97 protein-coding genes and 2 riboswitches are annotated in these 112147 nt (G+C 41.6%); of the genes, 71 read left to right on the top strand and 26 right to left on the bottom strand.

Annotated elements, in window-relative coordinates; translation table 11 throughout:
• Positions 1-468: 468 nt before the first annotated feature.
• Positions 469-568: riboswitch (purine riboswitch) on the top strand.
• 78 nt (positions 569-646) lie between these two features.
• From AB1K80_RS08225 to AB1K80_RS08200, 6 genes are all read left to right on the top strand, one after another.
• Positions 647-1819, top strand: coding sequence for an MFS transporter (locus AB1K80_RS08225; RefSeq protein ID WP_412856134.1), 1173 nt, complete (start codon positions 647-649; stop codon positions 1817-1819).
• 371 nt (positions 1820-2190) lie between these two features.
• The gene (locus AB1K80_RS08220; RefSeq protein WP_412856133.1) at positions 2191-3543 is read left to right on the top strand and encodes a PepSY-associated TM helix domain-containing protein; all 1353 of its coding nucleotides are present in this window, start codon (positions 2191-2193) and stop codon (positions 3541-3543) included.
• A 19-nt stretch (positions 3544-3562) separates the two neighbouring features.
• On the top strand, positions 3563-4021 hold the full coding sequence (locus tag AB1K80_RS08215; protein ID WP_412856132.1) for a FixH family protein: 459 nt from the start codon (positions 3563-3565) through the stop codon (positions 4019-4021).
• Positions 4022-4332: 311 nt separating this feature from the next.
• Positions 4333-4791 (top strand): MarR family transcriptional regulator, encoded by a 459-nt coding sequence (locus AB1K80_RS08210; RefSeq protein WP_412856131.1) that lies wholly within the window; start codon positions 4333-4335, stop codon positions 4789-4791.
• A gap of 415 nt (positions 4792-5206) precedes the next feature.
• Complete coding sequence (locus AB1K80_RS08205) at positions 5207-5623, top strand: hypothetical protein (RefSeq protein WP_412856130.1); 417 nt, start codon at positions 5207-5209, stop codon at positions 5621-5623.
• A gap of 207 nt (positions 5624-5830) precedes the next feature.
• Positions 5831-6799 carry a rhodanese-related sulfurtransferase gene (locus tag AB1K80_RS08200; protein ID WP_412856129.1) on the top strand — a complete coding sequence of 323 codons (969 nt, stop codon included), beginning with the start codon at positions 5831-5833 and terminating at the stop codon, positions 6797-6799.
• Positions 6800-6859: 60 nt separating this feature from the next.
• On the opposite strand, the gene AB1K80_RS08195 is transcribed toward AB1K80_RS08200, so the two are convergent.
• Positions 6860-7060 (bottom strand): hypothetical protein, encoded by a 201-nt coding sequence (locus AB1K80_RS08195; RefSeq protein ID WP_412856128.1) that lies wholly within the window; start codon positions 7058-7060, stop codon positions 6860-6862.
• A gap of 182 nt (positions 7061-7242) precedes the next feature.
• Here AB1K80_RS08195 and licT point away from each other — a divergent pair, with 182 nt between their 5' ends.
• The 4 genes from licT to AB1K80_RS08175 all read left to right on the top strand — a co-directional run bounded on the left by licT (position 7243) and on the right by AB1K80_RS08175 (position 14452).
• Entirely contained in the window at positions 7243-8079 is an 837-nt protein-coding gene (gene licT, locus AB1K80_RS08190) for a BglG family transcription antiterminator LicT (protein WP_412856127.1), read from the top strand.
• A 235-nt stretch (positions 8080-8314) separates the two neighbouring features.
• Positions 8315-10174, top strand: a complete 1860-nt coding sequence (locus AB1K80_RS08185) for a beta-glucoside-specific PTS transporter subunit IIABC (RefSeq protein WP_412856126.1) — start codon at positions 8315-8317, stop codon at positions 10172-10174.
• Between the two features lie 19 nt (positions 10175-10193).
• Positions 10194-11618: a glycoside hydrolase family 1 protein gene (locus tag AB1K80_RS08180; protein ID WP_412856125.1), complete on the top strand. Its 1425-nt coding sequence runs from the start codon at positions 10194-10196 to the stop codon at positions 11616-11618.
• A 173-nt stretch (positions 11619-11791) separates the two neighbouring features.
• Entirely contained in the window at positions 11792-14452 is a 2661-nt protein-coding gene (locus AB1K80_RS08175) for a S8 family serine peptidase (protein ID WP_412856124.1), read from the top strand.
• Between the two features lie 384 nt (positions 14453-14836).
• On the opposite strand, the gene AB1K80_RS08170 is transcribed toward AB1K80_RS08175, so the two are convergent.
• The 3 genes from AB1K80_RS08170 to mmuM all read right to left on the bottom strand — a co-directional run bounded on the left by AB1K80_RS08170 (position 14837) and on the right by mmuM (position 17970).
• Positions 14837-15457, bottom strand: coding sequence for a hypothetical protein (locus tag AB1K80_RS08170; protein ID WP_412856123.1), 621 nt, complete (start codon positions 15455-15457; stop codon positions 14837-14839).
• A gap of 124 nt (positions 15458-15581) precedes the next feature.
• The gene (mmuP, locus tag AB1K80_RS08165; protein ID WP_412856122.1) at positions 15582-16985 is read right to left on the bottom strand and encodes an S-methylmethionine permease; all 1404 of its coding nucleotides are present in this window, start codon (positions 16983-16985) and stop codon (positions 15582-15584) included.
• 46 nt (positions 16986-17031) lie between these two features.
• Positions 17032-17970, bottom strand: a complete 939-nt coding sequence (gene mmuM / locus AB1K80_RS08160) for a homocysteine S-methyltransferase (protein ID WP_412856121.1) — start codon at positions 17968-17970, stop codon at positions 17032-17034.
• 340 nt (positions 17971-18310) lie between these two features.
• On the opposite strand from mmuM, the gene AB1K80_RS08155 reads away from it, so the two are divergent.
• From AB1K80_RS08155 to AB1K80_RS08135, 5 genes are all read left to right on the top strand, one after another.
• The gene (locus tag AB1K80_RS08155; RefSeq protein WP_412856120.1) at positions 18311-19141 is read left to right on the top strand and encodes a YitT family protein; all 831 of its coding nucleotides are present in this window, start codon (positions 18311-18313) and stop codon (positions 19139-19141) included.
• A 652-nt stretch (positions 19142-19793) separates the two neighbouring features.
• A complete protein-coding gene (locus AB1K80_RS08150; protein ID WP_412856119.1) occupies positions 19794-20108 on the top strand; it encodes a PadR family transcriptional regulator in 315 nt (104 codons plus the stop codon).
• A complete protein-coding gene (locus tag AB1K80_RS08145) occupies positions 20105-20692 on the top strand; it encodes a DUF1700 domain-containing protein (protein WP_412856118.1) in 588 nt (195 codons plus the stop codon). Before AB1K80_RS08150 ends, AB1K80_RS08145 begins: the two co-directional genes overlap by 4 nt.
• Positions 20689-20865: a hypothetical protein gene (locus AB1K80_RS08140; RefSeq protein WP_412856117.1), complete on the top strand. Its 177-nt coding sequence runs from the start codon at positions 20689-20691 to the stop codon at positions 20863-20865. Before AB1K80_RS08145 ends, AB1K80_RS08140 begins: the two co-directional genes overlap by 4 nt.
• A gap of 190 nt (positions 20866-21055) precedes the next feature.
• On the top strand, positions 21056-21592 hold the full coding sequence (locus tag AB1K80_RS08135) for a GNAT family N-acetyltransferase (RefSeq protein ID WP_412856116.1): 537 nt from the start codon (positions 21056-21058) through the stop codon (positions 21590-21592).
• 56 nt (positions 21593-21648) lie between these two features.
• Here AB1K80_RS08135 and AB1K80_RS08130 read toward each other — a convergent pair whose 3' ends face one another.
• Complete coding sequence (locus tag AB1K80_RS08130) at positions 21649-21852, bottom strand: hypothetical protein (protein ID WP_412856115.1); 204 nt, start codon at positions 21850-21852, stop codon at positions 21649-21651.
• 112 nt (positions 21853-21964) lie between these two features.
• Between AB1K80_RS08130 and AB1K80_RS08125 the strand changes: the two genes are divergently transcribed.
• A complete protein-coding gene (locus tag AB1K80_RS08125; protein WP_412856114.1) occupies positions 21965-22504 on the top strand; it encodes a DUF402 domain-containing protein in 540 nt (179 codons plus the stop codon).
• Between the two features lie 39 nt (positions 22505-22543).
• Here AB1K80_RS08125 and AB1K80_RS08120 read toward each other — a convergent pair whose 3' ends face one another.
• A complete protein-coding gene (locus AB1K80_RS08120; RefSeq protein ID WP_412856113.1) occupies positions 22544-24148 on the bottom strand; it encodes a S8 family serine peptidase in 1605 nt (534 codons plus the stop codon).
• Between the two features lie 182 nt (positions 24149-24330).
• Here AB1K80_RS08120 and AB1K80_RS08115 point away from each other — a divergent pair, with 182 nt between their 5' ends.
• From AB1K80_RS08115 to AB1K80_RS08100, 4 genes are all read left to right on the top strand, one after another.
• The gene (locus tag AB1K80_RS08115) at positions 24331-25812 is read left to right on the top strand and encodes an amidase (RefSeq protein WP_412856112.1); all 1482 of its coding nucleotides are present in this window, start codon (positions 24331-24333) and stop codon (positions 25810-25812) included.
• Positions 25813-25845: 33 nt separating this feature from the next.
• Complete coding sequence (locus tag AB1K80_RS08110) at positions 25846-26409, top strand: TetR/AcrR family transcriptional regulator (RefSeq protein ID WP_412856111.1); 564 nt, start codon at positions 25846-25848, stop codon at positions 26407-26409.
• A gap of 80 nt (positions 26410-26489) precedes the next feature.
• Positions 26490-27515, top strand: coding sequence for a quercetin 2,3-dioxygenase (locus AB1K80_RS08105; RefSeq protein ID WP_412856110.1), 1026 nt, complete (start codon positions 26490-26492; stop codon positions 27513-27515).
• Between the two features lie 110 nt (positions 27516-27625).
• Entirely contained in the window at positions 27626-28759 is a 1134-nt protein-coding gene (locus tag AB1K80_RS08100) for a zinc-dependent alcohol dehydrogenase (RefSeq protein WP_412856109.1), read from the top strand.
• A gap of 20 nt (positions 28760-28779) precedes the next feature.
• Here AB1K80_RS08100 and AB1K80_RS08095 read toward each other — a convergent pair whose 3' ends face one another.
• Entirely contained in the window at positions 28780-29217 is a 438-nt protein-coding gene (locus AB1K80_RS08095) for a MarR family winged helix-turn-helix transcriptional regulator (protein ID WP_412856108.1), read from the bottom strand.
• A gap of 260 nt (positions 29218-29477) precedes the next feature.
• Here AB1K80_RS08095 and AB1K80_RS08090 point away from each other — a divergent pair, with 260 nt between their 5' ends.
• The 4 genes from AB1K80_RS08090 to AB1K80_RS08075 all read left to right on the top strand — a co-directional run bounded on the left by AB1K80_RS08090 (position 29478) and on the right by AB1K80_RS08075 (position 33860).
• Positions 29478-30986, top strand: coding sequence for a class I adenylate-forming enzyme family protein (locus tag AB1K80_RS08090; RefSeq protein WP_412856107.1), 1509 nt, complete (start codon positions 29478-29480; stop codon positions 30984-30986).
• A 65-nt stretch (positions 30987-31051) separates the two neighbouring features.
• Positions 31052-32434: an amino acid permease gene (locus AB1K80_RS08085; RefSeq protein ID WP_412856106.1), complete on the top strand. Its 1383-nt coding sequence runs from the start codon at positions 31052-31054 to the stop codon at positions 32432-32434.
• Between the two features lie 86 nt (positions 32435-32520).
• Positions 32521-32886, top strand: coding sequence for a VOC family protein (locus AB1K80_RS08080; protein ID WP_412856105.1), 366 nt, complete (start codon positions 32521-32523; stop codon positions 32884-32886).
• Between the two features lie 113 nt (positions 32887-32999).
• Positions 33000-33860 (top strand): alpha/beta fold hydrolase, encoded by an 861-nt coding sequence (locus tag AB1K80_RS08075; protein ID WP_412856104.1) that lies wholly within the window; start codon positions 33000-33002, stop codon positions 33858-33860.
• A 39-nt stretch (positions 33861-33899) separates the two neighbouring features.
• On the opposite strand, the gene AB1K80_RS08070 is transcribed toward AB1K80_RS08075, so the two are convergent.
• Both AB1K80_RS08070 and AB1K80_RS08065 read right to left on the bottom strand, forming a co-directional pair.
• Positions 33900-35327 (bottom strand): alanine/glycine:cation symporter family protein, encoded by a 1428-nt coding sequence (locus tag AB1K80_RS08070; RefSeq protein ID WP_412856103.1) that lies wholly within the window; start codon positions 35325-35327, stop codon positions 33900-33902.
• A gap of 32 nt (positions 35328-35359) precedes the next feature.
• Positions 35360-36340 carry a glutaminase gene (locus tag AB1K80_RS08065; RefSeq protein WP_412856102.1) on the bottom strand — a complete coding sequence of 327 codons (981 nt, stop codon included), beginning with the start codon at positions 36338-36340 and terminating at the stop codon, positions 35360-35362.
• A 515-nt stretch (positions 36341-36855) separates the two neighbouring features.
• Here AB1K80_RS08065 and AB1K80_RS08060 point away from each other — a divergent pair.
• The 3 genes from AB1K80_RS08060 (at position 36856) to AB1K80_RS08050 (ending at position 40373) form a co-directional block, all read left to right on the top strand.
• Complete coding sequence (locus AB1K80_RS08060; RefSeq protein WP_412856101.1) at positions 36856-38142, top strand: ATP-binding protein; 1287 nt, start codon at positions 36856-36858, stop codon at positions 38140-38142.
• A gap of 4 nt (positions 38143-38146) precedes the next feature.
• Positions 38147-39085 (top strand): response regulator, encoded by a 939-nt coding sequence (locus tag AB1K80_RS08055; protein ID WP_412856100.1) that lies wholly within the window; start codon positions 38147-38149, stop codon positions 39083-39085.
• A gap of 202 nt (positions 39086-39287) precedes the next feature.
• Positions 39288-40373, top strand: a complete 1086-nt coding sequence (locus AB1K80_RS08050; protein ID WP_412856099.1) for an SEC-C metal-binding domain-containing protein — start codon at positions 39288-39290, stop codon at positions 40371-40373.
• A gap of 52 nt (positions 40374-40425) precedes the next feature.
• Here AB1K80_RS08050 and AB1K80_RS08045 read toward each other — a convergent pair whose 3' ends face one another.
• Positions 40426-41466 (bottom strand): DUF4352 domain-containing protein, encoded by a 1041-nt coding sequence (locus AB1K80_RS08045; protein WP_412856098.1) that lies wholly within the window; start codon positions 41464-41466, stop codon positions 40426-40428.
• Between the two features lie 438 nt (positions 41467-41904).
• Between AB1K80_RS08045 and AB1K80_RS08040 the strand changes: the two genes are divergently transcribed.
• Complete coding sequence (locus tag AB1K80_RS08040; RefSeq protein WP_412856097.1) at positions 41905-42834, top strand: aldo/keto reductase; 930 nt, start codon at positions 41905-41907, stop codon at positions 42832-42834.
• Positions 42835-42869: 35 nt separating this feature from the next.
• On the opposite strand, the gene AB1K80_RS08035 is transcribed toward AB1K80_RS08040, so the two are convergent.
• A complete protein-coding gene (locus tag AB1K80_RS08035) occupies positions 42870-43835 on the bottom strand; it encodes a sensor histidine kinase (RefSeq protein ID WP_412856096.1) in 966 nt (321 codons plus the stop codon).
• A gap of 11 nt (positions 43836-43846) precedes the next feature.
• Positions 43847-44548 carry a LytR/AlgR family response regulator transcription factor gene (locus tag AB1K80_RS08030; RefSeq protein ID WP_412856095.1) on the bottom strand — a complete coding sequence of 234 codons (702 nt, stop codon included), beginning with the start codon at positions 44546-44548 and terminating at the stop codon, positions 43847-43849.
• A 162-nt stretch (positions 44549-44710) separates the two neighbouring features.
• Between AB1K80_RS08030 and AB1K80_RS08025 the strand changes: the two genes are divergently transcribed.
• Both AB1K80_RS08025 and AB1K80_RS08020 read left to right on the top strand, forming a co-directional pair.
• Complete coding sequence (locus tag AB1K80_RS08025; protein ID WP_412856094.1) at positions 44711-45451, top strand: ATP-binding cassette domain-containing protein; 741 nt, start codon at positions 44711-44713, stop codon at positions 45449-45451.
• The gene (locus AB1K80_RS08020) at positions 45451-46626 is read left to right on the top strand and encodes an ABC transporter permease (protein WP_412856093.1); all 1176 of its coding nucleotides are present in this window, start codon (positions 45451-45453) and stop codon (positions 46624-46626) included. Before AB1K80_RS08025 ends, AB1K80_RS08020 begins: the two co-directional genes overlap by 1 nt.
• Before the next feature lie 59 nt (positions 46627-46685).
• Here AB1K80_RS08020 and AB1K80_RS08015 read toward each other — a convergent pair whose 3' ends face one another.
• Both AB1K80_RS08015 and AB1K80_RS08010 read right to left on the bottom strand, forming a co-directional pair.
• On the bottom strand, positions 46686-47237 hold the full coding sequence (locus AB1K80_RS08015) for a hypothetical protein (protein ID WP_412856092.1): 552 nt from the start codon (positions 47235-47237) through the stop codon (positions 46686-46688).
• 211 nt (positions 47238-47448) lie between these two features.
• Positions 47449-48510, bottom strand: a complete 1062-nt coding sequence (locus tag AB1K80_RS08010; RefSeq protein WP_412856091.1) for a DUF5105 domain-containing protein — start codon at positions 48508-48510, stop codon at positions 47449-47451.
• A gap of 507 nt (positions 48511-49017) precedes the next feature.
• Between AB1K80_RS08010 and AB1K80_RS08005 the strand changes: the two genes are divergently transcribed.
• Both AB1K80_RS08005 and AB1K80_RS08000 read left to right on the top strand, forming a co-directional pair.
• On the top strand, positions 49018-49446 hold the full coding sequence (locus tag AB1K80_RS08005; RefSeq protein ID WP_412856090.1) for a cell wall hydrolase: 429 nt from the start codon (positions 49018-49020) through the stop codon (positions 49444-49446).
• Positions 49447-49559: 113 nt separating this feature from the next.
• Positions 49560-50339 carry a glucose 1-dehydrogenase gene (locus tag AB1K80_RS08000; RefSeq protein ID WP_412856089.1) on the top strand — a complete coding sequence of 260 codons (780 nt, stop codon included), beginning with the start codon at positions 49560-49562 and terminating at the stop codon, positions 50337-50339.
• A 20-nt stretch (positions 50340-50359) separates the two neighbouring features.
• Here AB1K80_RS08000 and AB1K80_RS07995 read toward each other — a convergent pair whose 3' ends face one another.
• Together AB1K80_RS07995 and AB1K80_RS07990 are read right to left on the bottom strand one after the other, a co-directional pair.
• Entirely contained in the window at positions 50360-51400 is a 1041-nt protein-coding gene (locus AB1K80_RS07995; RefSeq protein WP_412856088.1) for an acyltransferase family protein, read from the bottom strand.
• 239 nt (positions 51401-51639) lie between these two features.
• Positions 51640-52632: an LLM class flavin-dependent oxidoreductase gene (locus AB1K80_RS07990; protein WP_412856087.1), complete on the bottom strand. Its 993-nt coding sequence runs from the start codon at positions 52630-52632 to the stop codon at positions 51640-51642.
• Positions 52633-53054: 422 nt separating this feature from the next.
• Between AB1K80_RS07990 and AB1K80_RS07985 the strand changes: the two genes are divergently transcribed.
• From AB1K80_RS07985 to AB1K80_RS07910, 16 genes are all read left to right on the top strand, one after another.
• Positions 53055-53657, top strand: a complete 603-nt coding sequence (locus AB1K80_RS07985) for a TerD family protein (protein ID WP_412856086.1) — start codon at positions 53055-53057, stop codon at positions 53655-53657.
• A 19-nt stretch (positions 53658-53676) separates the two neighbouring features.
• Positions 53677-54258, top strand: coding sequence for a TerD family protein (locus tag AB1K80_RS07980; protein WP_412856085.1), 582 nt, complete (start codon positions 53677-53679; stop codon positions 54256-54258).
• A gap of 41 nt (positions 54259-54299) precedes the next feature.
• Complete coding sequence (locus tag AB1K80_RS07975) at positions 54300-54878, top strand: TerD family protein (RefSeq protein ID WP_412856084.1); 579 nt, start codon at positions 54300-54302, stop codon at positions 54876-54878.
• Between the two features lie 79 nt (positions 54879-54957).
• Complete coding sequence (locus AB1K80_RS07970) at positions 54958-55740, top strand: TerC family protein (protein WP_412856083.1); 783 nt, start codon at positions 54958-54960, stop codon at positions 55738-55740.
• A gap of 100 nt (positions 55741-55840) precedes the next feature.
• Positions 55841-57028, top strand: a complete 1188-nt coding sequence (locus AB1K80_RS07965; RefSeq protein WP_412856082.1) for an HpcH/HpaI aldolase/citrate lyase family protein — start codon at positions 55841-55843, stop codon at positions 57026-57028.
• Positions 57018-58349: a phosphoribosyltransferase family protein gene (locus tag AB1K80_RS07960; protein ID WP_412856136.1), complete on the top strand. Its 1332-nt coding sequence runs from the start codon at positions 57018-57020 to the stop codon at positions 58347-58349. The genes AB1K80_RS07965 and AB1K80_RS07960 overlap by 11 nt, the downstream gene beginning before the upstream one ends.
• Positions 58342-59451 (top strand): cysteine protease StiP family protein, encoded by a 1110-nt coding sequence (locus AB1K80_RS07955; RefSeq protein WP_412856081.1) that lies wholly within the window; start codon positions 58342-58344, stop codon positions 59449-59451. Before AB1K80_RS07960 ends, AB1K80_RS07955 begins: the two co-directional genes overlap by 8 nt.
• Positions 59448-60260, top strand: coding sequence for an HAD family hydrolase (locus tag AB1K80_RS07950; RefSeq protein WP_412856080.1), 813 nt, complete (start codon positions 59448-59450; stop codon positions 60258-60260). Before AB1K80_RS07955 ends, AB1K80_RS07950 begins: the two co-directional genes overlap by 4 nt.
• Positions 60261-60330: 70 nt before the next feature.
• The gene (locus tag AB1K80_RS07945; RefSeq protein ID WP_412856079.1) at positions 60331-61947 is read left to right on the top strand and encodes a YceG family protein; all 1617 of its coding nucleotides are present in this window, start codon (positions 60331-60333) and stop codon (positions 61945-61947) included.
• Between the two features lie 14 nt (positions 61948-61961).
• Positions 61962-63056 carry a toxic anion resistance protein gene (locus tag AB1K80_RS07940; protein ID WP_412856078.1) on the top strand — a complete coding sequence of 365 codons (1095 nt, stop codon included), beginning with the start codon at positions 61962-61964 and terminating at the stop codon, positions 63054-63056.
• 387 nt (positions 63057-63443) lie between these two features.
• Positions 63444-64673, top strand: a complete 1230-nt coding sequence (opuAA, locus tag AB1K80_RS07935; RefSeq protein ID WP_412856077.1) for a glycine/proline betaine ABC transporter ATP-binding protein OpuAA — start codon at positions 63444-63446, stop codon at positions 64671-64673.
• Positions 64674-65528: a glycine/proline betaine ABC transporter permease subunit OpuAB gene (gene opuAB / locus AB1K80_RS07930; RefSeq protein ID WP_412856076.1), complete on the top strand. Its 855-nt coding sequence runs from the start codon at positions 64674-64676 to the stop codon at positions 65526-65528.
• Complete coding sequence (locus AB1K80_RS07925) at positions 65528-66412, top strand: glycine betaine ABC transporter substrate-binding protein (RefSeq protein ID WP_412856075.1); 885 nt, start codon at positions 65528-65530, stop codon at positions 66410-66412. The genes opuAB and AB1K80_RS07925 overlap by 1 nt, the downstream gene beginning before the upstream one ends.
• A gap of 105 nt (positions 66413-66517) precedes the next feature.
• Positions 66518-67279: an alpha/beta fold hydrolase gene (locus AB1K80_RS07920; protein ID WP_412856074.1), complete on the top strand. Its 762-nt coding sequence runs from the start codon at positions 66518-66520 to the stop codon at positions 67277-67279.
• Between the two features lie 219 nt (positions 67280-67498).
• Positions 67499-68446 carry an L-lactate dehydrogenase gene (locus AB1K80_RS07915; RefSeq protein WP_412856073.1) on the top strand — a complete coding sequence of 316 codons (948 nt, stop codon included), beginning with the start codon at positions 67499-67501 and terminating at the stop codon, positions 68444-68446.
• A gap of 42 nt (positions 68447-68488) precedes the next feature.
• A complete protein-coding gene (locus tag AB1K80_RS07910) occupies positions 68489-70111 on the top strand; it encodes an L-lactate permease (RefSeq protein WP_412856072.1) in 1623 nt (540 codons plus the stop codon).
• Between the two features lie 44 nt (positions 70112-70155).
• On the opposite strand, the gene AB1K80_RS07905 is transcribed toward AB1K80_RS07910, so the two are convergent.
• Positions 70156-71145: a LacI family DNA-binding transcriptional regulator gene (locus tag AB1K80_RS07905; protein ID WP_412856071.1), complete on the bottom strand. Its 990-nt coding sequence runs from the start codon at positions 71143-71145 to the stop codon at positions 70156-70158.
• 109 nt (positions 71146-71254) lie between these two features.
• Between AB1K80_RS07905 and AB1K80_RS07900 the strand changes: the two genes are divergently transcribed.
• From AB1K80_RS07900 to AB1K80_RS07880, 5 genes are all read left to right on the top strand, one after another.
• Complete coding sequence (locus tag AB1K80_RS07900; RefSeq protein WP_412856070.1) at positions 71255-72580, top strand: DegT/DnrJ/EryC1/StrS family aminotransferase; 1326 nt, start codon at positions 71255-71257, stop codon at positions 72578-72580.
• Positions 72555-73421, top strand: a complete 867-nt coding sequence (locus tag AB1K80_RS07895) for an HAD-IIB family hydrolase (protein WP_412856069.1) — start codon at positions 72555-72557, stop codon at positions 73419-73421. The genes AB1K80_RS07900 and AB1K80_RS07895 overlap by 26 nt, the downstream gene beginning before the upstream one ends.
• Positions 73418-74467 carry a Gfo/Idh/MocA family protein gene (locus tag AB1K80_RS07890; protein WP_412856068.1) on the top strand — a complete coding sequence of 350 codons (1050 nt, stop codon included), beginning with the start codon at positions 73418-73420 and terminating at the stop codon, positions 74465-74467. The genes AB1K80_RS07895 and AB1K80_RS07890 overlap by 4 nt, the downstream gene beginning before the upstream one ends.
• A gap of 52 nt (positions 74468-74519) precedes the next feature.
• A complete protein-coding gene (locus AB1K80_RS07885) occupies positions 74520-75710 on the top strand; it encodes an MFS transporter (RefSeq protein ID WP_412856067.1) in 1191 nt (396 codons plus the stop codon).
• A 102-nt stretch (positions 75711-75812) separates the two neighbouring features.
• Positions 75813-76442 carry a LysE family translocator gene (locus tag AB1K80_RS07880; RefSeq protein ID WP_412856066.1) on the top strand — a complete coding sequence of 210 codons (630 nt, stop codon included), beginning with the start codon at positions 75813-75815 and terminating at the stop codon, positions 76440-76442.
• Positions 76443-76542: 100 nt separating this feature from the next.
• Here the strand turns inward: AB1K80_RS07880 and AB1K80_RS07875 are convergent, their stop codons facing one another.
• On the bottom strand, positions 76543-76824 hold the full coding sequence (locus AB1K80_RS07875; protein ID WP_412856065.1) for a DUF2651 domain-containing protein: 282 nt from the start codon (positions 76822-76824) through the stop codon (positions 76543-76545).
• A 196-nt stretch (positions 76825-77020) separates the two neighbouring features.
• Between AB1K80_RS07875 and AB1K80_RS07870 the strand changes: the two genes are divergently transcribed.
• Positions 77021-77779 (top strand): YqcI/YcgG family protein, encoded by a 759-nt coding sequence (locus AB1K80_RS07870; protein ID WP_412856064.1) that lies wholly within the window; start codon positions 77021-77023, stop codon positions 77777-77779.
• On the opposite strand, the gene AB1K80_RS07865 is transcribed toward AB1K80_RS07870, so the two are convergent.
• A complete protein-coding gene (locus AB1K80_RS07865) occupies positions 77774-79120 on the bottom strand; it encodes an amino acid permease (protein WP_412856063.1) in 1347 nt (448 codons plus the stop codon). The genes AB1K80_RS07870 and AB1K80_RS07865 overlap by 6 nt on opposite strands.
• A 79-nt stretch (positions 79121-79199) precedes the next feature.
• Between AB1K80_RS07865 and AB1K80_RS07860 the strand changes: the two genes are divergently transcribed.
• The 3 genes from AB1K80_RS07860 (at position 79200) to AB1K80_RS07850 (ending at position 81503) form a co-directional block, all read left to right on the top strand.
• A complete protein-coding gene (locus tag AB1K80_RS07860; RefSeq protein WP_412856062.1) occupies positions 79200-79796 on the top strand; it encodes a DUF1989 domain-containing protein in 597 nt (198 codons plus the stop codon).
• A gap of 192 nt (positions 79797-79988) precedes the next feature.
• Positions 79989-80810, top strand: coding sequence for an ammonia-dependent NAD(+) synthetase (nadE, locus tag AB1K80_RS07855; protein WP_412856061.1), 822 nt, complete (start codon positions 79989-79991; stop codon positions 80808-80810).
• 135 nt (positions 80811-80945) lie between these two features.
• Positions 80946-81503, top strand: coding sequence for a shikimate kinase (locus AB1K80_RS07850; protein WP_412856060.1), 558 nt, complete (start codon positions 80946-80948; stop codon positions 81501-81503).
• Positions 81504-81587: 84 nt separating this feature from the next.
• On the opposite strand, the gene AB1K80_RS07845 is transcribed toward AB1K80_RS07850, so the two are convergent.
• Both AB1K80_RS07845 and AB1K80_RS07840 read right to left on the bottom strand, forming a co-directional pair.
• Entirely contained in the window at positions 81588-82373 is a 786-nt protein-coding gene (locus AB1K80_RS07845; protein WP_412856059.1) for a carbon-nitrogen family hydrolase, read from the bottom strand.
• A 192-nt stretch (positions 82374-82565) separates the two neighbouring features.
• The gene (locus tag AB1K80_RS07840; RefSeq protein WP_412856058.1) at positions 82566-82880 is read right to left on the bottom strand and encodes a hypothetical protein; all 315 of its coding nucleotides are present in this window, start codon (positions 82878-82880) and stop codon (positions 82566-82568) included.
• 92 nt (positions 82881-82972) lie between these two features.
• On the opposite strand from AB1K80_RS07840, the gene AB1K80_RS07835 reads away from it, so the two are divergent.
• The 5 genes from AB1K80_RS07835 (at position 82973) to AB1K80_RS07815 (ending at position 89188) form a co-directional block, all read left to right on the top strand.
• Positions 82973-83743: a nucleotidyltransferase domain-containing protein gene (locus AB1K80_RS07835; protein WP_412856057.1), complete on the top strand. Its 771-nt coding sequence runs from the start codon at positions 82973-82975 to the stop codon at positions 83741-83743.
• A gap of 160 nt (positions 83744-83903) precedes the next feature.
• Entirely contained in the window at positions 83904-84821 is a 918-nt protein-coding gene (locus AB1K80_RS07830) for a proline dehydrogenase family protein (protein WP_412856056.1), read from the top strand.
• Between the two features lie 19 nt (positions 84822-84840).
• The gene (gene pruA, locus AB1K80_RS07825; RefSeq protein WP_412856055.1) at positions 84841-86388 is read left to right on the top strand and encodes an L-glutamate gamma-semialdehyde dehydrogenase; all 1548 of its coding nucleotides are present in this window, start codon (positions 84841-84843) and stop codon (positions 86386-86388) included.
• Positions 86389-86537: 149 nt separating this feature from the next.
• Positions 86538-87776, top strand: coding sequence for a PucR family transcriptional regulator (locus tag AB1K80_RS07820; protein WP_412856054.1), 1239 nt, complete (start codon positions 86538-86540; stop codon positions 87774-87776).
• Between the two features lie 113 nt (positions 87777-87889).
• Positions 87890-89188 (top strand): arsenic transporter, encoded by a 1299-nt coding sequence (locus AB1K80_RS07815; protein ID WP_412856053.1) that lies wholly within the window; start codon positions 87890-87892, stop codon positions 89186-89188.
• Between the two features lie 98 nt (positions 89189-89286).
• Here AB1K80_RS07815 and AB1K80_RS07810 read toward each other — a convergent pair whose 3' ends face one another.
• Both AB1K80_RS07810 and AB1K80_RS07805 read right to left on the bottom strand, forming a co-directional pair.
• Complete coding sequence (locus AB1K80_RS07810) at positions 89287-89964, bottom strand: amino acid ABC transporter permease (RefSeq protein ID WP_412856052.1); 678 nt, start codon at positions 89962-89964, stop codon at positions 89287-89289.
• 11 nt (positions 89965-89975) lie between these two features.
• Positions 89976-90845: a transporter substrate-binding domain-containing protein gene (locus AB1K80_RS07805; protein WP_412856051.1), complete on the bottom strand. Its 870-nt coding sequence runs from the start codon at positions 90843-90845 to the stop codon at positions 89976-89978.
• Between the two features lie 179 nt (positions 90846-91024).
• Between AB1K80_RS07805 and AB1K80_RS07800 the strand changes: the two genes are divergently transcribed.
• Together AB1K80_RS07800 and AB1K80_RS07795 are read left to right on the top strand one after the other, a co-directional pair.
• Positions 91025-91354 carry a YckD family protein gene (locus AB1K80_RS07800; protein WP_412856050.1) on the top strand — a complete coding sequence of 110 codons (330 nt, stop codon included), beginning with the start codon at positions 91025-91027 and terminating at the stop codon, positions 91352-91354.
• A 218-nt stretch (positions 91355-91572) separates the two neighbouring features.
• Positions 91573-92379 (top strand): aminoglycoside N(3)-acetyltransferase, encoded by an 807-nt coding sequence (locus AB1K80_RS07795; RefSeq protein ID WP_412856135.1) that lies wholly within the window; start codon positions 91573-91575, stop codon positions 92377-92379.
• A 21-nt stretch (positions 92380-92400) separates the two neighbouring features.
• On the opposite strand, the gene comJ is transcribed toward AB1K80_RS07795, so the two are convergent.
• The 3 genes from comJ to AB1K80_RS07780 all read right to left on the bottom strand — a co-directional run bounded on the left by comJ (position 92401) and on the right by AB1K80_RS07780 (position 95171).
• Positions 92401-92787 carry a competence protein ComJ gene (gene comJ / locus AB1K80_RS07790; RefSeq protein ID WP_412856049.1) on the bottom strand — a complete coding sequence of 129 codons (387 nt, stop codon included), beginning with the start codon at positions 92785-92787 and terminating at the stop codon, positions 92401-92403.
• A gap of 135 nt (positions 92788-92922) precedes the next feature.
• Entirely contained in the window at positions 92923-94620 is a 1698-nt protein-coding gene (locus tag AB1K80_RS07785; protein ID WP_412856048.1) for a methyl-accepting chemotaxis protein, read from the bottom strand.
• A 125-nt stretch (positions 94621-94745) separates the two neighbouring features.
• The gene (locus AB1K80_RS07780; RefSeq protein ID WP_412856047.1) at positions 94746-95171 is read right to left on the bottom strand and encodes a sporulation protein; all 426 of its coding nucleotides are present in this window, start codon (positions 95169-95171) and stop codon (positions 94746-94748) included.
• 364 nt (positions 95172-95535) lie between these two features.
• On the opposite strand from AB1K80_RS07780, the gene AB1K80_RS07775 reads away from it, so the two are divergent.
• The 7 genes from AB1K80_RS07775 to AB1K80_RS07745 form a co-directional block, all read left to right on the top strand.
• A complete protein-coding gene (locus AB1K80_RS07775; protein WP_412856046.1) occupies positions 95536-97617 on the top strand; it encodes a hydantoinase/oxoprolinase family protein in 2082 nt (693 codons plus the stop codon).
• Complete coding sequence (locus tag AB1K80_RS07770; RefSeq protein ID WP_412856045.1) at positions 97592-99583, top strand: hydantoinase B/oxoprolinase family protein; 1992 nt, start codon at positions 97592-97594, stop codon at positions 99581-99583. Before AB1K80_RS07775 ends, AB1K80_RS07770 begins: the two co-directional genes overlap by 26 nt.
• Positions 99580-100665 (top strand): ABC transporter substrate-binding protein, encoded by a 1086-nt coding sequence (locus tag AB1K80_RS07765; protein WP_412856044.1) that lies wholly within the window; start codon positions 99580-99582, stop codon positions 100663-100665. Before AB1K80_RS07770 ends, AB1K80_RS07765 begins: the two co-directional genes overlap by 4 nt.
• Before the next feature lie 4 nt (positions 100666-100669).
• Entirely contained in the window at positions 100670-101767 is a 1098-nt protein-coding gene (locus AB1K80_RS07760; protein ID WP_412856043.1) for an ABC transporter ATP-binding protein, read from the top strand.
• Positions 101767-102636: an ABC transporter permease gene (locus AB1K80_RS07755; RefSeq protein WP_412856042.1), complete on the top strand. Its 870-nt coding sequence runs from the start codon at positions 101767-101769 to the stop codon at positions 102634-102636. Before AB1K80_RS07760 ends, AB1K80_RS07755 begins: the two co-directional genes overlap by 1 nt.
• Complete coding sequence (locus AB1K80_RS07750) at positions 102629-103432, top strand: ABC transporter permease (RefSeq protein ID WP_412856041.1); 804 nt, start codon at positions 102629-102631, stop codon at positions 103430-103432. Before AB1K80_RS07755 ends, AB1K80_RS07750 begins: the two co-directional genes overlap by 8 nt.
• Positions 103433-103798: 366 nt before the next feature.
• Positions 103799-103892: riboswitch (cyclic di-GMP riboswitch) on the top strand.
• Between the two features lie 147 nt (positions 103893-104039).
• A partial coding sequence (locus AB1K80_RS07745; RefSeq protein WP_412856040.1) for an amino acid adenylation domain-containing protein occupies positions 104040-112147 on the top strand: 8108 nt, incomplete at its 3' end.

Genomic DNA, 112147 nt, shown 5'->3' with positions numbered 1-112147 from the left:
ACGCACCAAAAACATTTGGTAGCATGTCAGCCTAATAAGGGTGTTTTATTTGTGTCTCATTCTGCTATGTCAGTCTACCCGGTTGGTCTTTTTTATTTGGTATCACCATGCTCGACGTAGGTTTCAAGGGCTGGATGGTATTCTTTTTCATAATGAAGATTGGGGCATGCTTTAATAATTTTGCCTTGCAAGGCCTTGGACTTTGAGACTTCTAACACTGTATTACACTTCGGGCATCGCTCGGAAAATAATGAAGGCCATCGCTTCATCCATCACCACTCCAGTTAAAGTCTTTATAACCGATTGTATTAATAAGGATTATAGAGGATCAAATAAATGAGGTCAATGATGATTTGGCTCTTTTTAACAAAAAATCTGCATATTGGAGGAGGTTGAGTTTCTTCATTCATGTCGGTTTAACTGGATAAAATTACTTGCTTGCGAGTTATGAAAGGCTATGCTAATATATGTGAAGAAAAAATATAGACTTGTATAACCTCAATAATATGGTTTGAGGGTTTCTACCAGGATCCGATAAATCCTGATTACAAAAGCGCGCTTTCTCTTTTTTGTAATCAGGGTTTTTTTGTTTGTCTACACCCTGATTCTAAAGTGAAAGCTAAGATAGAAAGAAGGGATGTTTGACATGAACTGGAGAGTATATTTATTAGCCGTTTCTACTTTTGCGGTTGGATTAGTTGAGCTTGTGGTCGGCGGAATTTTGCCAAGTATTGCGGAGGATCTGAATGTATCTCTTGCGACTGCTGGACAGCTTATCACAGTGTTTGCCCTTGTATATGCCATATCAGCACCGGTCCTGCTCACTGTGACAGCCAAAATTGAACGAAAACGACTGTATTTAATTGCGTTATTCGTGTTTACATTAGGAAATGTATTCACTTATTTTAGCCCAACCTTTGCACTTGTGATGATTGCGAGGGTGTTCATTGCGATGAGTACAGCACTTGTGGTCGTCTTGTCGCTGACCATTACGGCCAAATTGGTAGAGCCGGCACATCGTGCGAAAGCGTTAGGGCTGATATTTATTGGGATTAGCTCATCACTTGTTCTTGGTGTGCCAATTGGAATCTTTATTACCGAGAGCTTTGGCTGGAGAGTGATGTTCTTAGGCATTAGTTTCTTAGCGGCCATTTCCATGGTGTTGATCTATTTCCTACTGGAAAAAATGCCTGTTGAGAAAGTCACGCCTTTACGAGAGCAGATTCGTTCGTTAGGGCATCCGAAAATCTATAGTGCCCACTTGATTAGTTTGTTTATGCTTGCAGGTCATTATATGCTGTATTCATATTTTACCCCGTTCCTGATGGAAGTCCTGCATATGACACCGTTTTGGATTAGTATTTGTTATTTGGTATTCGGCCTTGCGTCGATTGCTGGCAACGGATTTGGCGGCTGGCTAAGCGATAAATTGGGATCAGGGAAAGCTATTTTATTTGTCACAATGTCATTTGCGATCGTCATGTTTATTATTCCTTATACAGCCGGCGTGTTTGCGCTGTTTATGGTCATGGTCGTCTTATGGGGAGCGCTTAGCTGGGCACTGACGCCTGCTTTGCAAAGCTACTTGATTCAAACAGACCCAGTGACGTCTGATATTCAACAAAGTTTAAACACATCTGCTTTGCAAATTGGTATTTCGATCGGTTCCGCAGTTGGTGGTGTCATGTTTACAATGACCGGTTCATCTGTGGACTTGGCTAAATTTGGTGCAGTGTTTGTGCTGATTGCCTTTAGTTGTGCGGTGATTTCGTTGAAGAGACCACCTATCTATATGGAAAATGAGAATCATGCTGAGTAGCTGCCTTTGATGAGGCAGCTTTTTTTATATCCATTTATGACTACTTCACAATCCTAGTTGATCTAATAAGAAAAACGATGGCGACGTTCATGATTTTCAAGGGGATGACCGTCAACCCTAGTGGCCAGATTTACTGTGAGAAAGCTATAAGTCATTCGCCTGCCTTGGACATCCAGCTCCGTATGATGTTTCCCAAGATCACCTATCATTTTGTTAAATCGAATCATGACTTCAATCAAAGGTACTGCTTGTTTGTAATTGATTTCTTTGTTTGTTCGTTCTTACTTCACAAATTCTCTCTGTACTCAGCTTGTTTGTCATCCGGCTTGTCAGTAATCTGAAAAGAGTGAGAGGTATTAGGAGGAATGAGTGTGAAGAAAAAGAAGCGTTCAGTAGGTGCAGCTTCCTTTTATCAAGTAGCGTGGAGATGGCATTTTTATGCGGGATTGATTTTTATGCCTATTCTCGTATTGCTTGCTGTAACGGGAGCTATCTATTTGTTTAAACCACAAATTGAAGAATCAATGTACCATAAGCTATATCATGTAAAAGCTGAAGGGGAAAAGATAGCTCCTACAAAGCAGATCGAAGCTGTAAAGGAGGCCTATCCGAATGCAGAGCCAACGAGATATCGACCGGGGGAAGGAAGGGAGCGTTCAGCTGAAGTCGGGTTTAATCAAGGAGAGGAGACATATACAGCCTATGTGAATCCCTATACAGGACAAGTGTTAGGTCAAATGAAGGATGAAACCAAGTTGATGAACCGTGTTGAGGAAATACATGGCGAGCTGATGGCAGGGACGATCGGTGATCGGATCGTTGAGCTGACGGCCTGCTGGGGTATTGTACTCATCGTGACGGGCATTTATTTGTGGTGGCCAAGAATGCCAAAGCGTTTCAGTGGTGTAATCTTTCCGCGTTTAACCAAAGGGAAAAGACAGCTCATGCGTGATTTACATGTTGTTCCAGCCTTTTGGATATCGGCAGGGATGTTATTTCTGATCTTAACAGGGCTGCCATGGTCCGGGCTATGGGGAAATGAGTTTCAGAAACTTGCTACAAATACAGGTGAAGGATATCCGCCATCTATTTGGGTGGGAGATAAGCCAACATCGCAAGTGAAAACAGAAGAGATAGCTGACGTACCTTGGGCAGCTGAGAAGATGGATGTCCCAATGTCTGACCAGTCCTCCTTTTTAAAGCTATCCATGGATGATGTTGTACACATTGCGAATGAGCAGAAGGTACATGCAGGCTATCAAGTGTATATTCCGCAAACGGCAGATGGTGTTTATACACTGTCGGTCTTTCCACCAAAGGCAAAGGATGAAGCGACCGTCCATCTCGATCAATACACGGGAGCGGTGCTAGCAGATTATCGATATGACCAGTACGGCTGGCTGGGAAAAGCCATTGCTCTAGGCATTACATTACATAAAGGAACAGAGTTCGGACTAGCGAATCAGTTGGCTGGTTTACTCGTATGTGTAGGGATTGTCGGGATTGTGGTTAGTGGATTTTTGCTATGGTTGAATCGAAAGCCTAGTGGTTCGCTAGGTGCACCGAAAGCGCCAGTAAAAGGGAGATTAAAGTGGTTCATCTTGCTTCTTGTAGGGTTAGGGATTATTTTCCCACTTGTTGGTCTATCACTGATCGTTGTGCTGCTGATTGATCGATTGATTATTCAGAGAATACCGAGACTGAAACAATTTTTAGGTGCATAAGATAAGGGGGAATAGGAATATGAAAAAAGGTTGGATGCTGGGTTTCCTCTTGATGTTCCTCGCGGCTTGCCAGCTTGATCCGAATACAGAGGAGCTTTATGAAAAACCAACATTAATTCATGTAAACATAGATACACCAAGTCAAATAACGAGCCAAAAAAAGCAAACATTTCGTATTCTCATCAAAGAAAATGATAAACCAATTCGTACACCAGCAGATGTCAAAATAAGTGTATGGAAATATGGAGAAGCTCCCCCTCAGACACGAGTAAAAGCAAAATGGAAGGAAGAAGGTGTGTATACAGCAAGTCACATATTCCCTGAGGATGGTCTGTATGATATAAGGGTGGATGCGAAAACCGAATATCAGCACATCATGCCAACAAAACGAATTGCTGTTGGTCATCTGACGGAAGAGGAGAAGGAAATCTATCAAAACAAACAGAAAAAAGTGAATCAAAGACAATCTCATCATTAATAGGTTTTTGTTAATCAAAGAAGAGTATTCACCAATCTTGATGAAAGCCGGCAAGCTCTTGGTGGTGCTCTTATGTCAGTGATGGCAAATCGAGTCTGTCAGTTAATAGATGAGAACGGAATCGACCTTTTTATCATAAGCGATAGCAAATAAAAGGGAACGATGCTGTGATATATCGTGTATTCTGGTAGAAAAGTTCTCATGCTTATCGGTTCGGATGTCCTGTTCTTTTTGACACATCGCCTTTTTCTTTTGACTCCACTCTTGATTATTAGTAACATTTTATTTATCCGTTAAAAGTGGAGGTTTAGATGGAAACGAAAGAACAGGTTGTACTACAGGCGATTCAAGATCTTATTATGCACAGGGAAAAAAGACGTCACGATCCGACAGACCCACTGATTACCACGACTGATACACTCAATCAAGATTGGACACTCACCCAATTACACATTTTATCCATGATTCAAGCCAACCCGAACGAATCAAATAATACATTTCTTTCACAACAACTGAAATTGTCAAAGCCAGCCATTACAAAGGCGGTCAAGAAACTCATTGAAAAGGAAATGGTCCACTATCGCCATCGTCAGGGGGATAAAAAATCCGTTTACTATTCATTGACAGAGGAAGGCACAAAATTGGCAATCTTGTATGATGAACTCCATGAAAAGGCTGTCACATCTTACATAGAATTTCTTAGCCAATTCCATGAAGATGAATTACAAGTTATTGAACGATTTTTGAAGGCTTGGAAGGAAAAAATATAGCGATAATACACACCGAAACCATCACATGAACTAGATGCTTTCGGTTTTTTTATGGTAACATTAACATATATTTACTTTACTTCTGTGGTGAGGAGGGCTGTGAGTGCAAAGAGAGTTAGAAAACATTAGAAAATATGTTTTTATGATGCCGTTTGTTGGGTTATTTGTTAGTTTGATATTGTTTGTTTATTTTTTTGGGGTGGTTGGAGTTGAAGAACCCATTTGGCTAGGCGCCTTGTATTGTGCGCTTCCCTTTTTGATAAACATGATCATTTATTTCCCTTTATGTCTTTATTATAAGTCGAGTATCAGTAAGGATGAATGCTCAGGTCAAAGAAATGGGAAAGAGGCATGATGGCGTCACATCAGCCTTACTAAAACAGCATGAGATTCAGGTTGAGTAGGAGGAGTAAGGTTGAAGAAATGGCTTGTTGGTTTTGTCATGTTGACATTGGTTGTGATTGGCATTTATTTTTTCCTTTATGCAAGAACATTAGCTTTTCTTGATGTGATCTCTCTAGAGCGGGACAAAGTATCAGCGGTCGACATCATGTATAAAGATCAAAAAGTGTTGATAGAAAATAAAGAGGATATACGTCAATTCGTTGATGAGCTGACGGAGATCAAGTTGAAAAAGGCAGAGGGAAATCAGGATGTATCCAAAACATCTTTGGTAGAGTCTTATCAGATCAGGTTGTTTGAAGGTGGGAAAGAAGCTCACGGTCTTACTTTTTTTGACCAAGATGTGATACTGATAGACTCGAAAGATGAGTCACGTGTATATCGCATCGTTGGTACCAATCCGATTGATATTGAAGAATGGATTCAATAAATGAAGTGAATGATGGACAAAAGACGAACCGCTTGATATGGGTCTTTTGTCTTTTTTATCGTGAAAATGGGCTGAGGGAATCGTCTATATGTGCGTGATAGACCTTCCGTTTTATGGAATTATCCCGCTGACATTGCCATTAGGCACCTATTTCCTGTATGATAAAGAATGGTATGTTTTCATTAATTTTAAGAGGTGTTTATATATATGGAAAAACAATATCGTGTATTACTTTACTATCAGTATGTCCCCATTGAGGACCCGGAGACATTTACGGCAGAACATCTAGCATTCTGTAAAGAGCTTGGTCTATTAGGACGTATTCTTGTATCGTCAGAAGGCTTAAACGGAACGGTTTCTGGAACCATTGAGCAGACGGACAAGTACATGCAAGCGTTAAAAGAAGATCCGCGCTTTGCATCTATGCCGATCAAAATTGACGAAGCAGATGGTCATGCGTTTAAGAAAATGCATGTACGTCATCGCAAAGAATTGGTCAATTTAAGCCTTGAGGATGATGTGAATCCGTTAGAATTAACGGGTAAACACCTGAGCCCTGTCGAATTTTATGAGCAAATGCAATCACCAGATACTGTCGTGATTGATGCGCGAAATGATTATGAATATGATGTAGGTCATTTCAGAGGTGCGGTGCGCCCTGATATCGAGACATTCCGTGAATTACCTGAGTGGATTCGTGAAAACAAGGAGATCCTTGAAGGGAAAAAGATCCTCACATATTGTACAGGTGGTGTGCGTTGTGAGAAATTCTCAGGCTGGTTAAAGCGTGAAGGATTTGAAGACGTTTCTCAGCTTGACGGCGGGATTGTCACTTATGGGAAAGACCCTGAAGTCCAAGGAAAACTTTGGGACGGTCAGTGCTATGTATTTGATAATCGTTTAACAGTGCCAGTCAATCAAACAGAGCATGTGGTTGTAGGGAAAGACTTCTTCACTGGTGAGCCATGTGAGCGTTATATCAATTGTGCAAACCCTGCTTGTAACCGCAAAATGATTGCAACGGAAGAAAGCGAGCATAAATACATGCGTAGCTGTAGTCATGAATGTCGTACAAGTGAACGTAATCTTTATGTCAAACAGCATAATCTTTCTGAAGAAGAGGTTCAAGCAAGATTAGCTGTGATTGAAAATGAACAAGCGATTCCACAAGGATAAAAGCGATTCTCTTTCAATCGTAAAGAATAAAGAGCTGCCTGAACCATTCGGGCAGCTCTTTTATTTTGGTGAGATTGGTATGACGAGACGTTTTAGCCACTGGGTGACGCCGTGTAACGTAGATGCTGTGATGAGGGAGATGAGAATATATCTCCATAACTGATGCAAGCCTTGTCCACTTAGCCAAAAAACGATCCCTAGGAAAAAAAGGGTCAGCATGAGTAAAGATAAAAATGAAACGGACCAGAAAAAAGCCTTCATATGACCGTCACCTCCTCGGTGTATTGTATGCACAATGCTGGTAGAACAGACCATCACGGAGGAAATAGAAATAGGAGAAATCCATAGCAAAAGTCACATAAAAACCACCAATTGATTGACAGTTGTGTTAAGATGAGAGCATATTTTGCGAGAAATATGTGGTCATCCGGAGGTGTTTGGAGATGCAGATTCAAAAGGTACTAAACAACAACGTCATCAGTGTGATAGATGAACAGGGGAAGGAAATCGTCGTGATGGGCAGAGGGATCGCTTTTCAAAGACGCCCTGGAGATCCGGTGGATGAGGCTCTGATTGATAAGGTCTTTCGCCTTGAGGATCACTCGGTTCATGAGCGGATGAAAATGCTGCTTCAAGAGGTTCCGTATGATGTCGTCAAGGTGACAGAGGAAATGATTCAATATGCCTATCAAACACTGAATCGGAAATTAAATGAAAGTCTGCACGTGTCACTGGCAGATCATATTCACTATGCCATTGAACGGTTAAAGAAAAATCACCTGATAGAAAACTCGCTGATTTGGGAGATTAAACGCCTATACAAAGCTGAGTTTCTCGTTGCCAAGGAATGTCTTGTGATGATTGAGGAGCGGCTTCATATTCAACTTCCGGAGGATGAAGCGGGCTTTATTGCCATGCATATCATCAATGCAGAGCTCAATGAGGACATGAATACAACCGTCAGTATCACAAAGGAAGTCAACGCCATTTTGACCATTGTAAAATACCATCTCAATATCGAGTTTGATGAGGACTCTCTCAATTTCTATCGTTTTCTCACGCATTTACGCTTTTTCGTACAGCGTTTGATCAATGAAACATTACTTGTGAGTGAGGATCAAGATTTATATCAACTCATCAAAGTGAAATATCCGAAAGCGTATGAATGTGCCAGAAAAATCGCGGAATATGTGTATCAAACGTATAAAAGAGATGTGACGTCAGAGGAAATGCTGTATCTGTCCATTCATTTGAATCGATTGATTAAAAGAGAAAATTAAAGTTAAATTTTAAAAGAAAGCGTTGACATAAAAAAATAAGAGTGGTACTCTTTGCACATAAACAAAAAAGAATACGTTTTCACAATGATCGTCTTAGAGGATTGTGACTGTTCGGCAGGCAAAACCTAAACGTTCACTGAAAAAGCGCAATGGCAAGTTGCGACTATTTTTGGTGCCCGTTTAGGTTTTTATTTTGCCTAAAAACGTATTTTTTTGAAAAAAAGGGGGTATTTGTATGAGTCATCGTCAATTAGCAGAAGACATTATGAAACATATTGGCACAGAGAAAAACGTTCATTCACTGGTACATTGCGCTACAAGACTTCGCTTTAAATTAAATGATAGGTCAAAAGCAGATAAAGCAGCCATTGAGAGATTAAATGGTGTTGTGACGGTCATGGAAAGTGGTGGGCAATTCCAAGTCGTCATTGGAAATACAGTTCCAGAGGTATATAGAGAGATTGGGGAGTTTACGAATCTCTTAGACGATTCGGTTTCTTCTTCTGCCCGTTCAAGTGATGAGAGTACGAGTCTTTTTGGAAAGTTCGTAGATATTGTGTCTGGTATTTTCACACCACTCTTAGGTGTAATGGCAGGAGCCGGTATTTTAAAAGGTCTTTTAGGCATTTGTATCAATGCGAAATGGTTAACTCCTGAAGATACGTCCTATCAGATTTTGTTTGCTGCATCAGACAGTTTATTTTACTTCCTGCCTTTACTACTCGCGTTCACTTCTGCGAGGAAGTTTAAGGCGAATCCATTTGTCGCTGTGACGATTGCTGGTGCACTCATTTACCCGACGATTCAAGAGCTGACAAAAGGCGGCGGGGATGTGACCTTCTTTGGTATTCCAGTTGTCTTAATGTCTTATACATCAACGGTCATTCCGATTATTTTGGCTGTGTTTGTCATGGGGTATATCGAGCGTTTCTTTAATAAAGTCATTCATGAAAGCGTCAAGAACTTTATTACACCGCTGATTTTACTGGTCACAGTTGTCCCGCTGACACTCATAGTGTTTGGACCTTTCGGTGTGTATGCAGGGAACGGCATAGCCGCCGTCTTACTCAAAGTATTCTCCTTTAGTCCTACACTTGCCGGTGCTTTAATTGCGATGGCATGGCAGGTGCTTGTGATCTTCGGGATTCATTGGGGGCTTGTGCCGGTCATTTTAAATAATATTGCAGTGCATGGAAAAGATCACATCAAACCAGCAACTGCACCAGCTGTTTTCTCTCAAGCAGGGGCTTCAATTGGTGTTATGTTAAAAACAAAGAATAAGAAGCTAAAGTCGTTGGCTGGGTCGACAGCCGTTTCTGCTGTGTTTGGTATTACTGAACCTGCCGTATACGGTGTCACACTTCGTTTGAAGAAACCTTTCATCGCGGCTGTTCTCTCTGCCGGAGTAGGTGGTGCGATTATTGGTTATTCACAAAGTGTAGCCATTGCATCAGGGTTACCTAGTTTGCTCACACTGCCGATCTTCTATGGTCAAGGGTTTACAGGATTCTTAATCGGGATTTCTGTCTCGTTTGTCCTCTCCATCGTCTTAACCTATTTGATAGGGTTTAAAGACCCAGTAGACGAGGAGGATGCACCTGTATCTAGCATGCCACCTAAGGCAGAGCATGAACATGCGGTCAAAGCCGTTCATGTGAAAAGTCCTTTAAAGGGTGAGGTGATTAAGCTGGAAGAGGTACAAGATAAAGCATTCTCATCTGGCGCACTCGGAAAAGGTGCCGCCATTATTCCAACAGAAGGGAAGTTATTTTCACCAGTATCAGGCGTTGTGACAACTGTTTTTCCAACAGGTCACGCATATGGTCTTACCTCTGAAAACGGAGCAGAAGTACTCATTCACATTGGACTTGATACGGTGCAATTAGGTGGTCAGCATTTTAATCCAAAGGTTGTACAGGGCCAAACCATTTCGGAGGGTGACCTCCTTGCTGAGTTTGATATTGAAGCAATTCAAGCTGCTGGCTTATCGGTGACGACGCCCGTCATAATCACCAATTCCAGTGAATTTAGCGATATCATTGAAATAGAGGAAAAACACATTACGCCAGGACAATCATTTTTACACTTAGTTTAAACAATAGGAGGAAGAAATCATGAAATATTCAACACTAGCTTCATTTCCAAAAGGCTTTTTCTGGGGCGGATCTACTTCCGCTTATCAAGTAGAAGGTGCGTGGAACGAGGATGGAAAGGGGCCTTCTGTGATTGATATGAGAGAAAGCTACCCAGAAGGAACAACTGACTTTAAGGTAGCAAGTGATCATTATCACCGCTATAAAGAAGATGTGAAACTGTTTGCAGAGATAGGGTTGAAGGCTTATCGCTTTTCAATTGCATGGACACGTATCATTCCAGATGGAGATGGCGAGATCAATCAAAAGGGGATTGAATTCTATCATTCTCTCATTGACGAATTACGCCGTTATGACATTGAACCGATTGTCACGATGTATCACTTTGATCTGCCGCATGCATTACAAGTCAAAGGGGGATGGTCAAATCGTGCGACTGTAGATGCGTTTGAACGATATGCAGAGGTTCTGTTTCAAGAGTATGGTCAGAAGGTGAAATACTGGTTGACCATTAATGAACAAAATATGATGATCTTACACGGATCAGCGTTAGGTACACTTGATCCCAATTTAGAAAATCCAAAAAAAGAACTGTATCAGCAAAACCACCATATGCTTGTGGCTCAGGCGAAAGCTATGACACTCTGCCATCGTTTGCTACCTGAAGCGAAAATTGGACCGGCGCCAAACATCGCCCTTATTTACCCGGCATCTCCAAAACCTGAGGATGTCCTTGCTGCGGCAAATTACAATGCGATCCGCAACTGGCTGTATCTTGATATGGCAGTATTCGGCCGTTATAACAACCTTGCATGGGCATACATGAAGGAAAAAGACATTCTCCCTGTCATTGAAGAGGGGGATATGGAGATATTGAAAAGTGCGAAGCCAGACTTCATTGCGTTTAACTACTACACATCTCAAACGGTTGAAGCGAGTAAAGGAGATGGCAATGATGAATTTGCCCGTGGCGGAGATCAGCATTTGAAATCTGGTGAAGATGGCGTCTACAAAGGCGGCAACAACCCATTCCTAAGTAAAAACGCGTTTGGCTGGGAGATTGACCCTGTCGGTTTCCGATCAACGATGCGTGAGATTTATGACCGTTATCAGCTACCTCTTATTATCACGGAAAACGGATTGGGTGCTTTCGACAAATTAGAAGAAGATGGATCGATTCAAGATGATTATCGAATTGACTATTTAGAAAAACATATTGAACAAATCAGATGGGCGATCACAGACGGTGTCGACGTATTCGGATACTGCCCGTGGTCAGCTATTGACTTATTTAGCACACACCAAGGATGTGCCAAACGCTATGGTTTCATCTACGTCAATCGCGACGAATTTGATCTGAAAGACCTCAACAGAATTCGGAAAAAAAGCTCTTACTGGTATGAATCATTAATTCAAGAAAATGGAGAGAACATCGGAAAGTCATGATATGAGAAGCCAATCACGAAACCAGTGATTGGCTTTTTAATTGGTGATCTTGGCCATTTAAACTATCTCAAATCCTAGCTTAAAAACAGTTTAATTATATGAAAAACAGATTCTACTAAAAGGCTTTATGTGATATTCTTCCAAGGTGTTGTAAAAGAAAAGGGGGTCTTTTCATGTTTAAAAAACAGATGAAATCCATTGTGGCTATTCTTTTGGCGGTCACATTGTGTTTGGCTGTGTTACCTGCAAACGAGGTAACAGCGGTCAATGAAGGAACAAACGTGAATGAAGCCATTGGGTTAACAAATGGTGAAGTCATTTCAGGTACTTTAAAGAATGAAAACGAGGAGTCGTGGTACCGAATCACGCCAACTTCACAAGAAGTTCAAAAGAATACACATATGAAAATTTCTGTGAAGAGTAAACAGATGTTGTCCGTATCGGTCTATCCAAGTAAAGAAAGAGCGGCTAAGGATGACACTTATTCAAGATATCTTGTGGATACAGCAAGCGGAGAGGCAGAAGTCAATTTCCCACATGCATGGTCAGGTCCTTATTATGTCAAAGTGCTTTATCTAGGATCAGAGGATGATAGCCAGGATGAGGAAGAAGATGCGGTTTATACGATTGGGTATAAAGGAGCCAACCTTCCGCCATCCGAACCGATCTTCCCTGAAGAAGATCCCTTTATCATCATTATTGGGGAAAAACATGGACGAGAAATTCTTCGATCAATTCGCACCATCGAAGACAAACGGTTCAATGAAACAGTAGAAGGTCAGAAGCTTGCGCGCCTTCTTCAAAAGACGAAACCATTTCTCAAATCCAAGCTGATCAAGAAAAAAACCGAGCAACAAAAGGTGTACAATCATCTCCTTACATTAAAACCACTGTTGAACGATATAGAGAAAAATGGTGCATTCAGTGGTCATATCGTCAAAGAGAAAGAACAAAAGGCGATCCGTGCTCTATTTGATATGCTAAAAGATGCAAGTCCAGCGTACTTAAAAAAGGAATTAGAAGCGATGGATCGAACAATTGGAATCGATCAGCTTGAAGGAAAATCAATCGGTTATGTACTGGAGAAGCAAAAGCTTGTACCAGAAGAAAAAGTTAAAACGAATAAAATCATCTTTAAATTAAAGGATGGCCAAACGCTCCAATCAGCGAAAAAGAAAATGAAGAGCTATGGAATCCAGGAAAATCGTGTGACTTCACAATCAGTCAGTCCATTATTTAAAGGCATGTATGTTTATGATGTGCCAGCAGGACAAGAAACGTCTGGTAAGACATTAAAAGTTGGGAAAAGCACAGTGAAAAACACGGCTAGAAAGCTAGCTAGCATGCCAAATGTCGACTTTGCTGAACCTGTGCAAACCTACCGAGCACTGGCGAATGACATTCAATATCCATACCAGTGGCCTCTGAAAAACAGTGGACAAAACAGTGGTAAAAAGGGTGCTGATGTCAAGTTTGAACAAATGAAGACACTGATCGGCACAAGCAAAATGAAGCAAACATTGATTGCTGTCGTTGATACTGGCGTCGACAGTCGCTTAAAAGATTTAAGTGGGACGGTTCGTACGGATTTAGGTGCCAATCTCATCGATCGAAATCAAGATGCCATTGATGATAACGGACATGGAACACATGTCGCTGGGATTATTGCGGCAAAAGCTGATAATCATTATTCGATGACAGGTCTAAATCAACATACAGGTATTATCCCAGTGAAAGTATTAGATACTTATGGATATGGTGACTCAGAGCACATTGCGCTTGGGATTAAACATGCAGTAGACAAAGGGGCAAAAGTCATTAACCTCAGTCTTGGTGGTGACTATAGTAGAGTCATTGAATATGCAATGAATTACGCTTCACAAAGGAATGTACTTGTGGTCGTAGCGAGCGGGAATGATGGCATTCCAGAAATGGGTTATCCAGCGTCCTCTCGATATGCAATGTCTGTTGGCGCAAGTAGTCGTGTAGATATGGCGGCTGAGTTCTCGAGCTTCGGTAAAGGACTAAGCATGTCTGCACCAGGTTCTGATATTCCAAGTTTGATGCCTGATGGAAATGTTTCATATCTCAGCGGGACTTCAATGGCCACGCCATATGTAGCAGCAGCGGCAGGTTTATTGTTGGCTAAAAACCCAACATTAAAGCCTAAGCAAGTGAGACACATTTTGGAAACAACAGCAGACGATATTTCATTCAAATCAGTAGATGGACTAGATCAGATTTACTATGATGAAAATGATGATCCAATTGTTGATCCAAAGGTTCCGGGCGTTGATTGGATGACAGGGCATGGCCGACTGAATACATTTGCTGCCCTAAGCGCTTTAGAGCTGAATGCGTCTGTTAATAAAGTAGAGGATCAGCATCAAAAAGTAACTGGGAAAGCAAAAGCAGGTGCGGTTGTCTCTGTCTATAGAGGAAAGACACTTCTTGGAAAAGGTACGGCAAGTAAAAAAGGAACCTATAGTATCAAAATCAAGCAACAGAATATAAATAAAGTGTTACGCATCAAGATTTCTAAAGGCAAGGCGGCTACATCACTTAAGACCGTAGTTAAAAAAGGGAAGGCACCAGCCAAGCCGAAGGTGGGCAAAGTGACAGTTAAAAGTAAGGCCATCAAAGGCACAGCAGCCCCAGGTCTGACCATCAAAGTGAAAAACAAATCAAAGAAAGTCATCAAAACAGTGAAAACGAATAGCAAAGGTGCATTTACAGCAAGCATCAAACCACAAAAAGCCAAAACAGTCTTGTATGTCACAGCTTCAGATGTGAGAAGAGAAAGTAAAGCTGTAAAAGTAGTTGTGAAAAAATAGTTTAAGAGCTTCCCTTTTAAAAAAGGGAAGTTTTTTTCATTTTACTGTAAACAACTCTGAACTCAAGCCTTGTTATCAAGTCATAGAAAAAAGGATGTCAACTTGTGACATCCTTTTCTTTTTGTTAGTAAACCTGCTGGGCGGCAACCGAAAGAGTCGATAAACAAACACTCATCAGCCGTTCTCCCAGATTCGATCGAACTTTTAACTTTAACACTTGAGCTTTGATATATAAGAATTTTGAATACTTGAGCTTTGCGCTTTGAACGTTCAGCTTTGAGCTTTTACTAAGGATCATCCTCAGATGATCGTCAGATTGGAGGGAATCACCTTTCCCTCGGAGGTGTTTAGTTTCATCGATTTTCGGCTTACTAACAAAAGCGTTTAGTCTACTTTTATTTTTGTAAGAGTATTGCTTTCTGACAATGAAAAATCAACTTCCATTTGAAAATCTTCAATTTCTTTAGAGAGCTGTTCAATTTTCACGCGAAGGTGAAGTGGATCAATGATCGTTGCTTCATTTTCAGTTAAGAAAGACTTCACGATCTCTTGGTTGGCAGCGGCTTGTAACTTTCCGTCTTTGCCAAACAGTGTTTCCAAATGTTTATCTAGTCTCTCTTTTACCTCTTCGTTTATTTGTTCTGTCCGTTCCACAAGCTCACTATAGATTTTCTTCAATTTTCGTAAGTAACGCATCTCATATTCTATGGACGATTTTCGTTCAATCGCCTCTGCTACTGTCATGCTTACACCTGCTACGTCAATGGTTGTGGTGGCATTCGAAACAACAATGGCTGATTTAATGGCATTCCGTCTTTTAATCAGTGCTTGGATCGATTGGTCATCTGCCTTTGCCTTTTTTTCAATGTCTTCTTGATTTTGAAAACCGTGCTGTATTTTTTTCCCGACCATCAATCCACCAAGTACGGCGTCATCAATGGTTCGATTGATTCGTTTATCAAGCATTTTTAATTCGCTTAATGCTCTAGTAATGGTCATTTCCATGTCAATTACAACTCCCCTCATCCGTTCTGAAAATCATAGATTCCTATCATATATCAAAGGATTTCCTTTTGCTAGTGATAACCTCTAATGTCAGGTTTTTCTTGCAAACAGAAAAACCCCGGCATTACATACCAGGTTTTTCACGTTTCTTCTGTACCCAAGCTGTTACATAATAGGCAACATAGCAAAGAATAATAAAAGGAATACCACAAATCAGTGCAATGCGCTGATTTGGGTCAAATGCAATGCCGACGACAGAGGCAAGGCATAGAATGAAGGCAGCAATCGGAACCACTGGATAGAGCGGGGTTCTAAAGGTTAAATCACTGAGCTGTCCGCCTTCTTGTAAAAACCTCTTTCGGAACATGAACTGTGAGGCAGCAATGCCCATCCAGACCACCACAACGGCTAGTCCAGAGATCGACACAAGCACAAGATACACGGTTGCTGGTGCGATCACACTCGATAGCAATGAAAGAATGCCGCCGACCATACTTAAGATGAGTGCATTTAATGGAATGCCGTTTGATGTGAGTTTTGCCAGTTTCTTTGGCAGCGTGCGTTCTTCAGAAAGTGACCAGAGCATGCGAGATGATGCATATAAGCCCGAATTAGCTGCTGATAATATGGCGGTCAAAATGACAAAGTTCATGAAATCTGCGGCATATGGAATGCCGATTCGGTCAAATACCACCACAAATGGACTTTTAATCACCCCTGCTTCTTCTACAGGAATCAGTCCAGCTAGTACAATGATGGTTCCCACAAAAAACAGGACGAGACGGAGCACGGTCGTACGAATAGCTCGTGGAATGGTTTCGTCTGGGTTGACACTTTCTCCTGCTGCAATCCCGATGAGCTCAGTACCTGAAAAGGCAAAATTGACAGCTAGCATGGTCATGAGAATGGGTAAAAAGCCATTTGGGAAAAGTCCGCCTTCTCCAGTGAAGTTTGAAAAGAACGGAGCGGCTTCACCACTTTGGAGTGGGATCAAGCCAAACATCGCAGCCCCGCCCAATATAATAAAGAGAATAATTGCCATGACTTTAATACTTGAGAACCAAAACTCTGATTCTGCGAAAAATTTGACTGTAAATGCATTGAGTAAAAAGATGAGGAGAGCAAAGACACCACTCCATATCCAAACAGATGTGTCCGGGAACCAGCGCTGCATTAAAAGGCCCGCCGCTGTGAATTCAGAGCCAAGTGCTACTGTCCACGTTAGCCAATAGAGCCATGCAACCGTATAGCCGGTACCTGGACCGATATATTTCGTTGCATAAGTATGAAAAGCCCCTGTGACTGGCATGGCCACAGATAACTCACCTAGACAGAGCATGACGAGATACACAATTAATGCCCCTACAAGATAGGCAAGAATGGTTCCAGCAGGTCCAGCTTGATTGATGGTATAACCGGAGCTTAAAAAGAGTCCTGTTCCAATAACACCGCCTAGAGAAAGCATGAACAGGTGGCGGCTCGTCATTTTTCGTTGATATTGTTGTGACTGATCATTTGCTTGTTCCATGTCTTCCCGCCCTTTTGTTTAGAAGTATGTGTGTTGAATCGTGACGTTACGACTTCGCCCATTGGAAGATGTCTGTCGTATCTTTTGGTGTTGTCCGGCAACAGCCTCCGATGAGCTGGGCGCCGTCTTTGTACCATTGATGCGCGCAATCGCCAAACGTATGATGAGAGGTATCTCCGCTCCATATTTTTTGTTCGGGATCATACAATTCACCTGAATTGGGATACACGACAATCGGTTTGCTTGTCCCCTCTTTCATCTCATGGATCAGAGAAGAAATAAATTGTGGTGGTGTACAATTCACACCAACAGCCGCGATCTGTTCATACGGCTCAAGAGCTTGTACACAATCTTTGATTCGATCCCCTTCACTGATATGGAGGTGATCTTTTGCGCTAAAAGAAATCCACGCATATATGCCGCTGAATTCCTCTTTCAGAAGTGTTGCGATGGCTTTTGCTTCAATGAGACAAGGGATCGTCTCACAAGCCAGTACATCTGCTCCAGCATCAATTAATGCTTGAATCCTTGGTCTGTGGAAATCAACAAGTGCCTGCTCTGTCAGACCGTAATTCCCCTTATATTCAGAACCGTCAGACAAATAAGCGCCGAATGGCCCCACAGATCCAGCGACAAAAGGTTTTGTCCTGCCTGGATGATTCGTCTCATCCTGCCAAAAGAGGTCACGTGCTTCTTTTGCTAACGAAACGGATCGCTTCATCAATTCAAACGCTTCTGCTTCTGTATAGCCTTTTTCAGTAAAGCCATCAATGGTTGATTGGTAGCTGGCTGTAGTGGCACAGTCTGCCCCAGCCTGGAAGTAATCGAAGTGTACTTGCTGAATCAGTTCAGGCTGTTCGATGAGTATTTTGGCTGACCATAGGCGGTCATTTAAATCACAGCCTTTTCGTTCAAGCTCCGTTGCCAGTGCGCCATCTAAAATCAATGGCTTGTGAGCCTGTAAGCGGCTTTGAATTGGGTTCATATAAATAGAACAGCCTCCTTTTTTGATCGGAAAAAATGGGTATGATATGAGGCAGTAGTTTAAATGACTAAAGTGTTTTTGTCAAGGAGAGCCAAAAACAGAAAATGACAAAAAACCCTGTAGGAATGCGGGTTTTGGTGTATAAAAATACAGTCGAAATAATAGAAAACCATGTCGTTGACAGCCTCTAAAAAGAAATATATATTATGGAAAGGTTCATCACAGAAAGGATCGTCAAAAGGCGTTGTTTTTTGATGTTTATTTTGTCCAAAGACTGTCTTCTTTCATCCAGAAAGAGGGTTTTTTGATTTTATAGGCTTGAAAAAGGAGGTAAGAAGAAATGAAGAAATGTGTAAAAGATATTGTCATGATCTTAATTGGTTCTTTTTTATTTGCAGCAGCTGTGAATCTGTTTGTTATTCCGCTTGAATTTGGGGAAGGCGGCGTAACGGGGCTGTCTATTATTTTCTATTATGTATTTGAGATTGCTCCGTGGCTAACAAACCTTGTGTTGAATGCCATCTTACTGTTGGTCGGTTATAAATACTTGGACAAGAAGACGACGATTTACACAGTGATTGCCGTTGCAAGTAACTCCTTATTTTTACACCTAACCACTACGTGGACGATTCAAATAGATGAAATGATCATTGGCGCCATTTTTGCGGGAGTGATCATAGGGCTGGGAATCGGACTTGTTTTAAGAGCAGGCGGAACAACAGCAGGTTCGGCCATTCTTGGGAGAATGGCGAACAAGTATTTAGACTGGAACGTCAGCTATGCCATCTTATTTTTTGATCTCATCGTTGTCTTTGCATCCTATTTCATTATTGGGGCAGAAAAATTAATGTTGACCATTGTGATGCTATATGTAGCTACGAAGGTGATGGATTTCGTCATTGAGGGACTAAACACGAAAAAAGCAGTCACGATTATTTCTTCATATAAAGATGATATCGCTGAAGAAATCAACCACACCCTTGATCGAGGTGTAACCGTTTTAAATGGACGAGGTCATTATTCAAAAGAATCAAAGGAAATTTTATATGCTGTCATTCAAAAGCAAGAGCTGATGCGGTTAAAGAAAATCATTAAGAAAATTGATCGGGATGCATTCGTTGTTGTCCATGACGTGCGCGATGTGTTTGGAGAAGGATTTGTGAATATCTAAAAAGTAAAAAAGACACCTCCAATATAATGTGGGGGTGTCTTTTCATATGTTGAGTGATCTTATGTATAAGGGACTATTTGTTCAAGGTATCATCTTTCTTCTCGTTACTTTTCAGAAAGAAAAAACGTATGCACTCAGCAATAGCTGCTCCGATGACAAACAGTATAATAGGTGTAGTTGTAAACGGCTGTTTGAAAATGAATAAATACACGATATAACATAAAGTGAATGTAATCACTAACGTGAGGTAATTGCTCAACACTCTATTCAAGATCATCAACTCCTCTTTTTTAAGGTCTGCAACTAGCCGGTATTGGTTGAGTTGTGAATAATTCCCCTCTTTCTTCCATTCCTATCACTTTTTTTCGAGTTGAGTTTTCGTAAAACTTAGTATGATTAAAATAAGGATAAGCATCGGTATTGAAAAATTTTTCGAATCCTCTTATTCATTCCATAAAATTGAACTTATACCTCTAAAAATGAAATAAACAGATATATTTCTAATATATAACGGTTGATCATAATTCATCTGAGTATAAACACTCTTAATGAAACGAGCATTGTAAAGAAGGGATCATTGGATTTCAACAGATATACCTCTTGTCACATTATACTATGTAATGTATAGTATATACTGTTAGGAGTTGTAAACATGAATGCACAACTAAAAAAAGGATTACTGGAATTCTGTGTACTGGCGGTATTAAAGAAAGGCGATTCCTATGGTTATCAAATCATTAAAGAGATGTCTCAGTGTATTGAGGTGTCAGAATCGACATTATATCCAATCTTAAAGCGGTTAGAACAAAACAATTATGTGGAGGCATACGCCCAAGAACATAACAGTCGATTAAGGAAGTATTATCGAATGACAAAGAGCGGAAATGACTATATGGCTCAATTTTTAGAGGAATGGGATCAAGTGATGGCGGTATATGAATTTATATCTGGAGGGCAAGGCAAATGAACAAAGGTGAATTTTTGAGGAGCTTAGAAAAGCATTTGCATCCTATTGGTGAACAAGAGAGTAGGAAGTATACGGAATACTACGATGAAATGATCGAAGATTACCAAGAAGATGGCTACAGTGAAAAGGAAGCTGTACATCAAGTAGGCGATCCTGCATTGATTGCACAAGGGATTGTGACAGAGTTAGGCGCGCGTCAGGTGGAGGTACCGACAGTTGGAGAAAAAGTGACACGCATCTCGATCCTTGTTTTAGGGTTTCCTTTATGGGGAAGCATTCTTGCGTCGGTCGTGCTGCTCATTTTCTCATTGTATTTGGTGATGTGGTGTATCCCACTTGTGACAGGCACATTGATGTTGTCTGGTCTACTTGGCGGGTTGTTAAGTGTGATCGGCTCACCTTTCATCTATCAAGATGGCCTGCATGTCGTCGTGACACAGCTTGGCATCGGTGTTTTCCTTTTAGGTATAGGGCTCCTAAGCGGAATCGCCACTGTTTTTTTAACAAAAGTATGTGTGAAAGTGACTGTTCAATCGAGTCACACATTCTTGGGAATGTTTAAAAAGAAGGTCGTGAGAATATGATAACAAAACAATTGAAAAAACGTTGCCTAACCTTAGGGATCATTTTCACTGTGGCTGGAATCATTCTGACTACAGTTGGCTTTGGTCTCTCCGGTTTTGATTACCGTGCCTATCAAACCAATGAAGAGAACAATGACATTTTCCGCACCATCCATTGGGATTCCAACGATTGACTCTATGAACCTGCTGCGGCAGGTCTTTTTTATTTCTCCCTCAGTTTTTCAAAAAAAGATGAGGGTTTGTCATGCAAAAGGATTGATCTTTCGGAACGGACTCTTTACATTAAATGAGAAGGAAAAAAAGATCATGACATGCAGTTTTTGCATGATACGTATAAACATATGGAGATAAAGGGGTGCTAACATGAAGCAGCAGGAAATCCACATTCGTGAGGCGGGAAGTCAGGATCATGACGCCATCAGGCAAGTGTTGATCAAATCATACGCACAGTTCGAACCTCAATTCACAGAAGAAGGCTGGCAAAATTATGCGGCGGCACTAAAAGGTGCAGTAGATAACCCGAACATGGAGCTCATGCTTGTGGCTGAGCTTGAAGAGAAGGTAGTCGGTACCCTCCAAATGTTCCGCTCATCTGAAAAAGCGTATGACAAGCCAGAGTTAGGCATTACATCACCCATTATCCGGTTTTTAGGAGTCGATCCAGATGTGAGGGGAAAAGGCATTGCGGAGTTATTGCTGCGGAAAAGTATTGAGTTGACACAAGCGTGGGGTGAGAATGTCCTGTATCTCCATACATCGGATAAAATGCAGGCCGCCATTCGATTATATGAAAGAATGGGATTTGAGCGTGCGCTGGATAAAGAATTTGTGAATCAGAACGGGACGCATGTAAAGAGCTATCAGTATGTGATGAAAAAAGAACAACCAGCTAGTTCTTAACATGCTACATAAAAAGGAAGATCACGTCCCCGTCGATGGATCTGCCTTTTTATGCGTTAAACCCATAATTGTAGGGCTAGATATGAAAACCCCCAAGCGATTAAACCGAACATGACAAAGAACTTTAATACATGTTCGTATAGGGTTAGTTTTCTTTCTCTCTTTGTTTTCATCATCTTCCAGTGAAGAGCATAGCCGCAAAAAACCAAGATGATTTGTGCAACTTCTGCTACGGTTTCGATCATCGTGATCCCGTTCATTTGTTATCACCCCATATAGTTCTTCCATAAGCAGTAGCAGAGCACCTTTATTTTCTCAAAGAAAATCAGTGTATACTGAATAAGTGAAAGCAGATGCAGAAGGAGATGTGAGATGTTGTTTCCGCTACATGTAGATTCTGGAGATAAAGTGATCGAGAGAAAAATCAAATACGATGAGAAGATCGTTGAACATACTTGTCAACTGTTAGATGTACAGGAGCAACAAGTCGTGTTGTTTCACAAAATTGAAGACACGTTTACGATGATGGCAGGAGATGGCACTGTTACGATTCCAAAAGGGAGCTATACGACCGCCTATTATTGGAAGGACCGGCCTTACAATGTCTATTTTTGGAGAGATGATCGAGGCAATGAACTTGGGTTCTATTTTAATATCGTCAGACAGACATGGTTTAAAGAGGGAGCGGTTATATTTGAAGATTTAGTGATTGATCTTCTTGTTCGTCCGAATGGTGATTTCTTTGTGTTGGATGAAGATGAATTACCGGAGAGTTTAGCTTCTTTTGAACATGGATCGGTCCATCAAGCATTAGGTGATATCATCCATTCGTTAGAGCGCATACTCTATGAAGTGAGGCTGGATGCCGAAAGGAAATATCAACACACGATGTTTGAGCCGATGTTGAAATAGAAAAAACGATTCCTGCATGGTGGGAATCGTTTTTTTCTGTTAGACCTTAATACGGTTTAATCGTTTTTGTAAGCTGGTTTTTGTTTTTGATGCTTTTAGTTTTTTTACAGCCTGTTGAGCTGATGCCTTCGTTTTCTTTGTGCGTTTGGCTTCGGCTTTTTTTACTTTTTGTTTGGCGTCTGTCACTTTTTTTTGATAGGCGACATGTTTTTTGACCTTGTCGAGTCGTTTTTGCAGGCTGCTTTTCTCTTTTCCTTTGCTGAGCTTATGGATGGCTGTTTGTGCACTTTTGATAGACCCTTGTGTTTTGTTTTTTTCGGCTGTTTTGACCTTAGCACGTGCTGAACGGATATCAATGTTGGCTTGTACCTTTTTGATCCGCTCCGTCAGTGCCATTTTTTGTTTATTGGCAGTGAGACGGCTCATTTTCGTTTTGGCTCGATTGACATCTGCTTGTGTCTTCGATGTTTCAGCTTTTTTCACAGCACTTGTTGCGGCCTTTAAAAAGGTGGATTGCGGAATATATTGTACTCGGCCATAGCCGAAATGCTGATCCTTCCCTTTAGCACCAAGGTCAACTGTATAGCTACGTAGTAACGTGCGAAGCTGTGCATTTGTTTTCTTCGGATGAAGCTGTTTTAAAAGAGCGAGCATCCCTGTGACATGCGGTGCGGCTTGGGATGTACCAGTTGCATACCAATATTCATTTTTCAAATAAGTGCTGATGACATCCTTGCCAGGTGCGGAAAATTCGATACCTTTCCCTGTATTCGAGAGGGAAGCAAGTGTGTCTTTTTCCGTTGTCGCGGAGACAGCAATGACGCTATCATATGCGGCAGGATAACCAATAGAGCCTCTTTTCCCATCATTTCCGCTTGCAGCGACCACGAGTAGTCCTTTTTTATATGCTGTATCTACAGCTGAACGAAGAATGGGAATGTGATCTTCAAAACCTAGACTCAGATTGATAATGTCCATCTTATTAGTGATGGCCCAATCGATGCCCCGAAGCAAACTGTATAAATCACCTTCTCCCTCTTTATCTAGTACTTTCACAGCGTACAGCTTCACGCCAGAAGCGACACCAACTGTGCCATAATCATTATTTAATGCAGCGATGGTGCCAGCCACATGCGTTCCGTGCCCTTTATCATCTTTGTAGGAGGATGTATAATCCACGAAGGATTTTCCACCAGCCACTTTTAAATCTTGATGAGGGAAAATCCCTGTATCAAGAATGGCCACTTTAACATTTTTCCCTGTGACTCTATCCTTCAGTGCTTGTTTTATGTTGAGCTTTTGCAGATTGTACGATTGCTGTACCAATGGATCTTGTGATGTAGATGGTTCATTCTCTGAAGAAGCCAGTTGTCCTTTTTTATTTTCTGCGACATAGGCGATGTTTGAATTGTTCTTCAGTGACATGACGATTTTTTCATCCACGGTTATTGCTACAGCGGGAAGATGTATGTATTGAGCGTTTACTTTTTCACTTTGATCAATGGCTGTTTGTTTTCCTTGTTGATTTTTATAGACGATGATAACATCCGTTTCTTTTGCGGGTGTAGATGCCTGTGAATGGAGTGGTAGAATCGTTGTCAGAGTTAGCATACAGGCAATGAGCATCAATAATTTCTTTTTCAAGATTTCGGCTCCTTCCATACGAGATGACCTTCATTTTTGACTCTATTATAACGGAGAATCTCTATTGGTTGTAGAAGATTCATGGGATCAGATAAAATTTTCATACGAGATTCTACATTTGAATTTAATAGAAATCTAGTAGACAATAGATGAAGTATATTAAGAGAAAGTAGGGCATGACGATGAACGTAAAAGAGTATATGACATACGATGCGACAGGATTGGCAGAGCTTGTTCGCAATAAACAAGTAACTCCAAAGGAGCTTGTAGATGCGGCATTTACTAGATTGGAAGAAGTGAATCCTACACTGAATGCTGTCATTCAGACAAGACACGACCAAGTGATGGAAAGCATGAAGTCATTAGACTCAAAGCAGCCGTTTGCTGGTGTACCGTTCGTGTTGAAAAATATATCACAAGGGCTACAAAATGAACCGTTGACAGCAGGTGCGATGTTGTTAAAAGATGTGAAGGCAAAAGAAGATTCCCACCTTGTCCGACGATTGAAACAGGCTGGGCTTCTTATGATCGGTCATACAAACACCCCGGAATTCGGTTTGAGAAATGTGACAGAACCAGATTTGTATGGACCAACCAGAAATCCATGGAACGAAGAGTATTCCCCAGGCGGTTCAAGTGGTGGTACAGCAGCGGCGATTGCAAGCGGCATTGTACCTGCTGGTGGTGCGAGTGATGGAGGTGGATCGATTCGAATTCCAGCATCATTTACTGGTTTATTTGGATTAAAACCAACAAGGGGCAGGACACCGGTAGGACCGGGTGCAGGAAGACAGTGGCAAGGAGCTTCTATTGATTTCACTTTGACAAAAACAGTGCGAGACAGTGCAGCACTACTTGATCTACTACAGGTGATTCAGCCGGAAGCGGCTTTTCAAACTCCGTTATATGATGGCAGTTATCTAGAGGATCTTAAAAAGCAAACATCCCGTATGCGGATCGCTTTTAGCGTAGAATCGCCAGTTGGTACAAAGGTCAGTGAGGAAGCGAAACAGGCTGTCCTTCAAACGGTGAAATGGTTAAGTGAAAACGGCCATCAAGTAGAGGAAGCAAAGCCAGACATTGATGGTATTCATTTGATGCAGCAATACTATGTCATGAACAGTGGAGAGATGTCGGCATTATTTACATCGTTGGCACGTTCATTTGGGCGACCTGTAAAACCAGAGGAAACAGATATTGTTGCGTGGGTGCTGGCGGAAGCCGGGAAAAATGTGACCGCTGCTGCCTATACAGAGAGTCTAGATGCATGGGACATGGCAGCTGCACAAATGGCCGCATTCCACCAAACGTACGATCTCTATGTAACACCTGCGACGGCCAATTCAGCGCCAAGAATTGGTGAGCTGATGCATACTAATCAGGAAAAATCTGACCTTTTACGTGTTTCGTCTTTATCAATGCAGGCACAGCAGGAACTCATTTATGACATGTTCCTAAAAAGTCTTACCTACACACCATTTACACAGCTTGCCAATCTAACAGGACAGCCATCCATGAGTGTACCGGTTCACCTGACTCAAGAAGGCATGCCTTTAGGGGTACAAGTGACAGCGCCTAAAGGAAAAGAAGACTGGCTGTTACGACTTGCAGCAGAAATGGAATCATCTACAATATGGCAAGGGATAAAACCGTTGTTAAAATAAATAAAAAGCTAATGGAGGGAAAGGATGTAATATGTGAGTACAAAAGAGAAAATTATTCAAACGACAGCCCTTCTTTTACGAAAACAGGGCTATCATGCAACAGGTTTGAATCAAATCATAAGGGAGAGCGGCACGCCCAAGGGTTCGCTTTATTATTACTTCCCAAATGGAAAAGAAGAACTAGCCATCGCGGCTGTAGAATATATTAGTCAAAAGGTCATCAATCGAATTGAGGAAAGTTTTTCCTATTCAGATGACCCATATCTAGCGGTTGATCGTTTTATGGCGTATCTGATTCAAGGTTTTAAGGAACAGGAAAGTGAAAGAGGGATCCCGATTGTCTTACTAGCCGCTGAGTCAAAGCCTGAACATATACAACTGCATGATACATGTAAGCAAGAAATGATCCGTTGGCAAAAGATTGTAAAAGAAAAGCTGATGAATAGCGGGTATGAAGAAACGAAAGCTGATGAGATCGCGTCGCTCATTCACTCCATGGTGATTGGCGGGTTATCCATGACGACTGCACTGAAACAGACAAAGCCTTTAGAATATGTCAAAGGGTATCTTAAACACATATTTGCGCGAGAATCGTAAAAATTCTCGCGTATTGGCTATCTATTATATCAATTGGTCTATATAATGGAGATAGTCAAATAGTCACGAGGAGTGATGGAATGTTGGAGCAACCGCAATCGTTCAAGCAATCCAAAGGGACCTCTTTTTATACCGATTCTAGTTCGGGAAGGTTGTATGGCTTGGAGAATCAGCTTGTTCATGTGCTGGCAGACGTAAGTCAAACGAATGAACTGTTTGAGCTTGTTTTAATCTCAGGTGGGAAAGGCGCTTATTTTCCGCTGCACTGTCATGAAGGATTATTTGAAACCATCTTTGTGCTAGAGGGTAAGCTTGAAGTCATACTGGACGGTAAGAAATATATGGTGACGGCCTGCGACTATATTCACATTCCGCCCAAAACCATTCATGGATACAGGATGCATAGCCACAAAACACGGTTTATCTCATTTACGTTAGGTGGACAAATGACAGCATTTTATCAAACGATTGGGAAGCAAGTCCAAATGGATGAATGGCCGTTTACAAATCAAGCATTTGATATAGAGTGTTTTCAACAAGCAGAACAAGAAAGTGATATCATGCTGATGCATGGCATAAGAGAGCTTTCTAAAACGACCAAACCCTCATTATTATTTCATAGTGAGTTGCCGCAAATGGTACAGCCTTACGTATTGGAGGCTGGTGAAGGAAAGCAATATATGATTGAGGGGCAGCTTCATGAGTTGATCGCGACAAAAGAGACAACCGGGGGCAGTTTCAGCCATTTAGTCATTGAAGGAACGAAGGGAAAAAGCTTCCCAACGCTTTACCATGAAATTCATACGAAAGCACTTTATTGTGTGGAAGGACAGATGACCCTTCATCTAGACGGAGAGGACATTTGCCTCATGCAAGGTGAGTTTGCCTATATTGCGCCAAATACCATACATTCTTATGAATTAATGTCTCATACAAATAAAATATTGATTTTGCTGCTTCCTGGAGATATTGAGAATGTGTATGATCAATTTGAAGAAGCACAAAGTCCAGGAATGTGTCCATATTTTATTCAAGAAGGTAACACGATGTTAGATCCTGAAGCATCAGCTCAGTATGATGTGTATTTTGTAGATAAAAAATGCTAGAAAGCCTGTCGAATCTTCGATGGGCTATTTTGTTTTTCCTCATTTTAGGCATGAATCATCCAATCAAGGTGAAGCTACGTAAAGATGATTCATATAAAGGAGGAAAAGCATTGAGAGCTGTCACCTATCAAGGGAAAAATCGAATTGCAGTAAAAAAAGTAGCTGCCCCAACGATTCAAGATCAAGAGGATGTCATTGTTCGGATTACGTCTACTGCGATTTGTGGGTCAGACTTACATTTGTATCAAGGGAATCTCCCGCTGCCCATTGGTTATGTCATTGGGCATGAACCGATGGGGGTGGTGGAGGAGACAGGACCGAACGTCACTGCTGTGAAAAAGGGTGATCGTGTCGTCATTCCATTTACCGTTGCTTGTGGGCAATGTCAATATTGTCATCACCATTTAGAAAGCCAGTGTGATCACTCGAACCCACATTACGATTCAGGCGGACTATTTGGATATAGTGAGAAATTCGGGAATTATCCTGGTGGACAAGCCGAATATTTACGCGTACCCTATGGAAACTATACGCCCTTTAAAATACCGGATGACTGCGAATTAGAGGATGAACAACTGCTGTTTTTATCAGATGTTTTACCGACTGCTTATTGGAGTGTGGAACATGCTGGTGTGAAAAAGGGTGACACGGTCATTGTGTTAGGCTGTGGGCCTGTTGGGTTAATGGCGCAGCAATTTGCATGGCAAAAAGGAGCGGAGCGAGTCATTGCTATCGATTATATTGATTACCGTCTGCGTCACGCAAAGCGGATGAGCGGCGTAGAAGTTTTTGATTTCACAGAAGATCCTGACATGGGAGAAACGTTAAAGGAGTTAACGAAGGGCGGGGCAGATGTCGTCATTGATTGTGTAGGAATGGACGGGAAAAAATCACCGCTTGAAAAAATTGAACAGAAGCTCAAGCTGCAAGGTGGGACGATTGGACCGATCCAAATCGCTACAAAAGCCGTGCGGAAATGCGGAACCGTCCAGCTGACAGGTGTGTATGGCGGGCTATACAATATGTTCCCTTTAGGTGCATTTTTCGCAAGAAACGTCACAATAAAAATGGGACAGGCTCCTGCAAGAGGGTACATGCCAACGTTATATCAAAAAGTGGCATCCGGTGAAATTGATCCTAAAGCAATCATTACCCACCAACTGCCATTAGATGATGCCGCACATGCTTACCAAATCTTCAATGATAAGCAGGACGATTGTATCAAGGTTATCTTAAAACCATAAAAAGAAGGCTTAGGGGATGCCTAAGCCTTGATTGTTTGCTCGTCCATCATTTTTTCAATGAGCTCAAAAAATGTTTTTTTATCTTCATCTGACAGGTGATTAAACAGTTGATTGACGAGTAATTGTCGGTTATCAATCATTTGTTTGGCAATCTGTTCACCTGCTTCTGATAGTGTAATCCATACTGTCCGGCGGTCATTGTTATTTCTAGAGCGAATAATGAGACCGTCATCTTCTAAGTGGTTGAGAGCGGTTGTGGTTGCAGAGGGAGATAATGACACTTCCTGCAAGATGTTTTTCACAGTGCATGATTGATGGCGGTAGATGATACGCAAAATAAACCCTTTGACATTCGTCACGTTTTTCGGAATATTCTCTTCATCAATTTGTTTCGTCGCTTTTAAATATTTCGTCAAAGCATGGTCTAACAAACTTGCTTCTAGCTCGAAATGTTGCATTCTCCATACCTCTTTTCCTATTGCATTTGATCGTTCGAATGATTAATAGGTCTATCTTATCATAACTATCCACATCATTTAAACCAAATTGGAGAGATCCTATAAAATTTCCTGTATTATCAATTAATTATAAGAATAATTCCAAAATGAAATGATTTTACTTTCGGTTATTTTTATTCTAGAATGTGAATGAGAATGAAACCAGTCGATCCAATGTAACGGAAATGGCTAGTGAAATCAAACGTTTGGAGATGAAGATATTGAATACATTGCAGGCATTACTAAACGACAGAATGGAACGCTCATCACAAATTGAGGCAGTAACTGGCGGGGGTGTGTCTTATACATTTGAGGAATATGCAAAGCGCATTGACCAGCTAGCTCATTATTTACATCGCAAAGGGATTCGAAAAGGTGATCGGGTTTGTTTTATTTGTCAAAACAATCATCACTACTCCACGATTATGTTAGCTGCTATCAAGGCAGGTGCTGTGGCAGTACCGCTTAGCTTGCAACTAACCTCATTTGAACTGGAAGGGATTTTGAAAAAGGCAGAACCGAAGGCGTTGTTTTTTGATCGTGAATTTCGAGACACGCTTGCAGCTGTGAATGTCTCTTTAGAAGATTGTTTAATGATTGAATCCGGAGCAAATGCAAAGACCACACAGCTGTTTGAAGATATTCTGGCTTCAAATGATGGCGGTGTTCTTGCAGAGGAAGTTGATGAGAGTGATCTAGCCATGATCTTGTTCACATCCGGTACAACGGGTAATCCAAAGGGGTGTATGGTTGGGCATGGTCGACTCTATCAATTTTTAACGAGACATGATAGACAAAGCTTTGATTTAAAAGGAAAACGGTATTTGGCAAGTCACCCTTTGTATCATATGAGTTCGATCAATCATCTGATCGCAAGTGCACTAGAAGGGTATACCCTTGTCTTTTTAAATGACGCAACACCAAAGCGAATCCTTGAAACAATTGAAAAAGAACACATTACATTTATGATGGCATTCCCGTCTGCTTATACGTACATGTTGGAAGAAATGAAACGCGGTTCGTATGATCTCTCGTCCTTTGAATTTGCCATTTCCGGTGGAACAAAGGTGCCAGTGCGTTTAATCAAAGAGTACCGCAAGGCGGGAATTCAGATGATGCATGGATACGGGAGTACAGAAGCTTGGGTTGTCAGTGCTTGGTATCCTCCAATGGGTGAGGATAAAATGGGATCTGCCGGGAAAGTCGATCCTGATGTGGAAGTGAAAATTGTGGACCCTGAGACGCATCAGCCTTTGCCCACTGGCGAAATCGGTGAAGTGGTGATGAGAAGCCCGTTTTATTTCCTAGGCTACTATATGCAACCAGAAGCGACTGAGAAAGTGTTAAAAGATGGCTGGTTCCATATGGGTGACGCCGGTTACATAGATGAGGATGGCTTCCTCTATATTACTGGTCGGTACAAAGACGTTATTTTGTACGGCGGAGATAATATTTATCCTGATCAAGTCGAAGAGGTCATTGACCAAATCCCAGGCGTCATTGAATCAGCCGTCATTGGTCTTCCAGACGAATTGTATGGTGAAGTGCCAAGTGCCTATATCGTGAAAGACGACTCCGTTGATCTGTGCGAACAAGATATCGAGAACTATTGCCGGAAACGTCTTGCAGACTACAAAGTCCCGTCCATACACTTTACGAAAGATTTACCAAAGAATAAACTCGGCAAGACGATGAAAAATAAATTACGTGAATTGGTTGTGAATGCGTAATGTCTATTCTGCTATAATGAATTTTGGATGATCTTTTGTTTTTCTAAGTTTTGGAGGTAAAGGGTTTGCGACATATTCTTCGTAAGAAACACATTCACGATTTGTTAGAACAAAGTAGGCAGCAGAAAGTAGAGAAAACACTGGGCGGGCTTGACCTAACGCTTCTTGGAATAGGGGCTGTAATCGGGACAGGTGTCATGGTTTTAACAGGTATTACAGCCGCTAAGGATGCGGGACCGGCTGTGATTTTCTCCTTTGCGATTGCCGCCATTGTATGCAGTTTGGCAGCACTTTGTTATGCGGAAATGGCATCAGCCGTTCCTGTATTCGGTAGTGCATACACTTATTCATATATCACGATGGGTGAGCTTGTGGGACATCTAATGGGATGGACCTTATTATCCGTTTATATGGTGACCGCTTCGGCTGTTTCGAGTGGCTGGTCTAGTTATTTCAATAGTTTGCTGGAGGGATTTGGTGTAGCAATTCCTCATGAATTTTTAGTAGGGCCTCAACAAGGAGGATTCATGAATCTTCCAGCCATTCTTGTTGCATTACTCATTACGTGGATTTTATCTAGAGGAACAAAGGAAAGTAAAAAATTCAATAATATGATGGTGTTTGTGAAACTTGGTATTATTGTGCTTTTCATTGGAGTCGGGGGCTTCTATGTCCAGCCAGACAATTGGCAGCCATTCATGCCATTTGGATTTGAAGGGGTGATCGCCGGTTCCGCTGCTGTCTTTTTTGCGTTTTTAGGGTTTGATGCAATTTCTGCTTCTGCGGAAGAGGTGAAAAACCCACAACGGAACCTACCAATTGGCATCCTTGGGTCATTACTCATTTGTACAATCATTTATATTGTCGTTTGTTTGGTCATGACAGGTATGGTGCATTATACAGAGCTGAATGTGACAGAAGCCATGTCCTATGTGCTCCAAAGAGTCCAGCAAAATAGTGTAGCTGGGATCATTTCTGTTGGTGCCGTCATTGGATTGATGGCGGTGGTTTTCGCTAATCATTATGCGGCAACACGAATCGCATATGCAATGGGGCGAGATGGTCTCTTGCCGAAAGTGTTTTCGAAAACAAATCGGAGCGATACGCCGGTAGCAAGTGTATGGATGATTGGTATAACGACAGCAATTATTGCAGGATTTTTTGATTTAAAGAATCTGTCCAATTTAGCGAACATCGGTGCATTACTGACATTTGCAATGGTGAGTTTATCTGTGCTTATTTTAAGAAAGACGCATCAGCAACTTGAAAGAGGATTTCGTGTTCCTTTTGTGCCGGTATTACCGCTCGTTTCGATGGGATGCTGTCTGTTCCTAATGCTTAATTTACCCGGTCAGACATGGCTATACTTCGGAATTTGGTTGTTCATTGGGCTGATCATGTATGCAGCTTATTCAAGCAAACACAGTAAAATAGCAAAGTCTTCATAAGAAAAGGTGCAAAATTGTGCCTTTTTTTTCTGTTTGGGATAAGCTAGATAGGAGATCATGTATGAAATGAGAGGAGGCTGAATTTGATGCTTAACGTGAGTCCTTATATTGTAGTGGATGATGTAAAAGAATCTCTTCAATATTATCAAGGCATATTTGGTGGAGAGATTCACATTTTAAATGAACAACAGCAACGTGTGTTGCATGCTGAACTGCATCTTGGAGAATCATTCCTTCATTTTTCAGATACGTATGGTAGAACACCAAAGAGTGAGAATCTTAGGCTGATGATGCAATTCGATCGTGAAGAAGAGCTGCAAGCGGTATATGAAGCACTTAAAGCAGATGGAGAAGTGCTCGTGGAATTACAAGACACATTCTTTGGCGCACTACACGGACAGGTCAAGGACCGGAAAAATGGTGTGATCTGGGTGCTGAATTATATGAAATAAGAAGAGACCTTCACCTGTGGTGGAGGTTTTTTTGGGAGCGTTTTTATTTTCTGAAAAATGGAAAATATGCTATGTTGGAAGAATAATAAATCATGGGGAAGGGTGGCAAAGGAATGGAACAAATTGAGTTTCAATATATCGAAACAAACGGTGTAAAGCTACATACAGCGATAGCTGGACCTAAGGATGGTCCGCTGTTAGTGTTGCTGCACGGATTTCCCGAGTTTTGGTACGGTTGGAAAAATCAAATCATTCCCCTTGCTGAAGCAGGCTATCGAGTCGTTGTTCCTGATCAAAGGGGGTACCATCTAAGTGATAAACCAGCAGGAATTGAATCATACGTATTGGATCAACTAAGAGATGATATTGTGGGATTGATTAAAGCGTTCAGTCCACATCGCAAAGCCATCATCGGTGGACATGATTGGGGCGGTGCTGTGGCATGGCATTTGGCATCCACACGTTCCCAATACGTAGAGAAATTAATCATTGTCAATATGCCACATCCACGAGTAATGATGAAGGTTCTCCCTTTTTACCCGCCACAGTGGAAGAAAAGCTCCTACATCGCTTTCTTTCAGCTTCCGAATGTACCAGAGGCGGCGCTTCAGGAAAACAACTTTCAAAGACTGGATGAAGCCATTGGATTGACAGCAAGACCGCATTTGTTCACAAAGGAGGATGTATCAAGCTATAAGCTTGCTTGGACACAGCCAGGAGCCATGACCTCGATGCTGAATTGGTATCGTGCTGTCAAAAAAGGGGGCTTTGAGAAGCCAATATCAAAACGTATACACGTCCCTGTCCGGATGATATGGGGAATGGAGGATCAGTTTTTGAGTAGAAAGTTGGCGAAGGAAACCATTAAAATTTGTCCAAACGGACAGCTCATCTTTGTAGATGATGCTTCGCATTGGATCAATCATGAGAAGCCAGAAGTCGTCAATCGGCTTATCCTCGAATTTTTGAGATAAAAGAAAAAGCTCTAATCAAAGGATTAGAGCTTTTAACAGTTAACCAAGTTGATTCTTATTGAGTGAAATCGGCTCGTCGTCCCAACATTCAATTTGTTCATTGTTTGGAACGACATTTTTATAAAAGACAGGATCTTTACCTTCTTTTTTCTGCCTTGTATAGTCCTTTAATGCTGCAAAGGCGACTTTGGACAACATAATAATGGCGATGAGGTTGACAATGACCATGAGCCCCATAAACAGATCGGCCAGACCCCATACAAGATCTACCTTTGCTACAGCGCCAAAAAGAACCATCCCAATCACGGCAACCCGATATACGTTGAGCCACGCTTTGTTTGACTTAAGGAATTCAATATTTGTCTCACCATAGTAATAGTTTCCAATCAATGTGCTAAAGGCAAATAAGAAAATCATAATTGCAAGGACGCCAGAGGCCCAAGGCCCAATATGCTGACTTAATGAAGCCTGTGTCAGTTCGATCCCTTGTAAATTGGTTGTCTTATACGCATCGGAGAACAGAACAATAAAGGCTGTACTTGTACAAATGATTAACGTATCTATTAATACACCAAATGCTTGGATTAAACCTTGTTTGACAGGGTGGCTTGTCACGGCAGCGGCTGCTGCGTTAGGTGCACTACCCATACCTGCTTCGTTTGAGAAGAGACCACGTTTAATCCCTTGTAATAAAGCGCCGCCTAGTGTACCGCCAGCGAATTGTTCAAAACCAAAAGCATGTTTTAGAATGGTTCCGATGACGGCAGGAAGTTCTGTAATATTTGTAATCATAATAAAGAAAGCAATTCCTATGTAAGCAACAGCAAGAAAAACGACAATATATTCAGACGCTTTTGCGATCGACCGAATCCCTGTGAAAATAATGCTTGCGAAAATGAGAGCCATAATGATCCCGACGGTTAAGCGATCAAATCCAAAGGAATTATTAAAAGCAACTGTAATTGTATTTGATTGAACAGCGTTAAAGACAATACCAAAAGAAATGGTAATGAGGATAGCAAATAATACCCCCATCCAACGCTTGTTAAGCCCTTTTTCCATGTAATAGGCAGGTCCACCACGGAATCCAGTTTTATCTTTTACCTTATACACCTGAGCCAATGTACTTTCAACAAAGCTTGATGCAGAACCAATGATGGCTACAATCCACATCCAAAAAATAGCACCAGGTCCACCAATCGCAATCGCGATCGCAATACCTGTGATATTCCCTGTTCCAACACGTGCTGCCATACTAATGGCAAATGCCTGAAAAGGTGATACGCCCTTTTTCTCTTTTCTTCCTTCTTTCAGAACAAGCACCATTTCTTTAATTAACCTAATTTGTAGGAAGCGTGTTCTATATGTGAAGTAGACCCCAACTCCAAGTAAAAGAGCAATCACGATATAAGTCCAAATAAAATCATTTGTTTGTGTTAAATAAGATAGCAAAGCTTTTTCGTTCATAACATCACCTCTTCGAATTCATCACTGTTCTTTTAAAAAATACTGAGATCCCACTCTTTGGCGAGCTTTTTCAGCATCATGACGCCTGTAATACTGTTGCCGCAATCGTCAATGGCAGGGCCATAAATGCCGATTCCACAGCCTGTCTGGAACGGGAATTCCCTTCTTGCGCTTGGCGGAACGCAAGCCATAATTCCTCCAGATACACCACTTTTGGCTGGGACACCTACAAATGCAGCAAAATTACCAGATGCATTATACATGCCGCATGTCAGCATTAAAGCTTTTGTTAGCCTAGCAATATCTTTTGGAATCACTTGAAGCTGTTTAAACGGATGATACCCATCACTTGAAATGATCAGGCCGATCAAGGCGATATCTTCTGTTGTGATCTCAATGGAACACTGCTTTAAATAGACCTCTAACGTTTCTTCAACATCTGACTCTAAGTAATTGGTTTCTTTTAAATAATAGGCCAGTGCGCGATTTCTATGAGCAGTCGCCCATTCTGATTGATACACCTCTTCATTCACTAAAGGGCGTTTACCTATTAAGTTTTCGATTAAATCGAAAATATATGCTAGCTTTTCTGTAGAAGTCTTACCGGGAAGAATGGAAGATATGGTAATAGCGCCAGCATTAATCATGGGATTAAAAGGTTTCCCTGGTTTGTGCATCTCAAGGCGGTAGATGGAATTAAATGCATCACCAGTTGGCTCTACATCTACCCGTTCCAAGACGTAAGGTACGCCTCTTCCTAAACAGGCAGCTATAAAGCTAATGACTTTTGAGATACTTTGCAGGGTAAAGGGAACATCCCAATCACCATATCGAACAGAAGATCCATCTGGGCCTATCACGCTAATACCAAATTGAGAGGAATTCACTTGACTAAGTGCTGGAATATAACCAGCAGTTTGACCGTTTTTGTAAAATGGACGAATGTCTTCAGCCCATTGATCAACAGAAGGCTGGCATTCGTGTTGTGTAGTATTAGAAAATGTTGTTTTCATACGATTCCTCCAATCAAAAATAAAAAAGTACCCTATTGAATTGGCGTATGACAAAAAATGCGATCAACTAGGCACGAAAACATGTTACACATCTTCAACGAACTTGTCATGCGCTGCTTGTACCACTCCTTTACACCTAAATGTACGTTCAATAGGGAGCTTTGACGGCGAAAAAACAGGGAGAAAATTTAGTGAATATTCAGAAAACGCTTACATATAGTTTCACTAAAATTGTTCATTCAATTTATATTGGAAACTACACAATCTGACGAAAATCTACAAAAAAACTTACAAATAAAAATCAAAAGGGGCTATTTTGTGTAATAGATGCCAGAAATTGTCGATTCTGTTTTAAAAAACAGCTAGCTGAAAGGTCACTTGACTGTCTCGGATAATAGTCATAAAAAGAGATATTGTAGAGCTGAGCCCAATTGAAAATATTTTTTTGTACATTGTGAAGAAAAGCGTCACCTTGTATACTGTGGCTATGAAAACAGGAAAGGGATGTCAGTCATTTGAGTCTAAACCAACTTGTAAAAAAGGACGCCTTCATTTTCATTTTTATGATTGTTATTGTCCCGCTTGCAGGAGAGCTGAAGTTTTATCCTGTGAATGAGACGTTTCGCATTAGTTTTGGCCCGCCTGCGTTTTTCTTTTGTTTGTTACTTTTAAGAAAATCAAGGCCACTGTTGCCAGGCTTTCTAACAGGAGCAGCCATTGTCATGTTTCGAGTGGGATTAGATGTCATTCAGCATAAGGCTGGTGTCTCTACTTCGTTTTATCATCATGTACCAAGCTTCTTTTTTTATTTTACGTATGCCTTCCTGTTTTTTATTGTTCGTACAGAGCGTTATAAGCATCGATCATTTTTTATCGGACTGATCTGTCTTATGATTGAATTAATAGCAGATTTTGTCGAGTTGTTTGCCCAATTTCTCATGTTTGATACAACCATGACGTTTTCAAAGCTAAGTGATATGATCTTAATTGCTTTTGCACACAGCTTTGTCGTGATTAGCTTTTTTAACATGATGAGGTTGTATGAGGCACAATCAAGAGAAAAGCAAATGCTCAAACAAAACGAGCATATGATGATGGTCATCTCCAATTTATATGAAGAAACTGTTCATCTTAAAAAGACATTAAAGCACACAGAACATATCACACAAGAATCATATCGCCTTTATCGTCTCTTACATGAACATGAGGCAGGGAAGAAAGTGAGTCAAGAGTTATTAAAGCTCGCAGGAGAAATTCATGAAGTGAAAAAGGACAATCAGCGTATTTATGCGGGACTTTCTAAGCTGATTTCAAAAGAAAATATGCAGGACTACATGAAAGCAGAAGAACTTGTGCACATTGTGATCCGCATACAAGAGAAATATGCACAATCTTTAGGGAAAAATATTATCTTTCAATCGGAAATACGCGGGATCCATTTGCATGATTATCACGTCTTTATTTTCTTATCTTTGATTAATAATTTAGTGGCCAATGCGGTGGAAGCGATAGAAGGTCAAGGGACGATTATGATCGTATTGAAAGGCATCCATGATAAAATAGAAGTTCGGATTGAAGATGACGGCCCAGGTATCCCTGATAAATTGAAAGAGGTTGTATTTGATCCTGGTTATACGTCAAAATTTGATGCACATGGCACACCGTCTACTGGGATTGGTTTATCTTATGTAAGAGAACTGGTTCAGACGCTTGGTGGCCAAATTCAGATCGAATCAAAAGAAACAAAAGGGACCGCTTTTCAGCTCGTCTTACCTATACAAAAATTAATACAGAGAGGGTGAGTGTATGCGGTTTTTTATTGCAGATGATGATCGTGCAATTCGCTCGATTTTAAGTCAAATCATTGAGGATGAGGATTTAGGAGAGGTCGTGGATGAAGCAGATGATGGTGACGTTTTAGAAGCACATTCATTAAACTTGAAAAAAGTAGACATCCTGTTAATTGACCTTTTAATGCCTGCAAGAGATGGTATTCAAACGATTCGTCATATTCAACATGAATTCAAAGGCAAAGTCATTATGATTTCTCAAGTAGAGGCGAAGGAGATGATGGCTGAAGCGTATGAACTGGGGATTGAATATTACATTCATAAGCCAGTCAATCGCATCGAGATCGTCAGTGTCATTCGAAAGGTCATCGAGCGGATCAAGCTTGAGAAATCGATTTACGATATTCAAGCCTCTCTACGACATGTTCTTCCGCTAGAGCCAGTGATTTCGAATGATGTGAATAGTGGATCGAAGCGAAGAACAATCAAAGAAGCAGGTGAGTTCCTGTTATCTGAATTAGGTATTGTTGGAGAGAGCGGCTCAAAGGATTTACTTGAGATTCTGAATTACTTACATGAGACCCAGACAGCCAATTCCCACGAAGTCAATTTTCCGCCATTAAAGCAGCTCTTTATCAAAACGGCGGAAAGAAAGCTACACAATGGAGCGACTGATGTGGAAGTGATGAGGGAAGTAAAGGCGGCAGAGCAGCGTATTAGACGAGCGATTCATCATTCTTTGAATCATTTCGCTTCACTAGGATTAACAGATTTTTCAAATCCTAAGTTTGAGCACTATGCTTCTAAGTTTTTTGATTTTACAGATGTGAGCCAGAGGATGAAGGAGATGCAGAAGACATCTTCATCAACAGGATCAACGGGCAGGGTCAATACGAAGAAATTCGTTCAAATTTTTTACTTTGAAGCAAAACAGCTATATGAAGGAATGAACTGAGTGAAATATGTTGGAGTGAATGGAGAATATAAACAGAAAGGCGTGTGCTAATCGCGCTCTAGCCTACGATCGACCATGCATGTCAGGTGATTCAACTATATTTCTGATCATTCCGACTATTCTTTTTTCTCGAAAATGAAACCCTCTTGTGCATTCGTTTGGTAAAATGGTGAGGTTAGACTAGAATGCCGGAGGTTTTATTTTGGGAAAAATTAAACGAAATGCGCTCTGCCCTTGCGGAAGCGGAAAAAAATATAAACATTGCTGTGGTCAAAAGTCAGGCGGAGAACAAACGTCTGAGCTTGTGTTTAAGGAAGCTGTACAAGTTCAAAAGGATTTAATGAATTATGCCTTCTCTAAGCATCAGAGAGCCATTAATCAATTCATTAATGAATTTTCTTTTCTTGCAGATATGGACAAAGAAACGCAACAAATCTCTGTCTTTCATTTGAGTGTATGGGGCATCTTCTTCCGTCCATTGACTGAGAAGGGTGAAACCATCTTTAGTGAGTTTCTGTCAAAGAAAGCAGAAGATATTACTCGTCCGAAAACAAAACAAGTGGTGCAATCTTGGACAGACATGGAGCCGTCTTTGCTCTTACTAAATGAAAAAACAAATGAATCTCTACATTTTGAAAATATGGTGACTGCTGAGAAGGTTGAAGTGGATGTGAAACCTGATCAAACTGTGTTACCTGAGGCGGGCAGTCTTGTTCTTGGTTTCCCTGTTCAGTTTGAGAAAAAAGCAGAGTTTTTCATTCAGTATACGATGTTTGCGAAGGAGTTTACAGATACTTTACTTCTTCAGATTCGTCCGCTTATTGAAGCATATGAGGCAAATGGAGGAGCGCGCAGTACATTCATGAGAGAATCATTCCCTGAAGTGCTCAAGCGCATGTTCGCGAAACAAGAAGTCGAAGAGTCAGAAGTGTCTCCTCAAAAAGAAAGTAGTACAAGTTTGTCAGCGGATCGGATGAGCTGGGCAAACGAAGCGCAACTCGAGACAGCGAAGCTGATTGAAGACGGAATGCAAGAGCATGGTGATCAAAGTCTAACAGATGGTGCGTTAACCGTTTGGAAAGCATACTGTGATCAAAAGTCACCTGTCATCCGTAAAGCTGCCTCGTTTGCTGCAGGCATTGAGTATTATATTCATTCGCTTGCAAGTGATGCACCGCTTTCTCAAGCACAAATCGCTAAAAAATATGGTATTAGTGCCTCTACTGTATCAAGCCGCTTTAAAGATATTGAAAAAGCCGTACAAGAAGAGCAAGAGGCGACTGTTTAACAACATGAAAAAGACGCGGTACCCTTCAAGGGCCGCGTCTTTTTATATGTCATTACCTAGTTTTGATAAAGCCACCCATATAATTTTCTGTGCGAAAATCGTTTAGATCGATCTTCCACTGATCATCTCCATGACGTTTCATTTTCACTTCAAACTCAACAGGGCTCGACATTGGAGGAAGCTTCTCGAACTCAGTTACGTACAGATCCAAGCTTTTTTTGTACAATTCTTTTTTAGAGCGAATTTTTCCGTTATAAAATTCTGTTCTTGCCTCGTCTAGTTTGTCTCCTAAGTTAGATGCATCAATGCCGGTTACTTTTGCAACGACTTTTGCTTCATCATCTGAGATCGTTTTGACAGTAGCTTCGACTTTGGCTTTATCTCTCATTGTGCTTTGCATGCGTTTATACATGGAGAGTATTTCTCTGTCGCTGATTTCATCTCCGTAAATACGTGCACTTCTCTTAAAGTCTTTAATAAACTTCTCATTATATTTATTCACAACATCTGATTGATTGTCGCCAGTTAAATCTGAAAATTGATTGTTCTTCTGGTCAAAAACAATGATATCGGTATATGCAGATAAAGCTTTTGCTGGGTCTTCTAGCTTCTTCGCTGTATCAAGTATTTTTTTTCCATCGAGATCAATTTCAATCGATTCGTCGTTTTTATTCAGGCTTTCTTGGTAGACAAGTTGATACTGTTTACCTTTGTCGACTAAGAAGTAAAGAGCACCTTTAGCAGACTTTCCTTTATTCAATGAGTCAAGATCTAGATAGTCTTTACTTTCATAAAATGACAAGTCAGATACTTTGGCGTCATCTTGATAAAGAGAAAAGTCAGAGTTATATAATGAAATGGCTTTGTCGCTCTTATTTGTGATCGTGAGGTTTACTTTTAATACCAATTCATTCTCTCGAAGGGTTGTTGATGAGCTATCTGGTAACGTATATTCGTAGCTATTTACTTTTACATCTACTGTTTTCGTTGATTTTTGGTCAGCATTCGTTGATTTTGATGAGCTCTGGCAAGCAGCAGAGATGATCATGACGAATGAAATCATCAGCAGTACACTTATTTTTTTAAGATTCACGTTAATGCTCCTTTGCTTTTCTTTCGTCAATCTATTCCCGTCATCTGTATGAGAAAAAAGAAACAGATATAAATGGTATATTCGGGAGTTACAGGGGAAAATATCCTAATGACGTTATGCACTACTTATTCTAACGAATTTTATTCGAAGATAGGAATAGGTTTTAGTTCCTATTTTTATCGATTTTTACACAAAAATCCTCGAAAACATGTAGTTGGTGAGCAATAAATACTAGTATATTCGAATGGTTTTGTTTATTCCTTCTATCTTTTAACTATTGATTATATAAAAGTCTTGAATTGATAGAAATAAGAAACATTTGTACGATTCAAAACAAAAGATTCATTTACAATGGATCATCGGAGAGCGGAATACTTGAATGTTGAAAAGGATCCATGGGAAAATAAGGATGATTAAGTAGAAAAGGGAGATGAGCTTTTGAAAAAGGTAACGCTTGGACGAACGGACTTACAGGTGAATCCGATAGGACTTGGAACGAATGCGGTAGGGGGACATAATTTATTCCCGAATTTGAGTGAAGATGCTGGAAGAGAGCTTGTGGAAACAGCTCTTGATCACGGTGTTAATTTCTTAGATTCTGCCTTTATTTATGGACTCGGTCGTTCGGAAGAATTAATCGGTGAGATCATCGCCAAAAGAGGCGGTAGAGAGAAGCTTGTCCTTGCCACAAAAGGGGCTCATAAGGAAGTAAACGGTCAAATCGAACTGGATAATAGCCGTGATTTCTTAAGACAAGAGGTAGAAAATAGTCTCAAGCGATTGAAGACGGATTATATTGATTTATATTATATGCACTTCCCAGATGGTCAAACGCCATTGGATGAAGTGGCGGGTACATTGAAAGAGTTAAAGGATGAAGGGAAAATTAGGGCAATTGGTGCATCGAATCTTGATTTTGAACAGCTTCAAACCTTTAACAAAGATGGATACTTAGATGTACTTCAATCAGAATATTCCTTGTTAAAACGTCAGGCGGAGCAAGATCTTCTCCCATATTGCGTAGAGCATCACATTTCATTTATCCCTTATTTCCCATTGGCATCAGGCTTGTTGACAGGCAAATTTACAAAAGATGCAACATTTGATGATATTCGAGCGAAAGATCCACTTTTCCAAGGTGATGCTTTTCTAGAGAATCTTGAAAAGGTAGAGAAATTGAAGGCGATCGCACAATCGAAACAAGCGGAAACCGCACACGTTGCACTTGCTTGGCTTCTCACAAGAGACGGCATTGATGCCATTATTCCAGGTGCGAAGCGAGCAGAGCAAGTCTTGCAAAACTTGAAAACAAATGATGTTCAATTAACAGAAGAGGAAATTCAGCATATTGATGATATCTTTTCTTAAATAAAAACTCAGGTGCGTGGTGGCACCTGAGTTTTTTATGCATGGGTGATGGGAATTTTAAAGATGATGCGGAGGTTTGGTGACCGATATGTAAAATCGAGCGTCCCCTCTGCTTGTTCAACGAGCTTGTGAATAATATAAGTTCCCATCCCTTGATGATCTCCGCCCTTTGTGGAACGCCCATATGTTTGAAATAAATGATCCAATACGTGTTTCTCCATCCCTTTTGTGCTGTTTTCACAATGGATTAAAAAGAGTCCGCTTCGAATAGAAGTTGTGATCGAAATCTTCCCCTCTACTCCTTTTTGCTTGGCTTCAATGGCTGCATCCAGTGCGTTGTCGAGTAAGTTGCCCGTAAAACTCACTTGATCCGCCTTGGAAAAAGGGAGCGAAGAAAATGGGGCTTGAAGATCTAATGAAAGATCAATCCCCTCCTTCTCAGCTCGCTGGAAAAAAGTATGTAAGGTGGAGGCCAAGTAAGCATTCTCTCCTTTGATCCAAGGGAAATGTTTGACGTATCGTTGAATCAAAGCTTTGATTTCATGCTCATCGTTGGATGTAGAAAAGGCGTTCAAATGTCTGGCTGTTTCATGGTGTTTGCTACGTAGCTCAAGTAACAGCTCATTTGTTTTCGATTCAGCCTTTGTGAGTTCTTGAACACGTCCGTTCAGCTGACGCTCAGTTTGCATCATGTGTAAAGAGAGGATATCAGCTGTGATGATAATGATGAAAGTCAAAAGACGAGCCTGCCAATTGGCTTCCGTCAGAAGCGGTAAGAGTCCAGCGCAAGTAACGAGTACGAAAACCCCTAAGATGATATATCCGCTCACACCGGGCAAAAACCGTTTGTAGACAATGAGCGTGTATAGACAAACGACACCAAAGGAGAGAACCCACAAAACCACTGAAGCAAAAGGTAAAAAGGATACAATGATCGATTGAACGGCGAAGACTAACCATATAAGCATATATAAACGGAATCCAAGATAGATCGCTTTCACATTCGTTCTCCTTAAAAGTAGTATTTCTTAAAGTACTCTAGTTGCTGTTTGGTCATCATGGCCTTTTTATCTGTTCCTTCGAAGGACACGATAAAGGAGTTTTTTGCATACGCTGAAAAGTTTTTAATGTAATGAATATTAATGATAAACGAGCGGTGTGAGCGGATAAAATCCTTCTCGGCTAAATCACCTTTTAACTCGGTTAATGTCTGATACGTCTGAATGTCTCCAGTTGTTGTCACAATGGTCGTTGACCTGCCTGTTCGTTCAACGAAAATCACATCTTTCTTCTGCAACACATGGATATCTGACTGCTGTTTAATAAGAAGCCGTCCATGAATGCTCTTCTCCTGCTTAGTGGATATGTATCGTTCAAAGGATGCAACGATTCGATCGGCATGATAGGGCTTCATAATATAGTCATGGACTTTCAAATCAAACGCATGGACAGCATATCCGCTATTTCCTGTCACGAACACAACATCAACCTTCAATGCGTGAGAATGAATCAAATCAGCTAACTCATAGCCCGACATCCCCGGCATTTCAATGTCTGCAAATAATAAATCAATATCTCCTTGTTTGACCATCTCGTATGCCTCCTCTGCCGACTGCGTGGCAAAGACGATGTCAACGGACTCAAATCGGCTGACAATGGCGTGTAACTTCTCTAAATCTACTCGGTAATCATCGACAAGACCTACTTTTATCATAAAAATCACCTATGACTGTTCGTATTATTTGTCTATTTTACCATTTGTTATTTAGAAAAAGGTCATTTCGAGACAGAAAAAGGACGTTTCGCGACATTTATATGTCAAACATGCATGATTTTCCCTATCATAGACTTAGATAGACGAAAGGGGCGAAAATAAATGATTACACTCAGCGATTGCAGTTGCTGGTTTACAGATAAGAAAAAAGTCGTAAAGGCTGTGAAACACATGTCGTTCTCCGTGAATGAAGGAGAAGTTGTTGGCATATTAGGAGAGAATGGGGCAGGGAAAACAACGTTACTTCGCACCATTGCGACCCTCTTGCAACCGAATCATGGAACAGTGAATGTGGCAGGATTTGATACAGTGAGAGATGCAACAGAGGTAAAGAAACGAATTGGTGTCTTATTTGGCGGGGAGACGGGGCTTTACGATCGTCTCACGGCACGAGAAAACCTTGAATACTTCGGTAAATTATATGGTTTAGACCAGCATGAAATAAAAGCAAGAATAGAAGATTTGGCTAAGCGCTTTGGAATGAGAGAATACATGGATCGCAAGGTGAAAGGTTTCTCACGAGGAATGAAACAAAAGGTGGCGATTGCCAGAACATTGATTCATGATCCTGATATTATCCTTTTCGACGAACCAACGACTGGCTTGGACATTACATCAAGTAATATTTTCAGAGATTTTATCAAACAGTTAAAGCAACAGAACAAAACCATCTTATTCTCAAGCCATATCATGGAAGAAGTGAGCTTGCTTTGTGACAGTGTGATGATGATTCATCAAGGTGAGCTTGTCTACAGAGGAACACTTCCAGAATTGTATCAGGAAGAACAGAGTGAAGACTTGAACTATATCTTTATGTCGAAGCTCGCAAGGGGGAATGTATAATGTGGAAAACGGTATTTAAAAAAGAAATGACGGATGCGTTAAGAGATCGAAAAACGCTGTTCTTAACGGTTCTCATCCCTCTTTTGACTATGCTGGGATTGGTGTTCTTTTATGAAAGCATGATTGCAGACCCAGGTGACGAAACGTATACGGTCGCTGTCAATGAAAAGCTACCATCTGACATGAATCAAATGATCAAAGAGGTCAAACATATACAACTTGAAACATTTGAAGATCCAGAGCAAGCGGTGAAAGATGGCGAGGCCAATGCCTATCTAGAACTGCCTAAAGATGTAGAACAAAAGCTTCAAGATCAAAAGTCATTTGTGATGAAAGTTCATGGGTACACTACAGACGATCAGTCTCTTGTGGCGGTTCAAATGCTTCAATCCCTATTGGAACAGTACCAAAACCAAGTCGTTGAAAAGCGTTTAGCAGACGATCAAGTGAGTCAATCACTCATTCACCCATTTGAGGTGCAGTCGATTGATGTAGAGGAAGGAGAAGACGTTGAAAGCGGTACGACAACGATGCTTTTATCGGTTCTACTCCCAATGATACTCATCACGTCTGTCATTTCAGGTGCTCTACCAGCGGCACTCGATATTATTGCAGGTGAGAAAGACCGCAATTCCATTGAAGCGTTATTCCTGACGCCAGCTAACAGGCTTCAGCTATTAATCGGCAAATGGCTCGCTGTCTCCATGTTTGGGATCATTAGCGGAATCGTTGCGATTGGTATGCTTCTTTTATCGACCCTGCTCTTTACAGAAAAACTAAAGCAAGCTTTAAACTTTGGGGATGAAGTATGGGCGATTGTTGGTGTCATGCTTGTCGCTTTGATCATCTTCTCATTTATGGTCTCGATCATGGAGTTGCTCATCAGTGTCGCGTCTGGTTCAGTTAAAGAAGCGCAATCATATATGTCTATGATCATTACACTAGGTGTCATTCCGATGTTCTTTACGATGAGAACGGGTGCTTCTCAGCTTGATACGTCTTACTTTGCTGTCCCATTCCTTAATATTCACGCACTATGCAAACAAATGATGTTTGGGATCATTGATCCGATGTCGATTGCACTCACACTAGGCTCTACTGCGCTCGTTGTGGTGATCTTATTTGTGGTCGTCAGAGTCATGTTTATGAAAGAAAAATGGATGCTTGCCAAATAAAGAAACGCCCTCTATGATCATAGAGGGCGTTTTCAGGTGAATGCCAATCACTGTATTTTTCAGTTTAAGAACCCGAATTGATCCAAGCCCTCTAAATAAAATTGAAAATACTCGTCATGAATATCATCTGGATATTCTGCTAACCCATTTTCAATAAGTGCACCTACAATTAAAGCATTTATATACCTATCAAGCTTTTCGCAACTAGCTCTTACTTTAAATTCTGAAATATATAACCCATCTTTACTTTCTAAAATGATATCAATTCTGCTACCTTCTTGTTCATCACGCAATAAGTGATTATACTCCCAATCTTCGACTCTTTTAGGGTTTAACGGATGAAGACGATTATAAAGTACTTCTTCACGGTGATCTTTTTTTTCCTCATTCGAAAACAATTGAATCAACATACTCGGATCATCAATGACAAAACATTTATATATCTTAGTATATTCAAAGTGATCATCATTTACTAAATCTAAAATCTTTGCTTTTGAAAATTCTCTAGCCTTAAATTTAGACGTTATCATCTCAACGACTCGTTCTTTAGTAAAAATCAATTGATCTTTTTTATATAAATACTGTTTATATAGCTTTTCGTAATTGTACATGATAATCCTCTCTTGGGCTTCCTTTTGAAATTATCTACTTCGATAATCGTTTGACCATTTCTAATAGGTCCAGTTGTTACACCTTTTGTCTGATGACTAAAAGTAGATCAAGTTCCTAGATTTACGATTCACTTAGTAAATACGCTGCTTTTACATAAGTAGTACAAGTATCAATCATAACAAAAAAACCCCGGGGAACGGGGTTTTTTCATTAGTTCTTGATGAACTTTTCAACCAATGTGCCTGTTTTATAATCGTTTAAATCAAGCTTCCATTGGTCAATATCATTTTTCTTCATGGTCACTTCTACTATTTCTTCAGAAGAAGATGGCCCTAATTTTTTGAACTCATCTGGGTAGACAGAGAGTAAGTATTTTTGTCCTTCATCGTATGAAGCTGAACGGTTTTTACTGTAGAATTCAGTAGCTCTATCTTTCAAGCGTTCCACAAGTGGACTTGCATCAATTGGTGTGAGGGTCACAGTGACGACTGCTTCATCACCACTAATTGATTTTGTTTTTGTTGATACTTTTGAGTTTTTAGCTAGTGTTTCTTTGACAGCTTTTAATAGTTTATCTAGGTCCTCATCTTTAGCAGAGCTTGATGAAATACCAGAAGAAGAAATATATCCTTGCTTAAATGATTTATCAAATTCGTTGATAACCGTTGATTTGTTATCGCCTGTTAGCTTTTCGAATTCATCGTTCTTTTGTCCGAAAATCATCACATCAATATAAGAAGAAAGAGCTTTAGCAGATGCTTGAAGTGTCTCTGCCTTTTTCATTAAGTCTTTTCCTTTAATGTCGAATTCAAGTGTTTTTTCGTCTTTGCCAGTTTTAGTAAATGGTTCTGTATAGATCAGTTGATAGTCTTTGTCTTTGTCAACGACATAGAAAAGACCGCCTTTTGATATTTTACCTGCATTTAAAGAGCTAGAAGATAATACTTCACTGTAGTCTTCTGGAGAGATGGTCGATACTTGTGCATCATCTTGATAAAGCGTAAAGTCGCCCTTGTCAACATTGATCGGTTCTTTGCTGATGTTTTTAACAGAGACGTTCACTTTCAATACATACTGATCATCTTGGACAGATGTATCGTACTGAGGCGGTAATGTGTACTCTGCACTTTCTATTTTAACTTCTGCTATATCAAGGGATTTCTTTGTATCATTTTCTTTAGCAGATGTTTTGTCTTTCCCGCCACTACAAGCAGCAGCAACAACTGTTACACACAAAATCAGAAGAAACAGGGATAATTTCTTTTTAAACATGATATTTCCTCCTTGGGTTCATGGTGAATTTTATTGGAAAAGTCATAGCTCATATCGTTCTTTTTGCACAAAAAGAACATATTGTATATTTTTTACTGTAGGTTGAAGCAAAGTACTGTCAATAACTTGGTATGTTATAGCAGCTAATGGGCTTCAAATAGTAAAAATGACACTATGTTGTCAGGAGAAACTTGTATTTTATTGTTTGAAACCTCCTGTAAAAACTCAACATTTTATATTTTAAGTCTTTCTGTCGGTTTGTTGAATAGGTTTAAATGACTGTTTTTCAAGAAGTTGTCGCAATTAGGAAGATTTTAATGACCTGTAAATGAGACTATAGTAATGAATATTTTTTCCTGTTATGTTTATTTTCATATGGGTTGCGTGAGGTTTTTATAAAAGGCAAATGCAGTTCAACAATAGACGGGCTATCGACGCTGTTCGTGTTTTTTACAGTCATTTAGACAGAAACGCGACATAAAATAAAAAGAAATGGGAGGTGGGTGTATGGCAGTGGTAAGGGCGACAAGCTCTGATATTAATTTATTAGCCAGATTGCTAAGAGCAGAAGCAGAGGGCGAAGGGAAACAAGGGATGCTGCTTGTCGGGAATGTGGGCATCAATCGGATACGGGCCAACTGCTCGGACTTTAAAGGGCTGCGTACGATTCCACAAATGATCTATCAGGAGCATGCATTTGAAGCGGTCACACATGGGTACTTTTACCAGAGGGCGCGTGAAAGTGAAAAAACACTCGCGCGTAGGAACGTAAACGGAGAACGGTTCTGGCCAGCTAAATTTAGTCTTTGGTATTTTAGACCGCCTGGAGATTGTCCTTCTACATGGTATAACCAGCCATTTGTGGCGAGATTTAAGGCGCATTGTTTTTATCAGCCAACAGCAGAAACATGTGAAAATGTCTATAACACGTTTTAATATCATCGTCAGCACAATCCCCTCAACTAGAATCAGGGGGTTGTGTTTTTTTATGTTTGAAAATGGGTAACCACCTTGTATCAGCAAGAAGCACGTGATGGGAGGAAACAAGGATGTATCAAGATTTAAAAGGAAAAACAGCCATTATCACAGGTTCTTCCAAAGGAATAGGACAGGCGATCGCCATTCGGTTCGGGCAAGAAAAAATGAATGTGGTGGTGAATTATAAAGGCGATGAAGACGGAGCTGAAAAGACGGTGAAAGCCATTCAGCAGTATGGAGGACAAGCTGTGAAAGTACAGGCAGATGTCTCCAACGAGGAAGGGATTCAAGCGTTAATGAATGCAGCATTGGCACATTTCCATTCGGTGGATGTATTTGTGAATAACTCAGGCTTTAATGGTGAAGAAGCGCTGCCGCATGAGATGACACTCGATCAATGGCAAAAAGTCATAAACGTCAATCTCACAGGTGCGTTTTTAGGAGCTAAGGCAGCCATCGACTACATGTTGGCGCATGAGATCAAGGGGTCGGTTTTAAATATTTCTAGTGTCCATCAGGAAATTCCACGCCCATTCAACGTTCATTATGCAACGTCAAAAGGAGGCATGAATATGATGACGAAGACGCTAGCCCTTGATTATGCGGAGGCCGGCATTCGGGTCAATGCGATTGCACCTGGTACCATGGCGACTGAAACAAATGACGATTTACAGGATGAAGAGAAAAAACAAAAGCAACTGGAGAAGATTCCAATGAGAGCGTTTGGTGATCCGAAAGAGATCGGTTCAGCTGCCGCATTTCTCGTATCAAAAGAAGCTGCCTATATCACGGGCACAACATTATTTGTCGATGGGGGCATGACGCTGTATCCTTCCCAAATGAATGAATAAGAAAAACGTATCCGCTAGGTTTAACTAGCGGATGTTTTTTGTTCATAGCGATGTGTGGTGATGGGCGTTTTGCCAAGCAGTATTGGGTTTTTGTTTAAAAATGAGATGCATGGCATCATGAGCAGCAATGTACCGATTGTGTAAAAGAGTGTCCATGAGAGCTGTGTCGTATCAGAAATATCAAGGCCGAGCCCGTAATAAACAATGGCTTTCATCATGTCAATTCCGGTAAACTGTAAGACGAGTATGACAATGGAATGACGTCCGAGATATGTGAGAATGGATGACCTTTGCAATTTAAAACTGACATATATCACAGCGGCTGAACCAAGGAGAGCACAGGTGTAAAAAATGAAGAGGTTGCCATATTCATTCACCCGCATGTCAATTCGCGAATGAAAACTTTGAAAGTAAGCCGTGACCACAAACAGCACTGTACATAAAAGAAGCGTGTGCTTTGTTTTGAGTTCGACAAACCACTGCTTTGTCAAAAATCCAATCGAGTAAAACACAACAGCCGTGAAGGCGACATTGGCGTTCCAAAGAAGGCTTTGGTTTAAAAACAAGGTCGATGCATAGCCTACTCCCCCGCATAGTATTGTCAGTAAGAGTAGGTAAGCCGTTTGACCTTTTGTGAGACGGTGCAAGCTGAAAAATAACAACTCTACTAAAAAGAGTGTGGTTAAAAACCAGATCGCTGGGTTATGTGCTAGCCTTGCTTCATCTGCATTGGAAATAAAAATACCTGTAAAAGGAATGAAGGGGTCAATATCTGTTTGACCTTTAAATGCGAAAAAACGGGTAACGGTGAGCCAGAATACATACGTGATCACGGAGAAATAAAGATAGGGCAAGAGCAGGCTTTTGGCCTTCTTCTGAATAAATGAAGTAGCAGCGTGTGCGGATGGTCGGAACATCATCCCTGATAGTAAAAAGAAAAGCGGCATATGAAAGGAATAAATGAATTGCTTGATCCCGTCATGAATGGGCACATGTGCCATCACCACTAATAGGATTCCAACTCCTTTAGCCGCATCGACCCAGTCTAGCCTCTTTCTCATCGCAACATCGTCTCCTTCCTTCTTAGCATCATGAACCATTCAATGATTCTTACCTCTACTATATAAAAGGTACACCTTCAATTCATTTACAGTTCGCTAACGATTGGAAGGTACATTTGCATTCAGATGACAGAAGGAATGATGTTGACATGTACATGTTACAATTTGCATCTAATTGTAGCAGCCGCATGACGAGCAACGAAGTCAAGATCCCCTGAAGCCATGTGTGATAGATGGCTTCAGAATAAGTTCGCGATTCGTTCAAAGGAGCGCTGTTTTTCAAGTGGATCGAATGTATTGTTTAAGATCATGATGTCATCTGTTTGATAGCGGTCCATCAAGATCTGTAATTGTTCTTTGACTGTTTGCTTCGAACCAACGATCATTCGCTGGCGGTTTTGTTTCACTTTTTTCTTTTCTTGTTCGGTGTAGTGATAATGAATGGCCTCATCGATCGAAGGAACGCGGCTATCGAGTCCTTTTTCAACACGAAGTAGCCATAAATCTGTACTGCTGGCGATTCGATTGGCTTCTTCATCTGTTTCTCCACATATCACAAAAACAGCAAACATGGATTGTGGCTGAGGTGCAAAAGAAGAGGGCGAAAAATGCGAACGATACGTTTCAAATGCTTGCCTGCCCCGACCTGGATGGATGAAGTGGCCAAATATATAGTGAATCCCAAGCGCAGCCGCTTGCTTCGCACTATTTTCCCCGAGCCCAAGTAACCACACCGGTGGCTGACTACTTGTGAGTGGGGCCGCTGTTACTCCTTTATGGGGATGATCCGCAGGTAAGCTGTCTGATAAGTAATAAAGAAGATCCTTGAGTTGGCGATCAAACTGAGACAGGCCTTTATCGATACCGTCTGTTAGTGCGAGCCTAGTCTTTTCAATTCCGCCTGGCGATTTCCCGACACCGATCTCAATGCGCCCTGGATATAGAGCTTCAAGTTGCCGCGTGACCTCTGCTACTTTAAAAGGGCTGTACTGTGGAAGTAAAATGCCGCCAGATCCTGTACGCAAGGTCGAGGTGTGAGCGGCAATATGAGCCATTAATATTTCTGGAGCCGTACTGGCAAGTCCTTTTGTGCTGTGATGCTCGGCGAACCAATAACGTTCATAGCCAAGGGTTTCAGCCAGCTGTGCCAGTTGAGTTGTATGAACCAATGTTTCTTGTGCGGTTTGTCCTTTAGGGATGGCAACTTGATCTAGTATATGAAGTGATGGCATCATCAACATTCCTTTCTATCAATGCGGTGTAAATTCTCTATTCACAAGTATAAAGAAATAGTTGAATCGAAGGAAACGAAAGGGTTTACCCGTATTTCTTTCAATCCTTTCTATATCAACATATGAAATCAGAATTCCCGGCTAAACATCAGCCAAGCCTGTCAATGACGATCATTCGACAAAGTTTCACATGAAACGATTTGTTTTCGGCATGAATCATTTCTCTTGATGATTATTTTTTTTGTAAAATATGATGTTGATGAAACCTACAATGAACATAGATCGTATATACTAGTAAATAGAAACAGAGGAAGAGGCTCCAATAATATGCCATGAATTATGTCAAATATTCATGTATGATCGTTTTATGAGAGTTCTTCGCTTAATCAATAGATTTTTATTATGCTAGAGGAGTGGTTGTTTTGGCGATTTCATTAGAAAAGGGTCAACGTATTGATTTAACAAAAGGAAATAAAGGGTTATCGAATATTTTAGTAGGACTTGGCTGGGACCCAGTATCACAACAAGGTGGCGGTCTTTTAGGAAAATTGTTTGGTGGTGGAGGCGCTGATATTGATTGTGACGCTTCCGTTCTCATGTTGAAAAACGACCGTTTTACCGAAAATAAAGATCTCATTTATTTTGGGAATCTAAAAAGTAGATGCGGGAGTGTAGAGCATACAGGAGACAACCTGACAGGTGAAGGTGACGGGGATGACGAACAAGTCCTTGTCAATTTAGACAAGGTACCGGGCAATGTGAACAAGTTGGTGTTTGTCGTGAATATTTATGATGCACGTAAAAGAAACCAGCACTTTGGTTTGATTCAAAATGCATATATCCGTATTGTTGATCGTTCAAACAATCAAGAATTGGTGAAATATAATTTGAAGGATGAGTATGCGGGTAGTACCTCATTGATCGTTGGTGAAATTTATCGTCACGAGAATGATTGGAAGTTTGCTGCTGTTGGAAACGGGACACAAGATGCGAAGTTAGCAGATATTACGAGAAACTACATTTAATCTGAAGGGAGAGGTTCTTGTGGGAATTTCTTTAGCGAAAGGTCAAAAAATCGATTTAACGAAAACGAATCCTGGTTTAACAAAAGTAGTTGTAGGTCTAGGTTGGGATGTAAATAAGTATGATGGCGGACATGATTTTGATTTAGATGCTAGTGTCTTTCTTTTAGATGCAAATGGAAAGGCAAACTCTCCATCAGACTTTATCTTTTACAATCAAACAACGGGTGGAAACGGCAGTGTCGTACATACAGGTGATAACACGACGGGTGCTGGAGACGGAGATGACGAGCAGGTCAATGTAGACCTTTCTTCTGTGCCATCAAGTATTGATAAGATTTCATTTGTGATTACGATCCATGATGCAGAAGCGCGTAGTCAAAATTTCGGACAAGTGTCTAACGCATATGTGCGTATTTTAAATGAAGCATCAAATGAAGAGCTGATCCGTTATGATTTGGCAGAGGATTTTTCAATCGAAACCGCGATTATTGCAGGTGAATTATACCGACATGGCGGTGAATGGAAATTCTCAGCCATCGGGTCTGGTTATCAAGGTGGACTAGCTCGTATTGCGACGGACTTCGGTTTAGATATTGGATAACGTTTGATTTTCACATTTTCAAAGATAGGAGCGAGATGAATATGGCGATTCAGCTTTCAAAAGGACAACGAGTGGATTTAACGAAAACCAATCCAGGTTTGACAAGAGCGATGATTGGACTTGGCTGGGATACGAATAAATATTCAGGTGGCGCTGAATTTGACTTGGATGCGTCAGCCTTCTTAGTGGATGCAAACAATCGCTGTCAACAAGATACAGACTTTGTTTTCTATAATAACCTTCAACATCCAAGCGGTGGTGTCACTCATACAGGTGATAACCGGACGGGTGAGGGAGATGGGGATGACGAACAAATTCTCGTTGATTTCTCAAAAATTCCTGCTAATATTGATCGAGTTGGGATTACAGTGACGATTCATGATGCAGAGGCACGCAGTCAGAATTTTGGACAAGTCTCTAACGCTTTTGTCCGTGTAGTCAATGAAGAGAGCGGGGAAGAATTGATTCGCTTTGATTTAGGAGAAGACTTCTCGATTGAAACAGCTGTGGTCGTATGTGAACTGTATCGTCACGGAAGCGATTGGAAGTTTAGTGCGATCGGGAGCGGATTCTCTGGTGGACTTGCAGCACTTTGTCAAAATTATGGATTAGAAGTGTAAAAATCGATTCAGAAGCGATGAAGTATGACAGCAGGCGAGAGCCTGCTGATGCTTCTACACTTTTTAGGAGGAAAAGCAATTGGACATTTTGAACCATATGTTGGAAACGTATGCCTCTTTTTTTGATTGGCATATGTGGGCAGAGGTATTAACAGACCCTGTCTCTTGGGGACTTATTGGAACCCTTGTTGTGCTTGAAGGATTGTTATCAGCTGATAACGCACTCGTACTAGCTGTCATGGTCAAGCATTTACCGGAAAAGCAACGTAAGAGAGCATTAACCTACGGACTAATCGGCGCTTATTTTTTCCGTTTTATATTCATTGGCGTAGGAATGCTATTAATCAAATTTGCTTGGGTGAAAATCCTGGGAGCGGCTTACTTAGCATGGCTTGTAGTGAAGCACTTCTGGCTAGGAGATGGAGATGCCGAAGCGAAGGAATTGAAGAAAGAAAGCTGGATGGTTCGTGTGTTTGGTGTCTTCTGGGCGACCGTTATTTCTGTTGAAATTATGGACCTTGCTTTCTCTGTTGATAGTATTCTTGCTGCATTCGCTGTTTCAGAACAAGTATGGGTTCTCTTGTTAGGCGGAATGCTTGGTATTCTTATGATGCGGACAGTGGCACAGTTATTCCTTAAACTCATTGACCGTGTACCAGAACTTGAGACGACAGCGTTTGTTCTCATTGGGATTATTGCTTTGAAAATGGCATTAAGTGTTGCACATATCGAAATCCCTCATCTCGTATTCTTTGCGATTATCATCTTAGCATTTGTTGGGACATTTATTGTTCATAAAATTAATAATAAGAAGAGACATCAAGAAGTAACGAACGAAGCAGCAGCTTCAAAAGAAGAATAGGATGTTAAAAAAGGAATGGAGTTGAACGTCGGCTCCATCCTTTTTTGAATCATCAAATCATTGGTTTCACATTTACTGAACAACAGAAAGGAGGCACTGCATGCGATATTTTCATTTTTTATCAGAGGCAAGGCAGCGCGATATTTTTTTGAAGCGGCCAGTAGCCATTCATTCGATGACGCCAAAACACGTACTGGCGCATGCACTAGGTGCAACGTTATATATGCCTGCGACGAGACAGGATGTAGCGGATATGTTGTTTTCGCAGAAATATGAAGCGCTCTGCTCTGTTGTGTTTTGTTTGGAAGATGCGATCGGCGATCAAGAAGTTGAAATGGCTGAACAGAATTTAGTCACACAGTTGACCAGCCTACAGGAAAAACTGGTGCGCTCTTCTGAAATGGCTGAACACTTGCCGCTATTATTTATTCGCGTTCGTTCGCCGAAGCAACTGTTAAAAATGACAGAATTGCTTGGCTCATCCTTACATATTTTAACGGGTTTTGTGTTCCCGAAGTGCTCTGTTCATAATGCAAAAGACTATTTGGACAGCCTAAAATGGGCTGAACAACAAACAAAAACGAGATTATATGGGATGCCCATTCTTGAGACGCCAGACTTAATTGAAAAAGAAACGAGATATTCTGTTTTGGCTGAATTAAAGCAGATCATGCTGAATGACGAGCAACACATTTTGAATATCCGTATTGGGGCAACAGATCTATGCGGGTTGTATGGAATTCGTCGGGATCGTGAGACGACCATCTATGAGATTAGATTGCTGGCCGATTTGATCACAGATGTCATGAATTATTTTGGTCGTTCTTTCGTGGTCTCTGGGGCAGTATGGGAATATTTTGAACCGGTACAGAAGGAACAAAAGCCAATGATACACGCACTGCCTAAAGGTGGCGCGACTTTTTCATCTGAATTTGATGGTTTACAAGGCTTGCTAGAGGAGACAAGATTGGATGTAGCAAACGGCATTCATGGGAAAACAGTCATTCACCCAACGCACCTGAAACCAGTTCAAAGCATGTATGTTGTGACAAAGGAAGAGTATTTGGATGCGTTAAGCATTATGGAACATGCTGATGGCACAGTGGGTGTCATGAAGAGCGCATTCTCAAACAAGATGAACGAAACGAAGCCGCACTATAGATGGGCGGAGCGTATTTTAATGAAGTCGGACATTTACGGGGTGTTTCATGAAAACAGGAGCTACATCGACATACTTACAGAAACAGAAACAGCATACGCTGAACATCTTGGAACATATGGAGGTTGATCTCGTTCTTGTGCAAGGAGCGCTTCAGTTAGAAAAAGAGCACCTTTTTGAGATGGCAGCAAGGGTGAATAAAAAGCGTGCCTTTTTATTTGTTAGTAAGGTACTTGGAAAACACCTTCCTGTCCATCCAGTGAAGCCGCTTCTTGTTTCAGGTCTGCTTGCAATGGCTTATGCCAAAGAGCAAACAGGTCAGACGCCGAACCATCAGAACCTGATAGTAGAGGCGTTAAAAACGGATGATCATTCCGTCCTAACCGAGGCGTACGAAGTATTGAAAAGAGAAAAGATCCATGCTTTGAAACAGCCGATCGTGATTGGCTTTGCTGAAACAGCGACGGCACTCGGTCATGGTGTATATGACGTACTGGAAGGGGCGTCTTACATTCATACAACACGTGAAGAGCTTCTGGATGTGCATCCAACACTGGTATTTGAAGAAGAGCATTCCCATGCAACCGATCAACTTTGTTATGCGGAGAAAGAGCTTCTCCTGACAGATCGTCCAATTGTGTTGGTAGACGATGAAGTCACGACAGGCCGTACGAATATCAACATCATTCGGGATCTTCATGCGAAGTTTCCAAGAAAATCTTATACCATTCTCTCCATTTTAGATTGGCGCACAGAGGAGCATGTGGAAGCAATGCTTCAGCTACAAGAGGAACTTGGTATTCAGATCACCTCTTTATCTTTATTAAAGGGAACCATGGCTTTCCGTGGCAAAACGTTAGACGAGCCAGCTTATTCGTATGAGATTGCTAGCCGAGAGGAGACGCCAAATCTCTCATTTCATTCCCTGCAATCATTCTTTCAACAAGTCTCGTATTCATCTGCTCATGTAACGAATACAGAGGGTGGTACGCCATATATTCATGAAACCGGTCGATTTGGTTTAAACGGAGAAGATACGTCTGATATAGATAAGGCTGTTGACCTAGCTGGGCACGCACTGAAGAAAGAGCGTAAAGGCAAACAAACGCTATGTTTAGGAACAGGTGAGCTCATGTATGTGCCGATGAGGATTGCAGCACAGATGGGAGAAGGTGTTCTTTTTCATTCGACAACGAGAAGCCCGATTCATCCGGTTGAAAAGGATGGATATGCTGTTCAGAATGGCTTTGCGTTTTCAAACCCAGAGGATGCGCGTATTCAGCATTATGTATACAACATCCCGAAAGACAAATATGACGATGTGTTTGTCTTTTTCGAGAGAAAGGTCTCTCAAACGGCATTGCTTCCACTCCTTCATCTATTTGCGGAGCGGAATGTGAAGCATGTGCATATTGTGACTTTATCAGAAGAGGTGAAGGTGAATGGCTAACGTGTTGACAAAGATGGGGAGCTATCCAGAACAGGATGTCACGTTCTTACTCAAGGACTTATCGGCAATTGAGATAGAGAAAAGTACTGAAGAACGAGAGCGTTCCATACAAGGTGGCGCACATTATTCAGAAATGCTGCCCATTGAATATAAACCGACGGCATCTTATATGACCTTATTCTATCAATCTCTTGAAGAAAGTAAGCATAAGGTTGCGGAAGCAGTAGCGATCGTAGCAGAACAAATTGTGAAAAAGCGAGGCTTCAATACTGTGCTGTGTAGCTTGGCACGTGCGGGTACGCCGATTGGGGTTCTGATCAAACGGTATATCCGAAAGACATATGGTTTAGAACTGCCTCATTACAGCATCTCAATCATTCGTGATCGTGGAATTGATGTGAATGCATTGCATTATATATTGAAGGAACATCCAGGATATGAGATTGCTTTTATTGATGGATGGACAGGAAAAGGAGCTATTTCCAAAGAACTTCAAAAGGCAGTCGTTGATTTTGAACAAGCCTATGGCATTCGTCTATCAAGTGAGCTTGCAGTGCTTGCTGATCCTGGTTATTGTACCGATGTATACGGGACGAGGGAAGACTTTCTCATCCCTAGTGCGTGTTTGAATTCGACTGTTTCAGGTCTTGTGAGTCGAACTGTATTAAACAACCAGTGGATCAATGCCGATGATTTTCATGGGGCTAAATATTATGAAGAGTTGTTAGATGAGGACGTATCGAATCTGTATGTGGATACGATAGAAAAGGCGTTTTCAAATCTTGGACCGCATGTGAAGAAACAAGCAGAAGACATTCTAAAGGCAGAGACCACTGCTGACTGGCGAGGTATGAGGTCGATTGAGGCGATCGGACAGGAATTTCAGATTGAAAACACACATTTGATTAAGCCAGGTGTTGGGGAGACAACTCGTGTGCTATTGAGAAGAGTCCCTTGGAAAATACTGATTCAGCCAGGGTCTCAAGATCAATTGAAGCATATTTTACTTTTGGCAGAGGACAGAGGCGTGCCAGTTATTGAATACGCCAACATGTCATATACGTGCTGCGGGTTAATTCGCCCGATGGAGCAATCGTCATGAGGATTGCCTTTGCGAGTGATTTAGACAGGACACTTATTTACTCACATCGCATGCTTGAACAGTATGCGTATGATGGGGCATATGAATTAATTGAGACGCTGGATGAACGTCCGCTTTCCTACATATCTGTTCAAACGAAAAATGAACTACAGGCCATTCATCAAAAAGGGTGGTTCATACCAGTGACGACAAGAACGACCACGCAATATGAACGCATCACCTATTTTCAAGAAGAACTCAAGCCAGAGTATGCGGTGACGACAAATGGCGGCTGTATCCTTCATCACGGCAAACCGCTTGTAGATTGGCAGACCACGATAGACGAGAGATTGAAAGAATGCATGCCAGTCAAAGAGATGCTGAGGGCCATTTCCGAGTTGCCGATTGCCAATTGGGTGAAGCGTACTCGGACGGCGGAGGGCAGGTTCCTTTATTTGATTATGAAGGATGAATATGTGTCACAAATCCCACTCGGTGAATTGAGGGCGTGGGGAGAGGATAAAGGCTGGCAGGTGTCACTTCAAGGACGGAAGCTTTATTTTATTCCACAGCCCCTCAATAAATGGGAAGCTGTTGCATTTTTGAAGGAAAGGTTGCAGCTTGAATACATATGTGGCGCAGGTGATTCTTTGTTAGATGCTGATCTCATTCGTCAGGCAGACGCAGGCTATGCGCCAAGGCACGGAGAAGTTCTAGCATTTGAGCCATTTTTACAGTCGACGACAGCGTTTGGCATGGCGGCTGCTGATGAAATGACGGCATGTGTAAAAGAGCAGATGATGAGCTGGAAAAAGCCTTCAATTCGATAGCAGAAGTAGAAGGCTGAATGATATGATAGAAATAGAGATGAAGAAAATATAGGAGAAAGGAAGGAGCGACATGAGCTATAAAGAAATCAATGTCACCCATACACGGGCGGATCAGGAAGCTTGGAAGAACCTGTTGAAAAAGCCGCTACCTGAACGAGACGGTTATGTAAGGGATGAACATACATTGTCATGGTCGTCTCTCGCCGCCCGAGTCCTTGGCACTCCTCATGATCCAACCGATTACTTTATCGAATTACATGAATTGTATGAAGCAGATGGTATACATGTCTTAAGTGAAACACTTAATCGCCATATTGAACCAGAGCATTTTCAAGCGCTTCAGCGAATTCATTTAATTAATCAAGAAGAGAAGGGGTTGTCGGTCAATCGGTTTGTGGCGTTTTTAGACGGCGAGCAGCTGATTGTACGCCATCCCAATCCCGCAATGAACCGGCATATTCGTCTTTCACTCATTAGAGTGTTTGAGCATTTTCAAGCGCAACACGAGGGCGGGTTTCAGCACCCTGACTTTCGCCGGGTCTTACTCGATGTGGTGAAATTTTCAAACAACCACCTCGGGCAATGGCTTCAGGAAGTCAATATTGAAGAAAGAATGCCGGCTGTCATTTGGTATGGAGAGGCGAATAAAAGTCAGCTTTATTTTCTTTACTATGTCATGCTGATTGGCTGTGATGTTGTGTTCTTTCATCCAGAGGGCAAGGATCCGTTTTGCGAATTAGATCCAGAAGAAAAGCTGACTTTTATTGATCAGTATCCTGGGACTTCAAAGCTTGAGCCGTTTCCTACTGAAAGGCCTGAGAGGAAATCGACCGTGGCGTACCGATCAACAAGAGAGCTGGAAGAAGTGCTCCATACAGAGGATTCTATGCTGTATAAGCCGTGGCAGTTCAGGGATCATACACCAGAATCTATTACGCTGAAGACAACGTATGACGAGCTGTTTTTAATCGCGAAGGAACCATCTTTTATCCGACCTAACTTTAAAGCAGATCGGGATTCAATTCAGATTCCGAATCTCTTTGCGAAAATGATGGGTGTCACGAGAGATAAGCGAGAATACTGGGATCGTATCCACACGTTAATGGAGGGGAAGGAAACGAAGACCATTCGCCACTTTCCTTTCACAAAAGAAGTGTCCTCCAATTATCAATTTCATTATCAGCACGCGCTTTCTCCATCGGGAGAGATTGATCCTGACTTATTAATGAAAAGCAACGTGTGGCAGTTTTCTCATTTATATGAAGGCACGCAACGTGCCATCGCAGAGGCTATTTCTCGGATATGTCAGCACCGGAAGCTATTGCGAGAGGGAAATGAGACGGAATTAGATGTCCGAATTTATCTATTTAAACAAATATTGCATATTGGTCAGGATATGATGGCCCTCATTCAAACATTTGATTATGCACAAACCGTCCCGAAAGTGATTCTATACCATACAGAATATAACGGAGAGCTGACTCGGTCTGATGCGGCTGCGCTCATTTTTCTAAATGAAATAGGGGTTGACCTATTTGTGTATCATCCGGCAGGCTATCAGTGTATGGAGCGGTATATAGATGACCAATTATTTGATATACATTGGCTCGATGACATGGTGATGAATCAAGAGTTTAAAGAGCCGTCCATCGTCAGAAAGTTATTTCAATCCATTAAAAACCGATAAGGAGATCAAAACTTATGACAAATACAAACGGAAATGACATCATTTCAATTGATAAAGAGGAAATCTCGATTGAGAAAGCAGACGACATTCGCGTTCAGCTTCGTAATGAACCAGAAGTCCAAAACATTGCAAGACAAATTGATGCCAAAAATCAATTAGAGCTCCTTGAATATGGAAAGCAGCCAGCTGTTGAAATCTCCAAGTTCTCTGATCGTATTCTATCCATGATGCGTTCAACAAGCGTCACAGACTCAGGCACAATGCTGACCCAGCTTGGGAAGATTATGGACCGCTTTGATAAAAATGATTTTGACGAGCCAAAGGGTGGTTTGCTATCCAAAATCTTTAAACGCGGCGGCAGTATGATCGAAAAGATCTTTAGTAAATATCAGACACTAGGTGCAGAAATTGAAAAGATTAATGTAGAAATCAGTAAATATAAAGACGAAATGACCAAGTCGACTGTGACGCTCGAAGAAATGTATGAGCATAACATTCAATACTATATGGAGCTTGAAAAGTATGTCGTGGCTGGTCAAATGAAAATCGAAGAATTAAAAGCAGTGGTTCCTTCATTTGAAGAAAAAGCGGCAAGTGGAAATCAGTTGGCGCAAATGGAATTGGACACGCTTCGTAATGGAATTCAAGCACTCGAAGAGCGTGTATATGATCTTGATATGGCTCGGATGGTAGCTCTTCAAACAGCTCCTCAAATTCGTTTGCTACAGCGTGGGAATACGAAATTGATCGGGAAAATCAACTCTGCCTTCATCATTACCATTCCAATTTTCAAAAATGGAATCATTCAAGCGGTCACAGCGAAAAGACAAAAGCTTGTGGCTGATTCAATGAGTGAGCTTGACAGAAGAACAAATGAAATGCTCAAACGAAATGCTGAAAACATCTCTAGTCAAAGTGTGGAAATCGCCAAATTATCAGGTCGACCAAGCATCGATATTGAAACGATTGAATCATCGTTTAATACGATTGTCCAAGGGATGAAAGAGACAAAGCAGATCGAAGAAGAAAACAAGCGACTACGCGAAGACGGTACAAAGCGTATGCTTGAACTTCAAGATAATATCAAACGGGCTGCATTAGAGTCCTAACAATTGAACTGTCTGTAACCAAAGTTGCAGACAGTTTTATTAAAATTTGAGTGAAATAGGTTTTTGTGTGACCTTTTTCGGGTAAATTTTATGCATGGGGTTCAATCGCGTATAGGCGAGGAAGTCTGGTGACACAAGCATTCAACTTATTATGAACAAGATGACGGATTTCTAGTAAAATATTGACTCATGAGAGGAAATACCCCGTAAAATCAATAGGTTTTGAAGCATTCAACAGGATTTAAGAGTAATACGGCGTATGATCTCTAATCACCAGACATCTAATTGAAATTCATACATATTGTACGGAAATAAGCGAATTCTAAAGATTGTTCGCATCATGAGGCTTATGTTACGGTTATAAGGATGCTAATTTGGAGGGAAAACATGAATTCTGAAGAGAGAAAGATCAAGATTAAGATAAAAAATGTATCTAAAATTTTCGGTAAAAATGCTAAAAAAGCATCTCAAATGCTTGAACAAGGGAAAACAAAACGAGATATCCTGAAAGAGACCGGCGCCACAGTTGGTGTCAATCGAGCAAATTTTGATGTGTATGACGGCGAGATATTTGTCATCATGGGGCTATCAGGGAGCGGAAAATCCACACTTGTGCGGATGCTAAATAGGTTAATCGAACCAACCTCCGGCGAAATTTATATTGATGGGGATATGATAACAAATATGTCAAAGGATCAATTGCGTGAAGTAAGACGGAAAAAAATCAGCATGGTTTTCCAAAACTTCGCCTTGTTCCCGCATCGTACCATCCTAGAGAACACAGAATATGGTCTAGAATTGCAAGGGATTGAGAAAGAAGATCGTAAGCAAAAAGCCATGGAGTCACTCAAACTAGTGGGTCTTGAAGGGTTCGAGGATCAGTATCCAAACCAATTGAGTGGTGGTATGCAGCAACGTGTTGGATTGGCACGTGCACTTGCAAATGATCCTGACATTTTATTAATGGATGAAGCATTTAGTGCACTCGATCCATTGATTAGAAAGGACATGCAAGATGAATTGTTAGACCTTCACAGTTCAGTTGGCAAAACGATCGTTTTTATTACACATGATTTAGATGAAGCACTTAGAATCGGTGACCGCATTGTATTAATGAAGGACGGGAATATTGTTCAAATTGGTACACCAGAAGAGATATTAATGAGTCCTTCAAACGAATATGTAGAACGCTTTGTTGAGGATGTAGACTTATCCAAAGTGTTGACAGCTGGTAATATTATGAAAAGAGCAGAGACTGTTCAAATTGATAAGGGGCCAAGAGTTGCCTTAACTTTAATGAAAAACTTAGGTATATCCTCTATTTATGCAGTCGATAAACAAAATCATCTGTTAGGAGTCATTTCTGCAGAAGAAGCAAAGAGAGCATCAGAAAATCAATTGGCTTTAAAAGATGTAATCCACAAAAACATGAAAACAATTCACCAAGATACGGTGCTAACGGATCTCTTCGAACTTGTATCAGAATCGAATATCCCAATTGCTGTCGTAGACGATAAAGACCGTATGAAGGGTATTGTCGTAAAAGGGGCACTCATTGGTGCGCTTGCAGGAAATGATCAATACATTAATTTAATTCACAAACAGGAGGTGAACTAAATGCTATCTTTATCATCACTTCCTAGAATTCCTTTAGCAGAGTGGATTGATCAATTTATTGATTGGTTAACTGCGACCTTTGGCGGAGTATTTGATGGCATTGCCGATGGTTTGGCCGCATTTGTTCAAATGATTACGGATGGCTTAGGATTTATTCCACCAATCATTTTGACCATCATTTTTGCTGGTCTTACTTGGTTCATTAGTAAAAAAGGAATTGCTATTTTTGCATTAGTAGGTTTCTTTATCATTGATTATCTTGGCTATTGGGATGCCATGTTACAGACATTATCATTGGTCTTAACATCTGTTATCATTTCGATTGTGATCGGTATTCCGATCGGCATTTGGGCTTCACAGAAAAATACGGTTAGGCAAATTGTTACACCTATTTTAGACTTAATGCAGACAATGCCTGCGTTTGTCTATCTGTTACCGGCTATTCTCTTCTTTAATATTGGGGTAGTACCTGGAGTTGTCGCTTCTGTTATTTTTGCGATGCCTCCAACGATTAGAATGACAATACTAGGTATTCAACAAGTTCCGTCTACTTTAATTGAAGCGACTGAAGCATTCGGTTCGACAACGAGTCAACGTTTAATTAAAGTGCAATTGCCACTTGCTACAAAGACGATTTTAGCAGGGATTAACCAAAGTATTATGTTAGCTTTGTCTATGGTTGTTATTGCGTCAATGGTTGGTGCGCCTGGACTAGGTGAAGAAGTTTATCGAGCTGTTACTCAATTGAAAACAGGGACTGGTGTAGAGGCAGGAATTGCCATTGTCATCTTGGCTATTGTTCTTGACCGAATTACACAAAATATAAGGACCAAAAAAACGAAGGAGGACGTTTAATGTTTAAGAAAATTATAGGACTTAGTGCGGCCGCAGTTTTGACTTTGGGATTAGCTGCTTGTGGTAGTGCAGCGAATGATAAAGATGCAACAGTCGGAGAACAGGTAAAGTATAAGATAACTGGAATTGACCCAGGAGCAGGTATTATGGAAGCAACAGATAATGTTCTAAAGGATTACGACTTATCTAAGTGGTCAGTAATCTCAGGTTCTAGTTCTTCCATGACAGCATCTTTAAAGAAAGCCTATGATAAAAAAGAGCCGATCGTCATCACAGGTTGGAATCCTCATTGGATGTTCTCTAAGTACGATTTGAAGTATCTGAAAGACCCTAAGGGTACTTACGGTGAAGCAGAAGAAATTCATACAATTACTAGAAAAGGTTTTGAAAAGGATCAACCGCAAGCAAATAAAGTCCTTAGCCAGTTTAACTGGACTGAAGATGATATGGGTGAAGTAATGCTTGCAATCCAAGAAGGAGAAAAACCTAAGGATGCAGCAGTGGACTTTGTAAAGAAACATGAGGATTTAGTGAGTAAATGGACTAAAGGTGTAGATAAGGTGAACGGTGAAAAAATTAAACTTGTCTACGTTGCTTGGGATAGTGAAATCGCTAGTACACATGTTGTAGGTAAGGTGTTAGAAGATTTAGGTTATAACGTAACGTTAACTCAGGTTGAAGCTGGACCAATGTGGACAGCAATTGCTGATGGAAGCGCAGATGCTTCACTTGCAGCATGGCTCCCACAAACTCATAAAGTATATGCAGAGAAATTTAAAGGCAAATATGAAGATGTGGGTACAAGTATGAAAGGTGTTAAAATTGGTTTAGTTGTTCCAACTTATATGAAGGATGTCAACTCAATTGAGGATTTGAAAAAATAGCCAATCATATGATGGCTCCCGTATAATAGAAGGGAGCATATGGAAAAAGCAGTCTGCTCAAAAAGCGGCTGCTTTTTTCTATATATAAGGATGGTGGACGAGTTGTTGTCAAAGGATGAGAAGCCGGTGATGGTATTTTTACATGGCGGTGGGGTGAGTCGTTGGATGTGGCAAGAGCAGGTCGAGAGCTTGAAGGAAACGTATGATTGCTACACCCCTGATTTAATTGGGCACGGGACAAGAGCAAATGTACAGCCTTTCTCAATGAAGGAAAATGCGCGTGAGGTCATCACATGGATGAAACAGCATGCACACGGTCGTACAGTCATTCTGATTGGCTTTTCCCTCGGGGCACAGGTTGCTGTTGAACTGTTATCGAGTGAGCCAGATTTAGTAGATGTGGCAGTGATCAACAGTGCCCTTGTGATGCCACTTCCATGGCTGTATGTCATGGTGAAACCCATTTTACCTCTTACATACCCTCTCTTAAAGAAGGACTGGTTTATTCAACTTCAAGCAGAGAAACTAGGGGTTCCAAGCCATGCGGTGCATCACTATGCAGTAGATTCTAAATCTTTGTTGAAAGAAACCTTGCAAACGATGTTCAGGGAAAATCTCCATTACAAGCTCCCGCACACGTTCCAGCAAGCGAAAGCACGTATACTCGTCACAGTGGGAGAAAAAGAGAAAGGCATTATGAAACGATCGGCGAAAAAGATAGCAAATGCACATCCGAAGGCATCTGGCGTCATCGTTCCAGACATTGGTCATACGTTTACGTTTGAACGGAAAGAGCTTTTTACTGAAATGATAAATTGCTTTGTCGAGAGGCGTGAATTACCGGCGGAGTTAATGGAAATCAAGTAAGTGATGAAAGCAACATAAGTTCTTTATTTCAACCTTTGAACTGCCCGACTCGATTCGGCAGTTTTTTTGTGCAACCGTTTCAAAGAGTGTTCACAAATTTGTTACATCATTTTTTTAACAAACCTCTTGAAAAAGTTTGTGAAGTATTGCACAATATGAATGTGAAGTATTTCACAAACAAACAAAACAACCTAGTTTTACTCAGGAGGATGAGGAAACATGACAAACAAAAAAGTAAACAAAGTAGCCATTATTGGAGCAGGTCTCGTCGGCAGTAGTTATGCCTTTACGTTAATAAATCAACCGATTACAGATGAATTAGTTATCATTGATCTTAACCAAGACAAAGCAATGGGTGACGTGATGGACTTTAACCACGGAAAAGCTTTTGCTACGCACCCTGTAAATACATGGTATGGCGATTATGAGGATTGTAAAGATGCGGATATTGTATGTATCTGTGCTGGAGCGAACCAAAAGCCAGGCGAAACGAGACTAGACCTTGTTGAGAAGAATTTAAATATGTTTAAGGACATTGTAGAAAATGTGATGAAAAGCGGATTCGATGGGATTTTCTTAGTTGCAACAAACCCTGTTGATATTTTGACGTATGCGACTTGGAAGTTCAGTGGTCTGCCAAAAGAACGAGTGATTGGTAGTGGTACAACGCTTGATACTGCAAGATTTAGATATATGTTAAGTGAGTATTTTGAAACAGCGGCGCACAATGTGCATGCTTACATCATTGGGGAGCACGGTGATACAGAACTTGCTGTTTGGAGCCATGCGAATATTGGAAGTGTGCCGATTACAGAATTTATGAAAAGAAACGATCAGTATAAACAAGAAGATTTAGATGACATCATGGAAAATGTACGCCATGCCGCTTATCAAATTATTGAGAAAAAAGGGGCGACCTATTACGGCATAGCCTTGAGTTTGGCCCGCATCACAAAAGCCATCTTGCACAATGAAAACAGTATTTTGACAGTCAGCACGTTATTAGATGGGGAGTACGGGGCTGAGGATGTGTACATTGGTGTACCTGCTCTGGTCAACCGAAATGGTGCAACAGACATTATGGAGCTAGCGCTGAACGATACGGAAAAAGAGAAATTCGCACACAGTGTGCACGTATTAAAAGAAATTTTAGCTCCTCACTTTTAAACAATCTAGGCAACCTACTTCAGTAGAAAAGAGATGAACACGATGTGGCAACAAATATATGATCCGTTTGGGAATGAATTCGTCAGTGCATTTGTGGCGTTGCTTCCCATCCTATTTTTCCTACTTGCATTAACCCTATTTAAGTTAAAAGGCGTTATAGCCGCTTGTATCACCTTAATCGTCAGTTTTGTTATCGCTGTTTTCTTCTTTCATATGCCGATAGAAAAGGCACTATCTGCTGTGGTACTCGGTATATCTAATGGGCTCTGGCCGATTGGGTATATCGTGATCATGGCGGTCTGGCTCTATAAAATTGCTGTGAAATCTGGGAAGTTTGATGTGATTCGTTCTAGTATTGCAGGCATTTCTCAAGATCAGCGTCTTCAGCTCTTATTAATTGGTTTTAGTTTTAATGCTTTTTTAGAGGGAGCAGCGGGGTTTGGTGTACCGATTGCGATTAGTGCCGCGCTCTTAACAGAGCTTGGGTTTAAACCATTAAAAGCAGCGATGCTCTGTTTAATTGCCAATGCAGCGTCAGGCGCATTTGGTGCTGTAGGAATTCCAGTCATTACAGGGGCGCAGATGGGCAATATGACACCACTTGCTTTGTCTCAAGCACTTGTCTATACGATTCCATTTATTTCATTCTGCATTCCATTTTTACTCATTTTCATTATCGATGGTTTTAAAGGAATCAAAGAAACGTTGCCAGCCTTGCTAATGGTCAGTGGAAGTTATGCGATCTTGCAAGCTGTGACAATGGTGACCATGGGTCCGGAGCTTGCCAACATTATTTCAGCCTTAGCTAGTATGGGCATTTTGGCTTTATTTCTTCGGAAATGGCAGCCAAAACGCATTTATCGTGAGAAAGGCGCACCCGTAATCGAACAAAAACAAACGTATCGAGGTATTGAAATCATCAAAGCGTGGTCTCCATTTTATATCCTAACTGTTGTTATTACAGTGTGGAGTCTTCCTGCTTTCAAAGCTTTATTCGCTGAGGGAGGACCCCTCAACTGGACGACGATTTTGGTGAAGGTGCCATTTTTGCATCAGCAAATTGTGAAATTACCACCTATTACCCAAACAGAAACCGCCATTGATGCCATCTTTAAAGTGGATGTCATCAGTGCAACAGGTACTGCCATTCTGGTTGCGGTGATGTTGACAGGATTGTTTAGCAGACAGATTGTATTAAAAGAAGGTGCCGCTTGTTTAAAAGCAGCAGTAAAAGAGCTGTGGGTGCCTGTGCTCACCATTTGTTTTGTGATGGGCTTTGCCAACTTGGCAAACTTTGCGGGTCTTAGCTCTGCGATTGGTCTTGCACTTGCAAAAACAGGCGATTTATTCCCAATTGTGAGCCCAGTCCTTGGGTGGATCGGCGTGTTTATTACGGGATCTGTCGTGAGTAACAATGCCCTATTTGGGAATCTTCAAGCAGTTACTGCGACTCAAATCGGTTCACAGGCAAGTTTGTTAATCGGCGCGAATACGACCGGTGGTGTCATGGCGAAGCTGATTTCTCCGCAATCGATTGCCATTGCTACAGCAGCGGTAGGAGAAACAGGGAAAGAATCAGAGCTCTTCAAAAAGACGGTCAAGTATAGCTTCATCTTGCTCGCCATCGTATGTATATGGACATTCATTCTTGCCCAATTTGTATAGATTCATAATGAAAAGACTGAGAGAGGGATCTCAGTCTTTTTTGTTTATGTAGATTCTCTTGTGATGAGCTGAGTAGGTAGTTGAATTTGTTCACGCTGCAATGGCTTTTTCTGTTGAAGCAGCTGAATCATTTGCTGTACCGCCTGCTGGCCAAGCTCGACGATCGGAATGTCGATGGTGGTGATAGTAGGCGCTGTGACTTCACAAATGGCTTGATTGTCATAGCCGATCACCGCTAGATCTTGAGGGATTTGATAGCCTAATGCAATGGCTTGTTTGATCAGTCCAGCTGCAACTTGATCGTTGCCGGTGAATACGGCATCAGGAGCCTCTGACATCTCGTGGATCACATTCATGATGCGGAAGCCGTCTTCAATCGTAAAGGCATGACCAAACAGCCACTCTTCCTTTAGCGGCAAACCGTGAGTAGAAAGCGCATCAAGATAACCTTGTCTTCTTTGTTTCTGTGCTTCACTGCTTTCTGTATCAAAGCAAAATCCAATGGAATGGCGTCCCGACTGGATGACATAATCCACTGCTTTATAAGTCGCTTCTCTCTCATCGTATCCAATAATCGGAATGTCAGCCGTCTGATGATATTCGTTTGCCATCACGATCGGACCGTTCGTTAAGAAGGGCTTGATCTTTTTCCATTCATTTTCTAGTGCTCCTAGGATGACACCATCTATTTCTTTTCTTTTTAACAGTTGAAGGCCTTCCAGCTCAAGTGACGCTTGGTAAAACGTCTGGAGTACGATTGTTTTATAGCCATGATCGAGTGCCTCTTTTGAAATGCCTTTAATCAATTGTGCAAAAAAAGGATGATCCACAGCTGGTACAGACACAGCAATGGTCTTTGTCTGATGTGATCGAAGGGTTCGAGCTGCGGAGCTTGGGGTATACTCCATTTCCTTCATCACCTGTAAAATGTGCTGTCGTTTTTCCTCCGACACATATGGATGATTGTTCAGCACCCGAGAAACGGTGGTGGTAGACACGCCGCAACGTTTGGCGATTTCATAAATTGTACACATTTTAACAAATCCTTTACACAAAGTTATTGTTCTGAAACCGATAACATCATTTACAATGTGAAACATGTTAAATATTAGCATTTGGAATTGATAAATTGGAGGGAATGGCATGCAAATATTGACGAAGATATCAGGTAAAAGCAAGGATTATCTCCCTTTGCTGGATATGATCAATCAAGGCGTTCAAGTGAAGCCTGATGTGGTTGAACAACATGTTGCAAATGAAAAATTGGCGACGTTCCTTGACCAAGATGTCGTGCACATTGGTTTGGAAAAAATTCTCTTCCATTATAAACAAAGTGAGGGGAAAAAGATACCATTCCTGCCTGTTGATAAGCTCATTTCAGAGGATGAGATTGATGATATTATGCATGTGCTGAAAGAAGTCTTGAGCTCTGGTCGTTTTACCTCGGGTCCTTACATTCCACTTTTTGAAAAGACACTCGCTGATTATTTAGAAAAAACATATGTCATTGCGACTTCGAGTGGGACGGATGCCCTGATGATTAGCCTCATATCAGCAGGCGTCCATCCTGGAGATGAGGTGATTTTGCCTGCGAATAGCTTTGCTGCAACAGAAAATGCAGTGCTTGCCATCGGTGGCGTTCCGGTTTATGCCGATATTGACCCGGAGACTTATTGCCTTGATCCGAACGAAATTGAGAAGCATATCACAGATAAGACTGTGTGCATACTTCCTGTTCACTTATATGGAAAGCAGGCAGATATGAAAGCCATTTCGGCGATTGCGAAGAAACATAGTCTGAAGGTGATTGAGGATGGCTGTCAGGCAATTGGCAGCAGCGGACTTGGCGCATTTGGAGATGGACTCGTTCTGAGCTTTAACCCTTACAAAAACCTAGGGGTCTGCGGGAAAGCAGGTGCCATCGTGACAAATGATGAAGCCCTTGCGGAAAAATGTATGGAAATCAGCTATCACGGTTTTGCACCGGGAAAGAAAAATGTCAAACGCAGTGACTATGGTTTAAATTCAAAAATTGATAACTTGCAAGCAGCGATTGGTCTTGAGCGAATGAAGTATTTAGGACTGCAAAATTTCAAGCGCTTTTACTTAGCCAAGCGATATATTGATCAGTTACACACACTTGAAGATGAAGGATATATCAAGCTTCCGACACTAACAGAGGATCATGTATGGCATCTATTTCCGATGAGAGTGCTTAAAGGCGACCGTGACGAAGTGGCGAAGAAATTATTAGAGATTGGGATAGAGACTGATGTGTATTATCCGATTCTGTCACACCAGCATCAAACGCCGCTTGTCTCCAAAAAATATTCACAAACATCATTACCGCACACGGAAAAAGCAGCACAGCAATTGCTTCACTTGCCACTTTATCCAGGAATGCCTCTGCAAGATCAAGAGAAGGTCATCGAGGGGGTGCTACATGTTATCAAATCTTCCGTTCAATAAAACACTGCTGACGCAGCCGAAACGCCCGCAATGGATCGTATTCTGTGACTTTGATGAAACCTATTATTCTCACGGGATGACAGAGAAGCAGCGAGAGGATCTAGCGCGATTAGAAGCATTTGTGGCAGAAAGAAGCGAGGCTGGACAGTTGATGATCGGCTGGGTGACGGGGAGCAGTCTTGATTCTGTCACAAGTAAGATGGAAAAGGGCGGATTCAGCCAGTTCCCGCATTTCATTGCATCTAATTTAGGGACTGAGATTGTATACACGTCCGCATCACATTTTGGTCAGACGGATGTGGAATGGGTGAAGCGACTCGATAAGCAGGACTTTTCAGATGAGAAGATGGATGCCATCTTGAACACGTTACGTGAAAAAGGGATCGATCTAAGCCCGCAAACACAGCTAGGCAGCTCAGGTTATAAGAAGAATTTCTATTATCAGGAACAGAATGAGCGAACAGATTTACACCATCTCTCATTCATTCAAACACTTGCTAAGGAGCATGGTGTGGCAGTCAATATCAACAAATGTAACCCGCTTGCTGGTGATCCGGCAGATTGCTATGATGTCGATTTTTTACCAGTGGGAACAGGAAAGGATGAAATTGTCCGATTCATGCTCAATCAATACGAACTTCCGAAAGATCGTGGCTTTGCCTTTGGTGATAGCGGAAACGACTTGCGAATGCTTCAGTCCGTCACTCATGGCTTTCTCGTCCAAAATGCAACGGCCGAGGCCAAAAGGCATCATCACCAAGTTTGTCATCATGGATATGCAAAAGGAATCTATGAAACATTGAAAACAGTGATGTATAAACATGAGGAGGCTCATTCATGAAGAAAATTGGAATTGTTGGCGCAGGGAATATTGCAAAAGCACATGCAAGAGCATTATCAACGATCAAAGGTGCAGAATTATCCGGGGTGTATGACTTAAAAGAAACCATTGCCCAAGGCTTCATTAAACAGTATGGAGGACAAGTGTACTCAAGCATTGAGTCACTAGTAGATGCATCTGATGGCTTGATTATTGCCTCCCCTAACTTTTGTCATAAGGACCATGCTCTTCAGGCGCTGAGAGCGGGACAGCCCATCTTATGTGAAAAACCAATGGCTGTTTCGCTAAAAGAGGCGAAGGAAATGGTGGAGACAGCCAAACAGTTTCAAGTACAAGCCAGTATGGGCTTTAATTATCGTTACTTATCCTTTGTGAATATTTTAAAGAATTTGATTGCCAATGGTGAACTCGGGCGTATCTTAACAGTTAGAACTCACTTCAAGAAAAATAGTGCATTCCGAAGAAAAACGTTTTCATGGAGAGATAGCAGTGAGAGTCTTCGGACAAGCGGTGCATTAGGAGATCTTGGGATTCACTTAATTGATATGCTGTGGTACTTGTTTGGTAGTGAAATGAAAAAGGAATCACTGAACACCAAGATGCTAACACATGTAAAGGAGAAAGAAGAGAAAAAAGTACAAGTCGATGATCATACAGAAATTTTTGGACAACTAGAGAATCAAGTGTTCTTTCATTTGGTGACGTCTAAAAGCACGCAACCTGAGGAATGTGGGTTTAGTGTTGAAGTGGTTGGTCATGACAAGGTGTTCACATACCATACAAACATGAAAAACGAATATGAGGTAAGTGATGGTGTACATGTAGAACGTCATCAAATGCCGCAAACCTTGCTGACAGATCCTTCAAATGAATTTTACGGATGGTCCGATACGTTTCGTGATCAGTTGATGCATTGGGTGAATACAGATCGATATCCAACGCATATGAACGTGGCTGATTTTGAGGATGGATATCGGGCGCAGGCGGCATTAAACATATGCTTCGAAAGAGAAGAGGCTGTGGCATCTGCGCGTGCATTTTCATGATAAGGTGGAGCGGAGATGAGACACTCCGCTCCTTTTTAGAGGAAGTGAAAAGATGGAAAAAGTATTTTATTTTGGCTGTGTTTTTTATTTTTTTATTGGCACTATTCATGTGTTTTTTGGCAGTTTAACGCCTTATTTATTAACGGTCTATGATAAGGGACCAGGGGAATTATCTTCTTTAATCTTTTTTCAGTTTATTGGCTTTTTGTCAGGGGTTCTCATATCACCTATTTTAGTGAGGAAAAGAGGCTATGGTGCGGTTCTGACCATGGGGCTTCTCTCCATGATCTTGTCACTGCTTCTTGGACTGCTAGTACCTGGCTGGACGACACTTGTTGTGGCTGGTTTCCTATTAGGAGGCGGTGCAGGGAGTCTTGAGACGACGGCTGGGGCGTATGTGATTTCAATGGAGAACAGCGCCAAGCGAATGAGTATCATGGAGGTATTCTTTGGATTAGGTGCGTTATTATTCCCGCTTGTGATCTTGCTGACTGTCACAGAGCAGACATGGCATTATGTGTTCTTATTCCAAATTGCAGCGCTCACCATGTTCCTCCTGCTCTGGCTTATTTTTATACACACATTACCTCAAAAGCAAATGACCAGTCCTACGCATCAGGAGCATAAGCGGACGTCCTTGCTTTTTAATCGAAGCCATCGAGGGATCGTGATCCTCATGATCTGCTTTGCCTTTTTTTATGCAGGCATCGAAACCAACTTTGCCAACTTTTTACCTTCGATCATGCTTGAAAAAGGGGAAGACCACTGGAGTCTTTTTGCTGTTTCGATTTTTTGGACAGCCATTGTTATTGGACGTACGATCGTTGCAAGAAAAGCAGACCACCTGCAACCGCTCCGTTTTTTGAAAATCAGTGCGGCTTTGATGATTGTGTTGCTCGGGGCATTTGCGTTCACAACACACACCATCGTGCAGCTGCTTCTCATCTTTTTCATTGGTTTATGTGCGGCAGGGATGTTTCCAATCGCCCTCACGGCATCAGCTTTAATGATTGAAAATGCCATTGATGAGGCAACGAGTTATTTTATTGCAGCCGCTAGTTTAGGCGGTGCCTGCTTGTCATTTTTGGTCGGTTTTAGCTTGGAATGGGCTGGTGCCACAAGTGCCGTTCTCGTTTTTGCCTTTTTAGCCGTTCTCCTCTTTGCAGCAGCGATTCAAATGAATCGTTCTCGAAAAAAAGAGGAAATACCAGTGCAACATGGTTCGTTGAAAGTTGATCAGTAGACTGTTTTTTCAGGACACAGTTGTTGAAGGGAAAGGACTTGTACTAAAACGTTCCGTTTATGAATAACATGTACAAGTCAGCATCAAAAGGAGGACGTCTATGTGACGGTGTTTTTTGGTTATATCTTCTTAGGATTGTCACTTTCAGCACCTGTTGGACCTGTGAATGCAGCTCAAATTGACAGAGGGATTAAAAGTGGATTTTGGCATGCGTGGATTTTTGGTGTAGGAGCCATGGCTGCGGATATTGTCTATATGCTCCTCATTTATTTTGGTGTCGCCCAGCTTTTGACCGCCCCTCTTGTGAAAACTTTTTTATGGCTGTTCGGTTTTTTTGTTCTTACCTATACTGGCATTGAAAGCCTTCGCAAAATCAATTTGCAGGAAAGCCCGAAAAAAGACGTAAGAAACACATCGATCGGTCAATCATTTATGACGGGGTTTTTCATTTCGCTTTCCAACCCGCTCAGTATTTTATTTTGGCTCGGCATTTATGGAAGTATATTAGCGAATACGATCGAAAAGTACGGCGCATCCCAAATGTTCATGTACAGTATGGCCATTTTTATTGGAATGCTCATCTGGGATTTTAGTATGGCGTTACTCGCCAGCACATTTAGGCGCTATTTGAATGAACGAATTTTACACGGATTGTCTGTTCTAGCAGGTCTATCTTTGCTCGGATTCGGCGCATATTTCGGGTATCAAGGTGTCATGGCGTTGATTCACTAGAAGAATTGAAAATGAAAAAACAGACTGATTCTTTCAGTCTGTTTTTTTAGTCGCTGGTTGAGATTGATGTATAGGATCTCATTGATTGGTCAAGAAAGCCTCATCGTGTCTTTCCTTTCTTTCTATCCTGATAATAGAGGTAGATAGATTTAGACAAACCGCACGATACGAAAGTGAGGGACGCCATCAAAAGAACCCAGTACAAATTACTAAGGTCAAATCCAGTGTAAGCGAAAATGAAAATGGTGGAGAGCACGACCGTTGACATGAGAACGATAGACATTCGTTTACATATGATGTATCCAATGATTCCCCAGAAAAAAGCCATGACTGGCAGTGTGAATAAGATGAGATACATCGGATGAAAGAATAGAAGACGCATTTAACATCACATCCCTTCATGTATGAAAGGTATGTATAGGCTATTTCATACATGATTGGATAAAAAGGGTCAACTTCCTGCTTCATCCACGAAAAGAAGGAGTTTGTTGTGCAAAACTTAGTCGTTTCAGGACAGTCACCACAGTCTTTTTTCACTCATAGGCTATGGGGAAGACGCTAAAACGAGGTGGAAGGAAATGGCCCAGCTATATGCAAAAAGTTGCCTTGATCAAAATCTCTGTTCACTAGAAGAATGGAAGCAGGATGCTTTCACGCAATTTGGAGACATGGTAGGAGATGAGGCAGATACATTCCCTTGTGTACCAGGAAGACAAGGATTTTTCCGGGATCATTTGCGTTATGGGTTTGTCGGTGACCCGAGGGTAGATGATGCTGTCAATGAGCTGGCAGAGTTATTAAGAGAATATCAAAGCTGTGCAAAACAAACCGGTCAATACGCTTCATTTATCTGCTTTTTTGAAACACCTCAAGATTTAAAAGAATGTTCGGTAGAGGAGTTTGAACAGCAGTTCTGGTCATTGCTTCAACGATTACACCAGAAAGATGAAGTGGCTTGGCCTGAAGAGGTTCCGATAGACCCCCATCATCATCAGTGGGAGTATTGTTTTCATGGAGAGGCCTATTTTATTTTATGTTCAACACCGGCTCACAGGCTTAGAAAAAGCCGACACTTTCCTTATTTAATGATGGCGTTTCAGCCGAGATGGGTGTTTGAGACATTGAATGGGTCGACCACATTTGGTCAAAAAATGAGCCAACTTGTTCGTAAACGGCTGAATACCTATGATCAAGTCAGCATTCACCCATCATTAAAATGGTACGGAGATCCGACCAATCATGAATGGAAGCAATACTTCCTCCCAGATGAAGAGGCGGAGAAACCAGCCTCCGCCAAATGTCCATTTACTGCATTTAAAAATATGATGAAATTATGAGGGAGCCTGTTCTTGATTCCACTTTTTCCTCATGAATAGCACCATGATGCCAATCACTGAAATGATCCCAATGCTAATAAAGAAGCCAGGTCGTCCGCTTGCCTCTGTCAGTGTGCCGGAAACTGCCGCGCCTATTAAGAGTAATGCAAGAAGCATTTCCACCGTTTGGCGGGTGGATGGCTTTGATAGTTTTTTGCTTGAGAATAGAATAAACACCCATGTATATAGAAGGGTGAGACCAGCAGCAGTTGTCAGATGCTCGTAAATGTGTTTGGACAAAAAGAGTGCAAGCAAAATCGACACGATCAATCCTGCTGCTGTTAAGATAATCGAAGGCCATCCGACATGAGATGGGTCTTTTTGTTTAAAACAAGCAGGGGCATCATGATGTTCTGACATTGTGCCAAGCAAGGTGGTGACAGCATAGAGTGAAGCCACCAATGTAGAAAATCCAGCAATAATGAAAATGCCATTAAACACATGGAGAAAGATCGACAAGTGAAACGGCTCTAACGATGTAATAAATGGACTGCTATCCTGATTGAATGCTGATAATGGGACAAGAAGTAATGCAAGACCTATGGAGACAATATAAATCACCGCTAAAATCATAAGCATGACGCGCCCAGATTTGGCTGCATCCTTCGGGTCTTTTAAATGAACCGCCATGAGTCCCATGACTTCAATTCCTCCGAATGCATAAAATGCATAAATCAACCCATTCCAAAGTCCAAGTGGACCAAGTGGCATCCATTCATCATCTTGGTTTGGTAAGTGCAAGGTCGGTTTCTGATCTGTTAGAACACCGCATAAAACAAGAACAGCGAGGATCATAAATAGAAAAATGGCCCCCGTCTTTAATACGGCAAGAACATTTTCTGTTTTTTGAAAAGAAGACAGTCCGATGATAATGACCAATAAGGCAAGAGCGGAATAAATAGCAGAAAGCACCCAAAGCGGAATGGATGGAAACCAGTGACGGGTAAATAGGGAAATCGCCGTCAGTTGACTCCCAGTAATCAGCATCTCTGCAAACCAGTACACCCAGCCATTGCTAAAACCCGCCCAGCGGCCATACGCCTTACGCGCATAGGAACAAAACGAGCCTTTATCTGGGTTTTCCGCTGTCATGGCGGCCAAATGCTTAAAGACAATATATGTGCCGATGGCAGCAAGTAAAAACGAGATACAGACGGAATAACCCGATTTTGTAATCGCGATACTGGAGCCAAGGAAGAAGCCTGTGCCAATTGTACAGCCGACTCCGATGAGAGAAAGCTGCCACCATGATAAAGATTGTTCTTTCAATGTACGCGCAACACCTTTCTGTTTCATTGACATTAGCTTGTGACCACCGCCTTTTTTTATACATGGGCAAGGGCACGTTTTGGGCATACTGTCATGGAAAGGGGTGCATGGGATGACAAATGAATATGTGATTATGCCGAAAGACGGGCACGGATTTCGCTTGAAAAAAGGTCAATGTCTGAGAGTGGTCGACGTTGAAGGTCAGCAAGTAGCAGATGTGATGGCATATCATGAGAAGGATTTTTATGAAAAATTTGATCAAGGCGCTACAATGGACAGTCTGTTCTCGTCTAAAGTTAAAAAGGGAGACAAGCTCTACTCAAATTTATATAAACCAATGTTCACTGTCATTGAAGATACAGTGGAATGCCATGATTTGCACATGCCTGCTTGCCGGCAAGAAATGTATCAACTCCTGTATGGTAGAACCCATTTAGAAGTCATGCATACATGCTACGATAATTTACGCACATCCTTTGAGCCGTTTGGGATACCAAAGGAAGATATGTACTATCCGTTTAATGCATTTATGAATACAGTCATTGATGAAAAAGGAAAGTTATCTGTTGAATTGCCAAAGTCAATGCCTGGTGATTACATTCGCTTGCGTGCGGAAATGGATTTGATTGTAGCCGTTTCTGCATGCCCGGCTGATATTGGCAAATGTAATGGGGCAAGCTGTACATCCATACGGGTGGAAATTGATTAAATACGAGAGACCAGTCACAGGACTTGGTCTCTTTCACTTGTACATGTTTAATGATAGATCAAAAAGGGGTACGTCTTCAAAATAACTGATCAAAACATGATATAATAAAGTGACTAACATCGTTGTGAAATCAATGGAATTGAAAGTAAAACCTGTTCTCTCCATTTAGAGGATGCTTAGGAGGAAGAATGTATGAGTTTGCAGAAAAAGATCAGCCAAGAGTTGTATGTGCAGCCCTCAATTGACCCGAGGCAGGAGATTGAAAAACGGGTTCAATTTCTCAAAGATTATGTAAAAAAGACTGGTGCAAAAGGGTTTGTCCTAGGGATTAGCGGAGGGCAGGATTCTACACTTGCCGGGCGTCTTGCCCAGCTAGCTGCCGAAGAACTGCGACAGGAAGGAAAAGAAGATGCGGTCTTTATTGCGGTGCGTTTGCCACATGGCTTACAGCAGGATGAGGAAGATGCCCAGCTTGCGCTTTCATTTATTCAACCAGACAAGTCATGGACATATGATATTGCGCCTGCAGTCACCGCATTCAGTGATCAATATCAAAAGGAAACAAATGATCGTCTATCGGATTTTAATAAAGGCAATGTTAAGGCACGCATGAGAATGATTGCACAGTATGCCATTGGTGGACAGGAAGGCTTACTTGTCATTGGCACAGATCATGCAGCAGAAGCAGTGACTGGATTCTATACGAAGTATGGGGACGGTGGTGCGGATGTCCTCCCACTAACGGGTCTCACCAAAAGACAAGGACGTAGCTTGTTAGAAGCTCTTCAAGCACCAGAACGACTATACTTAAAGGTACCGACAGCCGATTTACTAGATGACAAACCACAGCAAACAGATGAAACAGAACTTGGAATGACGTACAGTGAAATTGACGATTACTTAGAGGGTAAACCCGTATCAGACCAAGCGGCAGAAGCGATTGAAAAACGTTATCTGCAATCCGAACATAAACGTCAAATGCCGGCATCTTTGTTTGATGATTGGTGGAAATAAGAAGAAGCGACCCTCTCCAGAGATGGAGGGGGTTTTTCGTGTGTATTTCGAGTTTGCCTATCTTTTCACAGAAGACTTATCATATAATAGAAGAAAATTGTAGCATTCCTTGTCGTAAGGAGGACGCATTCGCATATGAAAAGCATAAGAGAGATCCCAGAGAGTCAAAGGAATATTGTCCTCATTGGCTTTATGGGTGTTGGAAAAACAACCATCGGGCAACTGGTTGCCCAAAAGCTCAATCGAGACTTCGTTGATGTGGATCAGGAGATTGAAAAAAACCACAATATGACGATTCCGGAAATGTTTCAGCAAAAAGGAGAAGCATTTTTTAGACAGGCTGAAAAGGAGTATATCGTCGATTTATGTGAACATACCGAACGAAAGATTGTGTCACTTGGAGGTGGCGCGTTTAAACAAGAGGAGATCAAACGCTCGTGCCTAAAGCATTGTACGGTTCTATACCTCGATGTATCCTGGGATAAATGGAAAGAGAGGCTGGATATGTTAATCGAACATCGCCCGGTTCTCCACAACCGAACAATGGATGAAATAAAAGAACTATTTGAAGAGCGTAGAGACATGTATGCCGATCATCATGTCAGAGTCGATACAGATGACTTAGCGCCAGAGAAAGTGGCCGATCATATTGTAGCAACCCTCAAGCTTGGCGAGGATGTATCCACTTCATAAAAAAGTCTACCTAAGAGTGGTAGACTTTTTTCTATGAGCGCGAATGTCAAACAAACGTTTAATTAAAACGGTGAGAGCCCTCTTCTAGTATAAGTCGAAACGTTGATCTGTCATGACGGGGATTTGTTTTCTCACTTCATCGACCAGTTGAAGGTCAATCTTTGCGTAATAAATGTCCTCGTCTTTGTTCGTCTCAAGCAGGACACGTCCAAGTGGATCAATCACCATGGAATGTCCAGGGAATTCAGTGTCTTTACTAGTACCCGTTCGATTGACAGCGATCATATAGGACTGGTTTTCAATCGCTCTTGCGATGAGCAGACTGCGCCAATGATCCACTCTTGCCGTTGGCCATTGTGCCGCATTGACAAGTACCTTTGCCCCTTTGTTGACAAGTGTTTTCGAAAGCTGAGGAAAACGAAGATCATAGCAGATCATCGCACCAATTGTCACATCTTCACGATAATCAAATAAACCGAACTGATGGCCGGCAGTTAAATATTTGTGCTCATCCATCAGGCGGAATAAATGGATTTTATCATATTCCAACACAAGCTCCCCTTGCCGGTTAAAGCCATACATCGTGTTGGTGATGTCTTCATTCTCTCCACGCTTATTTAATACACTACCTGCAATGAGATACACTTGGTGTTTGCGGGCAAAGGAAGAGAAAAGCTCTTTTGTTCGTTCACCGTTTACATCCGCAAGCTGATCTGCTTGGTCCAATGCGTATCCGGTATTCCACATCTCAGGTAAAATGATGAGGTCAGGCTGTTGATGCATCGCTTCCGTTAAAAACGCTTCTGCTTTCTGAAAGTTTTCATCAGGTTTTCCTATTTGTACATCCATTTGAACAAGTGCAATTTTCAAGTCTAATTCCTCCTTTTCCGTCTGTGAACGTATGCTACATCATGAGTTCTTCAAGCTAATTTCTTTATCATAAAGGTTTGTGCCATCTTTGCCAATAGAAATGTCAGAAGGTTTCGTCATTATTGTGTGTGCGACAACAGTGATCAGTTTGTATAAAAGAGAAAGAGACCCCTATGTGAGGGTCTCTCTTCATTAGTAATTGGAGTTCTGTCTCGTTTTTTCATCATGGATGAGGGCAGTGATGATGAGGATAAAGGCAGTGATGATATGAAGAATAAATCCGACAATTGGAATCCAACCTAGGCATGATGTGATGATTCCGACGATGCTTCCAATGATCGGTCCTTGGTCTCGCTTCGATAAGACGAGTGTGATAATATGCAAAATAAGCATGACCAGGAGCGGTGTATAGCCATTACTGATAATAAATAAGCCCCCAATGACTGGGATGGCAAGGCAGGCTTCAAAGATTCCGGTGATCCATTTCATCGTGCGGGAGATAGACATCCGGTTCAACTCCTTTTTCATATATGTCTTATTCGTATTTTCCCAAAACGTGAAGAAGTCATGCAGTAATTTATAGAAAGAGTGGATTGAATGTGAGAGAGAGAATCAAGGAAGAGCTGAAAAACATCGAAGATACGTTTGACGTCAAGATTTGTTTGGCAGTCGAATCGGGCAGCCGGGCATGGGGATTTCCTTCAACTGATAGCGATTATGATGTGCGTTTTTTATACGTTCCTCGAAAAGAATGGTATTGGTCGATTGAAAAGCATCGTGATGTCATTGAATTGCCGATTGATGATGAGCTGGATATAAGCGGATGGGAGCTTAGAAAGGCATTACGCTTATTCAACCAATCGAATCCGTCCATCATGGAATGGCTGTCATCCGATATCATCTATGCCGAATCCTTCTCTCTGGCGAAGCAGCTGAGGGAATTAAAGGATCGTGCGTTTTCTCCAGTTGCACTCATGTATCATTACCTCAACATGGCCAAGCGGAATGAAAGCCAATTTTTACGAGGCGAGCAAGTGCGGATCAAAAAGTATTTTTACGTGCTTCGCCCCTTACTCGCCTGCCAATGGATTGAGCGTTATCAAAGTGTACCCCCAATGGATTTTCATGACCTATTAGAGGCGCTTGTAGAGGATGGGCCACTTTTATCAGAGATTCATGAGCTATTAAAACGCAAAATGGCTGGCGAAGAAATGGATATTGAGGAACGTCTCTCATTTGTCCATCCGTTTATTGAAAGAGAACTGGTGCGATTGCATGAATTGGTGAAAAGCTACAATCAACCGAAAGAAAATCTCCAACAAGAATTAAATCAGTTATTACAGTCTACCCTTGATGAGGTGTGGGCGTAGTCGAGAAAGAGCCAGCCGGTTAGCCGCTGGTTCTTTTTCATGTTGATTGTGATAAAACCACAAAAATTGTCTGAATTTTTGTCATCTTCGAATATTGTAGCGAGCCGTTCATGAGCCTTACAATAAAGTCATAGCTTACTAAGAGTGGGGGGTGCCCTTTATGGAGTCGGTCACAAGAAATTTTTTCTTGTTTTTATCAAAGAACAGTCTCTTGAACCATATTGCTCGTCATTGGGGAAGTGCTGTCGCCTCGAAGAGAATCATTGGGGGAAAAGATTTTGAGAGTGCCATACCTGTGATCAAACGATTAAATGATCAAGGGATGGCAGTGACAGTCGATCATCTTGGTGAATTTGTGACCAGAGCAGAGATTGCAAATGAACGGACAAATGAATGCGTTCGCACCATTCAGAAGATTGCGGAAACAAAGCTCAATTCCCAAGTGTCACTCAAAATGACATCACTTGGTCTGGATATTGACGATGACCTTGTTTATCGTCATATGAAAACCATTTTAGATACGGCAGAGAAGCATCGCATCATGGTGACCATTGATATGGAAGATGAACAGCGCTGCCAAAAAACGCTGGATCTTTTCAAAGAAATGAAATCTCAATATGAGTATGTGAGTACGGTTCTTCAGGCGTATTTGTATAGAACTGAAAATGATCTTGATGACTTAAATGAATTCCAGCCATTTTTAAGACTCGTGAAGGGTGCCTATAAGGAATCAGCTGAAGTGGCATTTCCAAACAAAAAAGATGTTGATGAAAATTACAAAAAACTGATTGAAAAGCAATTACTAACGGGGAACTATACAGCCATTGCCACACATGATGATCAAATGATTGAGTTTACGAAGCAGATCGTGAGCAAGCATAACATCAAGCCAAATCAATTTGAATTTCAAATGTTGTATGGCATGAGATCTGAAACGCAGCAGGCACTAGTGAAAGAAGGCTATCAAATGAGGGTCTATACACCCTATGGACGCGAGTGGTATGGCTACTACATGAGACGCCTTGCAGAGCGACCGGCAAACATTGCATTTGCTTTCAAAGGGATGACGAGAAAATAAAAACGGGAGCGTGACAAAGATGACAACACCTTATAAGCATGAACCATTCACGGACTTTGGCCAAGAAGAAAACCGACAAGCGTTTGAACAAGCATTAGCAAAAGTAACGGAATCTCTTGGGCAAAGCTATCCGCTGATCATTAATGGAGAAAGAATCGAAACAAAAGATCACATTGTATCGATCAATCCTGCGAAAAAGGATGAAGTCGTTGGGATCGTGTCAAAGGCAGGAAAGGAAGAAGCAGAGCAAGCGATCCAAGCCGCAGCAACCGCCTTTGAAACATGGCGTTATACCACTCCAGAGGAAAGAGCCGGTGTGTTATTCCGAGCGGCGGCAAGCATTCGCCGTAAAAAACATGAATATTCAGCGCTACTCGTAAAAGAGGCAGGGAAGCCTTGGAATGAGGCGGATGCAGATACAGCAGAAGCCATCGACTTCCTCGAATATTATGCTAGGCAAATGCTAGAGCTAGCGAAGGGAAAACCGGTCAACAGCCGTGAAGGAGAACGGAATCAGTACGTGTATACACCAACTGGCGTGACGCTCGTCATTCCGCCGTGGAACTTCTTATTTGCCATTATGGCAGGAACAACCGTTGCGCCAATCGTCACAGGAAATACCGTCGTATTAAAACCAGCAAGTGCTACCCCAGTCATTGCGGCTCGGTTTGTAGAAGAACTTGAGAATGCGGGTCTTCCAAAAGGTGTAGTGAATTTCGTGCCAGGAAGCGGGGCAGAAGTAGGAGATTACTTAGTCGATCATCCGAAAACAAGCTTGATTACATTCACTGGTTCAAGAGAGGTGGGGACACGCATATTTGAGCGTGCAGCGAAAGTTCATCCAGGCCAACAGCATCTCAAGCGTGTCATTGCTGAAATGGGGGGCAAGGATACGGTGGTTGTAGATGAAGATGCAGACGTCGAACTTGCAGCGAATGCCATTTTCACATCAGCCTTCGGTTTTTCAGGTCAGAAATGCTCGGCTGGGTCACGCGCTGTTGTCCATGAGAAACTGTATGATCAGGTGATCGAACGAGTAAAGGAAATCACGGAAACGAAAACAACAGCCAATCCACTATCGGCTGATGTCTACATGGGACCTGTCATTGATCAAGCTTCTTTTGACAAAATTACCGAGTACATCGAGATTGGCAAGCAGGAAGGTAGATTAGTCACTGGTGGTACAAGTGATGATTCGGAAGGATATTTCATCCACCCAACCATTTTTGCAGATCTGGCGCCTACGTCTCGCCTGATGCAGGAGGAAATCTTTGGTCCGGTGTTAGCTTTCTCAAAAGTCTCAAGCTTTGATGAAGCGCTTGAAGTAGCCAACAACACTGAATACGGTTTGACGGGGGCTGTTATCACAAACAATCGTGACCACATCAGCCGTGCAAAGCAAGAGTTTCATGTTGGGAACCTTTACTTTAACCGGAACTGTACGGGAGCCATTGTTGGATATCATCCGTTTGGCGGGTTCAAAATGTCAGGTACAGATTCAAAAGCAGGCGGACCAGATTACCTAGCTCTTCACATGCAAGCCAAAACCATTAGTGAAATGTTTTAATCGACAGAGCATGAACCGGTGTAGACGGGTTCATGCTTTTTTTGTGACCCACACATGATCCCTCATTTTTGCCTATGGAGACTTGTTCCTATACAAAACGGACCCGAAAACAGTATGATACATGTATCACTTATTGGGGAGCAATTGGGATGGAAGAGATATTAGAAAAGATCCATACTTTTTATGATGTCGATAAATTAATTGCATTTATTAGTGGTTATTTGAAAAAGCCAGTGATTTTGGAAAGCACGGAATGTCAGCTGCTTGCTTATAATTCATATAGCATCCAGCAATTTGACCCAGTGAACCAGCAAACCATTTTCTCAAAGGAGTGCCCAGGGGCTGTGGTAGATTGGCTAAAAAAAACAGGGGTGATTGAGCGCCTGCACACAGAATCAGAACCCTTTTATGTGAATGGTCATCAACCGCTTGGATTTAACCGGCGCGTGGCTGTAAGTGCGAAGCATAAGCAGGAAGTGGTAGGCTTTATTTGGGTGCAAGACATTGAAGATTCTCTCTCGCGAGAAGAACTGCAATTTTTACACGAAGCCTCCTTTCAGGTTGGAAAAGTCATTTATAAACATAAGAAACAGCTGGAGAAAAAGGAAGGCAAGATTGAAGAGTTTTTTAAAAAGGTGATGGATGATCACTTTTATACAGAAGAAGAAATGAAATGGGAAGCTGAAAATTTGAGTATTCCACTCCCAGTCGTATTTACCGTCATGGTCGTGCACGCTGCCGATAACAAAAGTGAGACGGCAGAAGATGTGAAGGATGTCATCAGAACGTATTTGCAGCTTGAAGACAAGGTCAACCATGTCTATTCCGTTCAAGCGGATATCGTCGTCATCTTAGGGAGTCTATCGGATCGACACTCGCCAAAAGCAACCGCTGCGGATGTCATCGCCCACCTCCAATCGAAAGCGCATTCACAGACATCACCGCTATACATTGGGTTGGGGAGAGAATATCGAGATATTATGAAAATGAGTACGAGTCGCTTTGAAGCAATAGAGGTGGTCAAGGCTGTGAAGATTGTAGGAGGTCAAGAACTCATTCCATATGATTATGAGCATTTGGGTGTATTTCGCTTCTTAGACCCGATTTACAGTCATCAAAAGAAGAAAAATGACTTCAATCCAGATCTATTGCGCTTAAAGGAAAAAGACCGTGACAGCCACACATCTTTTTTAAAAACACTCGAAGTCTATTTGTTGAATAATTGCAAACTAAAGCCAGCGGCGGAGCAATTATTTATACATCAAAATACATTAAACTATCGATTGAAACAAATTTTTGATATGACCTCAATTGATTTAAGTCACTTTAGTCAGCGCTGTGAATTATTTATTGAATTGATGCTGATGAAAAAAGATCAATCCACGTAGCCGCAGGCGTCAGAGCCTGCGGTTGTTTATGATGAAAAAATAGTCTCCCAATGACTTGATTTCATTGTATGATAGATAAAGATTTTATGAGGAAAATGAAAGGAGGGTCACCTTTGGGATCAGTCATCTTGGCGATTTTGATTTTCATCATGACCCTTGTCCTTGTTATTTGGCAGCCAGGGCGCTTAACCATTGGTTGGTCGGCATGTGGAGGAGCCATTCTAGCGCTTGTTTTTGGTGTCGTTCATCTTGGGGATGTGTGGGAAGTCACGCAAATTGTGTGGAACGCTACCTTTGCCTTTATTGGCATTATCATGATTTCACTCATTTTAGATGAAATCGGCTTTTTCGAATGGGCTGCCCTGCATATGGCAAAAGCAGCAAGAGGAAATGGTGTCCGCATGTTTATTTATTTAACATTGCTTGGCGCTGTTGTTGCGGCTTTCTTTGCCAACGATGGAGCGGCTCTTATTTTAACGCCTATTGTGTTATCTGTGGTGAGGGCCTTGAAGCTAGATGATCACATGGTACTGCCATTTGTCATGGCGAGTGGTTTTATTGCAGATACAACGTCCTTGCCATTTGTCATTAGTAACTTAGTCAATATCGTATCAGCTGATTATTTTCACATTGGCTTTCTCGCATATACAGCGAACATGTTTGTGCCAAATCTTGTATCGCTTGGGGCGAGTATGCTCGTTCTCTATTTATTTTACAGAAAGCTCATTCCAAAAACATACGATATGTCGCAGGCGAAAGCGCCAGCGTCTGCTATTCGAGATGCTCGCATGTTCCGCTTGTCTTGGTATGTGTTAGGCTGTTTGCTTGTTGGATATTTTGCCGGGGAGCTGATTGGGCTGCCAGTATCGCTCATTGTGGGCGGTATTGCCATTGTCTTCTTATGGCTAGCAAAAAAGAGTCCACAAGTCGCGACAAAACGTGTCATCAAAGAAGCGCCGTGGTCCATTGTGTTCTTTTCCATCGGTATGTATGTCGTAGTGTATGGCTTGAAAAATGTCGGACTCACAGAGGTACTCGCTGCGTGGATTGAACAAGGGGCATCTCATGGACTCCTTGCAGGTACGATGTTTATGGGCATGCTAGCCGCAGTCTTGTCTTCTGTGATGAATAATCTCCCTACAGTGTTGATCGATGCCATTGCCATTGGACAAACGGATACGACAGGTGTAATGAGAGATGCGCTGGTGTATGCCAATGTCATTGGCTCGAATCTCGGTCCTAAAATGACCCCGATCGGATCACTAGCGACATTGCTATGGCTTCATGTCTTAAAGAAAAAAGGCGTACATATCTCATGGGGAGCATATATGAAGGCCGGCATCATCCTGACGATTCCTACATTACTCCTAACTTTATTGGGGTTATATGTGTGGTTATGGTTGATCCATTAAAGAGCAGGTGAAAGCAATCCTTTGCAAAAGAGGGAACAGGCGAAATGAGCCCGTTTTCGAAAAGTGAAGAGCGAATCCATTGGATTCGCTCTTATTGGTTATAAATATTTAGCATAGCGTTTTTCTAAAAAGTCTTGAAGCAATGAAACAATACTGCAAATGCCCCAGTAAATCAATGCCACGAGAATATACATCGTCATATAATCAAACTCTCGCCCGCCAACGATCTTTGCTTGCTGAAAGAGCTCAGGCACAGTAATCATCGCTGCAAGTGAAGAAGCTTTGATTAAATCGAGCATGACATTGGTCAATGGCGGCAAGGCAATGCGAACGGATTGAGGCAAAATGACCCCGCGCATTCTTTGCCAATAGGTAAGACCTAGTGACTTAGCTGCTTCCACCTGACCATTTGGAACAGAGGAGAGGGCAGCTCGATTGATTTCGGCGATATATGCAGCACTATTGAAACTGAAACCGATAATCGCAGCAGTGACAGCTGTAAACTCAATGCCGATATAGGGAAATCCAAAGTAAAGGATAAACAAAATGACTAGGATAGGAACCCCTCGCATAAATGAAATATACAGCCGAGCAGGTAGCTGGAGTACCCAACTATTCGCCATTCTACCAAGGGCAATAAAAAAACCGAGAATCGTGCCAAAAAACATACTCACAAAGGAGATGAGCAGCGTCAGCCAAATGCCTTTCATGACAAATGGAAACGACGCCTTTGCCAGTGCAGGATTAAATATATACTCTAAATGAATATCTCCCACGATTAGGCTCCTTATTTGGACAAGTCGACATTTTCGACATCAGCATCGATTGTCTTTGAAACATCAGCACCATTAAAGAATGTTCCAGAAATCTTTTTCATCGTTCCGTCTTTTTTCATGTCGTTTAGCACACGATTCAATTCTTTTTGAAGCTCTGTATTATCTTTCTTCATGACAAAGCCTTGTTCATTCGGCATATATTTTAAGTCTGGGTGAATGGTAATATCTAATTTAGGAAATGCCGCTAGCGCGAGTGTTTGCAAGTAATAGTCATTCAGAATAACATCTGTCCGTCCGTTTGCTACATCTTTTAAATATTGCTCATTCGTGGCATTGTCATAAATGACTTCTTCTGCACCATATTTACGAGCAACATCCATATAAATTGTTGTTGCAGCACCAGCTGCTTTCTTCCCTTTCAAATCTTCCAAGGTCTTAATGCCAGATAAATCGTCTTTTCGGACAATCGCTGTTCCATAAGAATATTTATAAGGGGTCGAAAATGCAAATTTATCCTTGCGATCTTCTGTAATATCAATATCATTTGCGGCAGCATCCACTTGACCAGAATTAATGGCGCTTAGCATACCGTCATAACCCATTTCCTTAAACTCAACTTCAACGTCAAGGCGTTTAAACGCTTCTTTGACGACTTCAACCTCATAGCCAGTCAATCGATCTTTTCCATTAGATGTATCGTGGTAGGAAGTCGGGTAAAGAGTGCCAGACGTAGCGACAACAATTTTCCCTTTCTTTTTAATCTCATCCCACTTTGATTCTTCAGACTGGGATGAATTTTGACTACAACCAGCAATGACAAGCATGAGTGCAGTTAAGACTAGCATCATCCATATAGGTTTTTTATGATAAAAATGACTCATTTAAATGGCCTCCTCTATTTTTTGTACAAAACAAAACATAGCACGCTTTTACCTTTAGGACAACGTTTTCAGACTAAAAGCGAAAAAGTAAGAATATTATGGACAATTAGATCGAGTAAAACAATGTATAAAAAAGGAAAGGGTGTACAAGATAAAATCATAAAGGAGGGAACACACGGATGAAAAAAATATGTAGCATGACCGTCCTATCAATGATGTTGGTATTTGGTTTTCATACAGCAACGGCTTATGGCGAAACGCCGCAAATGGAAAAACGTCCTATCTCTCATGGGGTGAAATTAACGAAAGAACAACAAAAACAAATTGAAATACTTGAACAACAGATTCTTTCAAAACGAAAAGAAGTCATTGAGAAATATGTACAATATGGCGTACTAACGGAAGAGCAAGGGGCAAATATTACGAAGCGTATGGACATGCATTACAACCACTTGAAAAACAATGGTTTTGTGCCATTATTGAAAAAGCCAAAGCATCACCGACCATAATCAAACCGGCAGAAACTGCTGGTTTTTTATTTTGGACTCAACTTACGTGATGGGCAAGTAAAAAAGAAAGATTTCGTCCCTTCGATTTGGTGCTGTACATCAAATGGTATTTTCTGAAAAGATTCTATTGTATGATCAGAATGAAGATGAAATAGACATGATGAGTTTAAGATACAAATGACTATTTTTCTATTGTCAGGTGTAGGAGGAGATAAATGATGCAACAACTAATACAACATCAGGCTGAACCAATCACGAAAGAAAGAATCAAATCAGACTTGATTCAACTAGGTGTGAATAAAGGGATGACTTTATGTGTCCACTCATCACTATCATCGATCGGTTGGGTGAATGGTGGTGCTGTAGCAGTCATCCAAGCCTTGATGGAGGTCGTTACAGAAGAAGGGACGCTCATCATGCCGGCGCAGACCTTAGAATTGTCTGACCCAGCAGACTGGATAAACCCGCCTGTTCCTCAATCTTGGTGGAAACCGATTAAAGACACAATGCCTGCGTATGACCCAGCGTATACCCCACCGAATGAGATGGGGAGGATAGCCGAAGCCTTTTGGAAATTTCCTCACGTGTCTCGAAGTAGTCATCCTAATTTCTCGTTTACAGCTTGGGGAAAAAAGAAGAATGAAATTCTGGACAATCATTCACTTTCTTTTGGTCTGGGAGAAAAATCACCCCTTGGCCGCATGTATGATCTTGATACTCAAGTGCTGCACATTGGGACAACATTTGAGAGCCATACATCCTTCCACTTAGCTGAATATAGGTGTGCTCAGCAAGATCTCATGACGAGAGGTGCACCCATTTTAGAAAATGGATGGAAGGTGTGGAAGGAGTACCAAGATATCATCACAAGAGAAGAACTATTTGAACAAATAGGGCTTGATTTCTTACATTCAGATCATCAGGCTCATCAAGGTCAAGTTGGGTTGGCCAAAACATATTTGTTGTCGATGAGAGAAACAGTAGACTTTGCAAAAATGTGGCTTGACCGGTATGACCAGTCTTAGTCTATATGGTTTTGGAACAGCTTAGACACTCTTAAAGTGAAAATAATACATGTCATGATCAGATTGTCTCGAGTAATAGCACGTCAGCTCATAGTTGCCTTTTGGAATGGGAAAAGACAGAACTTGTGACATGACGCTTGTGATATGGACATGATCATTTGATTGGTGAAATGGCACTGTGATCATTCTCTCAACAGATGGTGGGGGATCAAGGTTGTCTAATGTTGCGATAATAGAAGCTTTGCCATTGTTAATTCCTTCGAAAGAGACTCCGTTATCTCCGGTTGCATATCCTTGTTGAATGGCTTCATCTGTCCAATTGATGACAGGGGGAGTCTGGCTACCTGCATACACCGTTATTTGATGATAAGAGATTGAAAGAGGATAGATTTCATTTAAAACATTCATATAAAAACTCCTTTTGAGGTTCATTTTTTATTCGTGCATACGTTGTATTGTGAAAGTTTGAAAGAATGATTCTTGGAGATGATTTATGGAGCAAGACGATTGTACCGTCTTGCCCATATTGATTGTTTGAGGGATCTAGATGTGAAATTGTGAAACCATTTCTTTTAAATCTGCTGCTAAATGTGCAAGAGCTTCAGAAGATGCTGTAACTTCTTCCATTGCAGCAAACTGTTCTTCTGTTAAGCCAGCCACTTGCTGTGAATGTTCACTTGTCATTTTGACGCCTTCTGTAATAGATGCAAACGTTTGTTTCGCATCGTTTGTATACGCGGCAATTTTTTGTGATGCACGTGATAGATGCTGAATTCCATCAGCTATTTCTCGCATTGATTGCTGAATGTCAGTAAACGATGCTTCTGTATGAGAGATTAGAACGGCTCCTTGTGCAGCTTCTTCTCTTACACGTTTGATGGCACTCGTCGAATGTTTCATCTCTTTTTGAATTTCTGAAATGAGATGTGAGATCATGTTTGAAGATGATTGAGATTCTTCAGCAAGCTTTCTGACTTCGTCTGCTACAACAGCAAAACCTTTGCCATGTTCACCTGCTCGTGCTGCCTCAATTGCTGCATTCAGTGCAAGAAGGTTCGTCTGATCTGCAATGTCTGTGATGATTTTGGAAATGTGATCAATTTCGACTGAACGTGTTTCGAGTGCTTGGATGGCAGTACCATTCTCCTCAATCGACTTGGCGATAGATGTCATTTGTGAATTGACTTCACCAATATTCTCTACCCCTTTTTGGGCTTTTTCTTGTGCGAATTGACTTCTTGATGCCATCTGTTCAGCATTTTCTGTAATGTTCTTCAGTTCGTCTGCTACTTGAGTCATCGTGTGTTCACTTGCAGTCATTTGTGAGGACTGCTCTTCTGATGATTGGGCAACTTCCTGAATGGTGTGGGTGATTTTCTCCGAAGCTGCACTTGTTTCTTCTGCGCTAGCTGATAGCTGTTCAGAGGAAGTAGCAACCAACTCCGACGTATTCATCACATTTAAAATGGTTTGATTCAATTTTTCACGCATTTTATTAAAATGTACAGCCAGATCGGAGAGTTCATCTCCAGTTGGGTCGGTCACGTTGATTGTCAAATCTCCTTCGCCAGCACTTTTAATGGCAGAAGCTAGCTTTTGGAGACGTGTCTGGATTCGTTTTGTAAAAATAGAAATAATAATAGCAGAAACAATCAGACTTAGTACTAGGACAATGATAAATTGAACAAAAAATGATTGAAGCATTTGTGTAATCATAGATTGGTTTGCACCAGTATAGAAAATACCAATCGGTTCGCCAGCTTCATTTTTAATGGGCATATAAGCTGTTTGATAGTCTTTTCCGGCTACGTTTGCTGTTCCGTAATAATTTTCTCCTTGCTCTAAAACTTTGGCTTTTACTTCAGGTGAGACTTCTGTACCCACAGCACGTTTCCCATCTACCATCACATTTGTTGCGACACGTGTGCTTCCTTGGAAAATCGTAATGGTATCCCCAGTAAAATCGGCCAATTGATCAACCAGTGTGAAATGATCATTGATTTTTGTATTCCCTTTGTAAAGCATGCCATCTTTTATTTGCCATGAGCCAGTAATCTTTTCATCGATATAAGCGAACCCTAGGGTCATGTCCCCTCTTGCTTTTTCAGTGGCCATTTCCTCGATGTTCTTTGTCATTTCATGATTCACAACATAACCAACAACTGCTGAAAATACAATGAGGACACTTAAAAAGATTAATAATATTTTGGCTCCTAGCTTCAGTTTTCCTTTTTTCTTCATGCGTTTTTACTCCTTTAGGTATTAGGGATGATTCCCTTCTAAAGGAATATCGGCATAAAAAGGTAGTTTGAAATAGGCTACTGTTGTTACATCACATTTTTTTTATTAAGAAAAGACAAACCATTTTACTCAATAATAAAACGCACCTTTGTCCCATCAGGATCATCAGATAATTGATGACTCACCCAAGAACCTGCGCCTCTATTATCTGATGGGCGTACATACTTCACAGAAGCTCCTGACCCGCCCTCTTTACACATCGCCATTGGCCATTCGTCACGGTCATATCCATCCTTTGTTGGAATACCCCTGAGAGATTCATCTCTTTGATCATCGCTATTTTTACGGTCGATCGTGCAAATAGATGAATGACCTTCATCAATGGCTTCTTCGATATGCCTCGCTGTTTCAGGATAACGGTCTGATGGAAAATGAATGGTTTTGTCATAAGATGCATCAGTCTCTTGTTTATTTTGCTCTAACTGGATATAGCCTGTAGCGACACCAATCACAATGATGAAGAGCAAAAGAATCGTTTTAAGACGTTTCATAGGTGTTAGCTCACTTTCTGATTTGCGTATTTTGTAAAAAGAAGTATAGCAGAATGACTGGCTAATTTCTCCTGATTTTGAAAAACCGTCTTTTAAAATTCAAAAATCGTTTTTTCGTGTATGTTTTGTTTTTAAATTTGGATGAAATCATAAAAATTTCATTTTTCTTATAAAGTAAGGCTTTATTGTTGAGGGAAATGGCTTTTTCAAAACTTTTTGGCTCGATTTCGAGAATTTAACACACAGAAAATCTAAAAAATAAAATTGACTAGAAAGATAGGCTTTAATAATATGGAGTCAAACATAAAAATTACCTTAATTTTTCAAATTATGATTCTATTTACATCGAAGGAGGGAAGGGCAAATGGCAAATGACTTCTATCGTCTTGGGATAGATATAGGTGGAACATTTACAGATTTATCGTTGATACACGAAGCGACAGGAGAGTTGATAGAACTCAAGACACCTACAGTGACAGATGACCCGGCTCAGGGAATTATCAATGGGTTAAACCTTTTAGAGAAGATGAACATCGATTTATCAAAAATCCATTATCTCGTGCATGGGATGACGATTGGCTTGAATACGTTATTACAGCGAAAGGGAGCAAATTTAGCCCTTTTCGTAACAGAGGGTTTTCAAGATATCTTGTCATTGCAACGTTTGCGGCTACCTGTCCCTTATGACTTTCATTCGCGTTTGCCAGAACCATTGATACCACGTCAGCATGTATATCCTATCTCTGAGAGGTTGTTACACGATGGTACGATCAAAAAAACTCTCCAACTCCAGCAATTAGACGAAGCTGTACAGCAGGTCATCTCCGAAAAGTTAGCAGGTATAGTCATTTCGTTTTTACATAGTTATCGAAATCCAGTTCATGAATTGCAGGCAAAAGCCTATATAAGGGACCACTATCCACATCTAGACGTTCTGACTTCTTCTGAATTATGGCCTCAAATGAGGGAATATGAGCGTACAGTAATGGCGGTCATCAATTTGTATATCCAACCAAAGGTGAAGCATTATTTACAAACATTAAAAAGTCGCTTGAAAGACGAAAGTGTACCTATTTCTCCATACATTACCCAATCAAATGGTGGTTTAATGGATGCAGAAAGTGCATCAATCTCACCAGTCAAAACCCTTTTTTCAGGACCGGCAGCTGGGGTCATTGGTGCTACAAGAATTGCAGCATCTGCGAACGAATCCAATGTGATTACTTTTGATGTTGGTGGTACAAGTGCGGATATCTCCATTATTCAACATCGACAACCGACAATGACTCAATCAAATCAGATTTCTGGCTTTCCTCTCATTCTGCCATCCGTTGCGATGTATTCAATAGGAGCTGGTGGTGGTTCTGTGGCGTGGGTTGATCGAGGGGGATTGTTAAAGGCAGGACCTGAGTCGGTCGGTTCCCACCCTGGGCCAGCTTCATATGGAAAGGAGAAAAAGGCGGCTTTAACAGATGCGTTTCTGATTTGTGGCTATCTCAATCAAGCAAGGTTTGCCGGTGGACATTTGCAGTTACAACTATCTGCGGCGAAAATGGCCTTCCAGCCAATTGCTGATCATTTAAATCAAACGGTGGAACAGGCAGCTGATCAGTTGATTCAAGTGGCTGTGGCCAATATGTACACGGAATTAAGTAATGTGATGGAGCAACACGGAATTGATCCTAGAGATTTTAGTTTACTCGCGTTTGGCGGTGCGGGTCCTGTCGTGGCCAACTTCCTTGCAAGAGAAATACATGCTAAAAATGTGATCGTTCCGCCAAGTCCTGGCACATTATGTGCTTTGGGTGCACTTACAGCCGATTTTATGCATGATGCTGTCTTATCTAAAAAAATATGTTTGCAAGATGAACAGATTGAACAGTTAAAACAAGATTACGAGAAGTTAGTGCATGAAGCGACGGATTGGTTTAATCAACAACAGATTCAACATATGAAAAAGACGTCCATTCTATTATTGGCTGATGCACGTTATCAAGGTCAGGCATTTGAAATTGAATTGCCGATATCACCTGAATGGTTGAAGCAAGAACAAGACGTCCAATATCTCATCGAAGCATTTCATGAGCTGCATAAGCGCCAATATGGACATAGTGATGTGCAGGCAAAAATTGAATTGACGCATTTAAGGGTTCGAGTGATCGGAAAGAGCCCGCCACTTCCTTTTTCTACTGTTCATAAAAGAAACGATCAGCCATTGAAGCCCATCGCACATAGACGCATTTTTATAGAAGAAAAAGCGTACGAGGCATCCATTTTTAACCGAAGTACTCTACCTGTAGGTACTATCGTGAAGGGTCCTGCCATTGTTGAGCAGGATGACACCACGATATTGATCTTGCCCGACTGGGTTGGTGAAGTTGATGCTTCCGGAAACTTGGTGATATTGGAGGAGACTTGTTATGAGAACCGATCCAGCAAAGCTTGAAATGATACGCAGTTACTTTAATGCGATTGCATCTGGGATGGGACATGTCATTGAACGGACGTCATTTACGACCTTTGTAAAAGAATCTGCTGATTTTGCGACAGCTTTAGCAACGCCATCTGGAGATTTCTTTGTGTATCCGAAATCTGTTGGTGTGACCATCTTTTTAGGGCTTAATCTAAAAAAGGCCATAGACGAAAGCGGCCCACTTCAGCCAGGAGATATTATCATTACGAATGATCCTTATACGACTGATGGGTTAGCCACTCACTTGCCAGATGTTCATATCATAAAACCCATTTTTGTAGATGATGAGATCATTAGTTATGCTTGGTCGTTTGTTCATGTCAGCGATGTAGGCGGTCTTGTGCCTTCAAGTATTTCACCAACAGCCACTGATGTTCATCAAGAGGGATTAAGAATCCCGCCTGTTAAAATTTATGAAGCGGGAAGAGAGAATCAAGTAGTTCGCTCATTCCTGAGAGCCAATAGCAGGGCAAGTCATTTCAATGATGGAGATATGAATGCCATGATCGCTGCTGTTCATTCGGCGGAGATTCGCTTGAAAGAAATGATTGAGAAATTTGGCAAGAACGACGTAAAGCAAGGAATGTTTGATTTGTTGAAGCAAGCCGAGGATCGTGCAGGAAAGGTCATCGAAGCGATTCCTGATGGAACAAGTGAATTTGCTGACTATCTGGATGACGACATGATTTCAGACGTGCCTATCCGATTAAAAGTGAAACTGACTGTCAAAGGGAAACGGATGACGTTGGACTTTTCAGAATGTGATCCACAAGTGAAAACTGCATTTAACCTTGTCACTAATGGCCAAAAGCACTCCTTCTTGTACCAAGGATTGATTCATTACATCATTAGTATGGACCCATATATACCGATCAACGGTGGATTAACATTTCCGATAGACGTCATCTCCCCAAAAGGGACGCTTGTCCATCCAGAATACCCAGCCTCTGTCGGGATTAGGCATGCAATTACGATGAGACTATACAATGTCGTGCTAGGTGCAATGAGTCAGTTATTACCAGAGGCAGTCCCAGCAGCGGGAGCAGGGCAATCAGCTATTGTTGTGCTTTCTGTTCCCGATCATCAAACAGGTGGAAGGATCATGTCTGTTGTGGAACCGTTAGGCGGAGGCGGTGGTGCACAAAAGGGTGTTGATGGTGTTGATGGGATTGATCATTCATCAGGGTTTCTAAAAAATACACCGATTGAGAGTTTAGAACAGCATATTGATATTCATGTGCACCGATACGAATTGATACCGGATACGGGTGGTGCGGGAGAAAGTAGGGGTGGTCACGCCATTGGGTTAGAATTTGAGATGGTCAAGCCTGAATCGATGGTCACGGCAAGAGGCATGGAACGAATGAGATTTCAACCTTGGGGACTAATGGGTGGCCGAGCAGGTGCAATTGGTGAAGTGAAACTTACGAGACAAAATGGCCAAGAACTAGACGAGCCGAAAATTGATGTCCTGCGTCTGGAGAAAGGTGATAGGGTTTCATTGATTTCACCAAGTGGGGGAGGATGGGGAAGCCCATTTGGCAGAAATCAAGAACTGGTTCTTCAAGAAGTAGAAGCAGGTCTTCTTAGTAAAGAGAGAGCACGACAACAATATGGTGTCGTCGTTTATCAGGAGAACAATTCATGGAAGATTGATGAAGACAAAACAAATTCACTTCGAGGAATGGTTCGCGAATCTCCGGCTTCCGAAGTCATTTGGGATTTTGGAGAACAAAGAGAGAGATATGAGAAAGTATGGACGGATGAAGCAAGTAGTGAGTTGGCTGTTCAGCTTCGTTCTTACCCAGCAAATACACGTACGCACTTTAAGCACGCAGTGCATGCCTATTTTCTTCATCGAAACGAACCGTTAACAAAGTTGGATGTGATTCAAGCACTACGTGAGATAAATCATCAAAAAAGGGGAAATGAATCATGAAAAAAAGAGGAATTGCTATATTTGGAAGCATCTTATCCGTTGTCCTGTTCCTGACTGCTTGTAGCGGGATTGGACAGGATCAAAGCAATCAACAGCAGTCTGTCATCGTTGGGGTATATGGCGGTGATTGGGAGAAGAATATAAAACCGATTTTTGAGACATTTGAAAAAGATACTGGCATCAAAGTTCAAACCGTCTCTGGTGCAGATTCAGAATGGTTCACGAAATTAAAAGCGTCAAATGGCAAAAATCCTCCATACGATTTACTTATTTTACAGCCTGATACCATCCAAAGAGGAATTGCCGCAAATGTTCTTGAGCCAATTGATGAAGAAAAAGCACCGAATGTGAAAAAACTGTATCGTTCCGTTCAAAAGAAACTGACTGTTGACGGCAAACAATATGCTGCCGGTTTTAGTATGGGACAGCTTGGTATTGCTTATAGAAAAGATCTTGTTAAACAGGAGCCGAACAGCTGGACCGATCTGTGGAGCAGCCAGCTTGAAGGGAAGATTGCCATTTCTTCTCCAACCTATTCAGCCGGTTTGCAGTTCTTCTCTGCTCTGATCCATGCACAAGGAGGATCAGAAGCAAATCCAAAAGATGTGGATAAAGCATTTAAAAGCCTAGCCCAACTGAAAGAAAATGTCGCCGCTTTTCCAGATAATCCAGGCTCTATTCAAACCCTATTAGAGCGAGGAGACGTGGTTGCAGTTCCATATTGGGATGGCAGAATATTTGCGCTAGAAGAGGAAGGGTTGGATATCGGTTTTTCATACCCAAAAGAAGGTGCTGTTGCGGCTGTTGCGAGCTGGGCGTTAACGAAAGGAAGTCAGCATGAGGAAGCTGCTTACAAGTTATTAAACTACTTAAGTGGAAAAGAAGCGCAGGAAGCATTTTCGGAAGTATCTTATTATGGCATGTCAAATTCCGACGTGAAATATGGGGACAAGATTAAGGGGAAAGTAAAGGTTGGAGAGAACTATTATAGCAAGTTGACTTGGGTAGATTACGAGACAGCTACGTCAGAGCTTAGTCAATGGACAAACCGTTGGAACGAAATATTCGGCGGAGGGAAATAGGTCCATGAGTAGAATCAATTTAGACCACATCAGTCAGCATTTCGGCGAACAAATTGCTCTTCATGATGTGAGTTTGACAGTGAATGAAGGGGAATTTTTTTCTCTATTAGGTCCTAGTGGCTGCGGGAAGTCAACATTACTCAATATCATTGGTGGTTTTTTAGAACCTACAAATGGAATGGTCTATATTGGAGGTCAGAATGTGACGTCATTGCCTCCTTATCAAAGAAAAACGGGTATGGTGTTTCAAAGTTATGCCTTGTTCCCACATCTTACAGTATTTGATAATGTGGCGTACGGATTGAAGGTTCAAAAGAGGAAGAAAGCAGAAATTAAACAAAAGGTCATGGAAAGTTTGTCTCTCGTCCAATTAGAGACATATGCAAAACGTATGCCGCATCAGTTGAGCGGAGGACAACAGCAGCGAGTGGCGATTGCAAGGGCACTTGCAATCCAGCCAGCTGTCCTCCTTCTAGATGAACCACTTAGTAACTTAGATGCGAAGCTGAGACAAAACATGCAGACAGAGCTTCGAAAAATTCAAAGGAATGTCGGGATCACGACGATTCTCGTGACGCATGATCAAGAAGAAGCCTTAAGTCTCTCGGACCGCATTGGGATTTTAGGAGAGGGGAAAATCCAACAGATTGGAACGCCATTAGAGGTGTATCGTCAGCCAATTAATCGGTTTGTTGCCGAATTTATTGGGCAAGTCAATGTGTTTGATGCGACATATGAAAAAGAGAGCGCCACATTTACGGTGCCACATTTAACCCAAGTAAACGGAAAGCATGTTCAGTTAAAGACAGCTACAAATGAGGGGAAGAGAGAATATCAAAATGATTTATTGATGCTTCGTCCTGAAAGAATCCGTGTATCTTTCGAACAAGAAGAAGATCAGCCGAACCATGTGACGGGTGTTTTAGCAGATGTCCATTATATCGGGCATTCATTGCGCTTGGTGGTAGGGCTTGATATTGGTGAGCTAATTGTACATGCATCAGACACTGCCTTTCCACAGCTACCGTCAGTTGGAGAAACAGTTCATCTTCATTGGCAACCTGAAGATTTGGTTTTCTTACATTCGAAGGAGCAAATATGATGCGAATGTTAAATAAGAATCAGCGATTTCATTGGTTGATGCTACTGCCAGCATGTTTGTTTCTTTGTGTATTTCTTCTAGCACCGCTTGTGATGATGTCTGTCCTCAGTTTTCGTGATGTCGATTCGATGATGAATACATTGCAAACGTATAGTTTTGCACAATATATGCAAGTGTTTACGACAGATGCTTATGTGAAAGCGATAGGAAGTACAGTGTGGGTAGCGATCAAGACAACAGTGATTTGTTTATTGATGGCTTATCCAGCTGCATATGTGCTAGTAAAAGCCCCTAACCGGCGACTACGGGCATTTTTCTATATCCTCCTCGTTTCGCCGCTTTTGACAAGTGTTGTGATTCGTACATTTGCATGGATTGTTCTACTATCACAAAATGGGCTGATCAATGGTGTGTTATTGGATCTGCACATCATTCGGGAACCATTGTCTATGCTTTGGAATATGAACGCTGTGATGGTTGCTTATGTTCAAGTGATGCTGCCATTTGCTGTCTTGCCGATTGCGGCGAGCTTAACTGATATCAATCACCATTTGAGACAAGCCTCTATGAGTCTTGGAGCTGGGCGTATTCGGACTTTTTTTCGAATCACGTTACCACTGACGATTCCGGGGGTGATAACTGGGGCTATCATTGTCTTTTCGCTAGCAGCGGGAAGCTATATCACACCTCTTTTGGTCGGTGGACGAATGCAACCGCTGCTTCCACTGTCGATTTATCAACAGGTTATGCAGGTATATCACTTACCTCTGGCTGCCGCGATGGCATTTACTTTATTGGTCTTTGTATTGGTTGTGGTCAGTCTATTAAGCTATCTTTTAAAGCGATGGGAGGCGCGATTGCATGCGTAAACAGTCATTAGGTGACCGCTTGCTTTCGATCCTCATTTGGACGTCTGGCTCGCTGGTTTATCTATTTTTAACAGTGCCTGTATTGGTTATCGCTCTGTCTGCCTTTAGTCCACATGCTTTTCCTGAATTTCCGCCAACTTCGTTTTCAATTCGTTGGTTTCATGAGGTCGTGTCAAACCCAGAATGGATGGAGTCCCTGCGTATGAGTGTCATATTGCTCGTCATTGTCACACCCCTCACGGTTCTTTTAGGTACCATGGCATCTTATGCGTTAGCGAGGCTTTCATTTAAGGGAAGGGACGCCATTCAAGCGTTTATTCTGTCACCACTTATGATTCCACAGGTGGTGTTAGGTATTGCCATGCTGTACTTGTTTACGGCGATGGGCTTGACAGGCTCTATATGGGCGTTAGTTATTGGTCATGTGATCATTGGTTTTCCATATGTTGTTCGAACGGTTGGGGTTAGTGTCTCTCATCTTGATCCACGCCTTGAACTAGCTTCGATGAATCTAGGAGCGGGTCCTGTTCATACGTTCTTTCGAGTGACACTGCCTTTAATTAAACCAGGAATCATTGCAGGTGGGGTGTTTTCTGCTGTTACGTCTTTTGGGGAAATTTCAATTAGTTTGTTCGTGTCTTCTCCTCAAACCATCACGATTCCGGTGAGAACCTTTACGTACATTGAGCAGACTTTTGATCCGAGTGTCAATGCGATATCTGTCATATTTATTATCATTTCTATTATTGCGTTGCTCGTCATTGAGAAAACAATCGGGTTGTCGAAGGTGATGTAAATATAATGAAGAAACAAGGAGCTGTCATGGGAATGGGCAGCTCTTTTTTTAATTTTTTATGGTAAAAATGTTCAAATATTTAGGGAGTATAGTTCTTAAGATTTAAGAAAATATGGAAAATGAAAGAAGACCTCTCACCTACATTTTCGGTTAAACTTTCTAAAAATAAGGTAGATAGGGGAAAAATTGCGGTATTTCGAACATTTCTTTCGGTAGAACGCAACTAATTGTCATTATTTTCGGTAAATATCATAAATTAATTCGTATTACTTTCGGTATGACGCATGAATCTTTACACCCAGTTTTCGGTGAAAAAACCAAAACTTTCATATAAAGTGGACGTAAATAGAAAATATCTAAAAGAATAGAAGAAAAAGGCAAATCTATGGAAACGTAGAGACGCAAAGCCATGTCCTAAGGTAAATGTTGCTTTTTTTGCTATGGTCGGCAGGCTACCGAATAGAAAAGTGGAGTCCCTCCGTTTTATTCGGGGTGGGCTCTTTTTCCATTATTTCATCTACTTTAATGAAATAGACTTGGTTCTTTTGATATAGAGGGTGCAACGTATTAGATTGGTGGAAAAACGTAGAAGAGACGGAGGATGAGAATGAATACAGTATATTACCCTTTAACACATGCACAAAAGCGGATATTTTACACAGAGCGGTTTTATCCAGGTACGAGTGTTTCCAACTTGGGTGGGTTCGCGAGATTAAGATCAGAATCGGGTCTGAATCCTTCAATGATCGTTGACGTGCTTCAAGAATATATTCGCCAAACTGATTCTCTTCGTTTAAGACTTGTTTATCAAAACGGGCAGGAAGAGCCTGTTCAATATATCAAGCCGTATGAGAAATGGCCAATCCAACTGATCAAAGGTTGGAGCGAAAAGGACGTAAGGACATGGGCGAACGAACAGATCCGTGAGCCAATGGATTTGATTGATCGTTCTCTATTTGAGTTCACGGTTTTTCAAATTAGCGATCAAGAATGCTGGCTGTTTTGTAAAGCTCATCACGTGATAGCGGATGGCATTTCGATTATTCTCATGGGGAATCGCATCATGGATTTATATCATGACAAGTTGCATGGGGTGGAAAATGCCCAAGTTGAGGACATTTCCTTCGTTGATCACATCATGAGTGAGCAAGCTTATGAATCTTCTAAACGTTTTCAAAAGGATCAAGTTTTCTGGAACGAACAATTTGCGACGATCCCAGATTTCGCTTCGTTGAAGCAACACCATGGATATGATTTGAGCTTACAAGCGGAGCGGTTTTCTGCCGATATTCCGGATTCGATAAAAGAGAAGCTACGGGCTTTTTGTGAAGAACAAAAAGTCAGTATGCTGTCTCTGTTTTTGTCTGCCGTCTATATTTATTTACATCGTTTTAGTGGCATTGAGGATGTTGTTTTGGGAACCTTTATGGGCAATCGGACAAATGCCAAAGAGAAAAAGATGATTGGGATGTTTGTGTCGACCATCCCGATGCGCGCATCTGTCAATGGATCTCAATCTTTCCTAGATTTCGTGAAGCATGTAATGGCCGATCAGATGAAGGTATTGCGTCATCAGAAATACCCATATAATTTGCTCATCAATGATTTACGAGAGAAAGAGGGATTTACAGGGCGCCTTTTTGATATTTCATTAGAATATCAGGTGATGCAGTGGGAAAAAAGAGAGGACATTTCCTTCATCACTGAACCGATTTTTGGTGGAAGCGGATTAAATGACATCTCCATTCATGTCAAGGACCGATGGGACACGGACACATTAACGATTGATTTGGATTATCGCACAGATGTATTTAGTGAAAATGACATACGCATGATGTTTGCTCGGTTATCCATTTTACTAGATGCTGCGGTCTCACAGCCTGATCAGTTGATTGGTACATTGCCTTTACTTTCATCAGATGAACAAAAAGAGCTGCTGCAATTGTCTAAAGGAGAAGCGTTTCCATTGCCAGACGTAAAACCGGTTCATCATGTATTTGATGAGGTGGCAAAGGACAATGTTGAACGGGTGGCTATTGTAGCAGAAAATGGATCGCTCACTTACGGTGAGTTGTATCAACAGTCAGAGAAGCTAGCGAGATTTTTGCAGGAAAAAGGGGTTTCTCGTGATGTGCCTGTCGCTGTGTTAATGGAACGGACAGCAGATGCGATGGTCGCTATTTTTGGCATTTTAAAAGCTGGGGGAGCGTATGTGCCGATTGATCCATCACTCCCTGATGAGCGTATACAATATATTGTAGAAGATTCAGGTGCTTCAATCATTTTAACCGAACACACATTGGTCGAACGTTACTCGTACTTAAAACAAGAGGTCGTCGTGCTAAACGATGTGTTAGATGATGACCGTTTACTGCCTGATCTTGTAGATGTATCGTTGCCGAATGATTTGGCTTATATGATTTATACATCTGGAACAACTGGAAAGCCGAAAGGTGTGATGATTGAGCATCTTCAGCTACATCATTTGGTCCATGCCCTTCAACATGACGTCTATCAAGGGGCAAGTCAGTTAAACATGGCACTCCTTGCTCCATTTCATTTTGATGCATCGGTGAAGCAAATCTTTGCTGCCCTTTTGTTTGGGCATACGCTTCATATCGTACCAAGAAAAACAACTCGAAATGGTGTGAAGCTTGCAAATTATTATAGAGAACAACAAATAGAAGCAGCAGATGGGACACCGGCACATGTGCAGCTTTTACTTGCAGCCAACTTAGAAGGACTCTCATTAACTCACATGCTCATCGGAGGAGAGGCATTGCCTGCCAAAACGGCTCAATCCTTGATTGAATCGGTTCGTATGAGTGAGCCTGATTTTCAATTGTGGAATGTGTATGGCCCGACAGAGACGTGCGTAGATGCGACAGTACATCGGGTAGAACTCAATGAACTTCAAGCTTCTCCTGAAAAGCGTTATGTCTCAATTGGGAAACCGCTCGGGCATCATCGCATTTATATTTTAAATGTGCAAGAACAATTACAGGTGCACGGTGCTGCTGGCGAACTATGTATTGCAGGGATAGGTGTGGGACGAGGGTATGTGAATCAGCCTGAATTGACAGACAACGTATTCAAAGCAGATCCATTTGTTCCTCATGATCGTATGTATCGCACGGGAGATCTCGTCAGATGGCTTCCAGATGGAACGATTGAGTATCTTGGAAGAATAGATGATCAGGTGAAAATAAGAGGGTACCGCATTGAAATTGGTGAAATTGAAGCCGTCATGGAGCAAATCGATGGAATCGAAAAAGCGGTGGTATTGGTTGTAGATGAACCAGACGGTGAAAAGGTTTTAAGTGCGTATTATCAAGTCAGTCAAGAAGGTTTATCCATCAATACGCTACAAGCGATGATGAAAAGTCAGCTGCCTGCTTACATGGTGCCTCTTTATTACAAAGAAGTCGATGTGTTTCCGCTTACCGTGAGTGGAAAAGTAGATCGACGTGCGCTCTCTTCACAAAAAGGTGATAAAGCAATCAATGCGGTTTATGTTGCACCTAGAAATGAAATAGAAACAAAGCTTGTCCTGTTGTGGGAAGAAGTGCTTGGTCAAGAGAAGGTCGGTGTCTATGATTCATTCTTTGATCGAGGGGGCCATTCACTCAGAGCGATGACGGTGTTAACACATATCCAGCGCGATTTTCATGTGGATGTTCCGTTGTCAGTTTTATTTGAGCAGCAGACGATTGCTGCATTGGCAACCTACATTGAACAAGCAGATGAATCATCTAAAGAGGTGATTCCAAAAGCACCGATTGCGGCAGATTACCCGTTGTCACCTGCACAGCAACGTGTGTATATGGTGAGTCAATTGGATCAAAGTATGGCGTATCATATGCCGGCCGTCGTGAGGTTAAAAGGAACGCTAGAGCGAGAAAGGTTAACAGAAGCATTTGAAAGGCTCATTACGCGTCATGATATATTACGCACGTCATTTCATACGATCAAAGGTGTCCCTCGTCAGCGAGTGGCATCATCTGTGCCATTTCAAATAGAAACGCTATTAGGCTGTTCGATGGAAGAGAACATACAGCAGTTTGTTAGACCTTTTGATCTTGCGTGTGCACCGCTTTTACGTATTGGTTTGACTTCCATACAGGAAGAAGAACATTTATTGTTCTTTGATATGCATCACCTGATTTCAGACGGCCTTTCGATTGATTTCATTTTGCGAGAGTTGTCAGATGCCTACGAGGGATTGGCGAAAGCACCATTGAAGCTTCAGTATCAAGACTATGCGGTTTGGCAAGAGCATCAAGTCGATCATGGTCTTCAAACGGAAGAAGCATTCTGGCTACAGGAATTTTCCGGAGATATCCCATCTTTACAATTGCTAACCGATTATCAGCGTCCAGCAGTGCAATCTTTTGCGGGTGATCGTGTAACCAAGGTGATAGATGACACGCTAAGAGACAAGTTGCAAGAACTTGCGGTGAATCATCACACCACAATGTATACAGTATTGCTTTCTGCTTATTATACGTTGCTTGCAAAATACACAGGGCAAAAGGAATTCGTCGTTGGGACACCAACAGCCGGCCGAGTTCATGCAGATCTTGACGAGATGATCGGCATGTTTGTCCAAACGCTTGCTCTGCGGTCAGAGGTCGATTCAAATCGTACAATGTCGCAACTCATTACGCATGTAAAGAACAAGACCATGCAAGCATTTGAGCATCAGCAATACCCATTTGAGCGATTGCTTGAAAAGTTGGACGTGCAACGAGATTTCAGCCGTCATCCGTTGTTTGATACAGTCTTTACACTGACGCCAGATCATTCGTCAGTACAGCAAATTGGAGAAATGAAAGTGGAGATTGAGGAAACGAATTTTCACATTGCAAAATTTGATTTAACACTACAAGCGGTGGATTCAAGTGATGGTTTATCGTTTGATCTAGATTACAGTACGGCTTTATTTAAACGGAGTACAGCGGAGCAGATGCTGAAGCATTATGTTTATTTGCTTGAACAGATGGTGGAAGCACCGCAAGAAGTGATTGCTTCGTATCGATTGTTGTCTGATCAAGAGGCAGAGGCTCAACTACAAATGTGGAACCCGTTACCGACGCCTTATCCTGTAGAAGAAACGATTGTGACACAATTTGAGGCTCAAGTAGATCAGTTCAATGATCAGACTGCGCTTCAATTCGGAGACACGGTGCTTACTTATCAGGAAATGAATCAACGAGTGAATCAGCTCGCTCATTATTTGCGAGTCAACGGTTTTGAAAAGGGGATGACTGCGGCCTTATTTTTTGAACGGTCAAATGAGATGGTGCTATCTGTTCTAGCAGTATTAAAGGCGGGCGGTGTCTATGTACCAATTGATCCTGATTTCCCTGATGAGCGTGTGAAGCACTTTTTAACAGATAGTGATGCACAGTTCTTACTGACACATCAAGTGCTGCGTCAACGTTCGGTACTGACTGCCTTTGAAGGAACCATCATTGAAACCGAGAATGAGTCTATCCATCTTCAATCAAAAAACAATCTAGCACTCTCTGTTTTGCCTGAAGACTTGGCGAATCTGACTTACACATCTGGAACAACAGGCCAACCTAAAGGAAATATGGTGACACATCGTAACATTTTAAGAACGGTGAAGCAGTCGAATTATCTGACGATTCAACAACAAGATACAGTAATGTGCATATCAAACTATGTTTTCGATGCATTTATGTTTGATGTGTTTGGTGCTTTATTAAACGGGGCGAAACTCATTGTACTGCCAAAAGACAACATTTTAAACATGAATGAACTTTCTCAAGCGATCGAGAAGGAAAAGGTCAGTATATTGATGATCACAACAGCTCTTTTCCACTTACTCATTGATATGAAAAAAGACAGTCTCAAGAACGTGAGAAAGGTTCTGTTTGGCGGGGAACGTGCTTCAGTACCTCATATCGTATCAGCGCTCGAAATGATGGGGAAAGATAAGCTTGTTCATATGTACGGGCCTTCTGAAAGTACGATTTTTACAACATACTATCCTGTTAACCAAATGGAGGAACAGGCGATGTCCGTCCCAATCGGAAAACCTGTGAGTCAAACGGAAGTTTATATTGTAGACGAAAATGGTCACTTGCAGCCGCCGGGTGTTGCTGGCGAGCTGTGTGTTGCTGGAGATGGCTTGGTCAAAGGCTATTATCATCAACCTGAATTGACAAACGATAAATTTGTGGAGAATCCGTTCCATCCTGGTGAGAAGATGTACAAAACAGGTGATCTCGCAAGGTGGTTATCAACTGGTGACATTGAGTTCATTGGACGAATGGATCACCAAGTGAAGATTCGCGGACAGCGCATTGAATTAGGCGAAATTGAACACCAGTTGTTGTGTCATCCTCAATTGAAAGAGGTTATCGTCACGGTTTCAAATGATGATTTATGTGCGTACTTTACAGCTGAAGAGGCTGTTTCATTAGCGGATTTACGTGTGCATGTGGCACGTGAATTACCTGTTTATATGATTCCTGCCTTTTTCGTGCAGTTGGAGGAGCTTCCGTTGACTGGTAACGGCAAGGTAGACAGACGGGCATTACCAGCACCTAGCCGAAGTGTGGAGGCGGTCAATGAGTATGTCTCACCTCAAACTGATACAGAGCGTGTGTTGGCACGCATATGGGAAGATGTGCTTGAAGTGCCGAGAATCGGGAGGCACGATCATTTCTTCGAATGTGGTGGTCATTCTTTACGCGGTATGAAAATGCTCAATCGACTTTACGAAGAGATGCATGTGGAGTTCACCTTGAAATCTTTGTTTGAATTTCCGACCTTAGAAGCGTTTGCTCTTGCTGTTGAACAGGCAGATCAACAGGAAATCAGACGTGTGGAGAAAGCGGAGCATGCGGACTATTATCCAGTGACATCTGCTCAGAAAAGGCTGTTTGTCCTTCAAAAGATGTCCAATGCCGAGAGAAGCTATCATATGCCTGCTGTGCTCAAACTTGAAGGCGAATTTGATGAAAAGCGATTTACTCATGCTGTTCATCAACTAGTGCATCGTCATGAGGCGTTTCGTACGAGTTTTGATTTTGTTCAAGATGAACCTGTTCAGCGAATTGAAGAAGATGTCATGTTGAACATCGAAAAAATAGATGGAAACGGTCGAGACATTCAACAATTGATGAATGACTTTATTCGCCCATTTGATCTGGAAAAGGCACCATTACTAAGAATTGGTCTTGTTCCAGTGTCTGTTGATGTTCATTATTTACTGATTGATATGCATCACATCATTTCAGACGGTGCATCCGTTAGTATTTTGATCGATGAGCTTTCAGCCTTGTATCGAGGAGATGAACTAGAGGATTTACCTGTTCAGTACAAGGACTACGCAGTTTGGTCAAAAAGAGAAGAATTCCTTTCACAAAAAGGGGCACAAGAAGCATTTTGGCTGAACCAATTACACGGGGAACTACCGGTATTGTCATTGCCTGAAGACCTTCCGAGACCAAAAGTACAGACTTTTGATGGAGATCGGATGACGTTTACGATTGACGGGCAGCTTAAACAGCAGCTAGATGAGTTGGTCAAAACACTGCATAGTACGACTTATACCGTGCTGCTCACATGCTACAGTGCATTGTTAAGTAAACTTTCTGGACAAGAAGATATCATCATTGGTTCGCCAATTGTGGGGCGGACTCATCCTGATATCCAGTCGGTCATTGGCATGTTTGTCAATACATTGGCGCTTAGAACAAAACCTGAAGGTCATCAAACTTTTGCGGAATTTGCGTCAAGCGTTCATGACCTTGTGTTAGAGGCGAATGAACATCAATTGTACCCGTTTGAAGAATTGGTGGATCAAGTCCAAACGGTTCGTGATACAAGTCGACACCCAATCTTTGATGTTGTGTTCTCAATGGAAAATGCAGATATCAGACATTTAGAAATGGGCGACATTGACATTGTGCCACAAGCATTTGAGGAGAAAACGGCAAAATTTGATTTGACTTTAACAGGTAAAGAATCTTCGGATCAAATCGAGCTTGTCTTTGATTTCAATAGGTCCATTTTTCATCCGTCATCTATCGTGAAATGGAAGAATTATTTCCTTTATTTGCTTGAACAGATCGTCTCAGAACCAGATCAACCATTACAACAAATGCCGTTATTATCACAGCAACAACAGCGAGAGTTGATCAATGAATGGACAGGCCCTGCTCTTGACGTTCCGACAGATCAAACCGTCCACGCCCTCATTGAAGCCCAGGCGCAGAAATCACCGCATCTGAAGGCGGCCACTTTCTGCCACACAAGCTGGACGTATGAGGAACTGAACAACCGGGCGAATGCAGTCGCCACGGGTCTCATGTCTCGCGGGATCAAACGAGGGGATCGGGTAGGTATTCTCACTCGTCCATCTCTTGAAATGTCGGCCGCTGTACTAGGTGTTTTGAAAACAGGTGCGGCATTCGTTCCGATTGACGCCGATTATCCAGATCAGCGCATTGCCTATATGCTCGAGGATTGCGGGGCAGAGGTGCTTCTCATCCAGAGAGGACTCACCGCACCACCTACTTTCACAGGACAAGTCCTGCACATCGAAGAGGTGGTTGAAGGAGAAGCGCACAACATACATGTGTCGATCACATCGAATGACCTCGCGTATATGATTTACACATCCGGTACGACTGGACAACCGAAGGGTGTCATGGTCGAGCATCAGTCACTTGTGAACCT

The sequence above is a fragment of the Bacillus sp. 179-C3.3 HS genome, assembly GCF_047229225.1.
In the GTDB taxonomy this organism is placed as follows: domain Bacteria; phylum Bacillota; class Bacilli; order Bacillales; family Bacillaceae; genus Bacillus.
Note: the sequence above shows the minus strand (reverse complement) of the source record. Positions and strands in the feature narration are given on the sequence as shown.

Bases quoted from the DNA above. Each gene is read 5' to 3' on its own strand.
- AB1K80_RS08095 (WP_412856108.1), bottom strand. From the start codon at position 29,217: ATGCAACATTTCGAGCTAGAAGCAAGTTTGTTAGACCATGCTTTGACG.
- AB1K80_RS08200 (WP_412856129.1), top strand. From the start codon at position 5,831: ATGGAAAAACAATATCGTGTATTACTTTACTATCAGTATGTCCCCATT.
- pruA (WP_412856055.1), top strand. From the start codon at position 84,841: ATGACAACACCTTATAAGCATGAACCATTCACGGACTTTGGCCAAGAA.
- AB1K80_RS08145 (WP_412856118.1), top strand. From the start codon at position 20,105: ATGAACAAAGGTGAATTTTTGAGGAGCTTAGAAAAGCATTTGCATCCT.
- AB1K80_RS07900 (WP_412856070.1), top strand. From the start codon at position 71,255: ATGCAAATATTGACGAAGATATCAGGTAAAAGCAAGGATTATCTCCCT.
- mmuP (WP_412856122.1), bottom strand. From the start codon at position 16,985: ATGGAACAAGCAAATGATCAGTCACAACAATATCAACGAAAAATGACG.
- AB1K80_RS08210 (WP_412856131.1), top strand. From the start codon at position 4,333: ATGGAAACGAAAGAACAGGTTGTACTACAGGCGATTCAAGATCTTATT.
- AB1K80_RS08055 (WP_412856100.1), top strand. From the start codon at position 38,147: ATGCGGTTTTTTATTGCAGATGATGATCGTGCAATTCGCTCGATTTTA.
- AB1K80_RS08215 (WP_412856132.1), top strand. From the start codon at position 3,563: ATGAAAAAAGGTTGGATGCTGGGTTTCCTCTTGATGTTCCTCGCGGCT.
- AB1K80_RS08175 (WP_412856124.1), top strand. From the start codon at position 11,792: ATGTTTAAAAAACAGATGAAATCCATTGTGGCTATTCTTTTGGCGGTC.
- AB1K80_RS07755 (WP_412856042.1), top strand. From the start codon at position 101,767: ATGCGAATGTTAAATAAGAATCAGCGATTTCATTGGTTGATGCTACTG.
- AB1K80_RS08125 (WP_412856114.1), top strand. From the start codon at position 21,965: ATGTTGTTTCCGCTACATGTAGATTCTGGAGATAAAGTGATCGAGAGA.
- AB1K80_RS07750 (WP_412856041.1), top strand. From the start codon at position 102,629: ATGCGTAAACAGTCATTAGGTGACCGCTTGCTTTCGATCCTCATTTGG.
- AB1K80_RS08020 (WP_412856093.1), top strand. From the start codon at position 45,451: ATGTGGAAAACGGTATTTAAAAAAGAAATGACGGATGCGTTAAGAGAT.
- AB1K80_RS08140 (WP_412856117.1), top strand. From the start codon at position 20,689: ATGATAACAAAACAATTGAAAAAACGTTGCCTAACCTTAGGGATCATT.
- AB1K80_RS07865 (WP_412856063.1), bottom strand. From the start codon at position 79,120: ATGTCAATGAAACAGAAAGGTGTTGCGCGTACATTGAAAGAACAATCT.
- AB1K80_RS07760 (WP_412856043.1), top strand. From the start codon at position 100,670: ATGAGTAGAATCAATTTAGACCACATCAGTCAGCATTTCGGCGAACAA.
- AB1K80_RS08015 (WP_412856092.1), bottom strand. From the start codon at position 47,237: ATGTACAATTACGAAAAGCTATATAAACAGTATTTATATAAAAAAGAT.
- AB1K80_RS07850 (WP_412856060.1), top strand. From the start codon at position 80,946: ATGAAAAGCATAAGAGAGATCCCAGAGAGTCAAAGGAATATTGTCCTC.
- opuAA (WP_412856077.1), top strand. From the start codon at position 63,444: ATGAATTCTGAAGAGAGAAAGATCAAGATTAAGATAAAAAATGTATCT.
- AB1K80_RS07890 (WP_412856068.1), top strand. From the start codon at position 73,418: ATGAAGAAAATTGGAATTGTTGGCGCAGGGAATATTGCAAAAGCACAT.
- AB1K80_RS07885 (WP_412856067.1), top strand. From the start codon at position 74,520: ATGGAAAAAGTATTTTATTTTGGCTGTGTTTTTTATTTTTTTATTGGC.
- AB1K80_RS07870 (WP_412856064.1), top strand. From the start codon at position 77,021: ATGGCCCAGCTATATGCAAAAAGTTGCCTTGATCAAAATCTCTGTTCA.
- AB1K80_RS07955 (WP_412856081.1), top strand. From the start codon at position 58,342: ATGGCTAACGTGTTGACAAAGATGGGGAGCTATCCAGAACAGGATGTC.
- AB1K80_RS08155 (WP_412856120.1), top strand. From the start codon at position 18,311: ATGAAGAAATGTGTAAAAGATATTGTCATGATCTTAATTGGTTCTTTT.
- AB1K80_RS07945 (WP_412856079.1), top strand. From the start codon at position 60,331: ATGAGCTATAAAGAAATCAATGTCACCCATACACGGGCGGATCAGGAA.
- AB1K80_RS07990 (WP_412856087.1), bottom strand. From the start codon at position 52,632: ATGCCATCACTTCATATACTAGATCAAGTTGCCATCCCTAAAGGACAA.
- AB1K80_RS07905 (WP_412856071.1), bottom strand. From the start codon at position 71,145: ATGTGTACAATTTATGAAATCGCCAAACGTTGCGGCGTGTCTACCACC.
- AB1K80_RS08105 (WP_412856110.1), top strand. From the start codon at position 26,490: ATGTTGGAGCAACCGCAATCGTTCAAGCAATCCAAAGGGACCTCTTTT.
- AB1K80_RS07765 (WP_412856044.1), top strand. From the start codon at position 99,580: ATGAAAAAAAGAGGAATTGCTATATTTGGAAGCATCTTATCCGTTGTC.
- AB1K80_RS07960 (WP_412856136.1), top strand. From the start codon at position 57,018: ATGGAGGTTGATCTCGTTCTTGTGCAAGGAGCGCTTCAGTTAGAAAAA.
- AB1K80_RS08070 (WP_412856103.1), bottom strand. From the start codon at position 35,327: ATGAACGAAAAAGCTTTGCTATCTTATTTAACACAAACAAATGATTTT.
- AB1K80_RS08115 (WP_412856112.1), top strand. From the start codon at position 24,331: ATGAACGTAAAAGAGTATATGACATACGATGCGACAGGATTGGCAGAG.
- AB1K80_RS07775 (WP_412856046.1), top strand. From the start codon at position 95,536: ATGGCAAATGACTTCTATCGTCTTGGGATAGATATAGGTGGAACATTT.
- AB1K80_RS07895 (WP_412856069.1), top strand. From the start codon at position 72,555: ATGTTATCAAATCTTCCGTTCAATAAAACACTGCTGACGCAGCCGAAA.
- AB1K80_RS07840 (WP_412856058.1), bottom strand. From the start codon at position 82,880: ATGTCTATCTCCCGCACGATGAAATGGATCACCGGAATCTTTGAAGCC.
- licT (WP_412856127.1), top strand. From the start codon at position 7,243: ATGCAGATTCAAAAGGTACTAAACAACAACGTCATCAGTGTGATAGAT.
- AB1K80_RS08005 (WP_412856090.1), top strand. From the start codon at position 49,018: ATGGCAGTGGTAAGGGCGACAAGCTCTGATATTAATTTATTAGCCAGA.
- AB1K80_RS07940 (WP_412856078.1), top strand. From the start codon at position 61,962: ATGACAAATACAAACGGAAATGACATCATTTCAATTGATAAAGAGGAA.
- AB1K80_RS07830 (WP_412856056.1), top strand. From the start codon at position 83,904: ATGGAGTCGGTCACAAGAAATTTTTTCTTGTTTTTATCAAAGAACAGT.
- AB1K80_RS08010 (WP_412856091.1), bottom strand. From the start codon at position 48,510: ATGTTTAAAAAGAAATTATCCCTGTTTCTTCTGATTTTGTGTGTAACA.
- AB1K80_RS07995 (WP_412856088.1), bottom strand. From the start codon at position 51,400: ATGAGAAAGAGGCTAGACTGGGTCGATGCGGCTAAAGGAGTTGGAATC.
- AB1K80_RS07950 (WP_412856080.1), top strand. From the start codon at position 59,448: ATGAGGATTGCCTTTGCGAGTGATTTAGACAGGACACTTATTTACTCA.
- AB1K80_RS07820 (WP_412856054.1), top strand. From the start codon at position 86,538: ATGGAAGAGATATTAGAAAAGATCCATACTTTTTATGATGTCGATAAA.
- AB1K80_RS08075 (WP_412856104.1), top strand. From the start codon at position 33,000: ATGGAACAAATTGAGTTTCAATATATCGAAACAAACGGTGTAAAGCTA.
- AB1K80_RS08000 (WP_412856089.1), top strand. From the start codon at position 49,560: ATGTATCAAGATTTAAAAGGAAAAACAGCCATTATCACAGGTTCTTCC.
- AB1K80_RS08135 (WP_412856116.1), top strand. From the start codon at position 21,056: ATGAAGCAGCAGGAAATCCACATTCGTGAGGCGGGAAGTCAGGATCAT.
- AB1K80_RS08180 (WP_412856125.1), top strand. From the start codon at position 10,194: ATGAAATATTCAACACTAGCTTCATTTCCAAAAGGCTTTTTCTGGGGC.
- AB1K80_RS08065 (WP_412856102.1), bottom strand. From the start codon at position 36,340: ATGAAAACAACATTTTCTAATACTACACAACACGAATGCCAGCCTTCT.
- AB1K80_RS07860 (WP_412856062.1), top strand. From the start codon at position 79,200: ATGACAAATGAATATGTGATTATGCCGAAAGACGGGCACGGATTTCGC.
- mmuM (WP_412856121.1), bottom strand. From the start codon at position 17,970: ATGAACCCAATTCAAAGCCGCTTACAGGCTCACAAGCCATTGATTTTA.
- nadE (WP_412856061.1), top strand. From the start codon at position 79,989: ATGAGTTTGCAGAAAAAGATCAGCCAAGAGTTGTATGTGCAGCCCTCA.
- comJ (WP_412856049.1), bottom strand. From the start codon at position 92,787: ATGAATGTTTTAAATGAAATCTATCCTCTTTCAATCTCTTATCATCAA.
- AB1K80_RS07800 (WP_412856050.1), top strand. From the start codon at position 91,025: ATGAAAAAAATATGTAGCATGACCGTCCTATCAATGATGTTGGTATTT.
- AB1K80_RS07795 (WP_412856135.1), top strand. From the start codon at position 91,573: ATGCAACAACTAATACAACATCAGGCTGAACCAATCACGAAAGAAAGA.
- AB1K80_RS07915 (WP_412856073.1), top strand. From the start codon at position 67,499: ATGACAAACAAAAAAGTAAACAAAGTAGCCATTATTGGAGCAGGTCTC.
- AB1K80_RS07910 (WP_412856072.1), top strand. From the start codon at position 68,489: ATGTGGCAACAAATATATGATCCGTTTGGGAATGAATTCGTCAGTGCA.
- AB1K80_RS07805 (WP_412856051.1), bottom strand. From the start codon at position 90,845: ATGAGTCATTTTTATCATAAAAAACCTATATGGATGATGCTAGTCTTA.
- AB1K80_RS08025 (WP_412856094.1), top strand. From the start codon at position 44,711: ATGATTACACTCAGCGATTGCAGTTGCTGGTTTACAGATAAGAAAAAA.
- AB1K80_RS08195 (WP_412856128.1), bottom strand. From the start codon at position 7,060: ATGAAGGCTTTTTTCTGGTCCGTTTCATTTTTATCTTTACTCATGCTG.
- AB1K80_RS07975 (WP_412856084.1), top strand. From the start codon at position 54,300: ATGGCGATTCAGCTTTCAAAAGGACAACGAGTGGATTTAACGAAAACC.
- opuAB (WP_412856076.1), top strand. From the start codon at position 64,674: ATGCTATCTTTATCATCACTTCCTAGAATTCCTTTAGCAGAGTGGATT.
- AB1K80_RS08130 (WP_412856115.1), bottom strand. From the start codon at position 21,852: ATGAACGGGATCACGATGATCGAAACCGTAGCAGAAGTTGCACAAATC.
- AB1K80_RS07875 (WP_412856065.1), bottom strand. From the start codon at position 76,824: ATGCGTCTTCTATTCTTTCATCCGATGTATCTCATCTTATTCACACTG.
- AB1K80_RS07925 (WP_412856075.1), top strand. From the start codon at position 65,528: ATGTTTAAGAAAATTATAGGACTTAGTGCGGCCGCAGTTTTGACTTTG.
- AB1K80_RS08150 (WP_412856119.1), top strand. From the start codon at position 19,794: ATGAATGCACAACTAAAAAAAGGATTACTGGAATTCTGTGTACTGGCG.
- AB1K80_RS07780 (WP_412856047.1), bottom strand. From the start codon at position 95,171: ATGAAACGTCTTAAAACGATTCTTTTGCTCTTCATCATTGTGATTGGT.
- AB1K80_RS07770 (WP_412856045.1), top strand. From the start codon at position 97,592: ATGAGAACCGATCCAGCAAAGCTTGAAATGATACGCAGTTACTTTAAT.
- AB1K80_RS08185 (WP_412856126.1), top strand. From the start codon at position 8,315: ATGAGTCATCGTCAATTAGCAGAAGACATTATGAAACATATTGGCACA.
- AB1K80_RS08225 (WP_412856134.1), top strand. From the start codon at position 647: ATGAACTGGAGAGTATATTTATTAGCCGTTTCTACTTTTGCGGTTGGA.
- AB1K80_RS08170 (WP_412856123.1), bottom strand. From the start codon at position 15,457: ATGGAAATGACCATTACTAGAGCATTAAGCGAATTAAAAATGCTTGAT.
- AB1K80_RS07785 (WP_412856048.1), bottom strand. From the start codon at position 94,620: ATGAAGAAAAAAGGAAAACTGAAGCTAGGAGCCAAAATATTATTAATC.
- AB1K80_RS08080 (WP_412856105.1), top strand. From the start codon at position 32,521: ATGCTTAACGTGAGTCCTTATATTGTAGTGGATGATGTAAAAGAATCT.
- AB1K80_RS08030 (WP_412856095.1), bottom strand. From the start codon at position 44,548: ATGATAAAAGTAGGTCTTGTCGATGATTACCGAGTAGATTTAGAGAAG.
- AB1K80_RS07965 (WP_412856082.1), top strand. From the start codon at position 55,841: ATGCGATATTTTCATTTTTTATCAGAGGCAAGGCAGCGCGATATTTTT.